This is a genomic window from Campylobacter sp. CH186, from assembly GCF_004378925.1.
Taxonomy (GTDB): Bacteria; Campylobacterota; Campylobacteria; order Campylobacterales; family Campylobacteraceae; genus Campylobacter_D; species Campylobacter_D jejuni.
This window is the reverse complement of record NZ_RYYB01000005.1, coordinates 57672-149274: the sequence shown is the minus strand read 5'-3', so window position 1 is coordinate 149274 and position 91603 is coordinate 57672. Positions and strand designations below refer to the sequence as shown.

Sequence of the window (91603 nt, the reverse complement as noted above, 5' to 3'; positions counted from 1 at the left end):
AAGGTTGTTAAACTCTTTTTGGATTGCAATCATTCTTTTAAAGTATTTTAAAAACTCAACAAAAATTATAACAATACAATTATTTTAAATTATTTTAATACGAATAAAAAGAAGTGAAGAGGATTAAAGATTAATACATTTGGTTGCGAAGGGGAGATTTGAACTCCCGACCTTCGGGTTATGAGCCCGACGAGCTAACCACTGCTCTACTTCGCGGCATATAAGATATTTGAAATATAAAATAAGAAGTGGATGGGGTAAAGGGATTCGAACCCCTGAATGACAGGACCAAAACCTGTTGCCTTACCGCTTGGCGATACCCCAATAAATATTTTTTTAAAAGTATGATTATAATGAATTTTAATTTATTTGTCAAGCAATTTAAGTTATAATTTTAAAAATTTTAAGGAAATAAAGATGAAATTTGTTAGTGTAGAACAAGCAATTAAGGATTTACAAGCAGGAAAAATGCTTGTTATGGTAGATGCAGAAGATAGAGAAAATGAAGGCGATTTAATCTTTCCTGCACAATTTAGCACCCAAGAAAAAGTAAATTTCATGATAAAAGAAGCTCGTGGTGTGGTTTGTGTAGCCTTAGATGAAGCTTTAGCAAAAAAATTTGAACTTCCTTTAATGGTGCCTAAAAATACTTCAAACCACGAAACTGCTTTTACTATAACCGTAGATGCAAAAGATACTACAACGGGAGTTAGCGCCTATGAAAGAAATATGACTATACAAATTTTTGCCGATGATAATGCTAAAGCGAGTGATTTTGTAAGACCAGGGCATATCAATCCTTTAATCGCAAAAAAAGGTGGGGTTTTAGAACGCACAGGTCATACAGAAGGCACGGTTGATCTTTGTAAATTAGCAGGATTAAAAGGTGCTTGTGTGATTTGTGAAATTGTAAAAGATAATGGAGATATGGCAAGAAGAGAAGATCTAGAAATTTTTTGCCAAAAACATGATTTAAATATGATAGCCGTAAGCGATCTTATAGAATATCGCCTAAAACATGAAAGTCTTATTAAGCTTGAAGAAAAAAGTCAAAGTGTTTTAGCAGGCTTTAAAGCAGAAAAATTTATCTTTAGTGATCATAATCAAACCCAACACATAGCTTTTTGCTTTAAAGATATCAAAAAATGCGAAAATGTTAAATTTCATATCAGTGGTAGTGATTTTGAGCTTTTAACTTCAGATAAATTTTCAAAACTTTTAGAGCAAATCAAATTTCTTAGTGAAAATGGTGGCGTTATAGTTTTCATGCAAGGAGAAAAATCCAGTACCACTCAATACAAAAACTATGGTATAGGAGCACAGATTTTAAGATATTTTGGTATAGAAGAAATTAAACTTTTATCTCAAAGTTGTGATAAAGACTATATAGGCTTAGAAGGTTTTGGTTTAAACCTTAAAGCTTGTAATTTTAACTAAAAAGGAAAAAAATGACTTTAAAAGAACAAATTTTAAACGATATCAAAGAGGCAATGAAACAAAAAGATGATTTTAAAAGGGATAGTTTAAGAACTCTAAATGCAGCTTTTAAGCAAATAGAAGTGGATGAAAGAATAGAATTAGATAATGAAAGAATTTATAAAATCATTGCAAGTGAAATCAAAAAACGCAAAGACGCAATCGAACTTTATCTTAAGGCAAATCGTGAAGATTTAGCACAAAAAGAACAAAATGAAATAAGTCTTTTTGAAATTTATCTGCCTAAACAACTAAGTGATGAGGAGTTAACTTTAGTCTTAAAACAACTTATAGAAGAATTGGGTGTAAGTTCACTAAAAGAACAAGGTTTGGTAATGAAAGAAGCTAAAATAAAATTAGGTGCGAGTGTTGATGGCAAAAGACTTAATTTAGCACTTAAAGAGCTTTTACAATAATTTTTTGGAGTGTTATTATGAAAGAGTTAAGCGGTTCAGCAATGATTTGCGAGGCTTTAAAAGAAGAAAATGTTAAAATTGTTTTTGGTTATCCTGGAGGTGCTGCACTTAATATTTATGATGAAATTTACAATCAAAAATATTTTAAACATATTTTAGTGCGTCATGAACAAGCGGCCTTGCATGCTGCTGATGCTTACGCAAGAATGAGCGGAGAAGTGGGCGTAGCTATAGTTACAAGCGGACCAGGTTTTACAAATACTATTACAGGTCTAGCTACGGCTTATAGTGATTCTATCCCTTTGGTGTTGATTTCAGGGCAGGTAGCAAATTCTCTTATTGGTACAGATGCTTTTCAAGAAATTGATGCAGTAGGTATTTCAAGACCTTGCGTGAAGCATAATTATTTAGTTACTTGCATAGAAGAGTTTCCACGCATTTTAAAAGAGGCTTTTTATATAGCAAGAAGTGGTAGACCTGGGCCTGTGCATATAGATGTGCCAAAAGATGTAAGTGCAACTTTGGGACTTTGGGAATATCCTAAAGAAATTTCTATGAAAACTTATAAACCCGTTTATAAGGGTAACTCAAAGCAAATTAAAAAATTTGCAGAGCTTTTAAAAGAAGCAAAAAGACCTTTATTTTACTTGGGTGGAGGTTGTATCAGTTCTAATGCAAGTGAGCAAATCAGAGAGCTTATAAAATTTACAAAAATTCCAGCAGTTGAAACCTTAATGGCACTTGGAACTTTAAGAAGTGATGATGTTTTTAATCTTAAAATGGCAGGTATGCATGGAAGCTATGCTGCTAATATGGCTTTAAGTGAGTGTGATTTGCTTGTGAGTGTAGGAGCAAGATTTGATGATAGGATTACAGGAAAAACAAGTGAATTTGCTAAACATGCGACTATAGTTCATGTTGATATTGATCCTAGTTCTATTTCAAAGATTATCAATGCACATTATCCTATAGTAGGAGATATTAAAGAAGTTCTTAAAGAGCTTTTAGAAGAGCTTAAAAAGGAAAATTTTAATACAACTTTTAAAGAATGGCGCGAAACTTTAAAGCGTTATAATGAACTTTATCCGCTTTCTTATGAAGATAGCAATGAGATTTTAAAACCGCAATGGGTGATTGAAGAATGTGCGAAAATGGCTCCAGATGCAAGGATTATTACTGATGTGGGTCAGCATCAAATGTGGGTAGCACAGTTTTATCCTTTTAATTATCCAAGACAACTTGCAACAAGTGGAGGGCAAGGAACTATGGGATATTCTTTACCTGCTGCTTTGGGTGCAAAGCTTGCTGTGGGTGAAGAAGTGGTGATTAATTTTGTAGGCGATGGATCGGTTTTGATGAATATCCAAGAGCTTATGACTGCTCATGAGTATGGTATAAAAACTATAAATATTATTTTAAACAATGCCTTTTTAGGTATGGTAAGACAATGGCAAAGTATGTTTTATAAAGAGCATTTTTCACAAACAGATTTAAATACTCAGCCTGATTTTATCAAAATTGCTCAAGGTTTTGGTTGCGAAGGTTATGAAATTTCAAACAAAGAAGAATTCATTCAAGCTTTTAGCCAAGCTTTAAAAAGCGATAAAACCTCTATTTTAAATGTAAAAATTGATCGTTTTGAAGATGTTTTACCTATGGTACCTGCAGGAGGTGCGATTTATAATATGATTTTACCAAAGGCAAAGGATAGACAATGAGAAGGGTTTTATCGGTAATTGTTTTAAATGAGCATGGGGTTTTATCTCGTATAGTAGGACTTTTTTCAGGAAGAGGTTATAATATTGACTCGCTTACAGTAGCACCTTTGGAAAATAAAGAATTTTCGCGTATTAATATAGTCACTTCAGGAAATGAAAGAACTTTTGAGCAGATAGTCAAACAACTTCATAAGCTTATTCCTACTTATAAAGTGATAGAAAGTGAGGAATTTATTGACAAAGAAATGGCTTTGGTGAAAATTCCTTTAAATGAAAATTTAGGTGGACTTGATGCCGTTTTGAAAGCTTATAATGGTACTATTGCAAATAGCAATGAGAATTTTTTGTTTTTAATGGTTGCTGATGATGCAAATCGCATTGATAATTTTTTAAAAACAATTAAAAAATACAATCCTAGTGATATAGTTCGCAGTGGATCTGTTTTGATGGAGATTAAATGAAATTAAGTGAAATAGCAGAATTTTTAAGCTTGGAATATAAAGGCGAGGATATAGAAATCAGTGCTTTAAATTCTTTATTGAAAGCAAATTTTACAGAGCTTACTTATTGTGATGGTGAGAAAAATACCAAAGATATACCTCACACAGGAGCTGCTGCTATTTTAGTATCTAAAGAATATGAAAATTTAGTACCTAAAGATACTAAAGCTTTGATTACTCAAAGTCCACATTTGAGTTTTGCTTTTTTAAGCAAGCTTTTTGCTAAACCTTTGATAAGCACAGCTAAAGAAAAAGTACAAAATATTGCAAAAAGCGCAAGAATCATGCCTAATGTTTATATAGGTGATAATGTAAATATCGGTGAAAATGTAATCATTATGGCAGGAGCTTATATAGGCGATAATGTCAGCATTGGTGATGAGAGTATTATCCATCCTAATGTAGTTATTTATAATGACACTAAAATCGGTAAAAAATGTCATTTGCTTGCCAATTGTGTAATAGGAAGCGATGGCTTTGGTTATGCGCACAATAAAAACGGCGAACATTATAAAATTTATCATAATGGCAATGTGATTTTAGAAGATTTTGTAGAAGTAGGGGCTTGTACAACTATAGATAGAGCAGTTTTTGATAGCACTATTATCAAAGCAGGTACTAAGGTAGACAATCTAGTTCAAATCGGACATAATTGCAATATAGGTCAAAATTGTATCATTGTGGCGCAAACTGGAATTTCAGGTTCAAGTGAGTTAGGACGCAATGTTATTATGGGTGGTCAAAGTGCAACGAGTGGACATTTAAAAATAGGCGATTTTAGCACCATAGCTGCAAGAGGCGGTGTGAGTAAAAATTTAGAAGGCGGGCGTGTTTATGGTGGTTTTCCTATCATGCTTCAAAAAGATTGGCTAAAACTTCAAGCTAAAATAGCAATAAATTTTAAAGAAAAATCACAAGATTAACATCGCATCGCCATAAGAGTAAAAGCGATATTTTTCTTTTATGGCGAGTTCATAAAGTTTTAAACACTGTTCTCTACCGATAAAAGCTGAAACTAGCATGATAAGAGTAGATTTTGGTAAATGAAAATTGGTTAAAAGATGATTTTGTCTTATAGGTGGATTTTGCGGGTGTAAAAAAAGATCACAAAAACCGCTTTTTGTTTTAGTTCTTGCATAATATTCTATGGTTCTTGTTACCGTTGTTCCTACGCCTAAAATAGCTTGTTTAGAATCTATAATTTCACATGCTTGCTGCGGAATATTAAAAAATTCACTATGCATTTTATGCTCTTGTATATTTTCACATTCCACGCTTTTAAAGGTTCCAGCTCCTACATGTAAGGTTAAATGATAAATTTCGTGTTTTTTTCTTAAATTTTCAAGCATAGTCTCACTAAAATGTAAACTTGCAGTCGGAGCAGCCACTGCGCCTAAATTTTTTGCAAAGATACTTTGATAATCTTTCAAATCGCTTTTTTCATTTTCCCTTTTAATATAAGGAGGCAAGGGTATATGTCCTATCTTGTCAAGCAGGTTGTAAAGATTTGAGGTGTCTAAGGTTTTATCATTTTGAAAAAATTGAACCTTTCGAAGACCATCATCTAAAAGTTCTACAACGCGCGCTTTTAAATCCTCTTTAAAATATAAGATTTCATCTTTTTTAACCCGCCCTTTAATTTGAGCTAGAAAAAGCGGATTGTGAGAATTTAAAAAAGGTTGATGTAAGAAAAGCTCTATTTTTCCTCCGCTTGCTTTATTGCCATAAATTCTTGCTTTAATAACTTTGGTATCATTGAAAAAAATCGCGCAGTCGGGTAAAAAGTCTTTTAAATTTTTAAAAGTAGTGTGAAAAATTTCTTTGTTTTTGCGATCAAAAACCAAAAGCCTAGCATCTTCTTTTGGATTTGCAGGATAGTTGGCTATGAGTTCATTAGCTAGAGTGTAATCATAGCTTGAAAGAAGTAAGTCTTTATTCATCACTTTCTTTATCTTTTGGGGCAGGATTTACCTTTTGAACAATTAAAATAGAAAGTCCATAAAGTCCGCAAAGTGGTCCTGCCATTAAAAATTGAGATAAAACATCAGGTGGAGTCATAAAGGCTGAAAAAACAAAAATAACTAAAACAGCTATGCGAAAATGGCGTTTTAAAAAACTATCATCTATAAGTCCGATTTTAGCAAAGAAAAAGGCAATTACAGGCATTTCAAAAGCTAAGCCAAAAGCCACAACAACTTTCGTAAAAAAATCTACATAAGTTCCTATGGTAATCACAGGGTTAAAATCTTCATTTAAACCAAAATTAATCAAAAATTTAAAAGCCAAAGGCACTACAACAAAATAGCAAAAACAAGCCCCCAAGGCAAACATAATGCTTGCAAAGCTAACAAAAGGCACCACAAGGCGTTTTTCATTATCATAAAGTCCTGGAGCTACAAATTTCCAAAATTGCCAAAAAATCACAGGTAGAGAAAAGATAAAGGCTGCAAAAAAACTAACCTTCATTGCGGTAAATAAGGCTTCTTGTACTTCAATTACATTCACATGTTTGGCTACTTCGGGTAAAACAGCTATAAGTGGAGCTTTTAAAATATCTAAGATATAGCTTCGTAGAGCAAAACATACAATAAACATAACTACAATGCAAGCAATGCTTATAAAAAGGCGTTTTCTAAGTTCTATTAAATGAGGTCTTAATTCTTCAAACATTTATTTTTCCGTTTTATCTTGTGTTTCTAATTTGCTAAGATTTGGTTTTTCTTCTGTATTTAAATTTTGTCCGCTAAGGTTATTTTTTACGTTATTATCTCTGCTATCAAAGGTTAAATCTACTTTTGTTTTATCTAAAATATCTCTTTTAAGGTCATCAAATTCTTCAAAACTGAGTTTTTTGCGTATATTTTCATTAGTGCTTGAAAATTCATCTTTGTATTTCTTAGCTTCTTCTTTTAAGTCACTGATGCGTATTTCTTTTTCTATGCTTGATTTTGCATCATCTATGTTGCGTTTTACAGCCTTTAGAATTTTTGCTATTTGTACTATAGCTTCTGGAAGTTTATCAGGCCCTAAGACTAAAATCGCTACAACTAAAATAACTATAATTTCACCAAAACTCATTAATCATTACTCTTTGATTTGATATTTTAAATAAATATTTTACTTAAAAAACTTAAATTTAAGATGAGAGATATAAAGCAAGTTCATCACTAATGAGAAAATTAGGATTAAAATATCTCTTATTCTTGTAAAAAAGTTTTTTTTCTTTTAATAATATATTTATTTTTTCTTTTTGCCATTGATTGAGTTTTGTTTCATCAATCCCTACTACACTTCTAAGTCCTAAAAATAGGTGTTCTAAATTCAAGTCTTTAGAACTTAGTTGCTCTATAGATCTAAAAGTGGGATTTTCTATGTAATCTTTTAAGTTTTTTGTTGTATAAAAACGCTTATTTTCATAAAATCCTACCGCACTTAATCCACAAGCTAGGTAGTTTTTTCCTTGCCAATAAGCAAGATTATGTTTACAAATTTGGGCTTTGGTTTTTGAAAAATTGCTGATTTCATATTGAAAAAAGTCAAGTTCTAAGAGTTGTTTGATAAAAAATTTCATTAAATTAGGAGCATTTTTTTTGAAATGTTCTTTTTTGGCAAAGGCTGTGTTTGATTCTATGGTTAAATTGTAAGCACTAAGGTGTGTGATTAAATCCTTGATTTTTTTTAAGTGCAAGAGTTCAAATTCGAGCATTTTTTTATTGTCTAATTTTGTATCATAAATAAGATCTAAATTGATATTTTTAAAACCTACTTTATTTGCGTTTTCTAATGCTTTGATAATCATTTCTTGATTGTGAATTCTTCCAAGAAAGTGAAGTTTTTTAGGATGAAAACTTTGAGCTCCAAAAGAAATGCGATTAACTCCTAGATTTTTCATATTTTTAAGCCAATTTAATGTTGCTGAGTTGGGATTAGCTTCGCATGAAATTTCTACATTTTTATCTAGTAAGGGATATAAAATTTTAAAAATATCTTCATAATTATACGCATCGACACAACTTGGTGTTCCTCCGCCTATGAATAAGGTTTTAATTTGATTTGATTGAATGTTAAATTGTTTTAATTGAAAAACAATATCTTCTTTTAAAGCCTGAAAATAAGCTTTTTCATAATCATTTTTTTTCAAACTTGTAAAAGCGCAATAATTACATTTGCTTTCACAAAATGGAATATGGATATAAAAATACATAAAAACCCTAAAATATTTTATTAAATTTTTAATGTATTTTAATAAAAATTTGATTTGATTTAGGTTAAAATTATATTCTTGAGATTTAAGGAAAAATATTGTGGAAAACGAGAAAAATTATAGACCAAATGTTGCAGCTATTGTTTTATCAAGTTCTTATCCTTTTGAGTGTAAGATTTTTATAGCTAAAAGAAGTGATATGGATAATATTTGGCAATTTCCACAAGGAGGTATTGATAAAGGTGAAAGTGTCAAAAACGCTTTATTTAGAGAACTAAAAGAAGAAATAGGCACTGATGAGGTTGAAATCATTGCTGAGTATCCAGAATGGTTGAGTTATGATTTTCCGAGTAAAATTGTTAAAAAAATGTATCCTTATGATGGACAGATTCAAAAATATTTTTTAGTGCGTTTAAAGCACGGTGCTACAATCAATATCAATACCAAGCATCCTGAATTTGATGATTATCAATTTGTGAGTGTTAAACAAATTTTTGAAATGATTAATCATTTCAAAAAAAATATTTATGTTAGAGTGATCAAATATTTTGAAGAGAAAGGTTATATCTAAAATGCTTATAGTTCAAAAATATGGTGGAACAAGCGTTGGAACACTTGAGCGTATCGAAGCAGTAGCCAATAGGGTTATCCAAAGTGTGCAACAGGGTAATCAACTTGTTGTTGTAGTATCTGCAATGAGTGGGGTGACAAATACTCTTATCGAGCAAGCTGAATATTTTAGTAAAACTCCTAATGGTAAAGATATGGATATGCTTTTAAGCAGTGGAGAGCGTGTAACAAGCGCTTTACTTTCGATCGCTTTAAATGAAAAGGGTTATCCTGCTATATCATTTTCTGGGAGAAAAGCGGGAATTATTACAGATAGTGTTTTTACAAAGGCAAGAATTCATCATATTGATACAAAAGCGATAAAATCAGAACTTCAAAATGGTAAAATAGTTGTTATAGCAGGTTTTCAAGGTGTAGATGAGGAAGGTAATGTAACTACCTTAGGGCGTGGTGGAAGCGACTTAAGTGCTGTGGCGGTAGCAGGTGCCTTAAATGCGGATTTGTGTGAAATTTATACCGATGTTGATGGGGTTTATACAACAGATCCAAGAATTGAACCAAAGGCAAAGAAATTGGATAAAATTTCTTATGAAGAAATGCTTGAACTTGCAAGTTTGGGTGCAAAAGTTTTGCAAAATCGCTCTGTAGAGCTTGCAAAAAAATTAAATGTTAACTTAGTAACTAGAAGTAGTTTTAACAATAACGAAGGAACAATGATAACAAAGGAAGATGGAATGGAACAAGCTTTAGTAAGTGGTATTGCTTTGGATAAAAATCAAGCAAGAGTGACTTTAAGAAATGTAGAAGATAAGCCTGGAATCGCAGCTGAAATTTTTTCTGTTTTAGCAAATGAAAATATTAATGTAGATATGATTATACAAAATGTTGGAGTTGATGGCGCTACAAATTTGGGTTTTACGGTTCCTCAAAATGAACTTGAATTAGCTAAAAATGCTATGCAAAAAATTTTAAGCTCAAAAACAACTATAGAAAGTGATAGTGCTGTAGTAAAAGTTTCTATAGTCGGCGTAGGCATGAAATCACATTCAGGAGTGGCAAGTAAAGCTTTTAAAGCTTTAGCTGATGAGGGGATTAATATCGGTATGATTTCTACTAGTGAAATAAAAATTTCAATGATAGTTCATGAAAAATACGGAGAACTTGCAGTTAGAGCACTACATGAGTGCTACGGACTTGATAAATAAATGAGTGATTTTTTAAGTTTTACTCTTGAAAATATTCGCAATGGCGGAGCTTTTATGGCATGGTTGGAGTCGCGTCGTTTAGAATGGGCTCCTTTGATGGCTGCAAGACTTAAATATCTTTTAGAGGGACGCACTTTTGTCTTAATGTGCGATGAACAAAGATCTTGGTATGAAGAGTATTTTTTAAAAAATATAAATTCAAAAGCCGCTCGTCCCATGCTTCCTTTTGTGTCGTTAAATTCTTTATGCAAGAAGAAAGTACAAAGTTCAGAAGATATAGCTTTACTTAATGACTTGCTTGACATTTCTTTTCCTAATGGTTATGTGTATTTTTACATAGGAAGTGCTTCTGATAATAAATCTTTAATCGCTAAATCAAGAGATGATAGTTTATTGTGGCTTTTTGATGAGCAGTTACAAGATAGTTTTTATTTAAATTCTAAAGATAAAGACTTGGATATCAAGCTTATTAGTTTATATCAACTTTTTGATGTAAGTTTGGATGCAATATTATTTTCCAAGGTGCAATTAGGATAAATATTTTGTTTATTAGTAAGATTATTATCAGTGAAGATTTTTTAGGTATTAAAGAAGAAATGATTAATAATTTTGGTATTAAAAAATTAAGATTTTTTATGCCACAAAATGAATTTTTACTTGATGATGCAAGAGCAGTTGAAAAAGAAAGCTATATCGCAGAAACCGAAGAAAAAATTATTGTTTTAATGGCGGATTCTTATAGGATAGAAGCACAAAATTTTTTACTTAAACTTCTCGAAGAACCTCCAAAAAATATTAAATTTCTTATTGTGGTACCTTCTAAAAATTTACTTTTACCTACTATAAAATCACGTCTTATTTGTGAAAAAAGAAAAGTTGAAAAGGAAGTTAAAAAACTTGATTTAGATCTTAATAGAATGGATTTAAGAATGCTTTTTGATTTTTTGCAAAAAAATGAAAATTTGGATAAAAATGAACTTATGGATCAAATCGCATTACTTGCTAAAGAATGTGTGAAATATAAAGATTTTAATGCTGAAGAATTAGAGTTTTTTTATGAAGGCTATGAGCTTGCAAAATTAAATTCTAAAAGCGGGGTGCTTTTAGCTACTCTTTTACTAAATTATTATACAAAGAAATAAAATGAAATTTTTTAAAATCAATCCAAATACCGATTTTAATTTGCTTTGTTCTTTCATAAATCCCCATAAAATGGGACAAAAGATTATGAGTGAAAAAACAAAAATTCATTTTATTTTTATCAAAGATATTTCCACTCCTGCAGCAAATATTTTAAAACAAGATGCTTTAAGAGTAGGAGCTGAACTTATTACTCATAAAGAAGTAATTACTGCAAAAATCACTCATTCAAATGCACTTTTAATGGCAAGTAAAGAACAAATTCAAAAGCTTATTGCTAAAGAAAAGCTTCAAGATTTTGGACTTAAAAATTTGGCTCTTTTTTTGCAAAAAGATTTTTTAAAACCAAAAAAAGCTGAGCTTATGGTAGTGATTAATGTCAATGAAGACAGTTTTAATGCAAAAAGTCGTGTGAGTGAAGAAGACTTTGAAAAAAGGCTTAATGACTTTCTTGCTTTAAAGCCTGAATATATCGATATAGGTGCGGTAAGTTCAAGACCTGGGAGTGAGTATTGTGGCAAGGAAGAGGAATTTAAAAGACTGAAAAAAGTACTTGACTTAATTTATGAGAAAAATTATCATGAAAAAGCGATTTTTAGTTTAGATAGTTTTGATGAATATTGTCTAGAATATGCTTTAAATAAGGGTTTTAAACTCATTAATGATATTACAAGTTTAAGAAATCTTAATCTAGCCAAACTTGCAAGTAAATATGAGGCAAAATATTGCTTAATGCACATGCAAAACAATCCAAATAACATGCAAGATAATCCTTTTTATGAAGATTTACTTGATGAGATGACTTTATTTTTTAAAGAAAAACTTGAACTTTTAGAAAGTTTTGGAGTAAAAGAAAGTATTTTAGATGTAGGTATTGGTTTTGGAAAGAGTGCGGGGCATAATATGATTTTAATCAAACACTTAGAGCATTTTTTGCAATTTAACAAGCCTTTGCTTATAGGTGCGAGTCGCAAAAGTGTGATTAATGCGTATTTTCAAAGCGAGATTAAAGATCGTTTAGCAGGAACTTTGTATTTGCATTTAAAGGCTTTTGAAAATGGTGCTAGTATTATAAGAGTGCATGATTTATATGAGCACAAACAACTTTTTGCTTTAGCGCAGGCAATGGATAATATAGGAGTTTAGATGAAAAAAGAAGAGTATTTAGAAAAAGTTGCTTTAGCCAATTTGTGGATGAGGGCATATTATGAAAAAGATGAACCCTTGGCTAGCGATGAAGAATACGATGCTTTAATCAGAGAATTAAGAGCTTTTGAAGAACAAAATAAAGATGAAATTTCAAAAGACTCTCCAACGCAAAAAATAGCTCCTACTATACAAAGCGAGTTTAAAAAAATAGCTCATTTAAAGCGTATGTGGTCGATGGAAGATGTGTTTGATGAGAGTGAGCTTAGGGCTTGGGCAAAACGCACAAAATGTGAAAAAAACTTTTTTATAGAGCCTAAATTTGATGGAGCGAGTTTAAATTTGCTTTATGAAAATGGTAAATTAGTAAGCGGTGCCACTAGGGGCGATGGCGAAGTGGGTGAGGATATAACGCTTAATGTTTTTGAGATAGAAAATATACCTAAAAATATAGCCTATAAAGAAAGGATGGAAATTCGTGGAGAAGTGGTGATTTTAAAAGATGATTTTGAGAAAATCAACGAAAAAAGAGCTCTTTTAAATCAAAGTTTATTTGCCAATCCACGCAATGCTGCAAGTGGGAGTTTAAGGCAGCTTGATACAAGCATCACCAAAGAAAGGAATTTGAAATTTTATCCTTGGGGAGTAGGGGAAAATACCTTAAATTTTACCAAACATAGCGAGGTGATGCAATTTATCAGAGAGCTCGGTTTTTTAAAAGATGATTTTGTAAGACTTTGTGTTAATTTAGACGAGGTTTTAAAAGCTTATGATGAGCTTTTAGCTTTAAGAGAAAAAAAGCCTATGATGATGGATGGTATGGTGGTAAGAATTGATGATCTTGCACTTTGTGAAGAATTAGGCTATACGGTAAAATTTCCAAAATTTATGGCAGCTTTTAAATTTCCTGCACTTGAAAAAACCACGCGTTTAATAGGTGTAAATTTACAAGTGGGAAGAAGTGGAGTGATCACTCCTGTGGCGGTTTTAGAACCTGTAAATTTAGATGGGGTTGTAGTAAAATCAGCCACACTCCATAATTTTGATGAGATTGCAAGACTTGATGTTAAAATCAATGATTTTGTAAGCGTGATAAGAAGTGGCGATGTTATCCCTAAAATCACTAAGGTTTTTAAAGATCGTAGAGAAGGTTTAGAGATGGAAATTTCACGCCCTAAGCTTTGTCCTACTTGCCAAAGTGAGCTTTTAGATGAAGGAACTTTAATAAAATGTCAAAATATAGACTGTGAAGATAGACTTGTAAATTCTATCATTCATTTTGTTTCTAAAAAATGTCTTAATATCGACGGACTGGGAGAAAATATAGTAGAGCTTTTATACAAGCACAAAAAAATCACTACACTTGAGAGTATTTTTCATTTAAAATTTAGTGATTTTGAAGGTTTGGAAGGCTTTAAGGAAAAGAAAATTAACAATCTTTTAAATGCCATAGAACAAGCAAGAGAATGTGAGCTTTTTCGTTTTATCACAGCTTTAGGAATAGAGCATATTGGCGAGGTTGCGGCTAAAAAATTAAGTTTAAGTTTTGGTAAAGAGTGGCACAAGCAAAGCTTTGAAGCTTATGCCAATTTAGAAGGTTTTGGAGAGCAAATGGCTTTAAGTCTTTGCGAATTTACGCGTGTTAATCGTACAAGAATTGATGAGTTTTACAAGCTTTTAAATTTGAAAATAGAAAAACTTGAAATCAAAAGCGATGGTGTGATTTTTGGTAAAACTTTTGTAATTACAGGCACTCTTTCACGCCCAAGAGATGAGTTTAAGGCTTTGATAGAAAAGCTTGGGGGTAAGGTAAGCGGCTCAGTTTCTAAAAAGACTGACTATGTGCTTTTTGGAGAAGAGGCAGGTTCTAAGCTTAGTAAGGCTAAAGAGCTTGAAGTAAAATGTATAGATGAAAGTGCTTTTAATGAGCTTGTTAAAGAATAGTTCTTATATTTTAACGCTTTTAAGCCTTTTTGGCTTTTTGCTAACTTGGCAAAGGAGTGCTTTTTCTTTATTTTTTTTAATTCCTATTTTTTTAACACTTTTTTGGGAATTCTTTTTATTTTTAAAGCTTAGAAAAAATATTATAAAAGAAGCTACTTTGATTAAGGGGAGTTTGTTTTATCGTATTAGTATGGGGGATTTTTATCTTTATATTTTTAGTTTTTTCTTGGCGATTTTTGGACTTATTTCTTTATTTTTAAATTTTTTAAATCTTGAAAAAATTGATTTTGTTTTTATATTTATAATTTTGCCTTTATTGATGATATTTTTAAAAAAAGAATTACATTTGCAATTTGTAGATAATGCTTATAATGATTTTAGAATAGTTGTTATCGCTAGTTTTTTTACTGCTTTATTTTATGCATTTTATGGGCTTTTTTTTACTTACAATGAACTTTTAAATTTAGAACTTTTTTCTAGGAAAATCATCGCTTATAAAAGTTCTTCTTTTGTTTATTTTGATTTTTTATCTGAATTATTGTATTTTGTTTCAAATTTAAAATTTTTTATTTTTTCTTATTTTGGATATTTGGGATTTAGGGTTTTAAATTTTATTTTTGATTTTTTTAATTTTTTTATGTTTTGTTCTCTTTTAGCTTTTGTTTTTAATTTTGTTTTGAAAATAAAGATAAAAATAATTGTTTTATTTTTGTGTTTTATCATGGTTTTAGGAAGTTATTTTTTAAAAGAGCAAAGAAATAATGCCTTAAAATCCGAACAAGAACAAATACTTTTATGGATGAATAATTTTGATTTTTTAAAAGATCATAATTTAAGTTTAATTCAAAAAGAAAAAGATCTTTTTGAAAAAGATCTTAAAGATCTTAGAGAAATTTTTAAAAAAAATGCTTTTGAAATAGGCATTTGGTGGTTTTCTAAAGAAAAAGAAGACTTAGAAAAAAGAATAAATGAGAGTTTAAAATGAGATTTGATTTTTTTGTTTCAAAGCGTTTAAATATCAGTAGAAATAAAGCCTTAGAGCTTATAGAAAATGAAGAGGTTTTGCTTAATGGTAAAAGTTTTAAAGCTTCTTTTGATGTGAAAAATTTTTTAGAAAATTTAAAAAAAACGCAAGATTTAAATCCTGAAGATATACTTTTAACCAATGAGTTAAAATTGGATCTTTTAAGTGAAATTTATGTTTCAAGAGCAGCTTTGAAATTAAAAAATTTTTTAGAAGAAAATAATATTGAAATAAAACATAAAAATTGTCTTGATATAGGATCTAGCACGGGCGGTTTTGTGCAAATTTTACTTGAAAATCAGGCTTTAAAAATCACTGCTCTTGATGTGGGTAGTAATCAACTCCATCCAAGTTTAAGAGTAAATGAAAAAATTATTTTATATGAAAATACAGATCTTAGAGCCTTTAAAAGTGAAGAAAAATTTGAACTTATTACTTGTGATGTGAGTTTTATTTCTCTTATTAATTTACTTTATTATATCGATAATTTGGCTTTAAAGGAAATTATTTTACTTTTTAAACCTCAGTTTGAAGTGGGAAAAAATATCAAAAGAGATAAAAAGGGTGTTTTAAAAGATGACAAGGCAATCTTAAAAACAAGAATGGATTTTGAAAAAGCATGTGCTAAGTTAGGTTGGCTTTTAAAAAATACGCAAAAATCAAGCATTAAAGGAAAGGAAGGCAATATTGAATATTTTTACTACTATATCAAAAATTAATATTACCTCTTTGGCTATAGGTTGTTTTGATGGCGTGCATTTAGGACATCTAAAACTTGTAAAATGTTTAGATGAGAATGGGGCTTTATTAGTTATTAATAAATTTAAGGGTCAATTTCTTTGCTCAAATCGTCAAAAAGAAGAAATTTCAGGAAAAAAAGTTATAGAAGTGGATTTTGAAAGTATAAAATCTTTAGATGGTAAAGATTTTTTAAGTTTTTTGAAAAAAGAATTTGTCAATTTAAAATTTATAGTAGTGGGATATGATTTTTCTTTTGGGAAAAATAGGGCTTATAGTGCTAAAGATATTGAGTCTTTAAGTGGGATAAAAACTATAATAGTTGATGAATTTAGCATAGGTGGAATAGGTGTTCATGCAAGTTTAATTAAGGATTTTTTATCAAAAGCAAATTTGCAAAGAGCAAAAGAATTTTTAGGAAGAGATTATAGCATCAAAGGGAAGATGATTAAAGGACAAGGTTTGGGTTCTAAGGAACTTTTTGCGACTATAAATTTAGATTGTAAAGGCTATTTTTTGCCTCAAAATGGTGTTTATGCTACTTTGTTAAAAAGCCAAAAAAATATTTATAAAAGTGTGAGTTTTTTAGGTGTAAGATCAAGCGATGAAAATTTTGCTATAGAAAGTCATATTTTAGAAGAATTGGGTGAAAATTTCACACAAGGGGAGTTTTTTGAACTCGAGTTTATATTTTTTCTAAGAGAGAATCAAAAATTTCAGGATCTAAAAAAACTTAAAAATCAAATTACCAAAGACATAGAACAAGCTAGAGAATTATTAAGGAAAAATGATGAAAGATGAACTTTTTAAACAAAGCCCTAAAAAACAATTTGAATTTGATAAAAGCGTGGCTAGTGTTTTTGATGATATGATCAATCGTTCTGTACCATTTTATAGAGAAAATTTAGAACTTTGTGCTAATTTATTGGCTAAAATTTTACCTACAAGTGCAAGTGTTTGTGATTTAGGCTGCTCAAGTGTTAATTTTTTGATTTTTTTGGCAAATCTAAGAAAGGATTTTAAACTTTTTGGCGTGGATAATTCTGCTTCTATGCTTGAAGTTGCAAAGTCAAAAACTAAAGCTTATGGACTTGATATAAGTTTTTTTGAAGCTAATTTATGTGAGTTTGATTTTTTTGTTTGCGATGTTTTTGTGGCAAATTATACCATGCAGTTTATTCGCCCTCCTAAAAGACAAGAATTGCTTGATAAAATTTATAAAAATTTAAACTCTAAAGGCATTTTGATTATGAGTGAAAAAATCCTTTATGAAGATGCTTTTTTGTCTAAAAATATCATAGAACTTTATGCTGATTATAAAGAAAAACAAGGCTATTCTAAGTTTGAAATTGCAACTAAAAGAGAAGCTTTAGAAAATGTTTTAATTCCTTATAGTCAAAAAGAAAATTTAAATATGCTAGAAAAGGCAGGTTTTAAGAAAATAGAAAGTATTTTTAAATGGGCGAATTTTGAAACTTTCATAGCTTTTAAGGATTAGAAATATTTTCATCTTCCCATTCATCTTTTGGAAAACCTACCTTATATGCATTAACACAATCTTGACTGATGATAGCTTTGTGTCTGCATTCTAAACTTCTTTTTTTTGCTTCTTCAGGATGATTTTGATAATATTCTACACTTTTGGTTTGTTCGCATGCTGCAAAAAATATACCAATAAGGCTTAAAAAAAGAGTTATTTTCATGGTAATTTTTCCTGTGTTATATTGATATCATCGCTAAAGATAGAACTTTGATTGTTTTCTGTTGTTTTGGAAGGATAAATTTCAGAAGGTGTTTCTGTTATAGGTGGTATTATAATACTTTTATTATTTTCTGAACTTTGGTTAATATCTTTTGTGGTTTTTTCTTTTTCTAAATCATTTTGTTTTAAAGTTTCTAATATTTGATTATCAGATTTTTTTGGTATGTTTGGACTGTATTTACTCTCTTCATTTGTTGGCTTAATACCAACTTTTAATGCATTAATACAATCTTCGCTAATAGTTCCGCTTTCTTTGCATTCTTTCGCTTTTTCTTTTGCTTCTCTAAGATGATTTTTGTAGTAATTTTCTGTTTTGTTATCGCAAGCTGTTATATTGATAACTATTAAAATCGTAAGTAAAATACTTATTCTTCGCATTTATCAATCTCCTAAAATTTTTAACATCTTAGCAAACTTGTATAAAGCAACGATAAATTATTTTTCTTCATTGTAAGAAAAAATAGGTAAAGACCATTGATATTTGATAGCTAAAAGCCTTGCAAAAACTCCTATAAAAAGAGTTAAAAGTGTGCAAACTAGGGCATTAAGCTCAAGCCAAATTATTAGAGAATAATAGATTGCTCCTGCAATTATGGCAATTCCTGCATAAATTTCTTTTTGAAACACCAAGGGGATTCTCATACATAAAATATCTCTTAAAATTCCACCAAAAACACCGGTAATTACAGCAGCAGCAACGGCTATGATAAACCCATGGTTTTGATCTATAGCTATTTGAGCTCCAAGTATGCTAAAAACAACAAGTCCTATAGCATCAAGAGTTAGAAATAAAGTTTCAAGTTTGGTTACTACGCGTGGAATTTTTGTGGCTACAAGGGCGCAAAAACAGATTAAAATAATATATTCAGGATGTTTAACCCAAGTTAAAGGATAATGTCCTAAAAGCACATCTCGTATGCTTCCACCTCCAATTGCTGTTACGAGAGCAATAAAAATAACTCCAAAAAGATCCATTTTATGGCGTCCTGCAGCTAAAGCCCCTGTCATTCCTTCTGCGGAAATACCTATGATATAAAGAGTGGTTATCGTAAGAGCATTTATCTCCATAATTTATACCTTAAAATTTATCACAATTTATTTGATACTGTTTAATATTTTCATCATTTACTTCATGGTTTGGTACTTGATAACATTCTTTAAATTTCGGAGTTTTAATAATTTTTACATAAAAACTTGGTATAGCAATACGGTTTTTAATGTATTGTGGTTCTTTATCGTAAAGTACTAAATTTAAAACTTCGATACTTTGAAATTTTAAAGCTAAACTTCTTTCTCTTTGTTCGATTTCACTCCAAATTTTATTATTTATTTGAGCAATTTGTGGGGTAATATTGCTCATTAAAAATACTGAATTTTGAGCAGCTTTACTAAAGCTAAAAGAAGCATTGGGTGCAGTGTGTCCTCGCGTGTAGCCGCTGTTTTTATAATCACTCCAAGTAGTGCGGTATTTTTTAGGAATATTTGTATCATCTTCAAAGCGCGGCCGTTTTTTAATTTGCTTATCTTTCAAATTTGAAGCTTCTATTTTATAAGCAACGGCTTTTGTACCTTTGAGTTTATAATCATAGCAATTTAGATAAAAAAACTTATCTAAGATTTGCGAACAGTTTATATTGTTAAAATAAGAAGAAAAATTAGCACTAGGCTTGTAAGGTTCTAAGGCAAAAATATTAAGAGATATAGCTAGTGAAAAGATGAAAATTTTCATTTAAGTTCCTTATCTTTACTTTTGCAAAGATGATTTAAAAAACATTCTTTACATAAAGGTTTTTTAGCTTTACAGGTATAACGTCCAAAAAGAACCATGGCTTGATGAAGATAGTTAAGATTGTCTTTAAATATGCCTGTTAAATCTTCTTCCGTAGCTTCTGGAGTTTTTGCTTTGCTAAGTCCTAAGCGGTGAGAAACTCTAAAAACATGAGTATCTACAGCCATGAAATTTGCTCCGCACCATTCTATTAAAACTACATGAGCGGTTTTTTGTCCTACGCCTGCTAATGATTTTAAATTTTGTTCATCAAGGGGAATTTTTCCGTTAAAATTTTCACAAACTGCTTTTGCCATTTTTATAAGATTTTGTGCTTTATTATTAAAAAATGAACAAGTTTGTATATAGGTTTTAAGGCTTGATAAATTTGCATTTGCAAGGGATTTGATATCAGGATAAGCCTTAAAAAGATCAGGAGTGATGAGATTGACTCTTTTATCAGTGCATTGGGCTGAAAGCATCACACAGACTAAAAGCTCGTATAGGTTTGAAAATTTAAGCTCTGTTACAGGCTTGTCAAAATGTTTTAAAAAAAGTTCTTTGATTTCTAAATTTCTTTTCATTTTTTAATTTTAGTTAATTAGCTTTAAACCAAGTTTAGATATAATTGATTTTATATACATTTTATTAAAAAGGAAACCTAATGAAAAAATTTTCTTTAGTCACAGCAGCTTTGATTGCAGGTGTAGCTTTAAATGTAAATGCAGCTACGGTAGCCACCGTTAATGGCAAGAGCATTAGTGATACAGAAGTAAGTGAATTTTTCGCCCCTATGCTTAGAGGACAGGATTTTAAAACTTTGCCAGATAATCAAAAAAAAGCTCTTATTCAGCAATATATTATGCAAGATTTAATTTTGCAAGATGCTAAAAAACAAAATTTAGAAAAAGATCCTTTATACACAAAAGAACTTGATCGTGCAAAAGATGCAATACTTGTTAATGTTTATCAAGAGAAAATTTTAAATACTATTAAAATTGATGCGGCTAAAGTTAAAGCTTTTTATGATCAAAATAAAGACAAATATGTAAAACCTGCAAGAGTGCAAGCAAAACATATCTTAGTAGCGACAGAAAAGGAGGCTAAGGATATTATTAACGAACTTAAAGGTTTAAAAGGTAAAGAACTAGATGCTAAATTTAGCGAGCTTGCTAAAGAGAAATCAATTGATCCAGGTTCAAAAAACCAAGGTGGTGAGCTTGGTTGGTTTGATCAATCAACTATGGTAAAGCCTTTTACAGATGCTGCTTTCGCACTTAAAAATGGTACTATTACTACAACTCCGGTAAAAACGAATTTTGGTTATCATGTAATCTTAAAAGAAAATTCGCAGGCTAAAGGTCAAATCAAATTTGATGAAGTAAAACAAGGTATTGAAAACGGACTTAAATTTGAAGAATTTAAAAAAGTTATCAATCAAAAAGGCCAAGATCTTTTAAATAGTGCTAAAGTGGAATATAAATAATGGGTGTTTTAGACATTGTAAAAGCAGGGGTGATTAGCGGAGATGAGCTTAATAAAGTTTATGATTATGCCAAAGCAGAAGGTTTTGCTATCCCTGCTGTTAATGTTGTAGGAACTGATTCTATTAATGCAGTTTTAGAAGCTGCAAAAAAAGTTAACTCTCCAGTTATTATCCAGTTTTCAAATGGCGGGGCAAAATTTTATGCAGGGAAAAATTGTCCTAATGGAGAAGTTTTAGGTGCAATTAGTGGGGCTAAACATGTGCATTTACTTGCTAAAGCTTATGGTGTACCTGTGATTTTACACACTGATCATGCTGCAAGAAAACTTTTGCCTTGGATTGATGGGCTTATTGAGGCAAATGCACAATATAAAAAAACCCATGGACAAGCTTTATTTAGTTCTCATATGCTTGATCTTAGCGAAGAAAGTTTAGAAGAAAATCTTAGCACTTGTGAAGTTTATCTTCAAAAACTTAATGTTTTAGGTGTCGCGCTTGAAATAGAACTAGGTTGTACAGGTGGCGAAGAAGATGGAGTGGATAATACAGGTATTGATAATTCCAAGCTTTATACCCAACCAGAAGATGTAGCACTTGCATATGAAAGACTTGGAAAAATTAGTGATAAATTTTCAATCGCAGCAAGCTTTGGAAATGTACATGGAGTTTACAAGCCAGGAAATGTTAGTTTACAACCTGAAATTTTAAAAAATTCGCAAAAATTTGTAAAAGATAAATTTGCTTTAAATAGCGATAAGCCTATAAATTTTGTATTTCATGGCGGTAGCGGTAGTGAGCTAAAAGATATTAAAGATGCAGTAAGTTATGGCGTAATTAAGATGAATATTGACACAGATACTCAGTGGGCCTTTTGGGATGGGGTGCGTGAATATGAACTTAAAAATAGGGTTTATTTGCAAGAACAAATTGGAAATCCAGAAGGTGATGACAAGCCAAATAAAAAATACTATGATCCGCGTGTTTGGTTAAGAAGTGGTGAAGAAAGCATGATAAAGCGTCTTGAAGTCGCTTTTGAAGATTTAAACTGTATAAACAAAAACTAAGCATTTTAAAGGCTTAGTTTTATTTTGTTTTAAAAATTTTTATCAAATTAAGTAGCAATCTTTAAAATAAAATTTTTAATGAGGTATTGGTTTCATGGATATTAAATCAGATGAAATTTCAGAACTTGTTTTGCCTGAAGGCAAAGATGCAAGAGGTTCTTTGGTTTATTTTAAAATTATTTTTATTCCAGCTTTTCTTTATATTTTGATTTTATTGGGTTATTTTAATGTAATTGACTTTAAGGTTGAATTACATACGGTTATTATGACAGGTGTGATTTTTTTTACAGCATTGATTTTTGCTAGACATAGTGCTGAGTATGCGTATAGTATTTTTGAACAACAAAAAGATGAATTTAAACAGGCTTTAAAAAGATATATTATGAGGCATTTTCTTGCCATAGGTAAAGACACAAAATCAAATGCCAATTTTGATGACTTTGCTTATACATATATTAAAGGTGCAAGAAATGAGAATTTTGCTAGTATAGGTTCGGCAATTTTTCCAATGATGGGAATTTTAGGGACTTTTATCAGCATAGCTTTTTCAATGCCAAATTTTAGCTCTAGTGATACAGCCGCTTTAGAACAAGAAATTGCAGATTTGTTAAGTGGAGTAGGAACTGCTTTTTATGTTTCAATTTATGGAATTTTTCTTGCATTATGGTGGATGTTTTTTGAAAAATATGGTAAAAGTAAAATAGATCGTTTACTAAATCGTCAAAAAAACGCTACAAGTGGATTTTTTTGGACAAAAGAAGAGCTTGATCAAAGATATTTAACCGAGAGTTTGCAACATTTTGAAAAAATTGGAGCAATTTTTAAACAAGTTAGTAATGATGATTTTTTTGCAGAGCTTGATCATGCTATTGATAGAAAATTTGGTATTTTCCAAGATATGCTAAATGTAGAAGAAAAGGCTATTAGATTAAGTAGTGAACACATCAAACAAACCATGGGTGAGCTTAGTAAAGCACAAAGAGATCAACGCGATCTTGGAAAGCTTTATAGTGAAATGTTAAATGGTATAGGTTTGCTCAATCAAAATTTAAAAGAAATCAATACAAGAATGTCAGAACAATATAATCGCTTGCTCGATATCAGTAGTGATAAAATTCATCATCTTGATAAGACGCTAAGTGCATTCGATGAAAAAGTAGAGCGTTTTGGTAAAAATTTTGAACTTTATGAAAAAGCAATGTTGGAAAGTCAAGAAAAGGTTTTTGAGGGATTTAAAGCAAGCTTGTTTGAAGGTATGCATAAATTTAAAGAAGTATACGAAGAAGAAAAAAGTATCGATGCTAAAATCAAAATGATGGATGAGCTTAAAAAAGAAATGAAAGCACTTGATGAAGAAACAAGTCAAATGATGAGCAAGCTTTCTGGGGGTGAAAATCAGAATAAAGAAAATGAAACCAAACAAATAGAAGATTTTTCAGAGTCTAAGACTGAAGAAAATCAAGATGAAATTCAAGCAGAAATATCTAAGCAAGAAAGCAATGATGAGTTAAAAAATGAAGATAAAGAAAATAAATGAAAAATGAGTCAAAAGAAGATAGCAATTTTTGGATAGCTTATGCTGATTTAATGGCAGGATTGATGTTTGTTTTTATTTTGCTAATAGGTGCTATTGTTGTAAAATATGTTTTAACTCAAAGTGATTTAAAAGAAATCAAAGATAATCTCAATAAACAAGAGGCGCGCTTAGAGGAGAGCAAAGAAGAGCTTAGAAATAAAGAAGCCATAGTGTTTAAACTAAGTTCTGATTTAAACAATGCTTCTAGTGCTTTAAATCTTGCTAATTCTCAAAAAGCAGAATTAGAGGCTAATATTACAAATTACAAGCAGTTAAGTAAAGATTTGAACTCAACTTTAGATAATAAAGATAAGCAAATTTTGATTTTACTAGGTCAACTAGAGAAAAAAGATGAAGAGCTTAAAAATTTACAAGAAGATTTTCAAAAAGCTAAAGAAAAGGTACAAAATCTTGGTTTGATTCGTGAAAATTTAAGCAAGGAATTGCAAAGCAAACTTGATAATAATATCACTATAGATGAAAAGACAGGATCTATTTCTTTGCCTGCTGAAGTACTTTTTGATAAAGATTCTTATATGTTAAAAAATGAGGCAAAGGCAAGTTTGAGAAAAATCTTAAGCGAATATTTTGATGCTATTCTTGAAGATCCAAAAATTTTTTCTAACATTGAAAATATCATTATTGAAGGACATACTGATAGTGATGGATCTTATATTTATAATTTAGATTTGTCGCAAAAAAGAGCTTATGAGGTGATGAATTTTATCTATACTTTTTATAAGGGTGATAAGCTTCAAAAGCTTTTAATGGCAAGTGGACGTTCTTTTTCAGATCCTGTGTTTGTCAACGGAGTTGAAGATAAGGATAAGAGTCGTCGCATAGAAATAAAATTTAGCATTAAAAATGATAATGCTTTAAAGGATGTAGAAAAATTCTTTGAATTTCATTAAAACAATTAGTCCTATACAAAAAATCAATTTTAACGGATTTGAATTTTATATTAAAAGAGATGATTTATTAGGAGAAATTAATGGAAATAAAGCTAGGAAACTTGCTTTTTATATCCATCAAAGATATCCTAAAAATCAATCTTTTGTAAGTTATGGAGGAAGCCAAAGTAATGCTTTGGCGGCATTAAGTATTTTTGCTAAACAAAGATCATATAAGCTTGTTTTTGCTTGTGAAAAAATTTCTACTTTTCTTAAGAATAATCCTTGTGGAAACTATGCTTTAGCTTTAGAAAATGGTGTTGATTTTGTAGAAAATATCCATTCTTTATCCTTAAAGCAATTTGCTTTTTCTTTGTGTAAAAAAGATGATATTTTTATAGAACAAGGCATAGCTAATTTAGAAGCTCAATATGGCTATATGGAACTTGCTCAAGAAATTCAAATGCAAAGTCAAAGTTTAAAGCTTGATTTTGATATTTTTTTACCTTCGGGTACAGGCACTTCGGCAGCTTTTTTGGCAAAGTATTCTAAATTTAAAGTATTTACTTGCGCTTGTGTAGGTGATATTAAATATCTTAAAAAACAAATTTTAACATTAGATCCAAGCTATGATTTTTCAAATTTAGAATTTTTAACAAGTGATAAAAAATATCACTTTGCTAGACCGTATAAAGAATTTTATGAGCTTTATATGGATTTAAAGTTAAAGTGCAATATAGAATTTGATTTGTTGTATGATATTTTAGGATTAAGTATAGCATTAAAACAAGAGTGGAAAAAACCATTGCTTTATATACATCAAGGTGGAATTTTAGGAAATCTCACTATGTTAGAGAGATATAAATTTAAAAAATTAGTTTAAAATTCCATAGATAAAAATGATTAAAATAATCAAAGGTACTATATATTTTACATAATAAAACCAAATTCCAAACCATGAACTTTTAAGTGTATTGTTATTGCTAAGTTCTTTTAGACTTTCTTGTTTGCCTAAAATCCAACCTACATAAATGCAGCAAAAAAATGCAGTTAAAACAAACAAAATATTTCCACTAATGAAATCAAAACTATCAAAAATGTTTTTTCCTTTTATGATAACAATGTCACGCCAAGGCCCATAAGTTAGAATACAAGGAAGATTGCCAAGTATGAAGATAAACCCTAGAGTTAGGTTAATAGAAAGATTTTTAGAATATTTAAATTTTTCTTCTAATACGCTAATAATAACTTGATAAATTGGCAAGCTTGTGGTTAAAGCTGCAATCAAGAGTAAGACAAAAAATAAAATACACACAATGGTGCCAAAATGGATATGAGAAAATGCTATAGGTAAAGTTTCAAAAACCAAAGAAGGCCCGCTATCTGGAGCAAGTCCCGCTGAGAAAAGTGCTGGAAAAATCATAAAACCAGCCAAAACAGCTATGATAGTATTTAAAACCCCTGTATAAATAGCGGTTTTTGCCATATTTTCATTTTTATTAAGATGAGATGAAAGTGTTATCATTACCCCAAAACCTAAGGATAAAGCAAAAAAGACTTGTCCTAAAACATCGATTAAAAGTTTTGGTGATAAAATTTTACTAAAATCAGGTTCAAGATAAAATTTAACTCCAGCCATAGCTCCATCAAGGGTTAAATTGCGTCCCACAACAATAATAAGACAGATAAATAATAAAGGCATTAAAAATTTTACGGATTTTTCTATACCATCTATAATGCCTCTTTTTAAAATAATATAATTAATAATTACAAAAACAGTGGTAAAAATACCAACTCCTAAAGGATTGAAGGCTATTTTGTCGTTAAAAAACTGATGAGTAAATTCTTTGCTTACTACATTGGCAAGGCTAAAATTCCCTAGGGTTAATTCCCAAATATAAACTAAAACCCATCCTCCAAGTACCATGTAGTAAGCCATTATGCCAAAGCTTCCTAAAAGTCCCATATATCCAATACTTTGCCATTTTTGTTTAAAAGCATCTACGCTATTTGTCATCGCTTTTCTGCCTATGACATTTTCAACTAAAATAACAGGAATGCCTATGATAATCATAGCTATACAAAAAACTAATACATAAGCACCGCCACCATTTTCTCCTACAAGATAAGGAAAACGCCAAGTTGCTCCAAACCCTATGGTTGCTCCAGCAACTGTTAGAATATAAGTTAGTGTGCTGCTCCATGTTTGTCTTTGCATGATTATCCTTTCAAAAAAGAATTATTTTACCTAAAAATAACTTTAAAAACTTATAAGCTATCCATATAGCTTATATCGTAAGTATTTTTTAAGCGTTTGTGTATCGTTTCGTGCCAATTTTGAGATATGAAAGAGTTTAATTTTCTAATTTATCTAATAAATTCGGATTTTGTCTAAGAGCTTGATGTAGGGAGTAAAAAAGTTGATCGAGTTCAAATACACTAAGTGAAGTAGAATTTTTTTCTAAAATTTTAATGTTTTCATGCTTTCGTATTTGTCCAACTTGTAAAACTTTATAATACCATCCACTCAAACCCGTTTTAAAAATTTCATGTGTAAAATTTGAATTATTGTGAATTTTAGAAATTTTTACACAAGGTTTTCTAGGTTCGCTTACTTGCAGTATTGCATTTGAAATTTGATGTATATCACCTATGCAAACATTTTGTTCACAAAGCCCATCGATGCTCACATTTTCATCCATTGAGCCAAAATTTAGCTTTTTATTAAGAAATCTTTCCCATATATAATAAGTTTTGACAAGAGTTGGCAAAAATAAGCCTTATGGTAGCCTCCATGATGAATTTTATCAGCTATTTGATCATCTAAAATACCTAGAAAATTAATTTGTGTTTCTTCTAGATAAGTATCTTTAATAAATACGTTTTGGAAATTTTTATAGTTTTTAATTTTACCTATTTGCAAACTTTGAATTTTCATGGTTCTAGTTTTTTTAATAAATCATCAGCACTGATAAAACCCGTGATTTTTAATTTTTCTTTTCCATTTTCAAAGAAAATTAAAACAGGTGGGCCAAAAACATTAAATTCTTTCATGGTTTTAATTTGCTCATTATTATTTTCGCTTACATCAACTTTGATAAGTTTGTAATTTTGCATTTCTTGTATGATTCTTTCATCGCTAAAGGTTAATTCATCTAAAAGTTTGCAATTTTCACACCAAGATGCAGTAAAATCAAGCATTATGGGCTTTGTATTTGTTTGTATTTCTTGCTTTAATTGTTCAAAATTGTTGATATAATCATAGCTTAAAGCATGTTTTGAAGCAGATATAGTATTGAAATTTAAAGGATTTAAGAAATTTTTAGCCCCAAAAAGTCCCCCTAGGAAAATACTTAGAGAATAAGTTAAAATAAGAATTAAAATACTTTTTTTAATTTTAGAAATTATTGTAAAACTTTTTTCAAAAATTCCCATAAAGACACTAAAAAATACTCCTAAAATTCCATAGGCAATTAAAATGTAATTTTCTTCAATAATTCTAGAAAGTATCCAAATAGCCATAGCCAACATAACAAAACCAAAGAAAATTTTTACTTTTTCCATCCAAAAACCAGGTTTAATAAAACCTAATCCTAAGCCTATGAAAAGCAAAGGTATGCCCATGCCAAAACTCATGATAAAAAGCGCACTACCACCTAACAAAGCATCGCCCGTATTGGCTATATAAATTAAAGCACCTGCCAAAGGAGCTGCTACGCAAGGACCTACTATTAAAGCAGATAAAAATCCCATGATGGCTATACCTAAAACTCCTTTCCCTTTTTCGCTTTTTTTATGTATAAAGGTTTGAAATTTTAATGGCAATTCAAAACGAAAAGCTCCAAACATAGCAAAAGCAAAAGCTATGAAAATTAGAGCAAAAAGAATTAAAATAATAGGTTTTTGTAAAATTCCTTGAATACTTGCTCCTAGAAAACTTGCTATAACTCCAGCAATAGCATAGGCTAAAGACATGAAAAAAACATAGATAAAAGAGAGAAAAAAACTATATTTTTTTGAAAATTTAGCATTACTTTTTGCTACGATAAGAGAAGATAAAATCGGAATCATAGGTAAAATACAAGGTGTTAAGGAGAGTAAAAGTCCATAGCCAAAAAAACTTAGCAAAATCCAAAAAAAGTTATCTGTTGCTAAAAAATTTGCTATAGAGCTTTCTTCAGATTCAATTTTAGTTTTTTTATCTGTTTTTTGAGTTTTGTAAGGTTTTGAAATTTCAAAAGCATCTTTTTTAGAAATGAGATCAAAGTACCAAGTTTGAGGATTATAACACAAGCCTTGTTCGGAACAACCTTGAAATTCGAGTTTGATTAAATTTGTGGTATTTTTTGCAAAGCGCTCTAGTAATAAATTTGGCAAAGCTAAATTTAATTTTTGATAATAAACATTTTCATTATCTCTTGTAGAACTTTGAGGTAGATTAATCAAAGAACTTATATCTTTTTCGTTTATATATAATTTAAGTTTATTAGAATAAAGATAAATATCTTTTCCAAGTTCAATATCAATTGAGATAGAGTTATTATAAGAGTTTGATTTTACATTAAAAGCTTCCTTTAAAGACAATATAGAAGCAAAACATAAACAAAAACTTAATAAAATAATACCAAAAATACGCATAAATTTCCTAAAAACTTATTTTTTCCTTTATTTTTAGCTTCAATTATAATTTATTATGGTAAATTTGCTTTAAATACTTTATAAAGGTTTGAAAATGCAAGAAAATAATTCTCCAAAAACGCAAGTGGCTGTTAAAAAGAATGAAATTTATGTTTCTGTTAAAAGAAAGAAAAGTACAATAGAATATGAAAAAGATTTAAAGAATTTGCAAATTGAGCTTTTGAAATTTCAAAATCATGTTAAAGCCAAAGGTTTAAAGGTTCTTATACTTATAGAAGGGCGTGATGCGGCTGGAAAAGGTGGAGCGATTAAACGTTTGATTGAGCATTTAAATCCGCGTGGTTGCCGTGTTGTGGCTCTTGAAAAACCTAGTGATGTGGAAAAAACACAGTGGTATTTTCAGCGTTATATAGCACATTTGCCCTCAGCCGGTGAGATTGTGATTTTTGACAGATCTTGGTATAATCGTGCAGGAGTAGAACCGGTTATGGGTTTTTGTACACCGCAACAACATAAGGATTTTTTAAGAGAGGTGCCTTTGTTTGAAAATATGATTTCAAATAGTGATATTATTTTTTTTAAATTTTATTTTTCAGTATCAAAAGATGAGCAAAAAAAACGTTTTGAAAAACGCCGAAGTGATCCACTTAAACAATATAAATTATCTCCTGTGGATCAAAAATCGCAAGAATTATGGGATAAATATACTTTAGCTAAATACTCTATGCTTTTAGCATCTAATACTCCAACTTGTCCTTGGACTATTATTTCTTCTGATGATAAGAAAAAAGCAAGATTAAATTTATTGCGTTTTATACTTTCTAAGGTAGAATATCCAAATAAAAAAACTGGAGATTTTTCCAAAATTGATGCAAAATTAGTGCGTAGCGGAGAAGAAGAAATACGAAAAATGGAGGCGAATTTGGAAAAACTTGACAGTAAAAAAGCAGATGAAAAAATAAAAGATTTAGATTAAGGAAAAGAATGCAAAAGCTGGTTGAAAATTTAGCACTAAAGTACTATGATAAAGTAGTTGATTTAAGACATCAAATTCATATGCATCCTGAGCTTGAATTTGAAGAAGAAAATACAGCTCGTTTAGTGTGTAAAATTTTAGATGAGTTTGGCATTAAATATCAAAAAAATATTGCAAAAACAGGAATTTTAGCTACTATAGAAGGAAAAAAGAAGAGTCAGAAAAAACCAAAATGCGTTCTTTTAAGAGCGGATATGGATGCTTTGCTTGTACAAGAAAAAACTAATCTAAGTTATGCTTCAAAAATTGATGGTAAGATGCACGCATGTGGACATGATGGACATACAGCAGGACTTTTGGGAGCTGCTTTGATATTAAATGAGCTCAAAGATGAATTTTGTGGCACGATTAAATTTATGTTTCAGCCCGCAGAAGAGGGAAGCGGTGGAGCTAAACCTATGATAGAATCAGGTGTATTGGAAAATCCTTATGTTGATGCGGTTTTTGGTTGTCATTTATGGGGGTCTTTGCTTGAAAATACTGCTCAAATTGTAAGTGGCGAAATGATGGCTGGAACGGATATTTTTGATTTGGAATTTATTGGCAGAGGAGGACATGGAGCTCATCCGCATACTTGTATAGATCCTATAATTATGGCAACGCAATTTGTAAATAATATACAAAGTGTTGTTTCTAGGCGTTTAGCCCCTTATGAAGCAGGGGTGATTACCGTAGGTCAAATTTGTGCAGGAACTACTTATAATGTTATTCCTACAAATGCTTATTTAAAAGGAACTGTGCGTTTTTTAAATGATAAAACACAAGATATTTTAAAAAGTTCTCTAGAAGAAGTGGCTGCTGCTACAGCAAAATCTAATGGTGGAGATTATAAGCTTAAATATACTAAAGAATTTCCTCCATTGATTAATGATGAAAAAGCTGCTTTAATAGCAAGAAAAGCTTTTGCAAAGGTCTTAGGAGAAGAAAATATCATTGTTTCTTCTAAACCTGACATGGGGGCTGAAGATTTTGCTTTTTTAACACGAGAAAGAATGGGAGCTTATGTATTTGTTGGAATTTCAAAGGATTTAAATCATCTAGCTTTGCACCATAGTTCTACTTTTTGTTGGGATGATGAAAATTTAAAAGTTTTAATGCAGGGTGATGTGATGATGGCTTTAGAATTTTTAAATTTATAAAATAGAATTAAAAATTCACAAAAAATTCACAAAAAATGAGTAAAATTTAATCTTGATTTTTCTTTAGGATTTGTTATTATGAAAAAGAAGATTGTTTTAATCATTTTAATTGCAATACTTGGAAGTGTTGGGGCTTATTTTATTTTTTTTAATAATGATGAAAAAATCAGCTATTTAACTCAAAAAATACAAAAAAAAGATATATCTCAAACCATAGAGGCAGTAGGAAAGGTATATGCCAAAGATCAAGTCGATGTGGGTGCTCAAGTTAGCGGACAAATTATAAAACTTTATGTTGATGTGGGAACTCATGTAAAGCAAGGTGATTTGATCGCTCAAATTGACAAAGATAAACAACAAAACGATTTAGATATTACAAAAGCTCAGCTTGAAAGCGCTAAGGCTAATTTAGAGAGTAAAAAAGTTGCTCTTGAGATTGCGAATAAGCAGTATCAAAGAGAGCAAAAACTTTATGCAGCTAAAGCAAGTTCTCTTGAAAATTTAGAAACTCAAAAAAATAATTATTATACTTTAAAAGCTAATGTTGCAGAGCTTAATGCTCAAGTAGTTCAGCTTGAAATCACTCTTAAAAATGCACAAAAAGATTTAGGTTATACAACCATTACTGCTCCTATGGATGGTGTTGTGATTAATGTAGCTGTAGATGAAGGACAAACAGTTAATGCTAATCAAAACACTCCTACTATAGTCCGTATAGCTAATTTAGACGAAATGGAAGTAAGAATGGAAATAGCAGAGGCTGATGTGAGTAAGATAAAAGTAGGAACAGAGCTTGATTTTTCTTTGCTTAATGATCCTCAAAAAACTTATCATGCTACTATTGCAAGTATAGATCCAGCTGATACTGAAGTGAGTGATTCTAGTACAAGCTCAAGCTCATCAAGTTCGAGTTCTTCAAGCTCAAGCTCATCAAATGCTATTTATTATTACGCAAAATTTTATGTAGCCAATAAAGATGATTTTTTGCGTATTGGTATGAGTATACAAAATGAAATTGTCGTAGCGAGTGCAAAGGCTGTTTTAGCAGTGCCAACTTATGCAATTAAAAGCGATCCAAAAGGCTATTATGTTGAAATTTTAGAAAATCAAAAAGCTGTTAAAAAATATGTCAAACTTGGCATTAAAGATTCTATCAACACTCAAATTTTAGAAGGTGTAAATGAAAATGAAGAATTGATAGTAAGCTCAAGTGCTGATGGCTTAGCTCCTAAAATGAAGTTGAGATTTTAATGATTTTTCTTAAAAATATTTGCAAGAATATAGGCGAAAATGCCATTTTAAAAAATGTAAGTTTAAGTATAGAAAAAGGTGAATTTGTTGCCATTATAGGACAAAGTGGAAGTGGTAAAACTTCACTTTTGAATATCATAGGAACATTAGATACACCAAGTAGTGGAACTTATGTTTTTGATGAGTATGAAGTCACTAAACTTAATAACGATGAAAAAGCAAGATTAAGGCGTGAAAAAATAGGCTTTATATTTCAAAGATATAATCTTTTAAGCTTGCTTAGTGCTAAAGAAAATGTCTCTTTACCTGCAGTTTATGCGGGAAAAAATTTACAAGAAAGAAGTCAAAACGCTAAAAAACTTTTAAATGATTTAGAACTAGCTCATAAGTTAGATTCTAAACCGAATGAATTAAGCGGAGGACAGCAACAACGCGTTTCTATAGCAAGAGCTTTAATGAATGGTGGAGAGCTTATTTTGGCTGATGAGCCAACGGGAGCTTTGGATAGTAAAAGCGGTATTATGGTACTTGAAATTTTACAAAAACTTAACGCGCAAGGTCATACTATAGTCTTAGTAACTCACGATCCAAAAATCGCAGCACAAGCTAAAAGGGTTATAGAGATTAAAGATGGAGAAATTTTAAGCGATACTAAAAAGGAAAAAGCTCAAGAAAAACTCACTTTAAAAACAATGTCTAAAGAGAAAAAAACATTTACTTTGCTTAAAAATCAAGCCTTTGAGTGTTTTAAGATAGCTTATTCTTCTATACTTGTGCACAAACTTCGTTCTATTTTAACTATGCTTGGAATCATCATAGGTATTGCTTCTGTAGTTTGTGTTGTAGCTTTAGGATTGGGCTCGCAAGCTAAAGTGCTTGAGTCTATTGCGAGACTTGGGACAAATACTATTGAAATTCGCCCTGGAAAAGGGTTTGGGGATTTGCGTTCGGGTAAAACAAGGCTTAATTTTAGCGATTTAGAAACGCTAAGATCCCTAGAATATTTAGAAGCAGTGGATGCTCATTCAAATACTTCAGGTGTGGCAACTTATACCAATATTTCTTTAAGTGCAAGAGCTGAAGGAGTGGGGGTAAATAATTTTGCTATAGAAGGTTTAAGGATAGATGCGGGAAGAATTTTAAATAATGATGATGTAAAAAATAGTACCAATGTTGCTGTGCTAGATTTTAATGCTAAAAAAAATCTTTTTCCTGATGAAAAAAGTGAAAATATTTTAGGTCGTGTGGTACTTTTTAATTCTCAACCTTTTAAGATCATAGGAGTTTTGCAAAAAGATACAGACAAACCTATAGAAGATAATGTAGTGCGTCTTTATATACCCTATACAACACTGATGAATAAGCTTACAGGAGATAGAAATTTGCGTGAAATTATAGTTAAGGTTAAAGATGATGTGAGTTCAACTTTGGCTGAAAATGCTATTATAAGAATTTTAGAAATTAAACGCGGACAAAAGGATTTTTTTACTTTTAATTCTGACACCTTTAAGCAAGCTATTACAGCAAATAAACGCACTACAACCATACTTACCGCTTGTGTGGCTGTGATTGCTTTGATTGTTGGGGGTATAGGAGTGATGAACATCATGCTTGTTTCTGTAAGTGAAAGAACAAGAGAAATAGGCATACGCATGGCTATAGGAGCTAGAAGAGAAGATATTATGATGCAGTTTTTAATCGAAGCGGTTATGATTTGTACTATAGGGGCGATTTTAGGTGTGATTTTATCGATTTTTGTTATTTTTGCTTTTAATACTTTAAGTACTGATTTTCCTATGATTTTAAATGCCTATTCTGTGCTTTTGGGACTTTTAAGTTCTATGTTTATCGGTGTGGTTTTTGGTTTTTTCCCTGCAAGAAATGCAGCAAATTTAAATCCTATTAGTGCATTATCAAAGGAATAAAATGAAAATAATACTTAGCATTTTTTTAGCATTTTTTTTGAGTGCTTGTGGTGCAAAACTTAGCTTGCCTAAAGAAGTTGATTTAACCCAAGAACAAATGAAAGATTTAAATCTTACTTATGATTGGTATAAATCCTATGATAATGCAAAATTAAATGAATTTCTAAATTTTGTTTTATTGAATAATAGCGATATTAATATTGCTAGAAAAACTTTGCTTTCAGCTTTGTCTAGAGCCGATTTGATTGATTATGATTTATATCCGACTTTAAGTGGAAATTTGGGTTTTGGTGGAGATAAAGATTTAAATTCAGGCAAACAAAGTAAAAATTTCAATCATTCTTTAAATTTAAGCTATGAGCTTGATATTTATGGAAAATTAAGAGATAGTGCAAGTGCGAGTGAATTTAGTGCAAAAGCAAGTGCTTATGATCTTGAAAATTTAAAAATAAGCATGATCAATACAGCTTTAAATGATGTTTTTGAGCTGGCTTATTTTAACGATGTAGATAAATTGCTTCGAGCTTATCTTTCAAATTTAGAACAAATGAAAGAGCTTTATAGTTATAAATACAAGCTTGGAAAAATAGAAGAATTAGATCTTTTAAACATAGAACAAAGCTTATTAAGAGCTAAACAAAATTTATTAAGCAATGATCAAAATCGTAATTTACTCATAAAAAATTTACAAGATTTATTAGCAAAGCAAGAAGGTTTTGCTTACATAGAGTATTTTAAAACTTTATCTTTAAATGATTTTAAAACCTTAAGTCCTGATTTTAATATACCTTTAAAAGCTTTAGCGTACCGTGCAGATGTGAGATCTAAACTCAATAGCTTAAAATCAGCCTTTAAGGATTATTCTTCCATACAAAAATCTATTTTGCCTAGTATTTCTTTAGGTGGAGCATTAAGTGGGAGTGATAAAAAAATTGATGATAGTTTTAAATTTGAAATTTTAAGTGGTAATGTTAAGATTTCTTTACCTTTCTTAGATTATGGTAGAGTAAAGCAAAATATCAAAATTTCTCAATTTACCTATGAGCAACTTTTAATTTCTTATGAGCAAGCCTTCCAAAGTGCGATGAATGAATTTGCATTGAATTATAAAGATTATCAAAGTAACACCTTACTTTTGCAAAATTTGCAAAGTATTAACATTAAACAAGAGCTTATCACTAAGGCGTATTATGAAAAATATATTTTAGGAAAAAGTGAATTAAAAGATTATTTGGATGCAAACAATACTTTAAAATCTACCCAGCAAGAATTTTTAAGAGCTAGATTTAATCTTTTAAAAACCATTAATTCTTACTATCAAATCACAGCTTTAAGTTTTAATGATGAAAGCTTAGAATTTCCTAAGTATTAATTTAATAATCGATGATATTTTTTAAATCCTCGAGTAATTTTTTAGCCATCAGCTCATAGCCTTTTATAGTAAGATGTACATCATTGAGCGAAAGCTTTTGCTCTATCCATTTGTTTTTTCCTCCGCTATCTTGCATAAACTGATGCATATCAAAAATAAGAGTTTTTTCTTCTTTAGCAACTTCATATAATGCTTTGCGTATAGTAAAAAAATCAGGAGCAAGCTTGTAGTTTTTACCTTGTTTTTGAACTACTGTTGGTGGAGAGATTAGCATGATAACAGCGTTTTTATTGTAAGTTTTTAAAATGCTAATCCATTTTTTTAAATTATTTTTGAATTTTTGTTTTTCAAACCCTTTAAAGAGTGCATCATTAGAACCATAGGCAAGAATAATCAAATCATTGTGTAAAAGTCCTAGTTCTTTTTTTACAACTGCTTGATTCCAAGAGAGCCATAAATCACTTTTGGCACCATTGATTGCAATGGTATCTAAGAAAACATTATTATTTTTATTTGTGATGAAATATCCTCCTAGTTCAGCATCCTTTTGTAAAGCTGAAATTTGCAAAGGAAGATCAAGTTCTAGTTCTTTATAAGACCATTTGTTAATTTGTGTAGTTCTTAACTCATAGCTTTGGTTTTTTGCATCTTTGATGCTAAAAGCATTGGTATTTTGCTTGGCTTTAAATAAAAATCCTATCTTGAATTTTTTTTTATCTAAGGTTGTATCAAGGTTGATTTTTGCGCCTTTGATTTTTGCTTTGGCTATTATCCCACCTAGTGGAAAATTATGTCCAGTATTAGCAGGATTTCTTGAGTTTAAAATTTCAAAGTTTTTATAAGAATAAACAAGATTAAGATTTTGTTGATATTTGGGCTGTAGAGGATAGGCAAAACCTATAGAGTTAGATCGGATTAAATATCCTCTTATGACACGCGGAAAGAAATCAGCCGCCATATGAGAATCTCCATAAATTCTAATTCCTATGTTTTGATTTTTTTCTAATTTTTTTTCTAGATTTTTAAGATCTTTTTTTAATACATAACTTGTTAAAGCAGAGTGATTTTTGTTTTGATTGAGCATGGAATCTATTGTGTCATTTGTATTTAAATTTTGTGCATAAGAGCTAGTAAAAATAATAAAAAACAATAAGATAATTTTAAATTTATTTACTAGCATTTTCTTCCTTAAGTTTTATGTGTTCTAATAAAAGTTTAGACATTTCTCTTGCGCCACTTGGAGTAAAATGAACCCCATCATCTGTTCTTACTTTTATACTTCTATTGTTTTCATCTTTTATATAAGCTGAGTATTCATCATTGACACTAAAAAATAGCTTAGTGTTGATAAAAATTTCTTTATTTTTAAGAATTTCATCGCTGTAAATTTTATTGAGCACTTGTATTTTTTTGTTCAAATCTTCTTTTTTTACAGGAGGGATTTCAAACCAAAAAACTTTGGCTTTATGTTTTTTAGCGATTTTAATGATTTCATCTACACGATTTGTATAAATATCTATCCAAGAAGGGGAGCCAAAACGATGGTAATTTCCTCCTTTTTTAATATCCCAAGGATCATTAGCGCCAAGAAGAACAACAAGATATTTAATATTTGAGTTTTTAACAAAAGCTTCATTGGTGGCTTTTGACCAGTCAAAATAGGATTTATAAGAAAGGCCTGTATTTTGTTTACTAAGATCGGTTACCTTAAGATTTAAATTTCTTAAATCTCTATTTAAGGCTATTGCAACACCTTGCATTAAAGAATCTCCGATAAATAAAAACTCATCTCCATTTTGTAGTTCTAATTTGGTATTGTCGATAAAACTAATATTTGCATCTTGGATTAAGGTTGGATTTGTTTCTTTATGAGAAGTGTTTTCATCATTTTCTAAAGTGTTTAGAACTTTATCTATTTTACTTAAGTTTTCATCTGTTGATTTACTTTCTTGATTTGTAGTTTCTTCATTGGTTTGAGGCAAGGGTTCGTTGCTTAAAATTGCACGAATTTGTTCTAATTTAATTTTGAAGCCATTGGCTTCTTTTAAAAGATCATTATGAGGATAGAATGCAAAGTGATATTTTTGTTCTATATAAGAGCTAATACTCTGATTCATAACTACAACAACCAAGCCAAGCACTATAATCAAAATGAAGAAAAATCTAACTACACTCATCTAAAAACTCGAATAAATAAAATCAGGAATTCCATCTGGCATAAAAGCAAAAACCAAAAGTAAAATAAAAGCTATGATAAAAGGTTTTAGCAAAAATGGAGTAAGATTTAAAATCTTAATGCAATATTCTTTAAAATTAATAAATAAAGGATAGATCATAAAAAGAACCCCAAAAGCAACCAACATATAAATATCGTTATAAGATGGAATTTGGAAGAAATTATAATAACAAGCTTTAAAATATTCTATTGCATCTTCTAGATTTTTGCTATAATAAAAGAAAATCCAAGTAAAACATACAAATTGAAAGGTTAAAAATCTTCCTAAAGCTGGAATTTTTTTTAAACTAAATTTGCTTAAAGCTAGCAAATGTATAAAAACTATGCCAATACCATGCAATAAACCCCAAACAATAAAAGCAAGTGTATTGCCATGCCACATACCTGAAAGTATAAAAGCGATGAGTATGTTAACTATAGTGCGTGGCATTCCTTTTCTATTGCCCCCTAAAGGTATATAGATATAATCTCTTATAAAGGCTGAAAGACTGATATGCCATCTAGCCCAAAAATCTTTTAGGTTTTTTGCAAGATAAGGCATGTTAAAGTTAGGTGGAAGGGTAAAACCTAACATTAAAGCAAAAGCACAAACTAAATCAACATATCCGCTAAAATCGCAGTATATTTGAATCGCGTAGGCGTAAATTGCGCTTAAAAGTTGTATGAAATTATAAGATTGTGGAAAGTCTAAAATACTTTTAGCATAAATTCCAAGGTAATTGGCTATTAAAACTTTTTTAACTATACCAAAAACAAGCAAGATGATGATTAAATTTGCATGTTTAAATTCGCGTTTTTGATAGGCCTGTTCAAAGAAAAAAGAACTTCGCATAATAGGCCCTGAAAGTAGTGTTGGAAAAAATGATAAGAAGGTTGCTAAATTTAAAAAACTTTCTAAACGCCGTTTTTGATAAACTTCTACAAGATAAGTAATAGAAGTAAAGGTATAAAAACTAATCCCTATTGGTAATACTAAATCAATATTTAAAAATTCTAAACCGAAAAAATTTAATATCTCATCAACACTTCCTTTGATGCTAGGAAAGTATTTAAAAAAACATAAATTCAAAATAATAAAAGCCATGCAAGTAGCGAAAATATAACGCTTGCGACGCACAAAAATTAGCAAGGCAAAATAGTGTATAAAAAAGGTATATATAAATAAAACCAAGGCGAAATAAGGATTGATTAAAATATAAATAATATAAGAGAAAATTAAAATTAAAATATTTTGTATTTTGTAATCATTTTTAAAAGTCCAATAAATAGCAAAAAAAGCTATCATTAAAATACTAAATTCTAGAGAAAAATAAGTCATACCTTCAATCCAAAGCGAGATTTGCCCATAGTAGGGCAAAGATTATTTTTTTCTGCTTAATGCAATATTTTTGATGTATTGATCAGCTAAATAAAGTCCATTTCCGTGTTCTCCGATTAACTTAATCTTGTCAACTATACCGCGGAAAAGTGCTTCTTCTTCGTGTTGTTCGCTTACATACCATTGTAAGAAATTAAAAGTAGAATAATCTTTATGTGTTAGCATGTGTTCAACTAAAGTATTGATTGATTTTGTGATAAATTGCTCATGTTCATAGGTTTTTTCAAAAACATCAAGCAAGGATTTGAAATTTTGTTCAGGCTGTTTTACTTCTTGAAGCTCTACATGAGAATCTGTCTCATTAAGATAAGTGATAAGCTTTTTAGCATGATCGCTTTCTTCGCTTGCATGTGCAAACAAGAAGGCTCCAGCTCCATCAAGACTGTTTTCATAGCACCAAGAACTCATACTAAGATATAAGTTTGCTGCATACATTTCTTTGTTTATTTGTTCATTGAGTAATTTTACAACTTCTTTAGAAAGCATTCTTATCTCCTTATTAAAATTTAATAATGTTTTATAATGATATATTATTTTTTTAAAAACAAGCTAAATTTTTTGATAGTTAAAAATTATATTTAAGAAAAATACAAAATAAAAAATGTTTCCAAAATGTTTCCAAGTTTTTTTAAACTTCCATTACTTTTTTAAAGTTAAGGAGAAAAAATGAAAAAAATTCTATCTTTAAGTGTGGCAAGTCTTGCACTTTGTGGTACTTTAAATGCAGCAGATTTAAAAATCGCAGGTTCATCGACTGTGTATCCTTTTACTTCTTTTGTAGCTGAAGAATACGCTTCGATTAAAAATACCAAAACTCCTATAGTAGAGAGCTTGGGAACAGGGGGTGGATTTAAGGTATTTTGCGAAGGAACTACTGATATTTCTAATGCTTCAAGACCTATGAAATTAAGCGAATTTGAAACTTGCAAAAAAGCAGGAGTAACTGATATAGTAGGGATTATGATAGGTTATGATGGTATAGTTTTAGCCCAAAATAAAACCAATGCTCCATTAAATATCACAAAAAAAGAACTTTTCTTAGCATTAGCAAAAGAAATTCCACAAAATGGAAAACTTATACCAAATCCTTATACAAACTGGAATCAAATCAATAAAAATTTACCAAATCGTAAAATTAGTGTTTATGGCCCACCATCAAGTTCAGGAACAAGAGATACTATAGAAGAGCTTGTAATGAGTGATGTGTCTAAAAAAATTCCTGAGTATAAAGGCGAGTATAAAACCATACGCCAAGATGGTGCTTATATCCCAAGTGGCGAAAATGATAATCTAATCGTTTCAAAACTTACTATTGATAAGGATGCTTTTGGAATTTTTGGTTATAGCTTTTTAGTGAGCAATTCAGACAAAATCAATGCTGCTAATATCGATGGTGTTACGCCAAGCGAAGAAAGCATCGCAGATGAAAAATACGAACTCGCAAGAAGTTTGTTTATTTATATCAATGCTAAGAAAAATCCAAAAGAAGCCTTTGAATTTGCAAAAATTTATATGAGTGATGATTTGGCAAAAAGTGGTGGAGAGCTTGAAAAAATAGGACTTATCCCTTTAAATAATGATAAGTTAAAAGCTTCTCAAAAACATATAGAAGATAGAAAAATTTTAAATGATGAGCTTGTAAAAGCTGGAAAAGTTTTTTAAGGAAAAACTTTGTTAAAAGAAAAAATAATCAAATTTGCACTTTTTTTATGTGCTTTTGTAAGCGTGATAGTAAGTTTTGCTATCATGCTTACGATTTTAATTGAAGCTTTAAAATTCTTTCAAAAAGAAAGCGTTGTTACCTTTTTATTCTCAAGTCAGTGGGCAGCTGATGCAGCTTTTATGAATGCAGATGGTATGAGCAAACAAGGTGTTTTTGGGGCACTATCGCTTTTTTGGGGAACTTTTTATATTTCATTGATTGCTATGCTAACGGCTTTACCTTTAGGGGTTATGTGTGCTATATATTTAGGTGTTTTTGCTGGTAAAAAATCTAAAAATTACTTAAAACCTATTTTAGAAATCATTGCAGGGATTCCTACTGTTGTTTTTGGATTTTTTGCGGCTATAGTTGTAGCACCTTTTATAGTGTGGTTTTTTTCTTTATTTGGCATACAAGCAAGTTTTCAAAGTGCTTTAGGCGCAGGTTTTATCATGGGGATCATGATAGTACCTATAGTGGCTTCTTTATCTCAAGATTGTATTGAAGCAGTAAGTGAGAAAAGGATTAATGGTGCTTATGCTTTAGGTATGACAAAAAAAGAAGTGGTTTTTGCTGTGATTTTACCTGAGGCTATTCCTGGTATAGTTGCAGCTTGTCTTTTAGGACTTTCAAGAGCCTTAGGTGAAACCATGATAGTGGTAATGGCAGCTTCTTTGCGTCCAAATTTAACTTTAAATTTTTTAGAAGATATGACAACGGTAACGGTAAAAATCGTAGAAGCTTTAAGCGGAGATCAAGCTTTTGATAGTTCTTTAGCTTTAAGTGCTTTTTCTTTAGGTTTAGTGCTTTTTATCATCACTTTAATCATCAATATGTTTAGTGTTTATCTTATCAATCGCTTTCACAAAAGGAAAAATTTATGAAAAAACTTTTTAAAAAAAGACAAAAAGCTTCAAAGTCTTTTAAAAGACTTTGTAAAATGGGGCTTTATATTAATTTAATTTTTCTTTGTATCTTTTTAGGGAGTGTGGGTTATCTTGGAATTGGATCTTTTAAGCAAACTTATATTTTTGTAGAGGCTAATAGAAATTCTCCTGCTTATGATCTTTTATCTCGCGCTGAGCAAAGAAAGATAAGAACAGGGCAAATCACTGAAAAAACTTGGCTTTTGGCAAATTCAGAAGTGGATCAATATATGAAGCAAAAATATAATCGCCTTAGTGAAAAACAAAGAGCTTTAGTTGATGATCTTGTGCAAAAAGGCGAGATAGAGCTTAAATTTAATAGCAATTTCTTTTTAAATGGGGACTCAAAATCTCCTGAAAATTCAGGAATTTTATCTTCAGTTGTAGGGACTTTGCTTGTTATGCTTGTTTGTATGGTTGTGAGTGTTCCTATAGGCGTTGCAGCGGCAATTTACTTAGAAGAATTTGCACCGCAAAATTTATTTACACATTTTATAGAAGTGTGTATTAATAACCTTGCAAGTATTCCAAGTATCTTGTTTGGACTTTTAGGACTTGGAGTGTTTATCAATCTTTTTGGAATGCCTCGCTCAAGTGCTTTAGTGGGTGGGCTTACTTTGGCTATTATGAGTTTACCTATTATCATTGTTTCAACCAAAGCGGCTTTAAAAAGTGTGGACATTAACATGAAAAATGCCGCTTATGCCTTAGGCATGACAAAGGTTCAAATGGTAAAAGGGATTATGTTACCTTTAGCTATGCCTATGATTTTAACAGGTTCTATTTTGACTTTAGCTGGGGCTATAGGAGAGACTGCACCTTTGATGATTATCGGTATGATAGCATTTATCCCTGATGTAGCTAGTTCGATTTTTGATCCAACTAGCGTTTTGCCTGCTCAAATTTACTCATGGTCGGCTATGCCAGAGCGTGCATTTTTAGAAAGAACAGCAGCGGGTATTATTGTGCTTTTAGGACTTTTAGTCGTGTTAAATCTTAGTGCGATATTATTAAGAAAATATTTTCAAGGAAAATTAAAGTGATAGCAAAAACAACAAATTTAAATTTATTTTATGGAAAAAAACAAGCTTTATTTGATATCAATATGCAAATAGAACAAAACAAAATTACCGCACTCATCGGTGCTTCAGGATGCGGTAAATCCACTTTTTTGCGTTGTTTTAACAGAATGAATGATAAAATCGCAAAAATCGATGGTTTGGTAGAAATTGAAGGAAAAGATGTTAAAAATCAAGATGTAGTAGCTTTGCGTAAAAATGTAGGCATGGTTTTTCAACAACCTAATGTTTTTGTAAAAAGCATTTATGAAAATATCTCTTATGCACCAAAACTTCATGGTATGATTAAAAATAAAGATGAAGAAGAAGCTTTGGTGGTGGATTGTTTGCAAAAAGTAGGACTTTTTGAAGAGGTTAAAGATAAATTAAAGCAAAATGCTCTAGCTCTTTCAGGCGGACAACAACAACGCCTTTGTATCGCAAGAGCTTTAGCAATAAAACCTAAGCTCTTGCTTTTAGATGAGCCAACTTCCGCACTTGATCCTATTAGCTCAGGTGTTATAGAAGAGCTCTTAAAAGAGCTAAGTCATAATCTTTCTATGATCATGGTTACGCATAATATGCAACAAGGTAAACGCGTGGCCGATTATACTGCATTTTTTCACCTAGGTGAGCTTATAGAATTTGGTGAAAGTAAAGAATTTTTTGAAAATCCAAAACAAGAAAAAACCAAAGCTTACTTAAGCGGTGCTTTTGGGTGAGATTTATAGAAAAACAAGTATCTTTGTATTAAAATTATATCCTTGAAAAAAATTTCATAAGGATATAGTTTTGTTTGAAACACTTTTAAAACTTAGCGAAGAGCCTTTAAAAAGTAAGATTAAGGATTTGTATTTTTCTAAGTTTAATTATATAGGCACTAAGATTGATTTTTGTATCACTCAAAATTTAAAACTTTTGGGCGAAGTTAATTTACTTTGGGCTGAAGTCAAACAAGGAAAAAGCGAGCTTAAAAAGTCTTTTGTCCAGCTTGTACTTACCATAGGAAAATATAAATTTTATACAGAGCAAACTCCAAATTTGCTTTGTGCTTTTGACGCTGAAAAGATAGCCTTTTTACCTTTTTCTTCCTTGCAAGAAATTTTTTATCAAAGCGATATAGACTTTAGCGTAACACCTAGCAATCATAAAAGTGAGCAGTTTTTAAAACTTCTAAAAGATCTAGATAGCATTTTAAATACAGCGCAAATTTTTTATTATGAAAAAAATGATGAAGAATTAAAAAATTTCATAAAAAAAAATCTTACGAGTGAAAATATAAACAAATTTAAAATCGATAAAAATAATTTTGTAAGTATTTATCATAAATGGAATAAAATGGTTAAAGATACTATCAGTATTGATTGGAATTTGGCTAAAGAAAGCGGGATTATAGATGCTGATTTTTATTTGGCTGATTTGCTTTCAAATGAAAATGAAACCATCAGTCAAAATTTATTTGCCATTCTTAAAAAAGATTATTATGAGTTTAATAAAACAAAAAGTGATTTAGGTTCTATCATCAACGAACGCACTTCTTTTAAAGATAATCAAAAAGCCCATCATGGATTTTGGGCGATTTACGAGCGTCCTCCAAGAAAAGAATTTTGGGATTATATTATAAAGCGTAGAGATTTGCTTGTAGATCAAGATATAAGAGAGCGAAAAGGAGCCTTTTTTACTCCAAGAATTTGGGTGGATAAGGCTTGTGAGTATCTTTCTAAAACTTTTGGGGAGGATTATGAAGAGGAGTATTATATATGGGATTTAGCGGGTGGAACAGGAAATTTACTGGCCAATTTTACCAATGCAAAAAATATCTTTTGTTCTACTCTTGATAAAGCCGATACAGATGTGATACATGAGCGTATAAAAAATGGTGCGAATTTATTTGAAAATCATATTTTTGAGTTTGACTTTTTAAATGATGAATTTTTTGATGAGGTAGATGATAAGGGTAAAATCATCCAAAAATCAAAATTACCTTTAAATTTACAAGAGATTTTAAAAGATGAAAACAAACGCAAAAAACTAATAATTTTTATCAATCCACCTTATGCGGAAGCTAGCAATTCAAAAACTGCTAGTGGTACTGGAAATCATAAAAGTAAAGTAGCAAGAGAAAATAAAATTTGTGAAAAATACAAAGATATTTTAGGAAAAGCAAATAATGAACTTTTTGCACAATTTTTTATCAGAATTTATTGTGAGATAGAAGATTGTTTAATGGCTAGTTTTTCGACTTTAAAATATGTAAATTCTACCAATTTTATAAAATTTAGAGAGAATTTTAAGGCTAAATTTTTAAAAGGCTTTATGGTGCCTGCTAATACCTTTGATAATGTAAAAGGAAATTTTCCTATAGGATTTTTGATATGGGATATGAGTAAAAAAGAAGAAATTAAAAAAATAAAACTTGATGTATTTAATGAAAATGGAAATTTCTTAGGAGTGAAGTATTTTTATAATGATAAAAAAGAAAGTATCAATAAATGGCTTAGAACATTTAATAAAAAAGATGGCAATAATATAGGTGTATTAATGGCTGATGCACCTGATTTTCAACAAAATAATCATATTGCAATTTTAAATAAAAAAAGAAATGTGCATTTAATTTTTCAAGATATCAATGAAAATATCATTAATATAGCTATATATTTCTCAGTGCGTCATATAATAGAGCATACTTATATAAATCATAATGATCAATTTTTGTATCCTAATGATTTATATAAAAATGATAATGAGTTTAAAAGCGATTGTTTATCTTTTATGCTTTTTCATGGTAAAAATCGCATAAGTGCAAAAGAGGGGATAAATCATTTCATACCTTTTAGCGAAAAAGAACTAGGTATCACAAAAGAAGCTTTTAAGAGTGATTTTATGTATAAATTTATAAAGGGCAATATAAAAGATGAAAACTCGCTTTTTGGCGATGAGTTAGCCAAGATAGAATTTAGCCCCCAAGCAAATGAACTTTTAAAAGCTGGAAAAGAACTTTTTAAGTATTATCATACTCATAGTGAAGATAAAAACTATCTAGCCAATGCTTCGCTTTATGATATCAAAGAATTTTTTCAAGGCAGGGATGAAAAAGGCAGGATGAAGCTTCCTAGCCAAGCAAAAGACGAGCATTATAAAGCTTTACTGAGTGATTTAAATGCAAATTTAAAAATTTTAGCTAAAAAGTTAGAGCCAAAAATTTATGAATACGGCTTTTTAAAAGAATGATCATGGCAAAAAAACAACTTTCTTTAACAAGACTTAGTATTCCTATATTTTGGGATTTGCTTTCTAAATATTTAACTGTGATTATCAATACTGCTATGGTGTCGCATTATTCTAATTTTCTTGTGGGTGCTATGGGGGCTGGAAATCAAATTTTAGATCTTTTTATCACTATTTTTTCATTTTTAAGTGTGGGTTGTAGTGTGGTGATAGCTCAGGCTATTGGTGCAAAAGATCATGTTTTAGCAAGAAAAGTGATTCATCAAAGTTTGTTTTTAAATGCACTTTTAGGTTTTGTGTGTGGCGCGCTTATTTTATGGCATGGGGAGTATTTGCTTTATCTTTTAAAAATCCCACAAGAACTACTTAAAGATAGTGAAATTTATTTAAACATGCTTGCAATTTGTTTGTTTTTTGATGCCATAGGAATTGTTTTAGCGGCTATTGTAAGGGTTTATAATATGGCTTATTGGGTTATGCTTATAGGCTTTTTGATGGATATAGTGGTGATTTGTGGAAATTATTATGTTTTGCATTATACAAAATCAGAACTTTTTGGAGTAGGGCTTAGTAATATTTTTGCCCGTATTGTTGCTATAGTGGCTTTACTTGTGATACTTTTTTATAAACTTAAAATTCATCTTAAAATCAAAGAAATGATAAAACTTGAAAAAGAGGTATTAAAAAAGGTTTTAAATATAGGTGGGTTTTCAGCAGGAGAAAATCTTTTGTGGATAGTTCAATACACTATAGCTTTTGCTTTTGTAGCAAGCTTAGGCGAGGCGAGTTTGAGTGTGCAAACGATTTATTTTCAAATTTCAATGCTTATCATGCTTATAGGACAAGCTACGAGCATAGCTAATGAAATTATAGTAGGTAAATTAGTCGGTGCTAGATATATAAATATCGCTTATAAACACACTTGGCGTGCTTTATATTTTAGTGTGATAGCGAGTGCTTTAGTGGCACTTTTGAATTATCTTTGTCAAGATTTTACTATGCAAATTTTAAGGCTTAAAGAAGAGTTAAAAAATTTAATGATACCTTTATTTGTTCTTTCAATCTTTCTTGAAATTTCACGAACTTTTAATATAGTTATGGTTAATTCCTTGCGTGCAAGTGGCGATGCTAAGTTTCCATTTTTTAGCGGACTTGTTTTTATGATGGGGGTATCTTTGCCTGTGGGTTATGTGCTTTGTTTTTATTTTAATCTTGGAATTTTAGGGGTTTGGATAGGATTTTGTGCAGATGAGTTTTTGCGTGGAATGGTAAATTCATACAGATGGAAAAGTAAAAAATGGCAAGGCAAAGCTCTAGTTTAAAATCATTTATTTATAAAGATGAATGCTATTTTTATTCTAAAAAACGCATAAAAACTTTAAGATTAAGGCTCAATGAAAGGGGTGAGTTTGTTCTTAGCATTCCTTATTTTTGCACCTTTAAAAGTGTTTATGAGTTTTTAGATAAATCAAACCCTTGGATAAATGAGGCAAAAAAAAGATTTGAAAAAAAAGCCTTAAAAGATGATGAGTTAATCTTTTTAGCTAAAAAATATAAAATTATTTTTGATGAAAATGCTAAAAAAACTTATTTTGATAAAGATAAAATTCTTTGTCAAAATGAAGCAAAATTAGATTTATTTTTAAGACAAAATGCCAAAAAGATTTTTACTTTTTATCTTAAAAAATGGAGTCAAAAAACAGGTTTATTTTACACACACTTAAGCATTAAAAATATGAAAACGCGTTGGGGTTCTTGTAATCATAATAAAGCCTATATCAATTTAAATTTAAAACTCATTCAAAAGAGTTTAAGGGCTATTGAATATGTGATTTTGCATGAAATAAGCCACTTAAAATTCCCTAATCACAGCAAAGAATTTTACGCTTTTATGGAGCATTTTATGAGCGATTTTAGACAAAGAGAGAAAGAATTTTTAAGTTAAAAATGTTATATTTATAGTTTATTTTTCAAAAAAGGCATAATATGACTTTGGATTTTGATTTTATTTATAATGCGGATAATGATATTTTTGAATATTTATTGCGTTTTTATGCGAAAAATTACAATTATACCCTTAGCAAAGAAGAAAATATTTATCATTTTTCTATCGATGCAGATGAAGAAAATTTAAAGACTTTTTGTGATTCTTTGAATTTCATGAGTCATAGTGTTTTTTTGAAAAAATTTGATGTAAAAGCGGGACAGGATTTTAACCTTTGTATGCCAGAAGGTAAAGAATTTTCAAGATTTTCTTATATTACTCATTTAAATTCTAATGCCTATCAAGAAAAAAAACTTTTAAACAAAAACGAATGGGGCGTGTTTTGTGAGTGTGAATTTTCAAGCAATTTATCAGAATTTGAAAAAATCAATGAAGAAAATTTCAATACTTTTTTAAATTTTGCCTTTGATTTGTTAAGTCAAGAAAAAAAGATTTATTTAAAAGATAAAAATGGCATTTATGAATTTTCTTTGTTTAAGAACGAATTTATAGGAGATTTTTTGCTTCCTTGTGATATTAAAGCTATAAATTCAGTTTTTGTTTGTTCAAATGAAAATTTAAAACTTCTTGCAAGTTTGGAAAAACCTTTGATGAAGCTAAGGCTTAATGCCATGTTTAGAAAAAATCATAATCTTGATTTTAATGATTTTAAAATCAGACTTGCTAGAGATTTGTTTTGCTTTGCTTTAGGTTTGAAACTTTTTGGAAATGAATATAAATTTTTAAGCGTAAAAAAGATAGAAGAATATCAAAAAGATTTTTATATCAGTGCTTTAGATGAGCAAGTGGTGGTTTTGGAAGGTTTTGAATTTATCAATGCTAAGGCAAGAGAGCTTATTTTTTCTAAAAAAGATAAAAGTATGGCAAGAATTTCTTATCTTGTAAGCCGTTATAAGGAAAAGGCTTTTATTTTAGAGCTAAGTAAAGATGATGAAGATATTTTGCTTATCAATAAAGAGCTTAATTTGCTTAAACTTTCTTTACCAAAACACAGCAAAGAGCTTTATGAAGAGATTAAAAAAGATGAAATTGGCGCAAGGCTTTTAGAAAATTTTAGCAAGGAATTTCCTCTTTTAGATGAAAGTTTTGAACTTCGAAATAATTTTTATTCTTTGCTTGGCTTAGTGGGTAGAGTGCTAAATTTGGGTAAAAATTTACAAGAGAGTGCTAGTGAGCTTTTAAAAATTGCCGATGAGTCAAAAATGCCTCGTGGAGTAAAGATTGATTATCGTTTGAAAGAAGATAAAAGTTTTGATTATACAAGAACCTTAAGATCTGCTATGAGTTTTATGTTAGCAGGTGTAGATAGTGCTAATATCGCTTATGGAGCGGTTGAAAGTTTGGCTTATTTCTTGCGTGATACTTATGATGAATTAAGAGAGAAAAAGCAAAGCGATTTAGCACTTATAAGTGGATCTTTGTTTGAACATAAATCTTTGCTTAAAAATACTCTCAAACATCTTAAAAATTGTCAATTAAGCGATGTGCCACTTAGGATATAAGATCAAAATTTCAGGTTTAGTTCAAGGGGTGGGTTTTCGTCCCTTAGTTTATGAACTAGCTTTGAAATCAAAGCTTTTTGGAGAGGTAAGAAATGATGGTTTTGGGGTGGAAATCATCCTTTCTTGCACTCAAAAAGAATGTGAAAATTTCATAGAAAATTTAAAAAATAATCTCCCACCTTTAGCAAGAATAGATAAGCTTATAATCACACAAATTTCTATTCCAAACTATGAAAATTTTAGTATCACTCCTTCTTTAAAGAATGCAAAAAGCACACCTATGTTAAGTGATTTTGCGCTTTGTAAAGAGTGTAAAAAAGAATTTTTTGATGAAAAAAATCCACGCTTTTTATATCCTTTTATCACTTGCACACATTGTGGGCCACGCTTTAGTATTATAAAAAGTCTTCCTTATGATAGAACCCATACTTCTATGCAAGAATTATTGATGTGTGAGTTTTGTAAAAGCGAATACGAAGATCCTAAAAATAGGCGTTTTCATGCCCAGCCTATTAGTTGTCCTAAGTGTAAAATCAATGTTTTTCTTAAAAATCCAAAGGGTGAAATTTTAGCTAAAGATCAAGAAGCTTTTATGCAAAGTGCGAAGTTTTTAAAGGAAGGTAAAATTTTAGCCATAAAAGGCATGGGTGGTTTTCATCTCATGTGCGATGCTTTTAATGAAGAAGCTTTAAAAGCTCTAAGACTTAGAAAAAATCGCCCTAAAAAACCTTTTGCTTTGATGTGTAAAGATTTACAAAGTGCTAAAGAACTTGCCTTTATAGATGAAAAAGAAGAAGCTTTGCTTGGTGGGGTTTTAGCTCCTATTGTGATTTTAAAGGCGAAAAAAGCCTTTTCTTTAATCGCACCTGATGTTGATAAAATTGGTATTATGCTAGCTTATACGCCTTTACATCTTTTGCTTTTTGAGTATTTTAAAGGAAGTCTTGTAGCAACAAGTGCGAATTTAAGCGGAGAAAGTATTATTAAAGATGAGTTTAATTTGTGTCAAAAACTTAGCGAAGTATTTGATTTTTATTTAGATTATGATAGAGAAATTATGAATGCAAGTGATGATAGCATAGCTCAAGTGGTAAATGGTAAAACTATGTTTTTGCGTACTTCAAGGGGTTTAAATCCTTTTTATTTGGAAAGAAATTTTAATAAAAAAGGCACTTTTTTAGCTTTGGGTGCGGAGCTTAAAAATGAATTTGTGATTTTTTATGAAAATAAACTTTTAATTTCTCCTTATATAGGGGATTTGAAAAGTCTTGATGTGCATGAGAGATTTTTTAAACTTTTAGAATTTTTTAAACAAAATTATGATTTGAAATTTGATGCGATTTTATGCGATAAACACCCGCATTTTAGCTATGCAAAAGAATTTGAAGAAAGGATTAAAATTTCTCATCATTATGCGCATTTTTGTGCGGCTTATTTTGAATATGAAGAAAATTTTGCAAAAGATGAAAAGGCTTTAGCTTTTATTTGTGATGGAACAGGTTATGGTGAAGATGGCAAAATTTGGGGTGGAGAAGTTTTTGTAGGAAATTTGAAAGAATATGAAAGAATTGCACATTTTGAAAATTTCACTCTTATAAATAGTGATATTAAAAATATACAAAATTTGGCTCTAAGTCTTATTTTTCATTATGATTTAGAAGATAAGGCTAAGGAGTTTTTAGCAAAAATTCCAAAAATCAAACTTGAAAATCTTAAAAAAATTTATTCACATTCTAACTTACAAACGAGTTCTTTAGGACGCATTATCGATGCTTTTGGAAGTATTGTTTTTAACTTAGAAAAAAGTTCTTATGAAGCTCAAGTTGGTTTAATGTGTGAAGCTTTTTATGATAAAAATCTTGATTTTTCTTACAAGCTTTTTGTAGAAAAAGGGCAGGTTAATTTTAAAAATTTAATCCTAGGGGCTTTACAAGATGAAAAAACTAAGGCAATTACAGGTATGTTTAATGCCTTGGCAAATTTTATCATAGATTTTAGCAAAGATTATGATTTAAAAGTGCTTTTGAGCGGAGGAGTTTTTCAAAACAAAACCTTACTTGAAATTTTAAAAGCTAAAAATTTTGATTTTTTTGTACCTTTAAAATACCCTTGCAATGATAGCTCCATAGCCTTAGGACAAATGGTACATTTTTTAAATTTAGAAAAATAAAGCAAATATTCTAAAAACTCATAATTTTTTAATGCTTTTAAGGTTAAAATGAAACAAAAAATATAAAAGGAAAGAAAATGTGTAAAGATTGCGGCTGTTCTATAAATTCAAACCATACGCACGATCATCATCATGATCACCACCATGAAAATCCAAGCTTAAAAGAAAGTAAAACCATAGAAGTGATTTCTAAAATTTTAAGCAAAAATGATGAAGAAGCTAAGCACAATAGAGCGCATTTTAATGAAGCTAACACGCTTTGTATTAATTTAATGAGTTCTCCAGGTAGTGGAAAAACCACTCTTTTAGAAAGCACGATTAAGGCTTTGAAAAATGAGTTTAAAATCGCTGTGATTGAAGGGGATTTAGAAACCAATAATGACGCCCTAAGAGTAAAAAATGCTGGAGCTTTGGCATATCAAATCACTACAGGGCAAAGCTGTCATTTGGATGCTTTTATGGTGCATGAAGCTTTGCATCATTTAGCCATTGATGATGTGGATTTGCTTTTTATAGAAAATGTTGGAAATTTAGTTTGTCCTGCAAGTTATGATTTAGGAGAGCATTTAAATGTAGTTTTGCTTTCGGTAACTGAAGGAAGTGATAAACCGCAAAAATATCCTGTGATGTTTAAAAAGGCTGATATAGTTTTAATCACAAAGGCAGATTTGGCTCATCATTTTGATTTTGATGTTAAAGAGGCAACTAAGTTGATTAAAGAATTAAATCCTAGAGCAGATATTATCACTCTTGATGCAAAAAATGGCACTAATATGGAGCTTTGGTATAAGGTGCTTAAACTTAAAAAGGAGCTTTTTTAATGTGTTTATCTATACCTTCTGAAATTTTAGAAATCGATGAGTTAAATAATGCTTTAGTACAAACTTTAGGTGTGAAAAGAAAAGTTAATTTGGATTTGATTGATGAGCCTTTAAAACAAGGCGATTATGTCTTAATCCATGTAGGCGTTGCTATGGAAAAAATCGACAAAGAAGCTGCGCTAGAAAGCATTAAAACCTATCAAGAAATAGTAGAAAAAATGAATAGTGGAGAGATAAAAAGTGATGAGGGAGATTTGGGTTTAAATGAATTTCATCGATGAATTTAGAGATAAAGAAAGCATTTTAGCTTTAAAAAAACTCATAGAACAAGAACTTAAAAATCCTATTAACATCATGGAAATTTGCGGTGGGCATACGCATAGTATCATGAAATATGCCCTGCCTTCTATTTTACCAAAGGAAATTAACTTTATCCATGGGCCAGGATGTCCTGTTTGTGTTATGCCAAGAGTTCGCATTGATACAGCTATTAAACTAGCCTCTATGAAAGATACGATTTTTTGTACTTTAGGAGATCTTTTAAGGGTGCCTGGAAGTGAAATTTCTCTGCTTGATTTAAGAGCTAAAGGGGCTGATGTTAGAGCGCTTTATTCTCCACTTGAGGTTTTGGAAATCGCTAAGCAAAATTTAAACAAAAATATCATCTTTTTTGCTATAGGTTTTGAAACCACTACGCCTATGAGCGCTTTACTTCTTCAAAAGGTTATAGAAGAGAAAATAAATAATGTCTTTTTTCATATCAATCATATCACAGTTCCAGCACCTGTAGAAGCGATCATGAATGATGAAAATGTAAAAATCAATGCTTTTTTAGGCCCTTCTCATGTGAGTGTAATAACAGGTTATGGTATTTATGAGCCTTTAGCGGCAAAATTTAAAACCCCTATAGCGGTGAGTGGTTTTGAGCCAGTTGATATTTTAGAAAGTGTGTTAAATATCATAAAACAAAGCAATGAAGACACTTTTAAAGTGTATAATCAATACAAAAGAGCTGTAAGCAAAGAAGGCAATGTTAAAGCACGAAATTTAGTAAAAAAATACTTTAGAGTGTGTGATTTTGAATTTCGTGGCTTAGGACTTATTAAAGATGGAGGCTTGGAGTTAAAAGAAGAATTTAGTGCCTATGATGCGAGTAAAAAATTTGATTGTACGGTGCAAAGTAAAAATGAAAGCAAAGCCTGTATTTGTGGGCAAATTTTAAGAGGTTTGGCTAAGCCTTATGATTGTAAAGTTTTTGGCAAGGCTTGTACGCCAAGAAGTCCTATAGGAAGTTGTATGGTTTCTGGCGAGGGTGCTTGTGCGGCGTATTATAAATACTCAAAGGTGAATGTATGAAAAATATTTCCTTAGCCCACGGAGGTGGCGGAGAAGAGATGAATGAGCTTTTAGCTAAGCTTTTTAAGATCTTTGATAATGAAATTTTAAACGCAAATAATGATGCGGCAATTTTGGGAAATTTGGCTTTAAGCACGGATTCTTTTGTTTTAAGTCCGATTTTTTTAGATGAAGGGATTAATATAGGCAAACTTTGTGTTTGTGGTTCTGTTAATGATATTTTGATGGTAGGTGCTAAGCCAAAATATCTAAGTTTAGGGCTTATCTTAGAGGAAGGTTTTGAGCTAGAAAAACTAGAACGCATTTTAAAAAGCATTAAAGAAGAATGTGAAAAATGTGGAGTTATGTTGGTTTGTGGTGATACTAAAGTTGTTCCTAAGGGTAAGGCAGATGAAATTTATATCAACACTACAGCCTTAGGTGAAATTATTTCTAAAAAAGAAAGTAAAAATATCAAAGCAGGGCTTAGCATACTTCTTTCAGGCGATATAGGAAGGCATGGAGCTAGTGTTTTAATCAAAAGAAATGAGCTAGAAGCTGATATTAAAAGTGATTGTAAGGCTTTAGATAAAGAGGTTTTAGAGCTTTTAGAAAAAGATATAAAGGTTGTAGCCATGAGAGATGCTACTCGTGGGGGGCTTAGTGCGGTTTTAAATGAGTGGGCAAAGCAAAGCGGAAATGATCTTTTGATCTTTGAAGAAAAAATCATCGTTCAAGATGAGGTTTTAGGACTTTGTGAGCTTTTTGGTTATGAAGCTTATGAGCTTGCAAATGAAGGCACTTTTATACTTTGCGTGGAAAAAGAAGATGAGTTAAAAGCCTTAGAAATTCTAAAAAAATACAATGCAAATGCGAGTATTATAGGAGAAGTTTTAGAAGAGAAAAAAGCACGCGTGATCTTACAAAACGCTTATGGGGCAAAACGCTTTTTAGAAAGCCCTAAAGGCGAACTTTTGCCAAGAATTTGCTAATGCACGAATTAAGTATAGTAGAATCTTTAATCGAACTTTGCGAAGAAAATGCCTTAAACAATAAGGTTTGCAATGTGCAAGAAATTTATGTAAAAATTGGGCGTTTAAGCGGTATAGAAGTGGATCTTTTTAAGCGTTGTTTTGAAACTTTTAAAGAAAGCTCAAATATTTGTAAAAATGCTAAACTTTTTATAGAACTTGCCCCGCTTGAAATTTTATGCTTAAAATGTGATCAAACAAGTATTTTAGAAGAAAATGTTTTTAAGTGTCCTAAATGTCAAAGTATAGAATATAAAATCACACAAGGTGAGGACTTACACCTTATGCGACTTGTGATGGAGTAAGTTAGCTTTTCAAAATTCTTGCAAGTTTAAGCAAATTTGAAATCAAAAATTCTTTTTTTACGAGCTTAGAATTGGTTTTAAGCTCGTATTCGCTTTTAAGCAAAAGAGTGAAAATTTCTTTATATTGTTCGATTTTTAAACTAAAGGCTTGAGAGCTTAAATTTTGTCCCACTTGAGGAGGTGGAGTATAGCCTAAAAGATCTTTAAAGTCAATTTTACCATTGACTTTAGCATAAAGTGCGATTTTGAATAAACGATAAAAAGCATTGTACAAAGAGTTGATTAAAGCAATTTCATTAAAATTGTCTAAAATTTTTTCAAGTTCGCTTTTAAAGTCTTGTTTTTTTAAAATTTTCTCAAAAAAGCTTTCAAAACTTCCTGTATTCAAACTATAGCAGTATTGTTCTATGGTTTTTTCATCCACTCTTAAACCACTAAATTTATTAAGCTCACTCGCAGCAAGATATAAATTTTCATCAAAACTTGTAAAAAGGGTAAACAAAGCATTTTGAGTGATTTCAACCCCTAGTTGTTTTGCTTTTATACTTAAAAGCTCCACGCCTTCTCTAGCTCCGTTAGCTTTAAAAAATCTTACAAAATGAGGAGAGAAAATTTTTTCTATGTCGCTTTGCTTTGAGTTTTCATCATAAAGCTCTAAAAGAAAGAAATTGTCCGTATTGTTTTTACAAAGATCTACTAAAATTTTAAGATCTTTTGTTGGAATTTTTTTAGAAGTTTTAATTTCGAGTAATTTTTTTTCGCTAAAAAGCGATCCTGTACTTAAAAAATCACTTGCACGAGTGAAGTTGTATTCTTCAAAAAAAAGTTTTAAAGTTTCATCGGGCTTATATTTTTCTTTTATAAATTCAGCATAAAGTTCGCTTTGAAAATTATCCGCTCCATAAAGAAAGAAAAAATTAGGTATTGAATCTTTAGAAAGTAAGGTTTGAAGCTCTTTTCTATACATTTTCTTCCTTTATGAGTCTTTGGGTGATTTTAGCATAAATTTTTGCCATAACTATATCCGCTTCCATGATTTGCACTTCAACACTTTCTAGCAAATTTACACGCGTATCATAAAGGATTATATCTGCTCCTTTGATTTCATCATCTAGTTTAGCTATGCAAACTCCATCATTTTGCACAACTAAAGCTTTAAATTTTTTGCCTATATTTTTAGCCGCCCATCTAGCAAATTTTCTATCCATAAAATCAAAAGCAACCTTATCCGCCTCTCTTTCAAGTGTGCTAAGATTCTCGCAAGTGCTTTCTATGTTTAAAAGTAGATAATTAAAAAGTTTTTCATCGTTTTTTTGTTTGGCTTTTAAAAGTCTGTGTAAAATAAGATCAGAATACCTTCTTATAGGGCTTGTAAAATGTGAGTATTTATCAAAACCTAAGCCAAAATGTCCCGCATTTACACTAGAATATTCCGCTTTTTTTTGTGCTTTGATGATGAGTTTATCTACTTCTGCTCTTAAATTTAACTCATCGGCTAAAGCTTGTATGTCTCGTATGAGTTCAGGAAGATTGGGCTTAAAATTTACATCGATTCCGAGTTCGCGTAATTCATTTAAAAGCTTATCGATTTTTCTTACATCAGCGCTTAAGTGATTTCTAAAAACGCCTATATCTATGAGTTTTGCTGCGGCTTTATTGGCTAAAAGCATACAATCTTCGATCAAATTATGCGAAGGCGTGTCTTTTTCAAAAACTGTGCTTTTTAGACTTAAGTTTTCATCTAGATTCATTCTTAATTCTTCGGTGCGAAATTCAAAGGCATTTTTAAGACGCATTTTGCGTAAATTTTTTGTGATTTCAAAAAGCTCATAAAGCCATGAAAGCTCTTTTAAATCAGGTTTTTGTACTAAAATTTCATCAACTTCATCGTAATTAAAACGGCGTTTTGAGTTGATAATACCTTCAAAAAGTTCTTCTTTGATGACTTTATTTTCATGATCGAGTGTGATTTTAAAACAATACGCTAAGCGATCTAAATGAGGTTTTAAAGAACAGATATTTTCACTTAAAGGATGAGGCAGCATAGGTATAGCAATATGTGGAAAATAAATAGAAAATCCACGATTTCTTGCTTCTTTATCTATAGCGCTATAAGCATAAACATATTCGCTAACATCAGCAATAGCTACATAAATTTCTCGTTTTTGGATGTCAAAATAAATCGCATCATCAAAATCTTTTGCATGTATAGGATCTATGGTGCAAAAAGGCAAGGCTCTTAAATCCATGCGATTTTCATACATACTCGCATCAACACTATCGCCGTTTGCTAGAGCTTCTTTGATACAAGCGTCGCTAAATTCGTTATTTTTATTAAAAAGAGCTAGGGAGATTTTTTCATCTACGCTTTCATCATCGATATGTCCTAAAACTTCTATGATATTGTTATTTTCATTTTCTATTTTTAAAATTGTCCCTAAAGGTAGTGCTTTTAAAGATTTTTGAGAAGCTTTTAAGGCAGTGCTTAATCCTGTTTTGATATTCATTCCAAGCACGGCTTCGCCATACCTTTTGGTGATCACTAAAGAGGTTTCATTGGCTCTTTTTAGAACCAAAATCACCTTTGCACTGGGGCGTTTTTTCTTTAAAGGTAGAAGTTTTACCGCGACTATATCTTTATAGTTTGCACCTTTTAGGTTTTTGTTTTCTATCAAAAGATCTTTTTTAAAACTTTCATCAAAGCATTGTAAAAAACCTGTGCCTTTGCTTGAAATATCAAGTACTCCAAAGGCAAAACCATTGTTAAGATAGTATTTGTTTTTGTGTTCTTTGATGATATGATTAGCTAAAAGCTCTCTTAAAATTTGTTTAAATTCATTGCTTACTTCATGAGAGCTAATGCCATAACTAAGACTGTTTAAAAATTCTTTCACTTTTGATACTTTATGATTTTTTGTAAAATTCTTACATAAAGTTTATAAAAAAAATATGAAATTTATACTTTAATTGCTATAATAATACCTTTAATTTTTGAATTTTTAAGGAGTGAATATGGCTATTACAGTATATTATGATAAAGATTGTGATTTAAATTTAATCAAATCAAAAAAAGTAGCAATTATAGGCTTTGGCTCTCAAGGACACGCTCATGCGATGAATTTAAGAGATAATGGCGTAAATGTAATTATCGGACTTCGTGAAGGTAGTGTAAGTGCTGTTAAAGCAAAAAATGCTGGTTTTGAAGTAATGAGTGTAAGTGAAGCTTCTAAGACAGCAGATGTGGTTATGATTTTAGCTCCTGATGAAATTCAAGCAGATATTTTTAATGTCGAAATAAAACCAAATTTAAGTGAAGGCAAGGCTATAGCTTTTGCGCACGGTTTTAATATCCACTATGGTCAAATTGTTGCTCCAAAAGGTATAGATGTTATCATGATAGCACCTAAAGCACCAGGACATACAGTAAGAAATGAATTTACTTTAGGAGGTGGAACTCCTTGTTTAATAGCCATCCATCAAGATGAAAGTAAAAATGCTAAAAATTTAGCCTTAAGTTATGCAAGTGCGATTGGGGGCGGACGCACAGGTATTATAGAAACAACCTTTAAAGCCGAAACAGAAACAGATCTTTTTGGTGAACAAGCTGTGCTTTGTGGTGGGCTTAGTGCTTTGATTCAAGCAGGTTTTGAGACTTTGGTTGAAGCAGGTTATGAACCTGAAATGGCTTATTTTGAGTGTTTGCATGAAATGAAACTCATTGTGGATTTGATTTATCAAGGTGGTATTGCAGATATGCGTTATTCTATCTCAAATACTGCAGAATACGGCGATTATATTACAGGGCCAAAGATTATTACTGAAGAGACTAAAAAAGCGATGAAAGGTGTTTTAAAAGATATACAAAATGGTGTTTTTGCAAAAGATTTTATCTTAGAACGCCGTGCAGGTTTTGCTAGAATGCATGCAGAACGCAGAAATATGAATGATTCTTTGATAGAAAAAACAGGGCGTAATTTGCGTGCGATGATGCCTTGGATCAGTGCTAAAAAATTAGTAGATAAAGATAAGAACTAAACATTGTCAAAGAAAAAATTAGTTCAAATTCAGCGTTATTTAATCATAGCTATACTTTTTTTACTTTGTATAGCTTTAGCTTTGGGAATTTTAGTAAAATATCAAAATTCCCAAGATGTTTCTTCTGTTAAGCCGGATTATTTTATTGATAAACAAGAAGATTTAATTTCATCAAATAAAGATCATTATGAAATTGGTATTTTTCAAGAGAATGAGTTTGATAATAATAAATCTGTAAGTATTTTAGAGCAAAAAATTCAAGAAATTGATGATTTAAATATAAGTTTAAATGAGCAAAATTTAAGCAATGTAGAGCAGAATTTAAGTTTAGAACAAAATCAGAGTTTGGAACACAATTTTATTCCAAAAGATACAAATTTAACTCAAGATCAAAATTTAACTTTTGATGAAGATATTCATTTAAATAAAATTTCTAAAAAACCAAAACTTGCTATTATTATCGATGATATGGCAAATGCAAGTCAGGTTAGAGGTTTAAAAGCTTTAAATTTAAAGTTAAATCCTTCTTTTTTCCCGCCAGATAAAAACCATAGCGAAACGCCAAAACTTGCTTTAAAATTTGATTTTTATATGGTGCATTTACCTTTAGCAGCGATTAATTACAATAAACCCGAGCTTGATACTTTAAATCCAAATGATAGCAAAGAAAGAATTTTTAAAAAAATCAAGCAAATTAAAAAAGATTTTAAGGATTTAAGATATATCAATAATCACACAGGAAGTTTATTTACAAGCAATGAAGAAGCTATGAGAAAGCTTTACGAGGCTTTAAAAAATCAAAATATATTTTTTGTAGATTCTAAAACTATAGGAAATTCTAAGGCAAATAAAATCGCTAAAGAACTCAGTATGCCTTATATACAAAGAGATGTGTTTTTGGATAATGAGGATGATGTTAATTATGTTAAAAAACAACTCGAAAGTGCAGTAAAACTTGCACAAAAAAAAGGTTTTGTTATAGCCATAGGACATCCTAGGAAAAATACTTTTAAAGCTTTAGAGCAAAGTAAGGATTTGTTAAAAGGCGTTGATCTTGTGTATTTGAGTGAAATTTATGGCAAGTGAAATTTTGCCTGATGAATTTTTAGAACTTTTTAAAGATTTAAAAAAGCCTCCTAAAAAATTACACTATAAAGGAAATTTATCTTTATTAAAACAAGATAAAATCGCTATTATAGGTTCAAGGCGTATGAGTGTTTATACGAAAAATTGTGTTTTTTCTTTAGCGAGTATGCTTAAAAATGCTCATCTTTGTGTGGTAAGTGGCGGTGCTTTGGGTGTGGATATCACCGCAAGTGTGGCGGCTATGCCAAATACTATAGGTATTTTTGCTAATGGTTTAGATCAAATTTATCCAAGAACTAATGAAAAAATCATTAAACAAATTTATGAAAATGCTTTGGCTTTAAGCGAATACGAAGATGATTATTTGCCAAAAAATTATGACTTTTTACTAAGAAATCGTTTGGTTATTGCTTTAAGTAAGGCCGTTGTAGTTGCACAAGCAGATATAAAAAGTGGTTCTATGCAAAGTGCAAAACTTGCTTTAGAACTCAATAAACCTTTATATGTTTTACCGCAAAGACTAGGAGAAAGCACAGCAACTAATTTGCTTTTAAAAGAAAATAAAGCAAAATTGATTTGTGATTTCAAAGAATTTGTAAGTGAGTTTGCAAGTATAGATACAAATCAAGATGAATTTTTAGAGTTTTGTAAAAAAGGTGTGAGTGTTGATGAGGCTTTAAAAATTTATGGACAAAAAGTTTATGAATACGAACTTGAGGGAAAAATTTCCATAGAAGGGCTTTTTATAAGGGTTTTAGTATGAGAGCTTTGGCTTTAGATGTAGGTTTAAAACGCATAGGTGTAGCGCTTTGCGTAGATAAAAAGATCGCTTTGCCTTTAGATGCAGTTTTAAGAAAAAATCGCAATCAAGCCGCCAATGAAATCAAAAATTTACTTAAAATACATGAAATTTCTTTACTCATTGTAGGCATTCCTAAGGGTGGATCAAGCGAAGAAGAAATGACAAGACGCATTAAGCATTTTGTTTCTTTGCTTGAATTTGATAAAGAAATTTGCTTTGTAGATGAAAGTGGAACAAGTAAAGAAGCTTTAGGATACGGTGTAGCCAATACACGCAAAAAAGATGGTAAATTAGACTCTTTATCCGCTTTTATCATGATAAAGGATTATTTTGCTCTCTAGAATAGAAAAACTTTATACCAAAGATGAAATGCAAAATATTTTATCTTCTTTTACTCAAGAAAAAAATGTTTGTGTATTTGCAAATGCTTTAAAAACCAGCATTGAAGAATTAGAAAAAGAATTTTTAAAACAAAATTTAAAATTTAAAAAGATCAACGCTTATTGTTATTTGTTTGACGCCAAAGATAAGGCTATCTTAAGTTCTATGAAAGCTTTTAATGAGGCGCACTTTTATATACAAAATTATTCTTCTTATTTGTGTGCTTTAAATTTAGAAGTTAAAGCAGGGCAAAGTGTTCTTGATATGTGTGCAGCTCCGGGTGGTAAAAGTATCAATCTTGCAAATTTTATGCAAAATACAGGTTATTTAGCTTGCAATGAGATGAGTAGGGATAGATTTTTTATTTTGCAAAAAAATCTTAAAAATTACGGCGTGATTGCTAAAGTTTTTATGAAAGATGGTAAAAATATAGGCAATTTATGTCCTTTAAAATTTGATAAAATTTTACTTGATGCACCTTGTTCAACTTTTGCTAAAATAGGTTTTGATTTGGAAAAAAGTTATAAAGAAATCAAAAATATTGCAAAAACTCAAAAAAAACTTCTACATTCTGCTTTAAAGGCATTAAAAATAGGCGGAGAGCTTGTATATAGTACTTGCACCTTTACCAAAGAAGAAAATGAAGAAGTGATAGAGAATGCTTTAAAAAGCGAGTTTAAATTAGAGCTTTTAGATATTGATTTGGAAAATGTTGAGGCTAAAGCAGGGCAAAGTGAAGAATTTGCTGAAATTTCAAAATGCAGACGGATTTTACCAAGCTTAGACTATGATGGATTTTTTATAGCTAAGCTTAGGAAATTATGTTAATTGATAAAATTATTCACATTTAAATACAAATTCATAAAAAAACTTAAAAAACAATAAATAATTTTTTCTTTATTTTAAAGCTTAAAGTTCTATTTTTAAGTACTTTGAAAAGAAAATCACAGCGTGAAAAGGCTGTGAATAAAGTTGAAATTTTTTTAACCTTAAAAAGATGAAATTAGTCTGATTGTATTTTTTGCAGTTTTGGAACTATTACAGCTTGACAATATCCTTGATTGGGATTATTTATAAAATAATGTTGATGATAGTTTTCAGCTTTGTAGTAAGTTTGCAATCTTGAAATTTTAGTAACTATTTTTTGCTAAATATTTTTTGCTGTTCTTCGATGAAATTTTGAGCTAAAATTTTATCTTCTTCATTTTCGTAAAAGATTATTGAGCGATATTGTATACCAATATCTCCACCTTGTTTATCTATACTTGTTGGATCATGAATTTTAAAAAAGAGTGTTAAGATTTCAAGAAGAGAGATTTGTTTTTCATCGTAATTTATTTTGACAACTTCTATGTTACCATCACCATTACACACGCTTTCATAGCTAGGATTTGGATTTCCTCCGCTATATCCAACTTCAGTATCGATTACACCTTTTAGGCGTTCAAATACGGCTTCAACACACCAAAAACAACCACCACCTAAAACGATATTTTTCATTGCGAGTTTTCCTTGAGTTTAGCCCTTTGAAGGGCTAGGATTATTTGTAGTTTTTGATTGCTTTTTCTAAAATTTCAATTGCAGCTTTTTCATCTTTAAAATCTTGTACTTTAACCCATTTGTTTGGCTCTAAAATTTTATAAGTTTCAAAGAAATTTTTGATTTTATTTAAAGTTGCTTGTGGTAAATCTGTGTAAGTTTTTATATTGTCATATCTTGCATCTATTTTTGAATTTGGAACTGCAAGAAGTTTTTCATCCATTCCGCTTTCATCTTCCATGATTAAAACACCAATTAAGCGGCAAGGAATCACGGCTCCAGCTTGGATAGGATATTCATTAAGCACTAAAATATCCACAGGATCACCATCATCAGCCAAAGTATTGGCAATAAAACCATAGTTTGCTGGGTAAAACATCGCACTAGCCATAACGCGATCTACCATGATAGCACCACTATCTTTATCGATTTCGTATTTGATGCTTGATCCGTATGGAATTTCAATTACGGCATTGATTTTATTTGGAATATCTCCGATTTTGATTTTGCTTAAATCCATTTTTTCTCCTTATATACTTTGAATTTTTTTAATCAGTTCTTTCATGTCTGCAACAATAGGTTCGATAGTGCGTTCCCCATCGATAATAAAATGAAGTTTTTTCTTTTGATAAAAATCTAAAATTTCATTTAAAGGTTCTGTATAAACTTTCATTCTATTATAAAACACTTCTTCATTATCATCTGCACCACGATTTCTGCCTAAAACTCTTTCTTTGGCAACTTCTTCGCTTACTCTTACTTCTATAACACCTTTAAGACAAATTTCATTTTGCTCACTTAAAACCTTGTCAAATTCCATCATTTGTTCTACGCTTCTTGGATAGCCATCGATGATAATAGTTTTAGTTGGAGCAGCTTTTAGTGCGCAAACTATAGTATTTACAACAACATCTAAAGGAACAAGATTGCCTTTGGATATAAAACTATCTATAGTTTTTCCAAGCTCACTCCCACTTGCTACTTCAGCTCTTAAAAGATCTCCTGTTGAATAGTGTGTGATATTTGTCGCATCTGCTTGTGCGATTAAACTAGCATCGGTAGTTTTTCCACTACCTGGTGCACCTATGATTAAAAACAATTCTTTCATTTTATATTCTCCCTTAATTTGATTCCTAATTCTCTCATTGCTTCATTGCTGGCAGGCGATGGTGCATCTGTCATTAAGCATTGCGCTCTTTGGGTTTTTGGAAAGGCTATAACCTCTCTTATGCTGTTTGCTCCTGTAACTAGCATGATGAGTCTATCAAGTCCTATAGCGATACCTCCATGTGGTGGAGCACCAAAACTTAAAGCATCAAGTAAGAAGCCAAATTTTTCTTTTTGTTGTTCTTCATCGATATTTAAAAGTTTAAATACTTTTTGTTGAATATCGTTTTTATGGATTCTTATACTACCTCCACCTAGCTCAACGCCATTTAACACTACATCATAAGCAATAGATGAAATTTCTTCTAAATCAGTCTCATCGATATTTTTTGGCATGGTAAAAGGATGGTGCATCGCAGAATAACTTCCATCATCATTTTGTTCAAACATAGGAAAATCAAGAACCCATAAGAATTCTAAGGCATTTGGATCTATAAGATTTAACTCGTTGGCTAAGAAAATTCTAAATCTTCCCATATAATCAAGCACGGTTTTTTTAGCTCCTGCACCGAAAAATACCACATCTCCTACTTCAAGTTCACAGCGTTTGCTTAGCTCATTTAAATCTTCTTCGCTAAAGAATTTGCAAAGCGGACCTTTAAGTCCATCTTCTTTAACTTGTATAAAAGCTAAGCCTTGAGCACCAAATTTACGCACAAATTCTTCAAATCTTTGCATTTGTCTTTTTGAAAAAATAGTATCGCCTTTTGGAACGCGTATGGCTTTGATGCGATTTTTCTTTGTATCTTTGGCAATATTTGCAAAAATTTCATTATTTGACTTAGCAAAAATATCAATCACATCAATAAATTTAAGATCAAATCTTAAATCCGGCTTATCAGAGCCATAATTCTCCATAGCGTCTTTGTATTGCATTTGTCTAAAAGGGGTTTGAATTTCTTTGCCGCAAGCTTTGAAAATATCTTTTAAAAAAGTTTCAGCTACATTGATTACATCTTTTTGTTCGCAAAAACTCATTTCAACATCAATTTGTGTGAATTCAGGTTGGCGATCAGCTCTTAAATCTTCATCTCTAAAACATTTTGCGATTTGAAAATAACGATCAAAACCGCTACACATTAAAAGTTGTTTGAAAAGCTGAGGGCTTTGTGGAAGAGCATAAAATTCACCCTGATGCACACGAGAAGGCACGAGATAATCTCTTGCGCCTTCGGGAGTAGCTTTGGTAAGAATAGGGGTTTCAACTTCTAAAAATCCCATATTTGCCAAAGAATTTCTAGCTGCTATACAAGCTTTAGAACGCAAGGCAAAATTTTCATAAAGTTTAGGATTTCTTAAATCTAAAAAGCGATATTTTAAGCGTAATTCTTCATTTACACTTTCATCGGCGATAGCAAAAGGAGGTACGGCACTTTCATTTTCTATGGTAAGTTTAGAAACAACTACTTCGATTTCTCCTGTTTTTAATTTAGGATTTACAAGTCCTTCGCCACGCGGACGAATAGCACCTTCTGCAATAAGTACAAATTCATTTCTTGCATTGGAAGCGATTTCATGAGCTTCTTTGCTATCATTTGGATCGCAAACAAGTTGGATAATACCACTTCTATCTCTTAAATCTATAAAAATAACTCCACCATGATCGCGGTAGCTATTTACCCAACCGCAAAGTTTAACGCTTTGACCAACATGGGAAATTCCCAAGTCTGTATTATAATGACTTCGCAAATTTATTCCTTGAAAAAGATTTTTTAAGATAATGAGCAAAATTATAGTATTTTTATTCTTTTGCTTTGCTAAGATTTGATATAATTTTTTATGCAAAATAAAATGGATTATAAAAATATTAAAAAAATCGGACTTGTTACACGACCCAATGTGAGTTTAGATAAGGAAATTTTAAAACTTCAATCGATTTTATCTATATATAAAGTTGAACTTGTATTGTTTAAAGAAAGTTCTGAAATTTTAGATTTGCCAAAGTATGGATTGGATGATTTGTTTAAAATATCTGATTTTGTTATTTCTTTAGGTGGAGATGGAACTTTGATTTCTTTATGTCGTAAAGCTTGTGAATATGATAAAGCAGTTTTAGGAATTCATGCTGGACATTTAGGTTTTTTAACAGATTTTAAAGTTGATGAAGCTGAAAATTTTTTTCAAGCTTTTTTTCAAGGAGAATTTAGAATAGAAAAGCCTTATTTATTAAGTGTTTTTTTAGAAGATAAGCAAGGAAAAATTTTAGAAAAATTAGCTTTTAACGATGTGGTCATCAGTAAAAACAATCAAGCTTCTATGGCTCATATAGAAGTTTTTAGAAAAGAAAAGAAATTTAATGAATATTTTGGAGATGGGCTTATTGTTGCAACTCCTGCGGGTTCAACAGCTTATAATTTAAGCGCAAATGGACCCATAGTTTATACTTTAGCTCAAGCTTTTATCTTAACTCCTGTTTGTTCTCATTCTTTAACACAACGCCCTATTGTTTTGCCAAAAGGTTTTGAAATAGAGATTATGGCAAAGGATTGCATACTTTGTATTGATGGGCAAGAAAATTATAAAATGAATGATTTTAAAAGTATAAAAGTGGGTTTAAGTGATAAAAATGTGGCTTTAATTCACCCAAAAAATAGGGATTATTTTCAAATTTTAAAAGAAAAATTACACTGGGGAAATTGATGATAAATAGAATTTTTATGAAAGAAAATCTTGGTTTTAAAAAGGCTGAGCTTGAAATTTCTAAAGGGCTTACCGTTTTTACAGGCCTAAGTGGAGCTGGAAAATCAGTTTTGTTTAAAGGAATTTTATCCGCATTTTCTTTGAGTGAAAGTGAGGCTAAAATTGTCGAAATAGAACTAGATGATAAGTTAGATTTAGAAAGTTTTGGCATAGAAAGCGAAGAGGAGAATGTTTTTAAGCTTTTAAAAGAAAAAAACACAAAATATTTTATTAACAATCAAAGCATAGCGAAAAAAAGTTTGCAAAATTTAAGTAAAACTTTTATTAAGTATTTAAGTGCAAAGGAAAATAACGAATTTGGAAATGAAAAATTTTTAAATCTCTTAGATGCCTTAGAAATGCAAGAAAATACAAATTTTATTTCCTTTTTAGAAGATTTTAAAAAAGATTTTAATGCTTATAGTCAAATTTCTAATGAGCTTAATGCAATTTTGGAAGAAGAAAAAAAAGTAGAAGAATTAAAAGAATTAGCTAGAGTGCAAATTGAAAAAATTTCAAGCATTAATCCTAAAATAGGTGAGTATGAAGAGCTTTTAATACTTAAAAAAAAGCTTTCTAAAAAAGATAAATTAGAAGAAGCTTGGAGTAAGGCAGAGCGTATTTTTGAGCTTGAAAAAGTTGTTATTGAAGCTTTAAATTTAAGCGAAGTTGATGCAAGTTTTTTTAGTGAATGTTTAAATGAATTACGCGTGATTTGTGAAAATCAAAAAATGGAAGATTTGGATTTTGATGTGGAGACGCTTTTAGATCGCATTGAAAATTTGTCCTATCTCATCAAGCGTTATGAAAGCATAGAAAATGCTTTAGAGGTTTTAAAACAAAAAAAACATGAACTAGAACATTATGAAAATTTAAGTTTTGAAAAAAAAGAACTTGAAAAAAAATTTCAAGAATTAAAACAAAAATTAGAAGAAAAAGCGCAAATTTTAAGTCAAACAAGAAAGAAAAACCTTAAAAAATTAGAAAAATGTTTAAATAATTATCTTAAAGATCTTTATATGAAAGACGCAAGTTTGACACTTAAAGAAAATGAAAAAATTTCAATTTTAGGCAAAGATGAGATAATGCTAGATATTAATTTAGCTCATTTAAAAAATTTAAGTTCGGGTGAATTAAATCGCTTAAGACTTGCTTTTATAGCCACAGAATGTAAAATTTTAAATGCAGGTAAAGGGATATTATTTTTAGATGAAATTGATGCAAATTTAAGTGGAAAAGAGGCTATGAGTATAGCCAAGGTTTTAGAAGAGCTTTCTAAGTTTTATCAAATTTTTGCTATTTCTCATTTGCCTCAACTTTCCTCTAAGGCACATAATCATTTTTTAGTTGAAAAAAATGGCGAAGAAAGCAAGGTAAAAAAGCTTGATCAAGAAGAAAGAATTAAAGAGCTTGCTAGGATGGTAAGCGGAGAGCTTGTTAGTGATGAAGCAATCGAATTTGCTAAGACCTTGTTTAAGAATTAAGCGGATTTTTTATTTTACTATGTTAGAATATATAACTATAAAATTTCCTTTCTTTGAAACAAATATATTAAAAATTTTAGATATAAAGGTATTTTACACACTATGAATAAGAAAATTTTAATTATTGATGACAATAAAATGCTCGGCAAACTTTTAGCTAAAAAAATTCAAATGACTTTAGATTATGAGGTAGATATTGCTTTTGGTTTCGCCGAAGCTAAGGAATTAGTGAATAATGATTATTTTTTAGCTTTTGTGGATTTATGTTTGCCAGATGCCCCAAATGGTGAAGTTGTGGATTATGTTATAGAAAAGAAAATTCCTGCTATTGTTCTTACAGCTAGTGGTGATAAGGCTACTAAAGAAAAATTTATGGATAAAGATATATTAGATTATATTTTTAAAGAAAGTGAAACTTGCATTGATGAGATTATTAGTTCTATTGTAAAACTTAATCAATATGCAAAAACTAAAGTGATTTTAGCTATGAGCAAGCTACCTGAACGTAATGAAATTAAAAAAATACTTACTCAAAGACAATTTAATGTTTTAGCTGCAGCTCATGGTGAAGAAGCAATGAGTTATTTAAATGATAATAATGATGTTAAGCTTATTATAGCAGATGTCAATATGCCAGTAATTAGCGGTTTTGAGCTTTTGACTCAAGTAAGAGAACGTTTTAGCGATGATGAATTAGGTGTGATTCTTTTAGGGGATCATAATAATTCATTTGAAGCGAATTCTTTTAAAAATGGAGTTAATGAATATTTGTTTAAGCCTTTAAACAAAGAAAGTTTTAATTGTCGCTTAGATCGTTGTTTATCTTACATGGATGATAAAAAATTTTTAAGCACTTATAATGTTTTAGATCCTGTATCTGGGGTTAAAAATTATAATGCTTTAATCGATGGAATAGATGATTATTTTAACGAAATAGCAACAAAAGACGAGGAATTTGCTTTTGCTTTCTTAGATATAGATAATCTTCAAATGATTAACGATGAATACGGTCGTGAAGTTGGTGATGAAGTAATTAAAATCTGTGCTAATGAAATAGTTAATGAAACTAAAGGAAGAGATCTTGTAGGTAGATATAGCGCAGAAAAAATTTGTATTTTACTTAAAAATATATCCCAAGAAAGAGCGATTAAAATCTTTTCTCGTATACGAGTAAATATAAAAAAAGCTGGTGTTTTAGTTAATTTAGATGAAGTCTTTTTTACAGCTTCTATAGGCGTGGTTTTTGGAAAAAGTGGAGATAAGATTGATTCTTTGGTTGATAAAGCAAGTAAAATATTGTCTCAAGCAAAAGATAATGGCAAGGATAGAGTTGAAGTATGTTCTTAAATCTTGATTTTCAAGATGGTTTAAGGATTGTTGATACACATTGCCATCTAGACAGTGAAGCATTTAAAGATGATTTAGATGAAACTTTAAATCGTGCTTTTAAAAATGGTATAGAGAAAATTATCATACCTGGTGCTGATATAAAAGACTTGCCTTATGCAGCTACAATTGCTCATAAATATAAAAATATTTTTTTTGCAGCAGGGGTGCATCCTTATGAAATTGATAATTATGATGAGAAAATTTTAAGGCAGTATTTATGCGATGAAAAGTGTGTAGCTGTAGGTGAATGTGGGCTTGATTATTTCCGTTTTAAAAGTGATCTTGCTGAAGAAATTCAAAAAGAAAAAGAAAATCAAAAAAAGATTTTTATTGCACAGCTTGAGCTTGCTATTGAATTTAAAAAACCTGTTATCATTCACTCAAGAGAAGCAAATCATGATACTTATGAGATTTTACATGGGTATTCTAAGGATCTTGTAGGAGGAGTTTTACACTGCTTTAATGCAAGCGAACATTTGCTAACTCTTTTTGAAGAGGGATTTTATTTTGGTATTGGGGGAGTTTTAACTTTTAAAAATGCTAAGAAATTAGTTGAGATTTTGCCTAAAATTCCAAAAGATAAACTACTACTTGAAACTGATGCTCCATATCTTACTCCAGAGCCTTATCGCGGTAAAAGAAATGAACCTTTGTTAACTCAATTTGTAGCAAACAAAATGTGTGAAGTATTGAATTTATCAAGAAAAGAGCTTCTAGAAATTTGTTTTAACAATTCTGAAAAATTATTTTTTAAAGGTTATTAATGAAAAAAATTTTATTGTGTTTTTTAATATGTTTTAATTTTCTTTTTGCACAAATTAATACTCCTGAATTTTATGAAAGACAAATGAATGTTTTAAGAAATTTAGATATTAATCCAAGTTTTATTAGTGATTTGATTTTTGTGCAAACTCAACAAGATATAAAATCAAAACATGCTCAAACTTTAATAGATAGTATGCAAAATTTTTCAAAAGTTACTCCTATGATAAGAAAAATTTTAGCCCAGCAGGAAGTTCCTGATGAGATTTTGTATCTAGCTATGGTTGAATCAGGCTTGAAAACTCATAGCGTTTCTAATGCCAAGGCTGTAGGGGTTTGGCAATTTATGCAACCAACAGCTAGAAATTTGGGTTTAAGAATCGATGCTTATGTTGATGAAAGGCGTGATCCAGTCAAGTCAACTTATGCTGCTACAAATTATTTAAAAGAGTTAAAAGAAGAATTTGGCAAATGGTATTTAGCGCTTTTAGCTTATAATTGCGGAAATGGCAAACTAAGACAAGCTATCAAGCAAGCAGGAAGTGATGATTTAAGTGTTTTATTGAACCCTGATAAGAAATATCTTTCTTTAGAAACTAGAAATTTTATAAGAAAGATTTTAACGCTTGCTTTTTTGGCCAATGATAGAGATTTTTTACTAGATAAAGATGCGTCTTTAATGAATTATGCTTTAAGCAATGAATTTGCAAAAGTTGATGTGCCTTCTTCTGCATCTTTAAAAGAAATAGCTAAAAATTTAAATATGGATCTTGCAACATTTAAGAAATATAATCCACAATTTAAACATAATTTTACGCCTCCTGGTAAAGGGTATTATATGTATATACCACTTAATAAAGTAGCATTTTTTGATAAAAATTTTAAAGCAGAAAAACTTGCGAAGGTTGATACAACTATACCTATGACAAGAACTTATACCGTTAAGTCTGGTGACTCTTTATATAAAATAGCAAAAAATTACAATATAAGTGTTGATGAAATTCGAGAATTCAATAAAATAGCAAAAAATCATCTTAGTATTAATCAAAAATTAATTATACCAATTAAGGAGAATAAAAATGCAAATAAAAACAATTACACTAAAGTTGTCAGCCGTTAGTCTAGGGGCTTTATTTTTTAGTGGTTGTTTAGGCACTAGTTTTTTTTCTAGCTTGGATAATGCTCAAGTGTATTATCCTTCAAATGATTTTAAAAGCAGTCCTAGTTCTTCAGGGACTAAAGGAACGATGAAGCCTTATACTATCAACGGTAAAACTTATTATCCTACTGTTGTAGCAGTAGGTGAAACTGCTGATGGTATTGCAAGTTGGTATGGTCCAGGTTTTCATGGTAAAAAAACCTCTAATGGCGAAACCTATAATCAAAACGGTTTAACCGCGGCTCATAAAACTTTACCTATGAATACCATTTTAAAAGTAACCAATCTAAATAACAATCGTCAAGTTACCGTTCGTGTGAATGATAGAGGTCCTTTTGTAAATAATCGTATTATAGATTTATCAAAAGGAGCTGCTAGTCAAATTGATATGATTGCTTCAGGAACAGCTCCAGTAAGGCTTGAGGTTATAGGATTTGGTTCAAGTAGCTCGGGTAATAATATTGTACATTCTAATGTAAACTATGGAAATAGTGGAGAGATTGCAAATAATGGACAAATTTATGAAGGTGGAAATTTCATGGTTCAAATTGGAGCCTTTAAAAACCCAGCTGGAGCACAAACGATAGCAGCAAGATATAAAACTTATAGAACTTATAGCTCCACTATACGCACAAGTTCAGTGGATGGGTTAAATCGCGTTTTCTTAACAGGCTTTAGAAGTGAAGATGAAGCAAGGGATTTTGCTGCAAGTGGTGCATTTTCAGGCGCATTTGTTGTAAGAGAGTAGAAATTATGACAGAATTGATTTTTTTGGATGTAGATGGCTGTTTAACTGATGGAAAAATTATTTATACTTCTAATGGAGAATTTATTAAAGAATTTGATGTAAAAGATGGAGCGGCTATCGAGGCTTGGCTAAAGCTTGGTAAAAAAATTGCTATTATTACAGGTAGAAATTGTCCTTGTCTTGAAAAAAGAGCTAAAGATTTAAAAATAGAAATTTTATATCAAGGTATCAAGGATAAGTTAGCTTGCGCAAAAGAAATTTTACAAAAGCTTAATTTAGATTTTTCTCAGTGTGCGGCTATTGGAGATTATTTTAACGATAAGGCTTTGCTTGAAAGTGTAGGGCTTAGTTTTAAGCCAAAAGATGGTCATAAAGATTTAAATGTAGACATAGTGCTTAGCAAAAAAGGTGGTAAGGCTGCTGTAGCACAGATGATAGAAATTTTAGTAGAAAAAAATCGTCTAAAAGAAGAATGGAATAAGCTTTGGCTATAAAAATTTTTGGAATTTTAATTGCTCTTTTTACAATTACTTTTACGATTTTAAGTTTGCAAGATCCGTATTCTTTGAATTTGCAAACTAATGCTTTAAATTTTAAAAATATTGAGGCTAAAAATTTGAAAGCTTATGAGAGTAATGCTAGTACAATTAAGGCATATTATAAGGCAAATTCTTGGGTGAGATATACAGATAGAGATGAATTTAATGATTTTATTACTTTAAATTTAGATTTTAATCTTAGTGCAAATCGTTTAGAGTTTTTTAATAAAGATATGAGCAAGGTTTTGTTTGAAGGAAATGTTACTTATATAGGTTCTGATAATGTCAAAATTATTTCTCAAGAGGTAGAATACCAACCTAAGGATAAAATTTTACACACAAATACTAATTTTAAAGCTCTGATCAATGGAAGTATTATTAACGGAAATACTTTAAACTATGATGTAAAAAACAAAATTTTAAATATCCAAGGAGTAAATGCGTGGTTGCAAGACAAATAATTTTATTGTTAGCTTGTGTAAGTGTAACTTGGGCAACTCAAATTGAAGTAAAAGCTTTAAATTTTTACTCAGATGAAAATAAGGGTGAAAGTATTCTTAGTGGAAATGTAGAAGTAATTAGGGGTGATGATATTTTAAATTCTGAAAAATTGATTATTTATACGGATAAAAATCGCAAACCTATTCGTTATGAAGCAATGCAAAATGCTAGGTTTAAGATTGTTTTAAAAGGTAAAACTTATAAAGGTAGTGGAGATAAATTTATTTATAATGTTATTAAAGATACTTACGAGATTAATGGTCATGCTTATATAAATGAGCTTGGAAGCAATCAAAAACTTTTTGGTGATAAAATAATAGTCGATAGAAAAGCTAATATTTATCGAGTAGAGAGTAAGGATCAAAAACCTGCTCGTTTTGTATTTGACCTTAAAGACAAATGATAATTAGTGCTAAATTTATCACTTCTTTAGTGAAATTTGATGAGAATTTGAGCTCAAATTTTAGTGAAGTAGCATTTTTGGGGCGTTCTAATGTCGGAAAAAGTTCTTTAATCAATTCTTTGTGTAAACAAAAAAATTTAGCCAAAAGTTCGGCAACTCCTGGAAAAACTCAGCTTATAAATTTTTTCGAAGTAACTTGCAAAAGAAATGAAGAAAAATTTAATATCAATTTTATCGATTTGCCAGGGTTTGGTTATGCAAAGGTTTCTAAAAATTTAAAAGAAATATGGAATCAAAACTTAGATGAATTTTTAAAATTAAGAACCTCGATAAAGTTATTTATACATTTAATCGATTCAAGACATACTCATTTAGAGATCGATGTAAATTTAAATGACTATTTGAAAAGATTTTTACGACCTGATCAAAAAATTTTAAAAGTTTTTACCAAATGCGATAAATTAAATCAAAGTGAAAAAGCTAAGTTAAAAAATGAATTTAAAGACTCTATTTTAGTTTCAAATTTGAATAAATTTGGCCTTGATTCTTTGGAAGATATTATTATCAATCAAACTTTAGGTCTTGGTAAATGAGAAGAAATTTAAGTGCTTATAAAGCAAAATTTAATGGAGCTTATGTCTTTTTAGGATTTTTTTTTCTAATCTATCAGATTCTTGGTTCGACTTTTGTATATGCTCCGTTACTTTATGGGATTTTTTTCTGTTATATGTTTTGCTTACTAGAAGAGAGAGAAAGAACTTTTTCAAAGCTTGATTTTAGATGGTATTTTTCTTTATTTTTTTTATTTTTTACTGATATAACTTATAATTTTTTTATTTTTTCATCTTGGTTGGCATTTTTTATTTTTTATTATCTTTGTGCAGATTGGATTAAGACAAATTTAAAAATTGGTAAATTTATCCCTGTTGTTTTTGTGCTTTGTGCTTACGGCATTATTTTGTTTTTGGATATGATATTGTCTTATATTGGAGATGAAAAAATTAAAATTTTAGGATGGGCGTATATTGTTTCAGTTTTTATAGAATGTTGTTTAGCTTATGTGTTTTTTAAAGGTAAAATTTAAATGAGAATGCGTTTAGTTGTTGGATTTATACTATTGTTTTTTATATTTTTATTAAGTCGTGTGTATTATTTGAGTATAAAATCAAATGTATATTATGAAGAGCTTGCTAAACAAAATGCCATAAAAACTGAATTTTTGCCACCTGTTAGGGGTCAAATTACAGATAGAAATGGAACTTTATTGGCTATTAATGATTTGGGTTTTAGTATTTCTATTAAACCTTATTTGAGTATTAAAAAGTCAAATAAAGGAATTTTGGATAAAGAATTATCTGAACTTACAAATTTATTTCCCGATTTAAATGCTAGTAAATTAGCAGAAATTTATAAGAGAAATGATTCTTACTATAATCAAGATTTTATTAAAGTTGTAGATTTTATACCCTATGATGAGATTATTCCGCATTATTCAGAGTTAAATCTTAATAAAACAATAAAAATAGATCCTGTTGTAAAAAGAAAATATCCTTTTGGAAAATTAGCTTCGCATATTATTGGGTATGTAGGTAAGGCAAATTTGCAAGATGTTCAAGAAAATGAAATAGCAAAACTTTCTAATTATACGGGAAAAAGTGGTATAGAACGCTATTATAATGATATTTTACAAGGAGAAAAAGGAACTAGGGTTTATAAGGTTAATGCCTTAAATCAAGAAGTAGAACAGCTTTCTTACACTCCTGCTATGTCTAATGATATAGAACTTACGATAGATATAGAGCTTCAGTCTTATTTAACTTCATTGTTTGAAGGGAATGCTGGAGCTGCTATAATTATGAATGTAAATGATGGATCTATTTTAGCTGCAGGGAGTTTCCCTGAATATGATCTTAATCCTTTTGTAACAGGGATTTCTTTTAAGGATTGGGATGAGCTTTCAAATAGTCTTGATCATCCTTTTACAAATAAACTTATAAATGGATATTATCCTCCAGGTTCTGTTGTAAAAATGGGAGTAGGGCTTTCTTTTTTAAATTCTAAAAATATTAGTCCATCAACTCAATATGTTTGCAATGGAAGTATTGAGCTTGGAGGCAGGTTTTTTAGATGTTGGAATCGATCAGGCCATGGACCTGTGGATTTAAAACATGCGATAAAATATAGTTGTGATGTTTATTTTTATAATGGCAGTTTGCAAGTTGGAATCGATCAAATAAGTGAAACTTTATCTCGCATTGGCTTTGGAGCGAAAACAGGGGTAGATTTACCTAGTGAATTTGTAGGAACTTTACCAAGCAAAGAATGGAAGATGCAAAGATATAGACAATCTTGGTTTCAAGGTGATACTTTAAATACAGCTATAGGTCAAGGTAATTTTCTTGCAACACCTATGCAAATTGCTAGATATACAGCTCAAATCGCAAAAGGTGGAGAGGTTATACCTCATTTTTTAAAAAGCATAGAAAATAATAATACAACTATAGAAAATCAAATGGATGAAAATAAAAAAGAAATTTTTACTTTATTTGAAAAGAGTCAATTGCCTTATATAAGAGATGCAATGTATGCTGTTGCTAATGAGCAAGGAGGAACCTCTTATCGTTATTTGCATAATCTTGATGTGAAAGTTGCAGCAAAAACAGGAACTGCTCAGGTTGTGGGATTTTCACAAACAGATAAAAATAGGGTCGATGAAAAACAATTTGAGTATTATACTAGATCTCATGCGTGGCTTACTTCTTATGCTCCTTATTCTAAGCCAAAATATGTAGTTACCGTTCTTTTGGAACATGGTGGGAGAAATATTACTTCAGGGGCAACTGTAGCTAAAATTTATCAAAAAATGATTGAACTTGGATATTTTAAATAATTTTTAGTTGTAAATTGAGTTTTTCAAAAAAACTTTTTTAGCAATTGGTTTAAAAACCTTGTATTAAACAAATTATAAGTTTGATACAAGGAAAATTTATCTATGTTAACAAAAGTATCTTAAAAGATGGCTTTTGTTCTTTTTTCAAGCCAAACTAGAGCTTTTGGATAATCACCTAGCTTAGGAGAAAGTTTTTCAAATACTTCTTTGTGATAATTGTTTAACCATTCTTTTTCTTTTTCATCTAACATTTTTGTATCAATACAAGATATTTCAAAAGGACAAAGAGTAACAGGTTTAAAGTATAAAAACTCTCCAAAATCTTTATTTTTAGGATTTTCTACTTTGGTATGAATAACTAAATTTTCAAGTCTTATACCCCATTTACCTACTTTATAAATACCTGGCTCTATGGAGGTTAGCATACCTTCTTTGGCTTTTGTTTTTTCAAGCACAGGGGATAGATAAGATAAAACTTGTGGACCTTCATGGACATTTAAAAAATATCCCACGCCATGTCCTGTGCCGTGTATATAGTCAATTTGTTCTTTCCATAAAGGTGCGCGTGTGATTGCATCAAGTAAGGGCATAGCTATATCTTTTGGAAAAATTGCACTGGAAATGGCAATATGTGCTTTTAAAACCAAGGTATAGTCATGAATTTGTTCTGCATTAGCCTTTCCTATTGGTACAACGCGTGTAATATCTGTTGTGCCGTTTTTATATTGTCCACCAGAATCAATAAGTAAAAGCCCATCTTTTTTAAGATAAGCAAAACTCTCTTTTGTGGCTTTATAATGTGGATATGCTGCGTTTTCGTTAAAGCCTGCTATAGTGGCAAAACTATCACTTATGTAGTGCTTGCTTTGTGCTCTAAATTCGCTTGCTTTAGCATCTATGTCTAATTCGCTTATTAATTCTTTATTTTCTATCGCTTCTTCAAGCCATGCAAAAAATTTACATAAAGCCACTCCATCTTCTATCATAGCATCTTGTATATGCGCTATTTCTTTTGTATTTTTAACTGCTTTTAAGTGAGTGCTTGGATTAATTTCTTGAATGATTTTTACGCTTTTGTCTAAAGAATTTATGAGTAAAGCGGTCATTTTTGAAGGTTCAATAAGCAAATTTGTATTTGCAAGTTTTTCAAGCTCCATGATGATTTCATCATAATTTTTAAGCCAAAACCCATCTAAATTTAATTTTTTTTCAAGTTCTGAATTTGCTTTTTTCTGATCAATAAAAAGCAAAGCTTTGTCTTCCAAGATTAGCAAATGACTTAAAAATACAGGATTATAATTTACATCATTCCCTCTTAAATTTGTAAGCCAAGCTATATCATCAAGGCTGGAGATTAAATGAGAAGTAGCATTTAAATTTTTCATTTTTTGACGCACTAATGCTAATTTTTCTTTTCTTGAGTAAGAGCAGTATTCTAGTTCGTGTTCATAAATTTTTTCTTGTGGTAAAGTGGGACGATCTTTCCAAAGTGGACTTATCAAATCTATATGTTTTAAATTTGCCTTGCAATTAATCTTTAAATCTTTTTGCAAAGATAAAGGTAAAAGTGCAAAATCGATGCCTAAAATTTGATCTTCGCTTAAATTTTTTTCCAACCATTTGGTAAAAGTATTTTTAGCATCTTGCTTTTGTAAAAGTATGCCACTACCTTCTAATTCCTTTTGTGCTTGAAGCCAATATCTTCCATCTACCCACAAAAAGCCCTCTTCTTGTGTGATAAGAACTGTTCCAACAGAACCCTTAAAGCCACTGATAAAGACTCTGTTTTTGTAATATTCTGGTAAATATTCGCTCAAATGCGGATCCGCGCTTAAGATGAGATAGGCGTCAATATTATTTTCTTTCATTAATCTTCTAAGTTCTAATACTCTTTGTTTGTAAATACTCATATTTTCTCCTTAATATTAATTTTTTAGTATTTTATTGATAGGTTTTTTGAGTATAAGTAAAATTATAACAGCACCAAGTAATATCCACATACATTGGTAAAATAAATTTGGCAAATAAGCTATATTTTCTTCACTTGCTTTACCACCTATGAATCCAGCTAAAGCATTGCCTAATGCACTTGCTACAAACCAAAGTCCCATGACTTGAGATTTAATTAAATTAGGTGCAATTTTTGTCATTATAGAAAGTCCCACAGGGGAAAGGTAAAGTTCTCCTAAAACCATAAGCAAAAAGCTACTGACAAGCCACCAAGGTGAAACTAAAATAATTTGTGATGAATTTTCTAAATTTTCTCTTAATGTATTAGCATCGCCATTTAAACTAATTGCATGATTTGAAGCTAAAGCCATTATTAAAAATGCCAAAGCTGCACCCAAAAGTCCTAATGCAAATTTAATAATAGATGAAATTTCTTTATTATTTTTGGCACATATAGTCCATATAAAAGCACTAAAAGGTGCAAAAAGTATAACAAATAAACCTCCAAGAGATTGAAACCATATTGTAGGAATTTCATAATTTAATATGGTTTTATCCGTTAATTTTTCTGCAAAAAAATTAAAAGAAGTGTATTGTTGCTCATATACTGACCAAAATAACGCAGCCGCTAAAAATAAAACAATAAAAATAATTAAATTTCTTTTTTCTTCTATTTTTAAAGAAGTAAAAGCGAAAAGATATAAAAAATAAATTCCAGCACAAGCTAAGATAGTTAGAATAATATTTTTATTAATAACTTGTGCATCTAATTTTATAAAACCACCAAGGATTAAAAATATTGCTCCAAGCAAAACAATACCTGATACAATGATGATGTAAAATGCGTTTTTGCTTTTTTTGCTTGGTCTATCCCAAGTAGAGTCTATGCCAACTTTTTCATCAAATTCTTTTAAATCAGGCATAGTTTTTAGGTAGAAAATAATTACCGCTAAAAGCATACCAATCCCACCTGCACCAAAACCAAAATGCCATCCGTATTCTTTTTGTAAAAAGCCGCAAATTAAAGGAGCTACAAAAGCACCAAAATTAAAGCACATATAAAAAAGAGTAAAACCAGAGTCACGCCTTGCATCATTTTTTTTATAAAGCATTCCAACCATTACAGAAGCGCAAGTTTTAAAAAGTCCTGTACCTATAACCAAAAAAACCATACCAACAAAAATCATTTTATTATTAAAATAAGAAAAGGCTATGCACAAATGTCCAAATGCTATAGTTAAAGCACCTAGTAAAATTGCTCTTTTTTGTCCTAAGTAATTATCCGCAAGCCATCCACCTGGCAAAGCAGCAAGATATAAACAACTTGCAAAAATTCCCATAATTGCACTTGCTTCTTCAGGTTTTAAGTTCATTCCACTTTTTTCAAAACTTGCTATCATAAAAAGGTAAAGCAAGGGACGAATTCCGTAAAAAGAAAATCTTTCCCAAAGCTCAGTAAGTGAAAGAGATAAAAGTGGTTTTGGATGTCCAAAAAATGAAGTATCTAAATTTTTTACATTTTTACTCAATTTATATCCTTTGTGTATTTTTATTTATAAATTATAGACAAAAAATTAAAAAATATGTATAACTTTGTAATATTTTTAAATGATTTATATCATAATGTTACTTTTTTGCAAATATAAAAAAAGAAATATTAAGATCAATTTTCAACTTTGGTGTATTTTGTATTTTAAGTTTAGTTAGATAATTGCTTATTTTTTTCGTTAAGAATTTTATAAATTGGTTTTTTAGCAATAAAAAGTAAAAGCGCTGCAACAAAAAGCATCCACATGCATTGTCCAAAAATATTAGGAAGTTGATCGATGTTTTTAATATTGACATTTCCCCCTATAAGTCCTGCAACAAAATTTCCAAGTGCACTTGCTACAAACCAAAGTCCCATGATTTGATTTTTGATTAAATCAGGGGCAACCTTAGCCATTATAGAGAGTCCAATAGGAGACACGCATAATTCCCCAAGTGTTAAAAAGAATATACTTATGATAATCCAAGCCATGGATATTGGCAAACCATTGTTGTTTATTAGATTTTGTGAAGCAAAGGTTATCATCATAAAACCAATACCAGCAAATAATATTCCTAAAGTAAATTTTCCAATGGAAGAAAAATATATATTTTTTTTCTCTAAAAATATCCAAATATAACTTGCTATAGGAGCAAGTATGATGATAAAAATTGGATTAAAAGATTGAAACCAGTTGGAATTTTCCAATCAAAAATATTTCTATTTGTAAAATCTTGCGCAAAAAGATTATAAGCGGTAGGTTTTTGTTCAAAAGTACTCCAAAAAAAAGTGGCTGCAAAGAATAAAACAATTAAAATTGTTAATTGCTGTTTTTCTCTTTTATTTAAGGTTTTAAAAACAAAAAGATATATGAAATAAATTACCAAACATAGTAAAATTACAATTAGAAGTTTTTTTGATAGTATTATGGGATTAATATCTGCAAGATTAATAAAAATTAGAAAAAATCCAATAATACTTAACAAGCTTATACTTAGTATAAGAGTTAAATTTTTACTTTTTTTAAATGGTTGTTCCCAGTTTTGCTTTAAAGTACAATTTTTATGAAATTCTTTAAGTTCAGGGGTAGCTTTAAAATATAAAATAAGCAAAGAGATTAGCATACCTAAACCTCCTATGCCAAATCCTAAATGATAATTCCATTTTGCTTGAACAAAACCACATATAAGAGGAGCAATGAATGCTCCAATGTTAATTCCTATATAAAAAATCGTATAGCCAGTATCGCATCTTGTATCATTTTGTTTATACAACATTCCAACTGTTACAGAAGCACTAGTTTTAAAAAATCCAGTACCAATAACGATAAAAGTAAGTCCTAGGAAAAATATAGGTGTACTTAAAATGCTAATATGTCCTAAAGCTATAATAAAAGAACCTAGAAATAAAGCCTTTTTTTGCCCTAAATAATTATCAGTAATCCAGCCTCCAGGAAGTGCTGCTAAATACAAGCATCCTGCAAAAATGCCATAAATTGCCGAGGCGTATTCAGTGCTTATTCCAAGTCCACCTTTGCTTATGGTTGTTGCCATGAAAAGCAAATCTTTCCCAAAGTTCTACCATTGATAGAGAGAATAAAGGCTTGGGATGACCTAGGAAATTTGTATCGAGTTTTTGTATTTCTTGTTTAGTCACTTCCCAATACCTTTCTTTTTTATGCTTAAAATATTTTAACTAATAGTAATAGAAAAATAATTAAATTACAATATTTTTAAATATTTTTTTTATAATAATATTTAAAAATATTGTAATTTAATATTATTATAAATTAACAAATTTAAACATTAAATCAAGCTTTAATTTTAAACCCTGTGTATTGTATAGTTTTATTTTATCAATTTTTAAAGCTATAGGAAGATTTTCTAAATTTTGTATAAAATTGAGCAAGTCTTTAAAGTTGCCATTTAAACTTAGAGAAACATAATTATAGTGGATAAAATTTTTGTTTTCTTGGGAAAATTTTATTTCATTAATGGTTAAATTTTTGGATAAATTATTGATTTTTTTATTGAAAAAATCTTTATCATAAGAAAATAAATGCAATTTTTCTTTATAGTATTTTAATTTTTCTTCCTCTGTTTTTATCTGTTTTGTTAGCTTTGTTTCTATTTCTTTAAGATGTGAATTTTCTATTTTTGCTTCATTTAATGCAAGGTAATTATGTTCTACTAATGTTTTTTGAAAAATATCTTCCAAAAAGTGATCGTGAATTTTAAAAGCTAAAAACAAAGCACAAAGACAGATAAAAGAAATAAAAAGAAATTTTTCCCTAGGATTTAAATTCTGCAAAAATACTTCTATTTTATTCATGTATGACTTCTAATATGATATTCAATGTTTCTTCATTTTTATCAAGAATTTTAAAAGCAGAATTTAGATTTTCTAATGCTCTTTTAAAGTGGTTTTCATCGATAAAAGAAAGAATGATTTTTGTTTGTTCAAATTCAAGATTTGTGATTTTAAGGTCATTGGAGTTAAGCCATGATAAGATTTGATTTAGAATGATTGCTTTATTTTTATCTAAATTGATTTCTTTTGTTATGGTGGATAAAATATGAAATTGTTGTTGTGTAGATGATATTTTATTGGAAAGAGTAAAGTTTAAATCTTGTATGTTTGTTAATAATTTTTGCTTATCTTGTTTTAGTTTAGAAATTTCTTCTTGTATGATAAAATTTTTATTTTGAATTTCCTTATTTTGTTTGTACTCTATAAAATCTTTAAATAATAAAATCATCATGCTAAGACTAAAGCTAAAAATAAATATTAATATAATTTTAAAAGAAATAGATATTTTTATTTTATTATGCTTGATAAAATTACAATTTTGATCTAGATTTTTTATACTATATGAACTTAATTTCAATAAACTATTTTTATCAAGAATATCATTTAGATTTAAACATTTTATTTGAGATGAGAAGTAATGTTTGATTGTATCCAAATCCTGATAAAGTAGCAATTTGCTTTCATAGTGTTTTAAAAGTTCTGTAAATCGATTTTGTTTAAAAAATAAATCCATATTACCTGGGTTGAAATTTTCGATTTTTTTAAGATTGATAAATTTTCCTTCTTGGTAAAAATATAAATATAAAGTTTGATCATATAAATTTAAAACACAATAATCACTTTCCTCAATAAATCTTTCATCAAATAAAGCTTGAAAAATTAAAGGCTCAGGAAAGCAAAAACGACTTTTTTTCAATTTGTAAACAGGCGCTAAAAAACAATGATAAATTTCATTATGTTTAAAAAAAGCTATTTGATAGTCAAAGGGTTTGCTTAGCTTAAAATCTGCGGTTAAATTGTTAAAAAGTTCGTCTTCTTTGGATATTCCTGTTCTTTGAGCATAAAGCAAATCTGTAGATTTTATAAAATTTATTTTATTTAATGAATCAATTTTCATCATTTAAAAGTTTTTTTAAAAATTCTTCATCTTTTTGCCAGTTTTTTTTCACTGTTACGAAAAGCTTTAAAAGTACCTTTTTTTGTGCAAGTTTTGAAATTTTAAAGCGTGCATCTTTGCCTATTCTTTTTAAAGTCGCCCCTTCTTTTCCTATAAGCATACCCTTGTGAGAGTTTGTATCGGTGATGATATTGGCTTCTAGGATTAAAAGATTAGGTGTGTCTTTGGTGCGATGGATAAGCACTTCGCTACTATAAGGAAGCTCATCGCTTAAATTTTCATAAATACTTTCAAGTATGAAATCTCTATAAAGTTCTTTTTCGCTACTCGCACTTAAAAATTCAGGATCATAAAAATATTCATGTTCGTCAAGATATTTTACTATCTCATCTAACAAGCCTTTTTTATAGCTTTTTTTCTTAGAAGAATAAGGAATGATAGCCTTAAAATGTTGGCTAAATTTTGCATATTCGCTAAGTTTTTTTAAAAGCGTAGCATTGTCGGTTAAATCTACTTTATTTAAAGCGATGATATGTGGTACTTGTGGGTTTAGACTAAGAAAATTTTCATAGTCTTTTGTACTATCAAAAACACTCGCCACAAATAAAATCACATCACAATCCCCCATAGATTTAATAGCACTTTGGACAAGCAGTTGATTAAGTGTAGCACCGCTTTCGTGAAGTCCTGGGGTATCGATGAAAATGATTTGATTTTTTTCATGCATCACTATGGCTTTGATTTTACGTCTTGTGGCGTTTTGTTTGTGAGAAACTAGGGCGATTTTTTCTTCTAATAAGGAATTGATTAAAGTACTTTTTCCTGCATTAGTACGCCCTATGATGCTAACAAAGCCACTTTTCACAAAATATACCTTGCAAGATCTTTATTTTCTATGATATCTCCGAGTTTTTCTTCTACTATTTTTTTATCCACTACGAATTTTTTACCCGCATACTCATCAGCTTCAAAGCTTAGATCTTCAAGTAATTTTTCTATCACAGTATGTAAGCGTCTAGCACCTATATCTTGCATTTCTTCATTGGCTCTTGAAGCTATTTTTGCTATTTCTTTAATGGCTTCATCATCAAATTCAAGTTCTAAATTTTCAGTTTTTAAAAGCTGAGAGTATTGTTTTAAAAGTGAATTTTTAGGGCGTGTTAAAATTTCATAAAGAGCTTTATCATCAAGACTATCTAATTCCACTCTTAAAGGAAAGCGTCCCTGAAGTTCAGGGATAAGATCACTTGGTTTGCTAAGATGAAAAGCTCCTGCAGCGATAAAAAGAATATGATCGGTTTTTAAAGTACCTATTTTTGTTTGTACATTTGATCCCTCAACTATAGGAAGTAAGTCTCTTTGTACCCCTTCTTTACTTGGATCTTGGCGGTTTGAATTTCCGCTTGAAACAGCGATTTTATCGATTTCATCAATAAAAATAATCCCTTCATTTTCTGCTCTTTTTAAGGCTTCACTTTTGATACTTTCTTGATCTAGGATTTTTTCTCCTGCTTCGTTTTTTAAAGCATTTTTAGCGTCTTTGATTTTCATTTCTTTTTTGACTTTTTTACTGCCAACGCCTATAACCTTAACTATATCTTGCATTGCACCCATTTCAGGAGGTAGGTTGGGATTGGTATCGAACATATTTTGTGAAATTTCTATCTCTATGGTGCTTTCATCAAGATCGCCATTTCTTAGCTTAGTTCTCATTTTTTCAAGACTGTTTTTATATTCTTCTTGTTTTTCATCGCTGATACCCTTTGGTAGAGGTGGCAAAAGTTTTTCTAAAATTTTATTTTCTATAAATTCATCGATTTTATCTTTGTTTTTTTCCCTTTGTTCGTTTTTTACCAAATTTAAAGCCGCATTGGCAAGATCTCTTACCATGCTTTCTACATCACGACCTACAAAACCTACTTCAGTATATTTACTCGCCTCGATTTTGATAAAAGGAAAGCCCATCATTTTAGCTAAACGCCTAGCGATTTCTGTTTTTCCTACACCTGTAGAGCCTATCATCAAGATATTTTTTGGCACTATATCATCTTGCAACTCAGGGCTAAGTTGCATTCTGCGGTAGCGATTTCTTAAAGCTATAGCTATGATTTTTTTAGCTTTTTTTTGTCCTATAACATAATCATCTAAAAATTTAACGATTTCTTTTGGAGTTAGATTCATTTCTCATCCTCGATTACATAAGTTTTGATATTGGTATTGGTATAAATGCAAATTTCACCTGCGATTTGAAGACTTGATTTTACAAGTTCTTCTTCATCTAAATCGGTATGTTTTGCTAAGGCTCTAGCAGCTGAAAGTGCATAGTTTCCACCACTTCCTATGGCTGCGATTTGTCCATCTTCAGGTTCGACCACATCGCCTGTACCAGAAAGTAGAAAAATGTGATTTCTATCAAGTACGAGCATCATGGCTTCAAGTTTTCTTAGGTATTTGTCTTTTCTCCATTCTTTAGAAAAGTCAATTGCTGCTTTTAAAAGATCGCCTTTAGAACTTTGAAGGAGATTTTCAAACATATCAAAAAGATTAAAAGCATCAGCTGTTGATCCTGCAAAACCTGCTAAAACTTTGCCATTGTTGAGTTTTCTAATCTTTACAGCATTGCCTTTTAGCACCGTATTTCCAAAGCTTACTTGTCCATCTCCGCCAATTACGGATTTATTTTTACCTTTGTAAGCTAAAATCGTTGTTGCGTGAAACATTATTCTGCCTTTATATTTATGTTAAATTTAGCATGGATTGCGTGTCCAAGTTTTACGCTTACTTCGTGGATTCCTAAGCTTTTTAAGGTGTCGCATTCTAAACTTTTTTTATCGATTTCTATATGGCTTTGTTCTTTTAGGGCGTGAGCGATTTCATCTTTGGTTACGCCACCAAACAAACTTCCATTTACACCTACGGGTTTTGAAATTTCAAGAGTGATTTTGCTAAGCTCTTCTTTGAGTTTTTCTAAATTTGCGATTTCAAAGCGTAAATTTTCAGCCTCTTTTTTCTTGTCGCTTTCATATTTTCTTAAAACTTCATTAGTAGCTGCTTTAGCAAAGCCTTTAGCGATTAAGAAATTTTGTCCGTAGCCGTCTTTTACTTCTTTTATTTCTCCTGCTTTTCCAAGTGCTTTTACATCTTTGATTAATAATACTTTCATTTTATTCCTTTATTAAAATTTTCTTCCATTTTTTCCTGCGATGATAAAACGCAAAGCATTAAGCTTGATAAAGCCTGCTGCGTCTTTTTGATTATACACTTCATCTTCTTCAAAAGTACAATAAGCTGCGTTAAACAAGCTATCATTTGCACTTTCGCGTCCTATAATCATCACATTGCCTTTGTAAAGCTCGAGTTTTACTCTGCCATTGGCATGAATTTGTGACTCGTCGATTAAGGCTTGAAGCATCATTCTTTCAGGCGAGAACCAATAGCCATTATAAATTAAACTTGCGTATTTTGGCATGAGTTCATCTTTTAAGTGTGCTGCTTCTCTATCAAGCGTGATGCTTTCAAGCGCTCTATGTGCTTTTAAAAGTATAGTACCGCCTGGAGTTTCGTAACAACCACGGCTTTTCATGCCTACATAGCGATTTTCTACTATATCAAGGCGTCCTATACCGTGTTTGCAGCCTAGTTCGTTAAGTTTGGTTAAAAGTCCTGCGGGACTTAGTTTTTCTCCATTTATCGCTACTAAATCTCCCTTTTGGAAATCAAGTTCTATAATTTCACTTTCATTTGGAGCGTCTTTTGGGCTTTTACTCCATCTCCACATATCTTCTTCAGGTGCGTGTGCAGGATCTTCTAAAACAAGTCCTTCATAAGAAATATGAAGTAAATTTGCGTCCATAGAATAAGGGGATTTTCCTTTTTTCTTAGAAATATCAATACCGTGTTTTTGTGCATAAGCAAGGAGTTTTTCACGACTGTTTAAATCCCACTCACGCCATGGAGCGATGATTTTTAAATCGGGACTAAAAGCAAGATAACCAAGTTCAAAACGCACTTGATCATTTCCTTTACCTGTGGCGCCATGACTTACTGCATCAGCACCTGTTTGCAGGGCGATTTGTGCTTGAGTTTTTGCTATAAGTGGTCTTGCTATGCTTGTTCCTAAAAGATACTCTCCTTCATAAATCGCATTGGCTCTAAACATAGGAAATACATAATCTTTAACAAATTCATCTCTTAAATCTTTAATGAAAATATTTTCTTCTTTTATGCCTAAAGAAAGGGCTTTTTTTCTTGCAGGTTCAAGTTCTTCGCCTTGACCAATATCTGCTGTAAAAGTTACAACTTCACAATTATACTCATCTTGAAGCCATTTTAAAATGATGCTCGTATCAAGCCCTCCAGAATACGCTAAAACTACTTTTTTTGCTTCATTTTTCATAAGATATCCTTTGTTAAAATAGATTTGAAAATTATAAAATTGTATCCAAATTTCATTAAAGAAAAGTTTTTACTTGCTATTTTCTTAAAAATAAAGCAAAGGCATAAGCAAATTTTGTTCCAAAAATTGATTTTTTTTGCTAAAATTGCTTTTATGAGAGTAGATAAATTTTTAAATGTAGTTAATATCACGAAAAGAAGAGCTATTTCTGAGGATATGTGTAAAAGTGGTGTAGTGGGGATTAATGGCGTTATTGTTAGGGCGAGTAAAGAGGTTAAGGTGGGTGATATCATCACTTTGCATTTTACTGAATACACTCAAAAATATAAAGTGCTAGCTCTACCTAGTACGAAAAGCATTCCTAAAAACGCACAAAATGAATATGTGGTAAAATTATGAAAGAATTTATTTTAGCAAAAGATGAGATCAAAACGATGCTTCAAATAATGCCTAAAGAAGGTGTTGTTTTGCTTCAAGGAGATTTGGCTAGCGGAAAAACAAGCTTAGTACAAGCTTGGGTTAAATTTCTTGGTCTTGATGCAAGGGTAGATTCTCCAACTTTTTCCACTATGCAAAAATATGAAAATCATGATATTTGCATTTATCATTATGATATTTATCAAGAAGGTTTAGAAGGACTTTTAGCGAATGGTTTATTTGAAAATTTTTTTGAAAAAGGTTTGCATTTGGTTGAATGGGGCGGTGAAAATTTGAAAAAAACTTTAATGAAATTTGGAATTTCTACTATCCAGATTAAAATTAGCATTAAAGACGACAAAAGAAAGTATGAAATTTATGAGTAAATTAGAAATTGTAAATTTAGAAAAAATTATTAAAAAAACTAAGATTATACATGGAATTTCTTTAGAGGTTAATAGCGGAGAAGTTGTAGGACTTTTAGGGCCAAATGGTGCAGGAAAAACGACAACTTTTTATATGATATGTGGACTTATTTCCCCAAGTAGTGGAAAAGTTCTTTTAGACGGTTTAGATGTGACAAAAGATCCTTTAAATAAAAGAGCTAGATCAGGGATAGGTTATTTACCTCAAGAAAGTAGTATTTTTAAGGATTTAAGCGTAGAAGATAACCTGCTTTTAGCGGCTCAGATTTTTTATAAAGATAAAAAAATTTTACATGATAAAGTTGAGCAAATGCTTGAACTCTTAAGTATAGAACCTATTCGTTTAAGGAAAGGTTTAAGTTTAAGTGGAGGTGAAAGAAGGCGTTGTGAGATCGCTAGAAGCTTGATGTGCGAACCTAAGTTTTTACTTCTTGATGAGCCTTTTGCAGGTGTTGATCCTATAGCAGTGGCTGAAATTCAAACTTTAATTAAAGAGCTTAAAAGATTGGGGATTGGGGTTTTAATTACCGATCATAATGTGCGTGAGACTTTGGCTATTTGTGATAGAGCTTATGTTATAAGATCGGGTTCTTTACTTGCTAGTGGGAATGCTGATGAAATTGCAACCAATAAAGACGTGAAAAAGTATTATTTAGGAGCGGAGTTTAAACTCCTTGATTGATGTTAAAGCAAAAAATCACCCAAGCACCCAAGACTAAAATTTCTCAAACTTTACGCTCTTGGTTGCCGATTTTACAAGCAAACATAGAGGATTTAAAAGAAAATTTAGATAAATTTGCTGAGGATAATCCTTTCTTAAATGTTCAAGATTCGATACAAACTCATGATAAGGGTAAGAATTATTTTGATTCATTTTATAAACATAATGTAAATTCGGCCCTTGTGGATAGTAAAGGACTTGCCAAAAAAAGCGTTTATGAGTTTTTAAATGAACAGATTCTTCCTCCTTTGTTTCCTACAAACAAATCTCAAGAACTTGCAAAAAAAATTATAGAATGCTTAAATGAGGAAGGATATTTTGAATACGATGGAGAATTTTTAAAAGAGTATTCTTTGGAAGAAATTGAGCGAGTAAGAGCAAGATTTAAATTTTTAGATCCTGTAGGAGCGGGAGCTAAAGATTATAAAGAAGCATTTTTATTTGCTCTTGAAAATATGGAGTTAGATGAAGATATTGATGAGTTTTGTAGAATGTTGATTATGGATTTTGAAAATATACAAAACTATACCAAAGAGCCTTTATATAAAGAAGCATTGGCTATACTTAAGCGTTTTAGCACTCCTCCTTTTTTGGAATATTTTGAAGATTCTCGTATAATTGTTCCTGATATTTTTGTTTATAAAGAAAATGGTGAAATTAAAGTAAAAATCAATGATGATTATTATCCTGAAATTTCAATCCAAACTGATGGTTTAGAGCATGATTTTTTAAGTCATTACATCAAAGAAGCAAAAAATTTAGTTGATGCTTTAGCGATGAGAAAAGCTACTCTTTATAAAATAGGGCTTATGATAGTAGAATATCAATATGATTTTTTCATGGGAAAAGAGATAAAACCTATGACTTTTAAGGATTTAGCACTTGATTTAGAACGCAATGCTTCGACTATATCAAGAGCTGTGGCAAATAAATATTTAAGTTGTGAAAGAGGACTTATTCCCTTGCGTGATTTTTTTGCTTTTGCTCTTGATGAAGAGGGGGAGACTTCAAATGTAGGTGTTAAAGAATTTGTGGCAAATTTAGTAAAGAATGAAGATCGCAATAAACCTTTAAGCGATAGTAAAATTTTAGAATTAATCAAAGAAGAATTTAAGGTCGATATAGGGCGAAGAACTATTACAAAATATCGCAAACATCTTAATATAGCAAGTTCTACAGATAGAAAAAAATTATATGAACTTGAAGGATAAAATTCTATCAATCTATCAAACCCATTACACTTTTCTTTTATATTTAAATTTAATTTAAATAATTTAAAAAATTATTATTTTTTATTTTTGGAAATATTATTCTTTAGTTTAAAAATGTGATACAATAATAACTGTTTTTAAATATTAATTTTCAAAGGAGTTAAAATGGACTTTTTAACAAGCCTTAGCGAGGGAGGGCAATTTGCAGTCCAAATCATTATCGTTTTAATTTGTCTTTTTTACGGTGCAAAAAAAGGCGGCATAGCGCTTGGTTTACTT

90 protein-coding genes, 2 tRNA genes and 3 pseudogenes (1 of these 95 running past the window's edge) are annotated in these 91603 nt (G+C 30.3%); 61 read left to right on the top strand and 34 right to left on the bottom strand.

What is annotated here, in order from left to right:
- Window positions 1-140: 140 nt before the first annotated feature.
- Window positions 141-216, bottom strand: a tRNA-Met gene (locus tag ELQ09_RS06220).
- A gap of 33 nt (window positions 217-249) precedes the next feature.
- Window positions 250-324 (bottom strand) — tRNA-Gln (locus tag ELQ09_RS06215).
- A 93-nt stretch (window positions 325-417) separates the two neighbouring features.
- Here ELQ09_RS06215 and ELQ09_RS06210 point away from each other — a divergent pair.
- The 5 genes from ELQ09_RS06210 to lpxD are packed head-to-tail and all read left to right on the top strand — an operon-like array spanning window position 418 to window position 5033.
- Window positions 418-1437, top strand: coding sequence for a bifunctional 3,4-dihydroxy-2-butanone 4-phosphate synthase/GTP cyclohydrolase II (locus ELQ09_RS06210; RefSeq protein WP_070316907.1), 1020 nt, complete (start codon window positions 418-420; stop codon window positions 1435-1437).
- 11 nt (window positions 1438-1448) lie between these two features.
- Window positions 1449-1892 carry a GatB/YqeY domain-containing protein gene (locus ELQ09_RS06205; RefSeq protein ID WP_002881863.1) on the top strand — a complete coding sequence of 148 codons (444 nt, stop codon included), beginning with the start codon at window positions 1449-1451 and terminating at the stop codon, window positions 1890-1892.
- Between the two features lie 17 nt (window positions 1893-1909).
- Window positions 1910-3610 (top strand): acetolactate synthase large subunit, encoded by a 1701-nt coding sequence (locus ELQ09_RS06200; RefSeq protein WP_088303753.1) that lies wholly within the window; start codon window positions 1910-1912, stop codon window positions 3608-3610.
- Complete coding sequence (gene ilvN / locus ELQ09_RS06195; protein ID WP_002852211.1) at window positions 3607-4071, top strand: acetolactate synthase small subunit; 465 nt, start codon at window positions 3607-3609, stop codon at window positions 4069-4071. Before ELQ09_RS06200 ends, ilvN begins: the two co-directional genes overlap by 4 nt.
- Window positions 4068-5033 carry a UDP-3-O-(3-hydroxymyristoyl)glucosamine N-acyltransferase gene (gene lpxD, locus ELQ09_RS06190; protein ID WP_002855215.1) on the top strand — a complete coding sequence of 322 codons (966 nt, stop codon included), beginning with the start codon at window positions 4068-4070 and terminating at the stop codon, window positions 5031-5033. The genes ilvN and lpxD overlap by 4 nt, the downstream gene beginning before the upstream one ends.
- Here the strand turns inward: lpxD and queA are convergent.
- Genes queA through hemW form a run of 4 tightly spaced genes read right to left on the bottom strand, consistent with a single transcriptional unit; the run spans window position 5022 to window position 8314 of the window.
- Window positions 5022-6050 (bottom strand): tRNA preQ1(34) S-adenosylmethionine ribosyltransferase-isomerase QueA, encoded by a 1029-nt coding sequence (gene queA, locus ELQ09_RS06185; protein ID WP_070316909.1) that lies wholly within the window; start codon window positions 6048-6050, stop codon window positions 5022-5024. The two genes, lpxD and queA, sit on opposite strands and share 12 nt — an antisense overlap.
- The gene (gene tatC, locus ELQ09_RS06180; protein ID WP_070316910.1) at window positions 6043-6780 is read right to left on the bottom strand and encodes a twin-arginine translocase subunit TatC; all 738 of its coding nucleotides are present in this window, start codon (window positions 6778-6780) and stop codon (window positions 6043-6045) included. Before tatC ends, queA begins: the two co-directional genes overlap by 8 nt.
- A complete protein-coding gene (tatB, locus tag ELQ09_RS06175; protein WP_070316911.1) occupies window positions 6781-7188 on the bottom strand; it encodes a Sec-independent protein translocase protein TatB in 408 nt (135 codons plus the stop codon). It abuts the gene before it with no gap.
- A gap of 58 nt (window positions 7189-7246) precedes the next feature.
- Window positions 7247-8314: a radical SAM family heme chaperone HemW gene (gene hemW / locus ELQ09_RS06170; protein WP_134263844.1), complete on the bottom strand. Its 1068-nt coding sequence runs from the start codon at window positions 8312-8314 to the stop codon at window positions 7247-7249.
- Between the two features lie 100 nt (window positions 8315-8414).
- Here hemW and ELQ09_RS06165 point away from each other — a divergent pair, with 100 nt between their 5' ends.
- From ELQ09_RS06165 to cmoA, 10 genes are read left to right on the top strand one after another with little or no spacing between them, the layout of a single operon-like run.
- Complete coding sequence (locus ELQ09_RS06165; protein WP_032581179.1) at window positions 8415-8885, top strand: RNA pyrophosphohydrolase; 471 nt, start codon at window positions 8415-8417, stop codon at window positions 8883-8885.
- A 1-nt stretch (window position 8886) separates the two neighbouring features.
- Window positions 8887-10089, top strand: coding sequence for an aspartate kinase (locus ELQ09_RS06160; protein WP_052823846.1), 1203 nt, complete (start codon window positions 8887-8889; stop codon window positions 10087-10089).
- Complete coding sequence (locus tag ELQ09_RS06155) at window positions 10090-10626, top strand: HobA family DNA replication regulator (RefSeq protein WP_002861289.1); 537 nt, start codon at window positions 10090-10092, stop codon at window positions 10624-10626.
- Between the two features lie 5 nt (window positions 10627-10631).
- Window positions 10632-11231, top strand: coding sequence for a DNA polymerase III subunit delta' (locus ELQ09_RS06150; RefSeq protein WP_134263843.1), 600 nt, complete (start codon window positions 10632-10634; stop codon window positions 11229-11231).
- A gap of 1 nt (window position 11232) precedes the next feature.
- On the top strand, window positions 11233-12375 hold the full coding sequence (gene folP / locus ELQ09_RS06145) for a dihydropteroate synthase (RefSeq protein WP_002931927.1): 1143 nt from the start codon (window positions 11233-11235) through the stop codon (window positions 12373-12375).
- Window positions 12376-14319, top strand: coding sequence for an NAD-dependent DNA ligase LigA (ligA, locus tag ELQ09_RS06140; protein ID WP_070316914.1), 1944 nt, complete (start codon window positions 12376-12378; stop codon window positions 14317-14319). It begins immediately after the preceding gene.
- Window positions 14300-15304: a hypothetical protein gene (locus ELQ09_RS06135; protein ID WP_079862141.1), complete on the top strand. Its 1005-nt coding sequence runs from the start codon at window positions 14300-14302 to the stop codon at window positions 15302-15304. Before ligA ends, ELQ09_RS06135 begins: the two co-directional genes overlap by 20 nt.
- Window positions 15301-16062 (top strand): TlyA family RNA methyltransferase, encoded by a 762-nt coding sequence (locus tag ELQ09_RS06130; RefSeq protein ID WP_070316916.1) that lies wholly within the window; start codon window positions 15301-15303, stop codon window positions 16060-16062. Before ELQ09_RS06135 ends, ELQ09_RS06130 begins: the two co-directional genes overlap by 4 nt.
- Window positions 16028-16882: a bifunctional riboflavin kinase/FAD synthetase gene (locus tag ELQ09_RS06125; RefSeq protein WP_134263842.1), complete on the top strand. Its 855-nt coding sequence runs from the start codon at window positions 16028-16030 to the stop codon at window positions 16880-16882. The genes ELQ09_RS06130 and ELQ09_RS06125 overlap by 35 nt, the downstream gene beginning before the upstream one ends.
- On the top strand, window positions 16869-17579 hold the full coding sequence (gene cmoA / locus ELQ09_RS06120) for a carboxy-S-adenosyl-L-methionine synthase CmoA (RefSeq protein WP_079862136.1): 711 nt from the start codon (window positions 16869-16871) through the stop codon (window positions 17577-17579). The genes ELQ09_RS06125 and cmoA overlap by 14 nt, the downstream gene beginning before the upstream one ends.
- Here cmoA and ELQ09_RS06115 read toward each other — a convergent pair.
- From ELQ09_RS06115 to nth, 5 genes are read right to left on the bottom strand one after another with little or no spacing between them, the layout of a single operon-like run.
- Window positions 17569-17790, bottom strand: coding sequence for an EexN family lipoprotein (locus ELQ09_RS06115; protein ID WP_079005306.1), 222 nt, complete (start codon window positions 17788-17790; stop codon window positions 17569-17571). The genes cmoA and ELQ09_RS06115 overlap by 11 nt on opposite strands.
- Window positions 17781-18221: an EexN family lipoprotein gene (locus ELQ09_RS06110; RefSeq protein WP_096703010.1), complete on the bottom strand. Its 441-nt coding sequence runs from the start codon at window positions 18219-18221 to the stop codon at window positions 17781-17783. Before ELQ09_RS06110 ends, ELQ09_RS06115 begins: the two co-directional genes overlap by 10 nt.
- A gap of 57 nt (window positions 18222-18278) precedes the next feature.
- Window positions 18279-18911 (bottom strand): trimeric intracellular cation channel family protein, encoded by a 633-nt coding sequence (locus tag ELQ09_RS06105; RefSeq protein ID WP_002852232.1) that lies wholly within the window; start codon window positions 18909-18911, stop codon window positions 18279-18281.
- A gap of 10 nt (window positions 18912-18921) precedes the next feature.
- On the bottom strand, window positions 18922-19572 hold the full coding sequence (locus tag ELQ09_RS06100; RefSeq protein ID WP_070316920.1) for a DNA/RNA non-specific endonuclease: 651 nt from the start codon (window positions 19570-19572) through the stop codon (window positions 18922-18924).
- Entirely contained in the window at window positions 19569-20195 is a 627-nt protein-coding gene (gene nth, locus ELQ09_RS06095) for an endonuclease III (protein WP_070316921.1), read from the bottom strand. The genes ELQ09_RS06100 and nth overlap by 4 nt, the downstream gene beginning before the upstream one ends.
- Before the next feature lie 80 nt (window positions 20196-20275).
- On the opposite strand from nth, the gene peb4 reads away from it, so the two are divergent.
- The 5 genes from peb4 (at window position 20276) to ELQ09_RS06070 (ending at window position 25510) form a co-directional block, all read left to right on the top strand.
- Window positions 20276-21097, top strand: a complete 822-nt coding sequence (gene peb4 / locus ELQ09_RS06090; RefSeq protein WP_070316922.1) for a peptidylprolyl isomerase PEB4 — start codon at window positions 20276-20278, stop codon at window positions 21095-21097.
- The gene (gene fbaA, locus ELQ09_RS06085; protein WP_134263841.1) at window positions 21097-22161 is read left to right on the top strand and encodes a class II fructose-bisphosphate aldolase; all 1065 of its coding nucleotides are present in this window, start codon (window positions 21097-21099) and stop codon (window positions 22159-22161) included. The genes peb4 and fbaA overlap by 1 nt, the downstream gene beginning before the upstream one ends.
- A gap of 94 nt (window positions 22162-22255) precedes the next feature.
- On the top strand, window positions 22256-23698 hold the full coding sequence (locus ELQ09_RS06080; protein WP_070316924.1) for a MotA/TolQ/ExbB proton channel family protein: 1443 nt from the start codon (window positions 22256-22258) through the stop codon (window positions 23696-23698).
- Window positions 23695-24648, top strand: a complete 954-nt coding sequence (locus ELQ09_RS06075; RefSeq protein ID WP_134263840.1) for an OmpA family protein — start codon at window positions 23695-23697, stop codon at window positions 24646-24648. The genes ELQ09_RS06080 and ELQ09_RS06075 overlap by 4 nt, the downstream gene beginning before the upstream one ends.
- A complete protein-coding gene (locus tag ELQ09_RS06070; protein WP_134263839.1) occupies window positions 24635-25510 on the top strand; it encodes a 1-aminocyclopropane-1-carboxylate deaminase/D-cysteine desulfhydrase in 876 nt (291 codons plus the stop codon). The genes ELQ09_RS06075 and ELQ09_RS06070 overlap by 14 nt, the downstream gene beginning before the upstream one ends.
- Here the strand turns inward: ELQ09_RS06070 and ELQ09_RS06065 are convergent.
- From ELQ09_RS06065 to ELQ09_RS06055, 3 genes and pseudogenes are all read right to left on the bottom strand, one after another.
- Entirely contained in the window at window positions 25502-26845 is a 1344-nt protein-coding gene (locus ELQ09_RS06065; protein WP_002852070.1) for a sodium-dependent transporter, read from the bottom strand. The two genes, ELQ09_RS06070 and ELQ09_RS06065, sit on opposite strands and share 9 nt — an antisense overlap.
- A gap of 50 nt (window positions 26846-26895) precedes the next feature.
- Window positions 26896-27565, bottom strand: a pseudogene (locus ELQ09_RS06060) (MOSC domain-containing protein).
- The gene (locus ELQ09_RS06055) at window positions 27562-29265 is read right to left on the bottom strand and encodes a protein-disulfide reductase DsbD (RefSeq protein ID WP_070316928.1); all 1704 of its coding nucleotides are present in this window, start codon (window positions 29263-29265) and stop codon (window positions 27562-27564) included. The pseudogene ELQ09_RS06060 and the gene ELQ09_RS06055 overlap by 4 nt, the downstream one beginning before the upstream one ends.
- A 94-nt stretch (window positions 29266-29359) precedes the next feature.
- Here ELQ09_RS06055 and ppk2 point away from each other — a divergent pair, with 94 nt between their 5' ends.
- From ppk2 to ELQ09_RS06030, 5 genes are all read left to right on the top strand, one after another.
- Complete coding sequence (gene ppk2, locus ELQ09_RS06050) at window positions 29360-30241, top strand: polyphosphate kinase 2 (RefSeq protein ID WP_070316929.1); 882 nt, start codon at window positions 29360-29362, stop codon at window positions 30239-30241.
- 8 nt (window positions 30242-30249) lie between these two features.
- A complete protein-coding gene (locus ELQ09_RS06045) occupies window positions 30250-31440 on the top strand; it encodes a M20 family metallopeptidase (protein ID WP_134263838.1) in 1191 nt (396 codons plus the stop codon).
- Window positions 31441-31518: 78 nt separating this feature from the next.
- Complete coding sequence (locus ELQ09_RS06040; RefSeq protein ID WP_070276045.1) at window positions 31519-32691, top strand: efflux RND transporter periplasmic adaptor subunit; 1173 nt, start codon at window positions 31519-31521, stop codon at window positions 32689-32691.
- Entirely contained in the window at window positions 32691-34616 is a 1926-nt protein-coding gene (locus tag ELQ09_RS06035; protein WP_134263837.1) for an ABC transporter permease, read from the top strand. Before ELQ09_RS06040 ends, ELQ09_RS06035 begins: the two co-directional genes overlap by 1 nt.
- A 1-nt stretch (window position 34617) precedes the next feature.
- Window positions 34618-35988 (top strand): TolC family protein, encoded by a 1371-nt coding sequence (locus ELQ09_RS06030; protein ID WP_134263836.1) that lies wholly within the window; start codon window positions 34618-34620, stop codon window positions 35986-35988.
- A 1-nt stretch (window position 35989) separates the two neighbouring features.
- Here ELQ09_RS06030 and ELQ09_RS06025 read toward each other — a convergent pair whose 3' ends face one another.
- The 4 genes from ELQ09_RS06025 to ctf are packed head-to-tail and all read right to left on the bottom strand — an operon-like array spanning window position 35990 to window position 40088.
- Window positions 35990-37168, bottom strand: a complete 1179-nt coding sequence (locus tag ELQ09_RS06025) for an SGNH/GDSL hydrolase family protein (RefSeq protein ID WP_088303731.1) — start codon at window positions 37166-37168, stop codon at window positions 35990-35992.
- A complete protein-coding gene (locus tag ELQ09_RS06020; RefSeq protein WP_096702999.1) occupies window positions 37155-38165 on the bottom strand; it encodes a GDSL-type esterase/lipase family protein in 1011 nt (336 codons plus the stop codon). The genes ELQ09_RS06025 and ELQ09_RS06020 overlap by 14 nt, the downstream gene beginning before the upstream one ends.
- The gene (locus ELQ09_RS06015; RefSeq protein WP_096702997.1) at window positions 38166-39542 is read right to left on the bottom strand and encodes an MBOAT family protein; all 1377 of its coding nucleotides are present in this window, start codon (window positions 39540-39542) and stop codon (window positions 38166-38168) included.
- A 42-nt stretch (window positions 39543-39584) separates the two neighbouring features.
- The gene (ctf, locus tag ELQ09_RS06010; RefSeq protein WP_002852256.1) at window positions 39585-40088 is read right to left on the bottom strand and encodes a non-heme ferritin; all 504 of its coding nucleotides are present in this window, start codon (window positions 40086-40088) and stop codon (window positions 39585-39587) included.
- 180 nt (window positions 40089-40268) lie between these two features.
- On the opposite strand from ctf, the gene ELQ09_RS06005 reads away from it, so the two are divergent.
- The 14 genes from ELQ09_RS06005 (at window position 40269) to hypA (ending at window position 55685) form a co-directional block, all read left to right on the top strand.
- Window positions 40269-41264, top strand: a complete 996-nt coding sequence (locus tag ELQ09_RS06005) for a substrate-binding domain-containing protein (RefSeq protein ID WP_070316936.1) — start codon at window positions 40269-40271, stop codon at window positions 41262-41264.
- 9 nt (window positions 41265-41273) lie between these two features.
- Window positions 41274-42188 carry a phosphate ABC transporter permease subunit PstC gene (pstC, locus tag ELQ09_RS06000; RefSeq protein WP_070316937.1) on the top strand — a complete coding sequence of 305 codons (915 nt, stop codon included), beginning with the start codon at window positions 41274-41276 and terminating at the stop codon, window positions 42186-42188.
- Window positions 42185-43273, top strand: a complete 1089-nt coding sequence (gene pstA, locus ELQ09_RS05995) for a phosphate ABC transporter permease PstA (RefSeq protein ID WP_134239937.1) — start codon at window positions 42185-42187, stop codon at window positions 43271-43273. The genes pstC and pstA overlap by 4 nt, the downstream gene beginning before the upstream one ends.
- A complete protein-coding gene (gene pstB, locus ELQ09_RS05990) occupies window positions 43270-44010 on the top strand; it encodes a phosphate ABC transporter ATP-binding protein PstB (protein ID WP_002776307.1) in 741 nt (246 codons plus the stop codon). The genes pstA and pstB overlap by 4 nt, the downstream gene beginning before the upstream one ends.
- A gap of 70 nt (window positions 44011-44080) precedes the next feature.
- Window positions 44081-46519, top strand: coding sequence for a hypothetical protein (locus tag ELQ09_RS05985; RefSeq protein ID WP_134263835.1), 2439 nt, complete (start codon window positions 44081-44083; stop codon window positions 46517-46519).
- Window positions 46520-46521: 2 nt separating this feature from the next.
- Window positions 46522-47838, top strand: coding sequence for an MATE family efflux transporter (locus tag ELQ09_RS05980; protein ID WP_134263834.1), 1317 nt, complete (start codon window positions 46522-46524; stop codon window positions 47836-47838).
- Window positions 47814-48461 carry a M48 family metallopeptidase gene (locus tag ELQ09_RS05975; protein WP_070209868.1) on the top strand — a complete coding sequence of 216 codons (648 nt, stop codon included), beginning with the start codon at window positions 47814-47816 and terminating at the stop codon, window positions 48459-48461. The genes ELQ09_RS05980 and ELQ09_RS05975 overlap by 25 nt, the downstream gene beginning before the upstream one ends.
- Before the next feature lie 41 nt (window positions 48462-48502).
- Entirely contained in the window at window positions 48503-50023 is a 1521-nt protein-coding gene (locus ELQ09_RS05970; RefSeq protein ID WP_134263833.1) for a hypothetical protein, read from the top strand.
- Window positions 50004-52193: a carbamoyltransferase HypF gene (hypF, locus tag ELQ09_RS05965; RefSeq protein WP_134263832.1), complete on the top strand. Its 2190-nt coding sequence runs from the start codon at window positions 50004-50006 to the stop codon at window positions 52191-52193. Before ELQ09_RS05970 ends, hypF begins: the two co-directional genes overlap by 20 nt.
- A 77-nt stretch (window positions 52194-52270) precedes the next feature.
- Window positions 52271-53014 (top strand): hydrogenase nickel incorporation protein HypB, encoded by a 744-nt coding sequence (gene hypB / locus ELQ09_RS05960; protein ID WP_052835097.1) that lies wholly within the window; start codon window positions 52271-52273, stop codon window positions 53012-53014.
- Window positions 53014-53295, top strand: a complete 282-nt coding sequence (locus ELQ09_RS05955; protein WP_002776342.1) for a HypC/HybG/HupF family hydrogenase formation chaperone — start codon at window positions 53014-53016, stop codon at window positions 53293-53295. The genes hypB and ELQ09_RS05955 overlap by 1 nt, the downstream gene beginning before the upstream one ends.
- Window positions 53279-54370 carry a hydrogenase formation protein HypD gene (gene hypD / locus ELQ09_RS05950; RefSeq protein WP_134224796.1) on the top strand — a complete coding sequence of 364 codons (1092 nt, stop codon included), beginning with the start codon at window positions 53279-53281 and terminating at the stop codon, window positions 54368-54370. Before ELQ09_RS05955 ends, hypD begins: the two co-directional genes overlap by 17 nt.
- Window positions 54367-55341: a hydrogenase expression/formation protein HypE gene (gene hypE, locus ELQ09_RS05945; protein ID WP_052835099.1), complete on the top strand. Its 975-nt coding sequence runs from the start codon at window positions 54367-54369 to the stop codon at window positions 55339-55341. Before hypD ends, hypE begins: the two co-directional genes overlap by 4 nt.
- Window positions 55341-55685 carry a hydrogenase maturation nickel metallochaperone HypA gene (gene hypA, locus ELQ09_RS05940; protein WP_134224797.1) on the top strand — a complete coding sequence of 115 codons (345 nt, stop codon included), beginning with the start codon at window positions 55341-55343 and terminating at the stop codon, window positions 55683-55685. The genes hypE and hypA overlap by 1 nt, the downstream gene beginning before the upstream one ends.
- Before the next feature lies 1 nt (window position 55686).
- Here hypA and holA read toward each other — a convergent pair whose 3' ends face one another.
- Together holA and ELQ09_RS05930 are read right to left on the bottom strand one after the other, a co-directional pair.
- Window positions 55687-56652 carry a DNA polymerase III subunit delta gene (gene holA, locus ELQ09_RS05935; protein WP_134263831.1) on the bottom strand — a complete coding sequence of 322 codons (966 nt, stop codon included), beginning with the start codon at window positions 56650-56652 and terminating at the stop codon, window positions 55687-55689.
- Window positions 56645-58579: a ribonuclease R family protein gene (locus ELQ09_RS05930; protein ID WP_057042592.1), complete on the bottom strand. Its 1935-nt coding sequence runs from the start codon at window positions 58577-58579 to the stop codon at window positions 56645-56647. The genes holA and ELQ09_RS05930 overlap by 8 nt, the downstream gene beginning before the upstream one ends.
- 118 nt (window positions 58580-58697) lie before the next feature.
- Here ELQ09_RS05930 and ilvC point away from each other — a divergent pair, with 118 nt between their 5' ends.
- From ilvC to ELQ09_RS05905, 5 genes are read left to right on the top strand one after another with little or no spacing between them, the layout of a single operon-like run.
- A complete protein-coding gene (gene ilvC, locus ELQ09_RS05925; RefSeq protein ID WP_134263830.1) occupies window positions 58698-59720 on the top strand; it encodes a ketol-acid reductoisomerase in 1023 nt (340 codons plus the stop codon).
- 3 nt (window positions 59721-59723) lie between these two features.
- Complete coding sequence (locus tag ELQ09_RS05920; protein WP_070295604.1) at window positions 59724-60806, top strand: divergent polysaccharide deacetylase family protein; 1083 nt, start codon at window positions 59724-59726, stop codon at window positions 60804-60806.
- Complete coding sequence (locus ELQ09_RS05915; RefSeq protein WP_002932002.1) at window positions 60796-61569, top strand: DNA-processing protein DprA; 774 nt, start codon at window positions 60796-60798, stop codon at window positions 61567-61569. The genes ELQ09_RS05920 and ELQ09_RS05915 overlap by 11 nt, the downstream gene beginning before the upstream one ends.
- On the top strand, window positions 61566-61949 hold the full coding sequence (ruvX, locus tag ELQ09_RS05910) for a Holliday junction resolvase RuvX (protein ID WP_002856861.1): 384 nt from the start codon (window positions 61566-61568) through the stop codon (window positions 61947-61949). Before ELQ09_RS05915 ends, ruvX begins: the two co-directional genes overlap by 4 nt.
- A gap of 28 nt (window positions 61950-61977) precedes the next feature.
- On the top strand, window positions 61978-62817 hold the full coding sequence (locus ELQ09_RS05905; RefSeq protein WP_083262324.1) for an RsmB/NOP family class I SAM-dependent RNA methyltransferase: 840 nt from the start codon (window positions 61978-61980) through the stop codon (window positions 62815-62817).
- A gap of 175 nt (window positions 62818-62992) precedes the next feature.
- Here ELQ09_RS05905 and msrA read toward each other — a convergent pair.
- From msrA to aspS, 4 genes and pseudogenes are all read right to left on the bottom strand, one after another.
- Window positions 62993-63489, bottom strand: a pseudogene (gene msrA / locus ELQ09_RS05900) (peptide-methionine (S)-S-oxide reductase MsrA).
- 40 nt (window positions 63490-63529) lie between these two features.
- Window positions 63530-64048, bottom strand: a complete 519-nt coding sequence (gene ppa / locus ELQ09_RS05895; RefSeq protein ID WP_002855031.1) for an inorganic diphosphatase — start codon at window positions 64046-64048, stop codon at window positions 63530-63532.
- Between the two features lie 9 nt (window positions 64049-64057).
- On the bottom strand, window positions 64058-64636 hold the full coding sequence (locus ELQ09_RS05890; RefSeq protein WP_002855137.1) for an adenylate kinase: 579 nt from the start codon (window positions 64634-64636) through the stop codon (window positions 64058-64060).
- On the bottom strand, window positions 64633-66384 hold the full coding sequence (gene aspS, locus ELQ09_RS05885; protein WP_134263829.1) for an aspartate--tRNA ligase: 1752 nt from the start codon (window positions 66382-66384) through the stop codon (window positions 64633-64635). Before aspS ends, ELQ09_RS05890 begins: the two co-directional genes overlap by 4 nt.
- Before the next feature lie 90 nt (window positions 66385-66474).
- Here aspS and ELQ09_RS05880 point away from each other — a divergent pair, with 90 nt between their 5' ends.
- The 12 genes from ELQ09_RS05880 to mrdA all read left to right on the top strand — a co-directional run bounded on the left by ELQ09_RS05880 (window position 66475) and on the right by mrdA (window position 77249).
- Complete coding sequence (locus ELQ09_RS05880) at window positions 66475-67335, top strand: NAD(+) kinase (RefSeq protein WP_002876698.1); 861 nt, start codon at window positions 66475-66477, stop codon at window positions 67333-67335.
- Complete coding sequence (locus ELQ09_RS05875; protein ID WP_002876701.1) at window positions 67335-68858, top strand: AAA family ATPase; 1524 nt, start codon at window positions 67335-67337, stop codon at window positions 68856-68858. Before ELQ09_RS05880 ends, ELQ09_RS05875 begins: the two co-directional genes overlap by 1 nt.
- A gap of 102 nt (window positions 68859-68960) precedes the next feature.
- Entirely contained in the window at window positions 68961-70205 is a 1245-nt protein-coding gene (gene cbrR, locus ELQ09_RS05870; protein WP_002876704.1) for a bile resistance response regulator CbrR, read from the top strand.
- On the top strand, window positions 70196-71011 hold the full coding sequence (locus tag ELQ09_RS05865) for a TatD family hydrolase (protein WP_002856820.1): 816 nt from the start codon (window positions 70196-70198) through the stop codon (window positions 71009-71011). The genes cbrR and ELQ09_RS05865 overlap by 10 nt, the downstream gene beginning before the upstream one ends.
- Entirely contained in the window at window positions 71011-72129 is a 1119-nt protein-coding gene (locus tag ELQ09_RS05860) for a lytic transglycosylase domain-containing protein (RefSeq protein WP_002852087.1), read from the top strand. Before ELQ09_RS05865 ends, ELQ09_RS05860 begins: the two co-directional genes overlap by 1 nt.
- Window positions 72089-72916, top strand: coding sequence for a septal ring lytic transglycosylase RlpA family protein (locus ELQ09_RS05855; protein WP_002876709.1), 828 nt, complete (start codon window positions 72089-72091; stop codon window positions 72914-72916). The genes ELQ09_RS05860 and ELQ09_RS05855 overlap by 41 nt, the downstream gene beginning before the upstream one ends.
- 5 nt (window positions 72917-72921) lie before the next feature.
- Window positions 72922-73410, top strand: a complete 489-nt coding sequence (locus tag ELQ09_RS05850) for an HAD-IIIA family hydrolase (RefSeq protein WP_002876712.1) — start codon at window positions 72922-72924, stop codon at window positions 73408-73410.
- Window positions 73401-73916: a hypothetical protein gene (locus ELQ09_RS05845; protein ID WP_002876713.1), complete on the top strand. Its 516-nt coding sequence runs from the start codon at window positions 73401-73403 to the stop codon at window positions 73914-73916. The genes ELQ09_RS05850 and ELQ09_RS05845 overlap by 10 nt, the downstream gene beginning before the upstream one ends.
- Entirely contained in the window at window positions 73898-74359 is a 462-nt protein-coding gene (locus ELQ09_RS05840; protein WP_002859586.1) for an LptA/OstA family protein, read from the top strand. The genes ELQ09_RS05845 and ELQ09_RS05840 overlap by 19 nt, the downstream gene beginning before the upstream one ends.
- Window positions 74356-74952 (top strand): ribosome biogenesis GTP-binding protein YihA/YsxC, encoded by a 597-nt coding sequence (gene yihA, locus ELQ09_RS05835; protein ID WP_002876714.1) that lies wholly within the window; start codon window positions 74356-74358, stop codon window positions 74950-74952. The genes ELQ09_RS05840 and yihA overlap by 4 nt, the downstream gene beginning before the upstream one ends.
- Entirely contained in the window at window positions 74949-75443 is a 495-nt protein-coding gene (locus ELQ09_RS05830) for a membrane protein (protein WP_002857018.1), read from the top strand. The genes yihA and ELQ09_RS05830 overlap by 4 nt, the downstream gene beginning before the upstream one ends.
- Entirely contained in the window at window positions 75444-77249 is a 1806-nt protein-coding gene (gene mrdA, locus ELQ09_RS05825; protein ID WP_002859991.1) for a penicillin-binding protein 2, read from the top strand. It begins immediately after the preceding gene.
- Between the two features lie 119 nt (window positions 77250-77368).
- Here the strand turns inward: mrdA and ELQ09_RS05820 are convergent, their stop codons facing one another.
- The 10 genes and pseudogenes from ELQ09_RS05820 to ELQ09_RS05770 all read right to left on the bottom strand — a co-directional run bounded on the left by ELQ09_RS05820 (window position 77369) and on the right by ELQ09_RS05770 (window position 88550).
- Window positions 77369-79159 carry an aminopeptidase P family protein gene (locus ELQ09_RS05820; RefSeq protein WP_134263828.1) on the bottom strand — a complete coding sequence of 597 codons (1791 nt, stop codon included), beginning with the start codon at window positions 79157-79159 and terminating at the stop codon, window positions 77369-77371.
- A 15-nt stretch (window positions 79160-79174) separates the two neighbouring features.
- The gene (locus ELQ09_RS05815) at window positions 79175-80728 is read right to left on the bottom strand and encodes a peptide MFS transporter (RefSeq protein ID WP_134263827.1); all 1554 of its coding nucleotides are present in this window, start codon (window positions 80726-80728) and stop codon (window positions 79175-79177) included.
- Window positions 80729-80898: 170 nt separating this feature from the next.
- Window positions 80899-82383, bottom strand: a pseudogene (locus tag ELQ09_RS08405) (peptide MFS transporter).
- A 126-nt stretch (window positions 82384-82509) separates the two neighbouring features.
- Window positions 82510-83058 (bottom strand): hypothetical protein, encoded by a 549-nt coding sequence (locus ELQ09_RS05800; RefSeq protein ID WP_002855032.1) that lies wholly within the window; start codon window positions 83056-83058, stop codon window positions 82510-82512.
- Window positions 83051-84157: a hypothetical protein gene (locus tag ELQ09_RS05795; protein WP_134224801.1), complete on the bottom strand. Its 1107-nt coding sequence runs from the start codon at window positions 84155-84157 to the stop codon at window positions 83051-83053. Before ELQ09_RS05795 ends, ELQ09_RS05800 begins: the two co-directional genes overlap by 8 nt.
- On the bottom strand, window positions 84144-85019 hold the full coding sequence (gene era / locus ELQ09_RS05790) for a GTPase Era (protein WP_134224802.1): 876 nt from the start codon (window positions 85017-85019) through the stop codon (window positions 84144-84146). Before era ends, ELQ09_RS05795 begins: the two co-directional genes overlap by 14 nt.
- Window positions 85016-86335 carry an ATP-dependent protease ATPase subunit HslU gene (hslU, locus tag ELQ09_RS05785; protein WP_002877690.1) on the bottom strand — a complete coding sequence of 440 codons (1320 nt, stop codon included), beginning with the start codon at window positions 86333-86335 and terminating at the stop codon, window positions 85016-85018. The genes era and hslU overlap by 4 nt, the downstream gene beginning before the upstream one ends.
- Window positions 86332-86874 carry an ATP-dependent protease subunit HslV gene (hslV, locus tag ELQ09_RS05780; RefSeq protein ID WP_002781630.1) on the bottom strand — a complete coding sequence of 181 codons (543 nt, stop codon included), beginning with the start codon at window positions 86872-86874 and terminating at the stop codon, window positions 86332-86334. Before hslV ends, hslU begins: the two co-directional genes overlap by 4 nt.
- Window positions 86874-87317: a 50S ribosomal protein L9 gene (gene rplI, locus ELQ09_RS05775; RefSeq protein ID WP_070298739.1), complete on the bottom strand. Its 444-nt coding sequence runs from the start codon at window positions 87315-87317 to the stop codon at window positions 86874-86876. The genes hslV and rplI overlap by 1 nt, the downstream gene beginning before the upstream one ends.
- Window positions 87318-87329: 12 nt before the next feature.
- Complete coding sequence (locus ELQ09_RS05770; protein ID WP_134224803.1) at window positions 87330-88550, bottom strand: argininosuccinate synthase; 1221 nt, start codon at window positions 88548-88550, stop codon at window positions 87330-87332.
- A 153-nt stretch (window positions 88551-88703) separates the two neighbouring features.
- Here ELQ09_RS05770 and ELQ09_RS05760 point away from each other — a divergent pair, with 153 nt between their 5' ends.
- From ELQ09_RS05760 to ELQ09_RS05740, 5 genes are all read left to right on the top strand, one after another.
- Complete coding sequence (locus ELQ09_RS05760; protein ID WP_134224805.1) at window positions 88704-88949, top strand: RNA-binding S4 domain-containing protein; 246 nt, start codon at window positions 88704-88706, stop codon at window positions 88947-88949.
- Complete coding sequence (gene tsaE / locus ELQ09_RS05755; protein ID WP_002854905.1) at window positions 88946-89353, top strand: tRNA (adenosine(37)-N6)-threonylcarbamoyltransferase complex ATPase subunit type 1 TsaE; 408 nt, start codon at window positions 88946-88948, stop codon at window positions 89351-89353. Before ELQ09_RS05760 ends, tsaE begins: the two co-directional genes overlap by 4 nt.
- Window positions 89346-90074, top strand: coding sequence for an LPS export ABC transporter ATP-binding protein (lptB, locus tag ELQ09_RS05750; RefSeq protein ID WP_002855252.1), 729 nt, complete (start codon window positions 89346-89348; stop codon window positions 90072-90074). The genes tsaE and lptB overlap by 8 nt, the downstream gene beginning before the upstream one ends.
- A complete protein-coding gene (locus ELQ09_RS05745) occupies window positions 90074-91324 on the top strand; it encodes an RNA polymerase factor sigma-54 (RefSeq protein ID WP_134224806.1) in 1251 nt (416 codons plus the stop codon). Before lptB ends, ELQ09_RS05745 begins: the two co-directional genes overlap by 1 nt.
- A gap of 165 nt (window positions 91325-91489) precedes the next feature.
- A protein-coding gene (locus ELQ09_RS05740) for an anaerobic C4-dicarboxylate transporter (RefSeq protein WP_070316951.1) crosses the window boundary here: on the top strand, window positions 91490-91603 show its start. 1311 nt of this gene lie beyond the right edge of the window; only the first 114 of its 1425 coding nucleotides appear in the window; it begins with the start codon at window positions 91490-91492; the stop codon falls past the right edge of the window.

Bases quoted from the DNA above. Each gene is read 5' to 3' on its own strand.
- ELQ09_RS06080 (WP_070316924.1), top strand. From the start codon at position 22,256: ATGGATATTAAATCAGATGAAATTTCAGAACTTGTTTTGCCTGAAGGC.
- ELQ09_RS06200 (WP_088303753.1), top strand. From the start codon at position 1,910: ATGAAAGAGTTAAGCGGTTCAGCAATGATTTGCGAGGCTTTAAAAGAA.
- ELQ09_RS05800 (WP_002855032.1), bottom strand. From the start codon at position 83,058: ATGAATAAAATAGAAGTATTTTTGCAGAATTTAAATCCTAGGGAAAAA.
- ppa (WP_002855031.1), bottom strand. From the start codon at position 64,048: ATGGATTTAAGCAAAATCAAAATCGGAGATATTCCAAATAAAATCAAT.
- lpxD (WP_002855215.1), top strand. From the start codon at position 4,068: ATGAAATTAAGTGAAATAGCAGAATTTTTAAGCTTGGAATATAAAGGC.
- pstA (WP_134239937.1), top strand. From the start codon at position 42,185: ATGAAAAAACTTTTTAAAAAAAGACAAAAAGCTTCAAAGTCTTTTAAA.
- hypF (WP_134263832.1), top strand. From the start codon at position 50,004: ATGTGCCACTTAGGATATAAGATCAAAATTTCAGGTTTAGTTCAAGGG.
- ELQ09_RS06210 (WP_070316907.1), top strand. From the start codon at position 418: ATGAAATTTGTTAGTGTAGAACAAGCAATTAAGGATTTACAAGCAGGA.
- ELQ09_RS06105 (WP_002852232.1), bottom strand. From the start codon at position 18,911: ATGGAGATAAATGCTCTTACGATAACCACTCTTTATATCATAGGTATT.
- ELQ09_RS05970 (WP_134263833.1), top strand. From the start codon at position 48,503: ATGACTTTGGATTTTGATTTTATTTATAATGCGGATAATGATATTTTT.
- ELQ09_RS06110 (WP_096703010.1), bottom strand. From the start codon at position 18,221: ATGCGAAGAATAAGTATTTTACTTACGATTTTAATAGTTATCAATATA.
- ELQ09_RS06155 (WP_002861289.1), top strand. From the start codon at position 10,090: ATGAGTGATTTTTTAAGTTTTACTCTTGAAAATATTCGCAATGGCGGA.
- holA (WP_134263831.1), bottom strand. From the start codon at position 56,652: ATGTATAGAAAAGAGCTTCAAACCTTACTTTCTAAAGATTCAATACCT.
- ruvX (WP_002856861.1), top strand. From the start codon at position 61,566: ATGAGAGCTTTGGCTTTAGATGTAGGTTTAAAACGCATAGGTGTAGCG.
- ELQ09_RS06160 (WP_052823846.1), top strand. From the start codon at position 8,887: ATGCTTATAGTTCAAAAATATGGTGGAACAAGCGTTGGAACACTTGAG.
- ELQ09_RS05770 (WP_134224803.1), bottom strand. From the start codon at position 88,550: ATGAAAAATGAAGCAAAAAAAGTAGTTTTAGCGTATTCTGGAGGGCTT.
- hslV (WP_002781630.1), bottom strand. From the start codon at position 86,874: ATGTTTCACGCAACAACGATTTTAGCTTACAAAGGTAAAAATAAATCC.
- ELQ09_RS06130 (WP_070316916.1), top strand. From the start codon at position 15,301: ATGAGATTTGATTTTTTTGTTTCAAAGCGTTTAAATATCAGTAGAAAT.
- ELQ09_RS06075 (WP_134263840.1), top strand. From the start codon at position 23,695: ATGAAAAATGAGTCAAAAGAAGATAGCAATTTTTGGATAGCTTATGCT.
- ELQ09_RS05760 (WP_134224805.1), top strand. From the start codon at position 88,704: ATGAGAGTAGATAAATTTTTAAATGTAGTTAATATCACGAAAAGAAGA.
- ELQ09_RS06055 (WP_070316928.1), bottom strand. From the start codon at position 29,265: ATGCGTATTTTTGGTATTATTTTATTAAGTTTTTGTTTATGTTTTGCT.
- ELQ09_RS05745 (WP_134224806.1), top strand. From the start codon at position 90,074: ATGTTAAAGCAAAAAATCACCCAAGCACCCAAGACTAAAATTTCTCAA.
- ELQ09_RS05855 (WP_002876709.1), top strand. From the start codon at position 72,089: ATGCAAATAAAAACAATTACACTAAAGTTGTCAGCCGTTAGTCTAGGG.
- ELQ09_RS05795 (WP_134224801.1), bottom strand. From the start codon at position 84,157: ATGATGAAAATTGATTCATTAAATAAAATAAATTTTATAAAATCTACA.
- ELQ09_RS05980 (WP_134263834.1), top strand. From the start codon at position 46,522: ATGGCAAAAAAACAACTTTCTTTAACAAGACTTAGTATTCCTATATTT.
- hemW (WP_134263844.1), bottom strand. From the start codon at position 8,314: ATGTATTTTTATATCCATATTCCATTTTGTGAAAGCAAATGTAATTAT.
- ELQ09_RS06205 (WP_002881863.1), top strand. From the start codon at position 1,449: ATGACTTTAAAAGAACAAATTTTAAACGATATCAAAGAGGCAATGAAA.
- queA (WP_070316909.1), bottom strand. From the start codon at position 6,050: ATGAATAAAGACTTACTTCTTTCAAGCTATGATTACACTCTAGCTAAT.
- mrdA (WP_002859991.1), top strand. From the start codon at position 75,444: ATGAGAATGCGTTTAGTTGTTGGATTTATACTATTGTTTTTTATATTT.
- lptB (WP_002855252.1), top strand. From the start codon at position 89,346: ATGAGTAAATTAGAAATTGTAAATTTAGAAAAAATTATTAAAAAAACT.
- peb4 (WP_070316922.1), top strand. From the start codon at position 20,276: ATGAAAAAATTTTCTTTAGTCACAGCAGCTTTGATTGCAGGTGTAGCT.
- rplI (WP_070298739.1), bottom strand. From the start codon at position 87,317: ATGAAAGTATTATTAATCAAAGATGTAAAAGCACTTGGAAAAGCAGGA.
- ELQ09_RS06100 (WP_070316920.1), bottom strand. From the start codon at position 19,572: ATGAAAATTTTCATCTTTTCACTAGCTATATCTCTTAATATTTTTGCC.
- ELQ09_RS06040 (WP_070276045.1), top strand. From the start codon at position 31,519: ATGAAAAAGAAGATTGTTTTAATCATTTTAATTGCAATACTTGGAAGT.
- ELQ09_RS06135 (WP_079862141.1), top strand. From the start codon at position 14,300: ATGAGCTTGTTAAAGAATAGTTCTTATATTTTAACGCTTTTAAGCCTT.
- ELQ09_RS05830 (WP_002857018.1), top strand. From the start codon at position 74,949: ATGAGAAGAAATTTAAGTGCTTATAAAGCAAAATTTAATGGAGCTTAT.
- ELQ09_RS06005 (WP_070316936.1), top strand. From the start codon at position 40,269: ATGAAAAAAATTCTATCTTTAAGTGTGGCAAGTCTTGCACTTTGTGGT.
- ppk2 (WP_070316929.1), top strand. From the start codon at position 29,360: ATGCAAGAAAATAATTCTCCAAAAACGCAAGTGGCTGTTAAAAAGAAT.
- hypB (WP_052835097.1), top strand. From the start codon at position 52,271: ATGTGTAAAGATTGCGGCTGTTCTATAAATTCAAACCATACGCACGAT.
- fbaA (WP_134263841.1), top strand. From the start codon at position 21,097: ATGGGTGTTTTAGACATTGTAAAAGCAGGGGTGATTAGCGGAGATGAG.
- ctf (WP_002852256.1), bottom strand. From the start codon at position 40,088: ATGCTTTCTAAAGAAGTTGTAAAATTACTCAATGAACAAATAAACAAA.
- folP (WP_002931927.1), top strand. From the start codon at position 11,233: ATGAAATTTTTTAAAATCAATCCAAATACCGATTTTAATTTGCTTTGT.
- ELQ09_RS06065 (WP_002852070.1), bottom strand. From the start codon at position 26,845: ATGCAAAGACAAACATGGAGCAGCACACTAACTTATATTCTAACAGTT.
- ELQ09_RS05915 (WP_002932002.1), top strand. From the start codon at position 60,796: ATGGCAAGTGAAATTTTGCCTGATGAATTTTTAGAACTTTTTAAAGAT.
- ELQ09_RS05975 (WP_070209868.1), top strand. From the start codon at position 47,814: ATGGCAAGGCAAAGCTCTAGTTTAAAATCATTTATTTATAAAGATGAA.
- ELQ09_RS06045 (WP_134263838.1), top strand. From the start codon at position 30,250: ATGCAAAAGCTGGTTGAAAATTTAGCACTAAAGTACTATGATAAAGTA.
- hypA (WP_134224797.1), top strand. From the start codon at position 55,341: ATGCACGAATTAAGTATAGTAGAATCTTTAATCGAACTTTGCGAAGAA.
- ELQ09_RS05860 (WP_002852087.1), top strand. From the start codon at position 71,011: ATGAAAAAAATTTTATTGTGTTTTTTAATATGTTTTAATTTTCTTTTT.
- ELQ09_RS06020 (WP_096702999.1), bottom strand. From the start codon at position 38,165: ATGAGTGTAGTTAGATTTTTCTTCATTTTGATTATAGTGCTTGGCTTG.
- tatB (WP_070316911.1), bottom strand. From the start codon at position 7,188: ATGAGTTTTGGTGAAATTATAGTTATTTTAGTTGTAGCGATTTTAGTC.
- ELQ09_RS05875 (WP_002876701.1), top strand. From the start codon at position 67,335: ATGATAAATAGAATTTTTATGAAAGAAAATCTTGGTTTTAAAAAGGCT.
- hslU (WP_002877690.1), bottom strand. From the start codon at position 86,335: ATGAATCTAACTCCAAAAGAAATCGTTAAATTTTTAGATGATTATGTT.
- yihA (WP_002876714.1), top strand. From the start codon at position 74,356: ATGATAATTAGTGCTAAATTTATCACTTCTTTAGTGAAATTTGATGAG.
- nth (WP_070316921.1), bottom strand. From the start codon at position 20,195: ATGAAAAGAAATTTAGAAATCAAAGAACTTTTTTTAAAACATTTTGAC.
- ligA (WP_070316914.1), top strand. From the start codon at position 12,376: ATGAAAAAAGAAGAGTATTTAGAAAAAGTTGCTTTAGCCAATTTGTGG.
- ilvC (WP_134263830.1), top strand. From the start codon at position 58,698: ATGGCTATTACAGTATATTATGATAAAGATTGTGATTTAAATTTAATC.
- ELQ09_RS05890 (WP_002855137.1), bottom strand. From the start codon at position 64,636: ATGAAAGAATTGTTTTTAATCATAGGTGCACCAGGTAGTGGAAAAACT.
- ELQ09_RS06015 (WP_096702997.1), bottom strand. From the start codon at position 39,542: ATGACTTATTTTTCTCTAGAATTTAGTATTTTAATGATAGCTTTTTTT.
- hypD (WP_134224796.1), top strand. From the start codon at position 53,279: ATGAATTTCATCGATGAATTTAGAGATAAAGAAAGCATTTTAGCTTTA.
- ELQ09_RS05880 (WP_002876698.1), top strand. From the start codon at position 66,475: ATGCAAAATAAAATGGATTATAAAAATATTAAAAAAATCGGACTTGTT.
- ELQ09_RS06025 (WP_088303731.1), bottom strand. From the start codon at position 37,168: ATGCTAGTAAATAAATTTAAAATTATCTTATTGTTTTTTATTATTTTT.
- ELQ09_RS05905 (WP_083262324.1), top strand. From the start codon at position 61,978: ATGCAAAATATTTTATCTTCTTTTACTCAAGAAAAAAATGTTTGTGTA.
- ilvN (WP_002852211.1), top strand. From the start codon at position 3,607: ATGAGAAGGGTTTTATCGGTAATTGTTTTAAATGAGCATGGGGTTTTA.
- hypE (WP_052835099.1), top strand. From the start codon at position 54,367: ATGAAAAATATTTCCTTAGCCCACGGAGGTGGCGGAGAAGAGATGAAT.
- cbrR (WP_002876704.1), top strand. From the start codon at position 68,961: ATGAATAAGAAAATTTTAATTATTGATGACAATAAAATGCTCGGCAAA.
- ELQ09_RS05820 (WP_134263828.1), bottom strand. From the start codon at position 79,159: ATGAGTATTTACAAACAAAGAGTATTAGAACTTAGAAGATTAATGAAA.
- cmoA (WP_079862136.1), top strand. From the start codon at position 16,869: ATGATGAAAGATGAACTTTTTAAACAAAGCCCTAAAAAACAATTTGAA.
- tatC (WP_070316910.1), bottom strand. From the start codon at position 6,780: ATGTTTGAAGAATTAAGACCTCATTTAATAGAACTTAGAAAACGCCTT.
- ELQ09_RS06035 (WP_134263837.1), top strand. From the start codon at position 32,691: ATGATTTTTCTTAAAAATATTTGCAAGAATATAGGCGAAAATGCCATT.
- ELQ09_RS05850 (WP_002876712.1), top strand. From the start codon at position 72,922: ATGACAGAATTGATTTTTTTGGATGTAGATGGCTGTTTAACTGATGGA.
- ELQ09_RS06030 (WP_134263836.1), top strand. From the start codon at position 34,618: ATGAAAATAATACTTAGCATTTTTTTAGCATTTTTTTTGAGTGCTTGT.
- tsaE (WP_002854905.1), top strand. From the start codon at position 88,946: ATGAAAGAATTTATTTTAGCAAAAGATGAGATCAAAACGATGCTTCAA.
- ELQ09_RS05865 (WP_002856820.1), top strand. From the start codon at position 70,196: ATGTTCTTAAATCTTGATTTTCAAGATGGTTTAAGGATTGTTGATACA.
- ELQ09_RS05955 (WP_002776342.1), top strand. From the start codon at position 53,014: ATGTGTTTATCTATACCTTCTGAAATTTTAGAAATCGATGAGTTAAAT.